The organism is Bradyrhizobium sp. WYCCWR 12699, from assembly GCF_032144035.1.
Classification (GTDB): Bacteria; Pseudomonadota; Alphaproteobacteria; order Rhizobiales; family Xanthobacteraceae; genus Bradyrhizobium.
In genome coordinates this window covers 841858-934631 of record NZ_JAVTJN010000039.1, presented here as the reverse complement: position 1 = coordinate 934631, position 92774 = coordinate 841858, and the positions used below count along the sequence as shown (strand labels likewise).

The 92774-nt window shown below is 65.4% G+C and carries 85 protein-coding genes and 1 pseudogene (1 of these 86 running past the window's edge); 41 read left to right on the top strand and 45 right to left on the bottom strand.

The window, feature by feature from the left end; translation table 11 throughout:
- Positions 1 to 572, top strand: a 572-nt coding sequence (locus RPS27_RS35110) for a transposase (RefSeq protein WP_313754991.1), incomplete at its 5' end; no start/stop codon positions are given.
- Between the two features lie 57 nt (positions 573 to 629).
- Here the strand turns inward: RPS27_RS35110 and RPS27_RS35105 are convergent.
- Both RPS27_RS35105 and RPS27_RS35100 read right to left on the bottom strand, forming a co-directional pair.
- Positions 630 to 1508, bottom strand: coding sequence for an alpha/beta hydrolase (locus RPS27_RS35105; protein WP_313754990.1), 879 nt, complete (start codon positions 1506 to 1508; stop codon positions 630 to 632).
- A 12-nt stretch (positions 1509 to 1520) separates the two neighbouring features.
- The gene (locus tag RPS27_RS35100; RefSeq protein WP_212067184.1) at positions 1521 to 3140 is read right to left on the bottom strand and encodes a GMC family oxidoreductase; all 1620 of its coding nucleotides are present in this window, start codon (positions 3138 to 3140) and stop codon (positions 1521 to 1523) included.
- A gap of 174 nt (positions 3141 to 3314) precedes the next feature.
- Between RPS27_RS35100 and RPS27_RS35095 the strand changes: the two genes are divergently transcribed.
- Entirely contained in the window at positions 3315 to 4487 is a 1173-nt protein-coding gene (locus tag RPS27_RS35095) for a M20 aminoacylase family protein (RefSeq protein ID WP_212067183.1), read from the top strand.
- Positions 4488 to 4711: 224 nt separating this feature from the next.
- On the opposite strand, the gene RPS27_RS35090 is transcribed toward RPS27_RS35095, so the two are convergent.
- The 3 genes from RPS27_RS35090 to RPS27_RS35080 all read right to left on the bottom strand — a co-directional run bounded on the left by RPS27_RS35090 (position 4712) and on the right by RPS27_RS35080 (position 9116).
- The gene (locus RPS27_RS35090) at positions 4712 to 6340 is read right to left on the bottom strand and encodes an inorganic phosphate transporter (RefSeq protein ID WP_194407103.1); all 1629 of its coding nucleotides are present in this window, start codon (positions 6338 to 6340) and stop codon (positions 4712 to 4714) included.
- Positions 6341 to 6438: 98 nt separating this feature from the next.
- Complete coding sequence (locus RPS27_RS35085; RefSeq protein WP_212067182.1) at positions 6439 to 7881, bottom strand: UdgX family uracil-DNA binding protein; 1443 nt, start codon at positions 7879 to 7881, stop codon at positions 6439 to 6441.
- Entirely contained in the window at positions 7881 to 9116 is a 1236-nt protein-coding gene (locus RPS27_RS35080; protein WP_212067181.1) for a putative DNA modification/repair radical SAM protein, read from the bottom strand. The genes RPS27_RS35085 and RPS27_RS35080 overlap by 1 nt, the downstream gene beginning before the upstream one ends.
- A gap of 161 nt (positions 9117 to 9277) precedes the next feature.
- On the opposite strand from RPS27_RS35080, the gene RPS27_RS35075 reads away from it, so the two are divergent.
- From RPS27_RS35075 to RPS27_RS35065, 3 genes are read left to right on the top strand one after another with little or no spacing between them, the layout of a single operon-like run.
- Entirely contained in the window at positions 9278 to 10072 is a 795-nt protein-coding gene (locus tag RPS27_RS35075; protein ID WP_194407106.1) for an ImuA family protein, read from the top strand.
- A complete protein-coding gene (locus tag RPS27_RS35070; RefSeq protein ID WP_211417690.1) occupies positions 9963 to 11552 on the top strand; it encodes a DNA polymerase Y family protein in 1590 nt (529 codons plus the stop codon). Before RPS27_RS35075 ends, RPS27_RS35070 begins: the two co-directional genes overlap by 110 nt.
- Positions 11549 to 15028, top strand: coding sequence for an error-prone DNA polymerase (locus tag RPS27_RS35065; RefSeq protein ID WP_212067180.1), 3480 nt, complete (start codon positions 11549 to 11551; stop codon positions 15026 to 15028). The genes RPS27_RS35070 and RPS27_RS35065 overlap by 4 nt, the downstream gene beginning before the upstream one ends.
- A 173-nt stretch (positions 15029 to 15201) precedes the next feature.
- Here the strand turns inward: RPS27_RS35065 and RPS27_RS35060 are convergent, their stop codons facing one another.
- Complete coding sequence (locus RPS27_RS35060; RefSeq protein ID WP_211417688.1) at positions 15202 to 15972, bottom strand: SDR family NAD(P)-dependent oxidoreductase; 771 nt, start codon at positions 15970 to 15972, stop codon at positions 15202 to 15204.
- A 199-nt stretch (positions 15973 to 16171) separates the two neighbouring features.
- A pseudogene (locus RPS27_RS35055) lies at positions 16172 to 16458 on the bottom strand (hypothetical protein).
- A 57-nt stretch (positions 16459 to 16515) separates the two neighbouring features.
- Between RPS27_RS35055 and RPS27_RS35050 the strand changes: the two are divergent.
- The 3 genes from RPS27_RS35050 to RPS27_RS35040 all read left to right on the top strand — a co-directional run bounded on the left by RPS27_RS35050 (position 16516) and on the right by RPS27_RS35040 (position 22464).
- On the top strand, positions 16516 to 17928 hold the full coding sequence (locus tag RPS27_RS35050) for a CoA transferase (RefSeq protein ID WP_212067179.1): 1413 nt from the start codon (positions 16516 to 16518) through the stop codon (positions 17926 to 17928).
- A 145-nt stretch (positions 17929 to 18073) separates the two neighbouring features.
- On the top strand, positions 18074 to 19318 hold the full coding sequence (locus tag RPS27_RS35045; RefSeq protein WP_211417686.1) for an efflux RND transporter periplasmic adaptor subunit: 1245 nt from the start codon (positions 18074 to 18076) through the stop codon (positions 19316 to 19318).
- A gap of 29 nt (positions 19319 to 19347) precedes the next feature.
- Complete coding sequence (locus RPS27_RS35040) at positions 19348 to 22464, top strand: efflux RND transporter permease subunit (RefSeq protein WP_212067178.1); 3117 nt, start codon at positions 19348 to 19350, stop codon at positions 22462 to 22464.
- 3 nt (positions 22465 to 22467) lie between these two features.
- On the opposite strand, the gene RPS27_RS35035 is transcribed toward RPS27_RS35040, so the two are convergent.
- From RPS27_RS35035 to RPS27_RS35005, 7 genes are all read right to left on the bottom strand, one after another.
- Positions 22468 to 23430, bottom strand: coding sequence for an amidohydrolase family protein (locus RPS27_RS35035; protein WP_212067177.1), 963 nt, complete (start codon positions 23428 to 23430; stop codon positions 22468 to 22470).
- A 50-nt stretch (positions 23431 to 23480) separates the two neighbouring features.
- The gene (locus tag RPS27_RS35030; protein WP_212067176.1) at positions 23481 to 24038 is read right to left on the bottom strand and encodes a hypothetical protein; all 558 of its coding nucleotides are present in this window, start codon (positions 24036 to 24038) and stop codon (positions 23481 to 23483) included.
- An 80-nt stretch (positions 24039 to 24118) separates the two neighbouring features.
- Positions 24119 to 24469 carry an addiction module antidote protein gene (locus tag RPS27_RS35025; RefSeq protein ID WP_194407115.1) on the bottom strand — a complete coding sequence of 117 codons (351 nt, stop codon included), beginning with the start codon at positions 24467 to 24469 and terminating at the stop codon, positions 24119 to 24121.
- The gene (locus RPS27_RS35020) at positions 24469 to 24759 is read right to left on the bottom strand and encodes a type II toxin-antitoxin system RelE/ParE family toxin (RefSeq protein ID WP_194407116.1); all 291 of its coding nucleotides are present in this window, start codon (positions 24757 to 24759) and stop codon (positions 24469 to 24471) included. The genes RPS27_RS35025 and RPS27_RS35020 overlap by 1 nt, the downstream gene beginning before the upstream one ends.
- Before the next feature lie 105 nt (positions 24760 to 24864).
- Complete coding sequence (locus RPS27_RS35015; RefSeq protein ID WP_211417681.1) at positions 24865 to 26262, bottom strand: TolC family outer membrane protein; 1398 nt, start codon at positions 26260 to 26262, stop codon at positions 24865 to 24867.
- Positions 26263 to 26482: 220 nt separating this feature from the next.
- Complete coding sequence (locus RPS27_RS35010) at positions 26483 to 27262, bottom strand: enoyl-CoA hydratase (protein WP_194407118.1); 780 nt, start codon at positions 27260 to 27262, stop codon at positions 26483 to 26485.
- A 147-nt stretch (positions 27263 to 27409) separates the two neighbouring features.
- Entirely contained in the window at positions 27410 to 28075 is a 666-nt protein-coding gene (locus tag RPS27_RS35005; RefSeq protein ID WP_212067175.1) for a hypothetical protein, read from the bottom strand.
- A gap of 291 nt (positions 28076 to 28366) precedes the next feature.
- On the opposite strand from RPS27_RS35005, the gene RPS27_RS35000 reads away from it, so the two are divergent.
- Positions 28367 to 28912: a sigma-70 family RNA polymerase sigma factor gene (locus RPS27_RS35000; RefSeq protein WP_194407120.1), complete on the top strand. Its 546-nt coding sequence runs from the start codon at positions 28367 to 28369 to the stop codon at positions 28910 to 28912.
- A gap of 2 nt (positions 28913 to 28914) precedes the next feature.
- The gene (locus RPS27_RS34995) at positions 28915 to 29553 is read left to right on the top strand and encodes an NrsF family protein (protein WP_212067174.1); all 639 of its coding nucleotides are present in this window, start codon (positions 28915 to 28917) and stop codon (positions 29551 to 29553) included.
- 10 nt (positions 29554 to 29563) lie between these two features.
- Here RPS27_RS34995 and RPS27_RS34990 read toward each other — a convergent pair whose 3' ends face one another.
- Both RPS27_RS34990 and RPS27_RS34985 read right to left on the bottom strand, forming a co-directional pair.
- Positions 29564 to 30664, bottom strand: coding sequence for a DUF2336 domain-containing protein (locus tag RPS27_RS34990; RefSeq protein WP_212067173.1), 1101 nt, complete (start codon positions 30662 to 30664; stop codon positions 29564 to 29566).
- Between the two features lie 63 nt (positions 30665 to 30727).
- Positions 30728 to 31885 (bottom strand): GGDEF domain-containing protein, encoded by a 1158-nt coding sequence (locus RPS27_RS34985; RefSeq protein WP_211417676.1) that lies wholly within the window; start codon positions 31883 to 31885, stop codon positions 30728 to 30730.
- Positions 31886 to 32341: 456 nt separating this feature from the next.
- On the opposite strand from RPS27_RS34985, the gene RPS27_RS34980 reads away from it, so the two are divergent.
- The 4 genes from RPS27_RS34980 (at position 32342) to RPS27_RS34965 (ending at position 36628) form a co-directional block, all read left to right on the top strand.
- Positions 32342 to 32911, top strand: a complete 570-nt coding sequence (locus tag RPS27_RS34980; RefSeq protein ID WP_212067172.1) for a sigma-70 family RNA polymerase sigma factor — start codon at positions 32342 to 32344, stop codon at positions 32909 to 32911.
- Positions 32908 to 33603, top strand: coding sequence for a hypothetical protein (locus RPS27_RS34975; protein ID WP_212067171.1), 696 nt, complete (start codon positions 32908 to 32910; stop codon positions 33601 to 33603). The genes RPS27_RS34980 and RPS27_RS34975 overlap by 4 nt, the downstream gene beginning before the upstream one ends.
- A 16-nt stretch (positions 33604 to 33619) precedes the next feature.
- Positions 33620 to 35335: a S8 family serine peptidase gene (locus RPS27_RS34970; RefSeq protein ID WP_285811999.1), complete on the top strand. Its 1716-nt coding sequence runs from the start codon at positions 33620 to 33622 to the stop codon at positions 35333 to 35335.
- Positions 35336 to 35860: 525 nt separating this feature from the next.
- Positions 35861 to 36628 carry a TIGR03809 family protein gene (locus RPS27_RS34965; protein WP_212067204.1) on the top strand — a complete coding sequence of 256 codons (768 nt, stop codon included), beginning with the start codon at positions 35861 to 35863 and terminating at the stop codon, positions 36626 to 36628.
- A 134-nt stretch (positions 36629 to 36762) separates the two neighbouring features.
- On the opposite strand, the gene RPS27_RS34960 is transcribed toward RPS27_RS34965, so the two are convergent.
- From RPS27_RS34960 to RPS27_RS34935, 6 genes are all read right to left on the bottom strand, one after another.
- Entirely contained in the window at positions 36763 to 38133 is a 1371-nt protein-coding gene (locus tag RPS27_RS34960; protein WP_212067169.1) for a TIGR03808 family TAT-translocated repetitive protein, read from the bottom strand.
- Positions 38134 to 38208: 75 nt separating this feature from the next.
- A complete protein-coding gene (locus tag RPS27_RS34955) occupies positions 38209 to 38874 on the bottom strand; it encodes a pyroglutamyl-peptidase I (RefSeq protein ID WP_212067168.1) in 666 nt (221 codons plus the stop codon).
- Positions 38871 to 39860 carry a methylmalonyl Co-A mutase-associated GTPase MeaB gene (meaB, locus tag RPS27_RS34950; RefSeq protein ID WP_212067167.1) on the bottom strand — a complete coding sequence of 330 codons (990 nt, stop codon included), beginning with the start codon at positions 39858 to 39860 and terminating at the stop codon, positions 38871 to 38873. The genes RPS27_RS34955 and meaB overlap by 4 nt, the downstream gene beginning before the upstream one ends.
- A gap of 51 nt (positions 39861 to 39911) precedes the next feature.
- The gene (locus RPS27_RS34945; RefSeq protein WP_211417669.1) at positions 39912 to 41423 is read right to left on the bottom strand and encodes a tripartite tricarboxylate transporter permease; all 1512 of its coding nucleotides are present in this window, start codon (positions 41421 to 41423) and stop codon (positions 39912 to 39914) included.
- A 6-nt stretch (positions 41424 to 41429) separates the two neighbouring features.
- On the bottom strand, positions 41430 to 41921 hold the full coding sequence (locus tag RPS27_RS34940; RefSeq protein WP_211417668.1) for a tripartite tricarboxylate transporter TctB family protein: 492 nt from the start codon (positions 41919 to 41921) through the stop codon (positions 41430 to 41432).
- Between the two features lie 173 nt (positions 41922 to 42094).
- Entirely contained in the window at positions 42095 to 43087 is a 993-nt protein-coding gene (locus tag RPS27_RS34935) for a tripartite tricarboxylate transporter substrate binding protein (RefSeq protein ID WP_194407133.1), read from the bottom strand.
- A 216-nt stretch (positions 43088 to 43303) separates the two neighbouring features.
- Here RPS27_RS34935 and RPS27_RS34930 point away from each other — a divergent pair, with 216 nt between their 5' ends.
- Positions 43304 to 43783, top strand: a complete 480-nt coding sequence (locus tag RPS27_RS34930) for an SRPBCC family protein (protein WP_212067166.1) — start codon at positions 43304 to 43306, stop codon at positions 43781 to 43783.
- 7 nt (positions 43784 to 43790) lie between these two features.
- On the opposite strand, the gene RPS27_RS34925 is transcribed toward RPS27_RS34930, so the two are convergent.
- The 9 genes from RPS27_RS34925 to RPS27_RS34885 form a co-directional block, all read right to left on the bottom strand.
- On the bottom strand, positions 43791 to 44558 hold the full coding sequence (locus tag RPS27_RS34925) for an RsiV family protein (RefSeq protein WP_409517587.1): 768 nt from the start codon (positions 44556 to 44558) through the stop codon (positions 43791 to 43793).
- Positions 44559 to 44616: 58 nt separating this feature from the next.
- Positions 44617 to 46773, bottom strand: a complete 2157-nt coding sequence (gene scpA, locus RPS27_RS34920; protein ID WP_212067203.1) for a methylmalonyl-CoA mutase — start codon at positions 46771 to 46773, stop codon at positions 44617 to 44619.
- 16 nt (positions 46774 to 46789) lie between these two features.
- Positions 46790 to 47254, bottom strand: coding sequence for a GFA family protein (locus RPS27_RS34915; protein ID WP_140478053.1), 465 nt, complete (start codon positions 47252 to 47254; stop codon positions 46790 to 46792).
- Entirely contained in the window at positions 47251 to 49122 is a 1872-nt protein-coding gene (locus RPS27_RS34910) for a methylmalonyl-CoA mutase family protein (RefSeq protein WP_313754989.1), read from the bottom strand. The genes RPS27_RS34915 and RPS27_RS34910 overlap by 4 nt, the downstream gene beginning before the upstream one ends.
- Before the next feature lie 82 nt (positions 49123 to 49204).
- A complete protein-coding gene (gene folK / locus RPS27_RS34905; RefSeq protein WP_313754988.1) occupies positions 49205 to 49696 on the bottom strand; it encodes a 2-amino-4-hydroxy-6-hydroxymethyldihydropteridine diphosphokinase in 492 nt (163 codons plus the stop codon).
- Between the two features lies 1 nt (position 49697).
- The gene (folB, locus tag RPS27_RS34900) at positions 49698 to 50066 is read right to left on the bottom strand and encodes a dihydroneopterin aldolase (RefSeq protein ID WP_027533885.1); all 369 of its coding nucleotides are present in this window, start codon (positions 50064 to 50066) and stop codon (positions 49698 to 49700) included.
- On the bottom strand, positions 50066 to 50935 hold the full coding sequence (gene folP / locus RPS27_RS34895) for a dihydropteroate synthase (RefSeq protein ID WP_212067162.1): 870 nt from the start codon (positions 50933 to 50935) through the stop codon (positions 50066 to 50068). The genes folB and folP overlap by 1 nt, the downstream gene beginning before the upstream one ends.
- A gap of 233 nt (positions 50936 to 51168) precedes the next feature.
- Positions 51169 to 51576 carry a DUF4332 domain-containing protein gene (locus tag RPS27_RS34890; RefSeq protein ID WP_194407141.1) on the bottom strand — a complete coding sequence of 136 codons (408 nt, stop codon included), beginning with the start codon at positions 51574 to 51576 and terminating at the stop codon, positions 51169 to 51171.
- Positions 51577 to 51617: 41 nt separating this feature from the next.
- Positions 51618 to 51983 (bottom strand): DUF2267 domain-containing protein, encoded by a 366-nt coding sequence (locus RPS27_RS34885; protein ID WP_211417661.1) that lies wholly within the window; start codon positions 51981 to 51983, stop codon positions 51618 to 51620.
- 349 nt (positions 51984 to 52332) lie between these two features.
- Here RPS27_RS34885 and RPS27_RS34880 point away from each other — a divergent pair, with 349 nt between their 5' ends.
- Both RPS27_RS34880 and RPS27_RS34875 read left to right on the top strand, forming a co-directional pair.
- The gene (locus tag RPS27_RS34880; RefSeq protein WP_212067161.1) at positions 52333 to 53955 is read left to right on the top strand and encodes a helicase HerA-like domain-containing protein; all 1623 of its coding nucleotides are present in this window, start codon (positions 52333 to 52335) and stop codon (positions 53953 to 53955) included.
- Between the two features lie 131 nt (positions 53956 to 54086).
- The gene (locus RPS27_RS34875) at positions 54087 to 55493 is read left to right on the top strand and encodes a M20/M25/M40 family metallo-hydrolase (protein ID WP_212067202.1); all 1407 of its coding nucleotides are present in this window, start codon (positions 54087 to 54089) and stop codon (positions 55491 to 55493) included.
- Between the two features lie 190 nt (positions 55494 to 55683).
- Here RPS27_RS34875 and RPS27_RS34870 read toward each other — a convergent pair whose 3' ends face one another.
- Both RPS27_RS34870 and RPS27_RS34865 read right to left on the bottom strand, forming a co-directional pair.
- Entirely contained in the window at positions 55684 to 56463 is a 780-nt protein-coding gene (locus RPS27_RS34870) for a class II aldolase/adducin family protein (RefSeq protein WP_145663372.1), read from the bottom strand.
- Between the two features lie 120 nt (positions 56464 to 56583).
- On the bottom strand, positions 56584 to 58233 hold the full coding sequence (locus RPS27_RS34865; RefSeq protein WP_212067160.1) for a glycosyltransferase family 39 protein: 1650 nt from the start codon (positions 58231 to 58233) through the stop codon (positions 56584 to 56586).
- Positions 58234 to 58543: 310 nt separating this feature from the next.
- On the opposite strand from RPS27_RS34865, the gene RPS27_RS34860 reads away from it, so the two are divergent.
- Positions 58544 to 59428, top strand: coding sequence for a DUF308 domain-containing protein (locus RPS27_RS34860; RefSeq protein ID WP_211417657.1), 885 nt, complete (start codon positions 58544 to 58546; stop codon positions 59426 to 59428).
- A gap of 133 nt (positions 59429 to 59561) precedes the next feature.
- Positions 59562 to 59981: a MucR family transcriptional regulator gene (locus RPS27_RS34855; protein ID WP_194407146.1), complete on the top strand. Its 420-nt coding sequence runs from the start codon at positions 59562 to 59564 to the stop codon at positions 59979 to 59981.
- Positions 59982 to 60121: 140 nt separating this feature from the next.
- On the opposite strand, the gene RPS27_RS34850 is transcribed toward RPS27_RS34855, so the two are convergent.
- Together RPS27_RS34850 and RPS27_RS34845 are read right to left on the bottom strand one after the other, a co-directional pair.
- A complete protein-coding gene (locus RPS27_RS34850) occupies positions 60122 to 60550 on the bottom strand; it encodes a SufE family protein (protein WP_194407147.1) in 429 nt (142 codons plus the stop codon).
- A 68-nt stretch (positions 60551 to 60618) separates the two neighbouring features.
- Positions 60619 to 61062: a DUF5330 domain-containing protein gene (locus RPS27_RS34845; protein WP_194407148.1), complete on the bottom strand. Its 444-nt coding sequence runs from the start codon at positions 61060 to 61062 to the stop codon at positions 60619 to 60621.
- 410 nt (positions 61063 to 61472) lie between these two features.
- On the opposite strand from RPS27_RS34845, the gene RPS27_RS34840 reads away from it, so the two are divergent.
- The 4 genes from RPS27_RS34840 to RPS27_RS34825 all read left to right on the top strand — a co-directional run bounded on the left by RPS27_RS34840 (position 61473) and on the right by RPS27_RS34825 (position 64817).
- On the top strand, positions 61473 to 63356 hold the full coding sequence (locus RPS27_RS34840; RefSeq protein ID WP_212067159.1) for a PAS domain-containing sensor histidine kinase: 1884 nt from the start codon (positions 61473 to 61475) through the stop codon (positions 63354 to 63356).
- Positions 63349 to 64053, top strand: a complete 705-nt coding sequence (locus tag RPS27_RS34835; RefSeq protein ID WP_212067158.1) for a peptidoglycan-binding domain-containing protein — start codon at positions 63349 to 63351, stop codon at positions 64051 to 64053. The genes RPS27_RS34840 and RPS27_RS34835 overlap by 8 nt, the downstream gene beginning before the upstream one ends.
- Positions 64054 to 64209: 156 nt before the next feature.
- Complete coding sequence (locus RPS27_RS34830; RefSeq protein WP_211417653.1) at positions 64210 to 64419, top strand: hypothetical protein; 210 nt, start codon at positions 64210 to 64212, stop codon at positions 64417 to 64419.
- Positions 64420 to 64472: 53 nt separating this feature from the next.
- The gene (locus RPS27_RS34825; RefSeq protein ID WP_211417652.1) at positions 64473 to 64817 is read left to right on the top strand and encodes a DUF1491 family protein; all 345 of its coding nucleotides are present in this window, start codon (positions 64473 to 64475) and stop codon (positions 64815 to 64817) included.
- A gap of 171 nt (positions 64818 to 64988) precedes the next feature.
- Here the strand turns inward: RPS27_RS34825 and RPS27_RS34820 are convergent, their stop codons facing one another.
- Positions 64989 to 65960, bottom strand: coding sequence for a DUF2336 domain-containing protein (locus tag RPS27_RS34820; RefSeq protein WP_212067157.1), 972 nt, complete (start codon positions 65958 to 65960; stop codon positions 64989 to 64991).
- Between the two features lie 254 nt (positions 65961 to 66214).
- On the opposite strand from RPS27_RS34820, the gene RPS27_RS34815 reads away from it, so the two are divergent.
- From RPS27_RS34815 to RPS27_RS34795, 5 genes are all read left to right on the top strand, one after another.
- Positions 66215 to 66403 carry a hypothetical protein gene (locus RPS27_RS34815; RefSeq protein WP_212067156.1) on the top strand — a complete coding sequence of 63 codons (189 nt, stop codon included), beginning with the start codon at positions 66215 to 66217 and terminating at the stop codon, positions 66401 to 66403.
- Between the two features lie 16 nt (positions 66404 to 66419).
- A complete protein-coding gene (locus RPS27_RS34810; protein ID WP_212067155.1) occupies positions 66420 to 67181 on the top strand; it encodes a hypothetical protein in 762 nt (253 codons plus the stop codon).
- Between the two features lie 231 nt (positions 67182 to 67412).
- A complete protein-coding gene (locus RPS27_RS34805; protein ID WP_212067154.1) occupies positions 67413 to 70832 on the top strand; it encodes a CHAT domain-containing protein in 3420 nt (1139 codons plus the stop codon).
- A 57-nt stretch (positions 70833 to 70889) separates the two neighbouring features.
- Positions 70890 to 71306: an Ig domain-containing protein gene (locus RPS27_RS34800; RefSeq protein ID WP_246776497.1), complete on the top strand. Its 417-nt coding sequence runs from the start codon at positions 70890 to 70892 to the stop codon at positions 71304 to 71306.
- 196 nt (positions 71307 to 71502) lie between these two features.
- Positions 71503 to 72267: a hypothetical protein gene (locus RPS27_RS34795; protein ID WP_211417648.1), complete on the top strand. Its 765-nt coding sequence runs from the start codon at positions 71503 to 71505 to the stop codon at positions 72265 to 72267.
- Here RPS27_RS34795 and RPS27_RS34790 read toward each other — a convergent pair.
- Positions 72233 to 73114 (bottom strand): LysR family transcriptional regulator, encoded by an 882-nt coding sequence (locus tag RPS27_RS34790; RefSeq protein WP_212067153.1) that lies wholly within the window; start codon positions 73112 to 73114, stop codon positions 72233 to 72235. The genes RPS27_RS34795 and RPS27_RS34790 overlap by 35 nt on opposite strands.
- A 93-nt stretch (positions 73115 to 73207) precedes the next feature.
- Here RPS27_RS34790 and RPS27_RS34785 point away from each other — a divergent pair, with 93 nt between their 5' ends.
- Complete coding sequence (locus RPS27_RS34785) at positions 73208 to 74035, top strand: MBL fold metallo-hydrolase (protein WP_211417646.1); 828 nt, start codon at positions 73208 to 73210, stop codon at positions 74033 to 74035.
- A gap of 13 nt (positions 74036 to 74048) precedes the next feature.
- Here RPS27_RS34785 and RPS27_RS34780 read toward each other — a convergent pair whose 3' ends face one another.
- From RPS27_RS34780 to RPS27_RS34770, 3 genes are all read right to left on the bottom strand, one after another.
- The gene (locus RPS27_RS34780) at positions 74049 to 74627 is read right to left on the bottom strand and encodes an amino acid synthesis family protein (RefSeq protein ID WP_212067152.1); all 579 of its coding nucleotides are present in this window, start codon (positions 74625 to 74627) and stop codon (positions 74049 to 74051) included.
- An 8-nt stretch (positions 74628 to 74635) separates the two neighbouring features.
- Positions 74636 to 75499, bottom strand: a complete 864-nt coding sequence (locus tag RPS27_RS34775) for a fumarylacetoacetate hydrolase family protein (RefSeq protein WP_313754987.1) — start codon at positions 75497 to 75499, stop codon at positions 74636 to 74638.
- A gap of 91 nt (positions 75500 to 75590) precedes the next feature.
- A complete protein-coding gene (locus RPS27_RS34770) occupies positions 75591 to 76292 on the bottom strand; it encodes an FCD domain-containing protein (protein ID WP_212067150.1) in 702 nt (233 codons plus the stop codon).
- Between the two features lie 66 nt (positions 76293 to 76358).
- Here RPS27_RS34770 and RPS27_RS34765 point away from each other — a divergent pair, with 66 nt between their 5' ends.
- The 7 genes from RPS27_RS34765 to RPS27_RS34735 all read left to right on the top strand — a co-directional run bounded on the left by RPS27_RS34765 (position 76359) and on the right by RPS27_RS34735 (position 85038).
- The gene (locus tag RPS27_RS34765) at positions 76359 to 77396 is read left to right on the top strand and encodes a zinc-dependent alcohol dehydrogenase family protein (protein WP_313754986.1); all 1038 of its coding nucleotides are present in this window, start codon (positions 76359 to 76361) and stop codon (positions 77394 to 77396) included.
- A 16-nt stretch (positions 77397 to 77412) separates the two neighbouring features.
- Complete coding sequence (locus RPS27_RS34760; RefSeq protein WP_212067148.1) at positions 77413 to 78318, top strand: VOC family protein; 906 nt, start codon at positions 77413 to 77415, stop codon at positions 78316 to 78318.
- A 69-nt stretch (positions 78319 to 78387) separates the two neighbouring features.
- Positions 78388 to 79374 carry a tripartite tricarboxylate transporter substrate binding protein gene (locus tag RPS27_RS34755; RefSeq protein WP_212067147.1) on the top strand — a complete coding sequence of 329 codons (987 nt, stop codon included), beginning with the start codon at positions 78388 to 78390 and terminating at the stop codon, positions 79372 to 79374.
- Positions 79375 to 79505: 131 nt separating this feature from the next.
- The gene (locus tag RPS27_RS34750) at positions 79506 to 79871 is read left to right on the top strand and encodes a hypothetical protein (RefSeq protein WP_212067146.1); all 366 of its coding nucleotides are present in this window, start codon (positions 79506 to 79508) and stop codon (positions 79869 to 79871) included.
- 100 nt (positions 79872 to 79971) lie between these two features.
- Positions 79972 to 80364, top strand: a complete 393-nt coding sequence (locus tag RPS27_RS34745; protein ID WP_212067145.1) for a FixH family protein — start codon at positions 79972 to 79974, stop codon at positions 80362 to 80364.
- Positions 80365 to 80428: 64 nt separating this feature from the next.
- Complete coding sequence (locus RPS27_RS34740; protein WP_212067144.1) at positions 80429 to 81853, top strand: efflux RND transporter periplasmic adaptor subunit; 1425 nt, start codon at positions 80429 to 80431, stop codon at positions 81851 to 81853.
- Positions 81850 to 85038, top strand: a complete 3189-nt coding sequence (locus RPS27_RS34735) for an efflux RND transporter permease subunit (RefSeq protein WP_313754985.1) — start codon at positions 81850 to 81852, stop codon at positions 85036 to 85038. The genes RPS27_RS34740 and RPS27_RS34735 overlap by 4 nt, the downstream gene beginning before the upstream one ends.
- An 18-nt stretch (positions 85039 to 85056) precedes the next feature.
- Here the strand turns inward: RPS27_RS34735 and RPS27_RS34730 are convergent, their stop codons facing one another.
- From RPS27_RS34730 to RPS27_RS34715, 4 genes are all read right to left on the bottom strand, one after another.
- Positions 85057 to 85464: a GFA family protein gene (locus RPS27_RS34730; RefSeq protein ID WP_212067142.1), complete on the bottom strand. Its 408-nt coding sequence runs from the start codon at positions 85462 to 85464 to the stop codon at positions 85057 to 85059.
- 123 nt (positions 85465 to 85587) lie between these two features.
- Complete coding sequence (gene arsC, locus RPS27_RS34725) at positions 85588 to 85989, bottom strand: arsenate reductase (glutaredoxin) (protein ID WP_211417636.1); 402 nt, start codon at positions 85987 to 85989, stop codon at positions 85588 to 85590.
- On the bottom strand, positions 85986 to 86687 hold the full coding sequence (locus RPS27_RS34720; RefSeq protein ID WP_285812030.1) for an MIP/aquaporin family protein: 702 nt from the start codon (positions 86685 to 86687) through the stop codon (positions 85986 to 85988). Before RPS27_RS34720 ends, arsC begins: the two co-directional genes overlap by 4 nt.
- The gene (locus RPS27_RS34715; RefSeq protein WP_211417634.1) at positions 86687 to 87046 is read right to left on the bottom strand and encodes an ArsR/SmtB family transcription factor; all 360 of its coding nucleotides are present in this window, start codon (positions 87044 to 87046) and stop codon (positions 86687 to 86689) included. Before RPS27_RS34715 ends, RPS27_RS34720 begins: the two co-directional genes overlap by 1 nt.
- Positions 87047 to 87171: 125 nt before the next feature.
- Here RPS27_RS34715 and RPS27_RS34710 point away from each other — a divergent pair, with 125 nt between their 5' ends.
- The 3 genes from RPS27_RS34710 to RPS27_RS34700 are packed head-to-tail and all read left to right on the top strand — an operon-like array spanning position 87172 to position 90149.
- Positions 87172 to 87489, top strand: coding sequence for an ArsR/SmtB family transcription factor (locus RPS27_RS34710; RefSeq protein WP_194407171.1), 318 nt, complete (start codon positions 87172 to 87174; stop codon positions 87487 to 87489).
- A gap of 49 nt (positions 87490 to 87538) precedes the next feature.
- The gene (locus RPS27_RS34705; protein ID WP_212067140.1) at positions 87539 to 88912 is read left to right on the top strand and encodes an NAD(P)-binding domain-containing protein; all 1374 of its coding nucleotides are present in this window, start codon (positions 87539 to 87541) and stop codon (positions 88910 to 88912) included.
- A 58-nt stretch (positions 88913 to 88970) separates the two neighbouring features.
- A complete protein-coding gene (locus RPS27_RS34700; protein WP_212067201.1) occupies positions 88971 to 90149 on the top strand; it encodes an MFS transporter in 1179 nt (392 codons plus the stop codon).
- Positions 90150 to 90166: 17 nt separating this feature from the next.
- Here the strand turns inward: RPS27_RS34700 and RPS27_RS34695 are convergent, their stop codons facing one another.
- Positions 90167 to 91138: an ABC transporter substrate-binding protein gene (locus RPS27_RS34695; RefSeq protein WP_212067139.1), complete on the bottom strand. Its 972-nt coding sequence runs from the start codon at positions 91136 to 91138 to the stop codon at positions 90167 to 90169.
- Between the two features lie 273 nt (positions 91139 to 91411).
- Between RPS27_RS34695 and RPS27_RS34690 the strand changes: the two genes are divergently transcribed.
- Positions 91412 to 91837: a hypothetical protein gene (locus tag RPS27_RS34690; RefSeq protein WP_212067138.1), complete on the top strand. Its 426-nt coding sequence runs from the start codon at positions 91412 to 91414 to the stop codon at positions 91835 to 91837.
- Positions 91838 to 92168: 331 nt separating this feature from the next.
- On the top strand, positions 92169 to 92774 hold the beginning of the coding sequence (locus RPS27_RS34685; RefSeq protein ID WP_212067137.1) for an AI-2E family transporter. 1332 nt of this gene lie beyond the right edge of the window; 606 of the gene's 1938 nt are visible here — the first part of the coding sequence; the start codon lies at positions 92169 to 92171; its stop codon lies beyond the right edge, outside the window.

Here is a 92774-nt window from a genome sequence, read left to right as displayed (position 1 = left end):
TGGCGGGGCTTGCAAAACGGCGGGATCAACTGGTTCTCATGCGTGCCCAGGAGAAGAACAGGCGCAGCGAGGCCGAGGACCGCGCCATGGCCGATCGCATCGGTCGGCTCATTGAAGTCCTCGACAATGAGATCGCCGAAATCGAGGCCGATATTAGCGCACTGATCAAGACTGAGCCGGAGGTCTCCGATGATGCGCAGTTGATGCGGTCACTTCCCGGCGTGGGCCCCGTAACCTGCATGCAGCTGATCGCGCAGATGCCGGAACTCGGAAAAGTGGGACCGAAGCAGGTGGCCGCGCTCGCCGGCCTGGCTCCCTTCAACGTCGACAGCGGCGCTTACCGCGGCAAGCGGAAGATCGTCGGGGGCCGAAAGCGCGTCCGCGATGCCCTCTACATGGCCGCTCTCAATGCGATCCGCCGGGCCGATCCATTCAAGGCCTTCTACGCTCGACTGCGACAGGCCGGCAAACCTGCCAAGCTCGCTCTCATTGCCGTTGCCAGGAAGCTGTTGACGGTCCTCAACGCCATCATGCGCGATCGAAAGCCGTACCTGTACACTAGGCCAACATAACAGTTGCCGGCTCAGCAGCGCATCACTGCGTGCTGCGTCGCGTCTGGGGCACGAGACCTATCTTGTGAATTCCCTTACCGCATCCACCACAGCCGCCGGCATTTCCTGCGCCACGCAATGCCCGGCACCCTCGAACACCATCGTGCTGACGCGAGGAATCAGCGAGACCGCGCGCGCTGCCATCTCCTTGTAGATCGGCCCCGACTTCGCTGCGGTCGTGACGCGCACCGGGCAGTCGATCTCGGTGAGAGAGCCGAACGGATTGCCGCGGGCATCGCCGACGTAAACCTGCTCCATCGCCTCGTAGATCGGGCGCAGGATCGCGGTCTCGATCTCGGGCGTGCAGCAGAGCCGCACTCGCCCATCGTCGAGCGACACGAAGCCGTGACGCACATAGGCGCGGAGCGAGGTCTCGGTCCAATCCGCAAACGCCGGCGCCGTGCGGTAGCGCTCGAAGACGGCATCCGCGCTGTCGAACTCGGCGCGCCGGCGCAGCGTGCCCTGCACGCGAGCGAGGGATTCGTCGTTCAGTCCTCCGGAACGGGCCGCGCGCGGGTCCATCACGGTCGGCTCCATCACGAACAGGCGGGTGAAACGTCCGGGCAGGAGCTTTGCCGCGAGCAGAAGATCGGTCGCGCCCGCGCTATGGCCGATGCCGTAGACATCGCGCAGCTCGAGCGCGTCGATCACCCGGCAAATGTCATCGGCATAATCCAGGAAATGATAGGCGCCGGGCTTGTGGCTGGCGCCGTGGCCGCGGCGGTCGAGCCCATAGACGGTGTAGGTCGAGGCGAGCTCGCGCGCGACCTCGTCCCAGACGGCGGCGACGAAGCCGGTGCCGTGCACGAGCAGGGCGGGCGGCCTGCCGCTCTCGCCCCATTGCAACATCGCGATCTGTGCGCCGGCCGGGCCGATTGAAAAGCGGTGGGGGTTCATGATGGCGGGACGCTACTTCGCATCCTCCAGGATCATCGTCGCGCCCTTCTCGGCGATCATCGCGGTCGGCGTGTTGGTGTTGCCCGAGGTGATGGTCGGCATGATCGAGGCGTCGACGATGCGCAAGCCTTCGAGGCCGTAGAAGCGCAGGCGCTCGTCGACCACGGCCATGGGATCGCTCACCGCGCCCATCTTCGCCGTGCCGACGGGATGGAAGATGGTGGTGCCGATGTCGCCGGCGGCTTTCGCCAGCGAGGCGTCGTCGTCGCCGACGGTCGGACCGGGCAGGTATTCGCTCGGGCGATATTTGGCGAGCGCCTTCTGCTGCATCAGGCGGCGGGTGGTGCGGATGGCGTCGGCGCCGACCTGGCGGTCGTCGTCGGTCGACAGATAATTCGGCGCGATGATCGGCTTCTCGTCCGGGCTCGCCGAGCGCAGCCGCACGGTGCCGCGCGAGGTCGGCTGCAGATTGCAGGCGCTGACGGTGATGGCGGGGAAGCGGTGCAGCGGATCGCCGAACTTGTCGAGCGACAGCGGCTGCACGTGGAACTGGATGTTGGCGCGCGCGCGCGTCGCATCCGAGCGGGTGAAGATGCCGAGCTGCGAGGGCGCCATGGTCAGCGGACCGCGGCGGCGGAAGGCGTAGTCGAGGCCCATCAAGCCGCGGCGGAACAGATTGTAATAGGTCTCGTTCAGCGTGCGCACGCCCTCGACCTTGTAGATCGCGCGCTGCTGCAGATGGTCCTGCAGATTGCGGCCGATGCCAGCCTTGTCCATCACGATGTCGATGCCGAGCGGCGACAGCCAGTCGGCAGGGCCAATGCCCGAACGATGCAGCACCTGCACCGAGCCGATGGAGCCGGCCGAGAGGATCACCTCGCGTTTCGCGCGTGCCTCGATGATCTCGCCGTTCTGGATGAACCGCACGCCGACGGCGTGGCCCTGCTCGATGATGAGGCGGTCGACCAGCACATGCTTCTCGAGCCGCAGGTTCGGACGATTCAGCGCCGGCTTGAGGAAGCCGCGCGCCGAGGACCAGCGCCGGCCGCGCTTCTGGTTGACGTGGAAATAGCTGGTACCTTCGTTGTCGCCGGTGTTGAAATCCGGGATGCGCTTGATGCCCATCTCCTCGGCGGCGTCGCCGACCGCGTCGAGCACGTCCCATGACAGCCGCGGCGCTTCGATGCGCCAGCCGCCGCCGGCGCCGTGATGCTCGCTCGCGCCGAGGAAGTGGTCTTCGAGCTTTCGAAACAGCGGCAGCACGTCGTCGTAGCCCCAGCCGGTCATGCCGAGCTGGCGCCAGTGATCGTAATCGGCAGCCTGTCCGCGCATCGAGATCATGGCGTTGATCGCCGAGCAGCCGCCGATCACCTTGCCTCTGGGATAGGCGAGCGAGCGGCCGTTCAGCCCCGGCTCGGCCTCGGTCTTGAACATCCAGTCCGAGCGCGGGTTGCCGATCGCGAAGAGATAGCCGACGGGGATGTGGAACCAGATCCAGTTGTCGTCGCCGCCGGCTTCGAGGATGAGAACGCGGTTCCTGGGCTCGGCCGAGAGCCGGTTGGCGACGATGCAGCCGGCCGTGCCGGCCCCAACGACAATGTAGTCAAACTCACCTTCGAGCCGTCTTGGCATTCTGCTTCCACCCGGATGGTCACTCAACGTTTCGTCCTAATAGGCAGACGCCGCGGGCCGGGACAAGCCCGGCCATGACGACAGGACAGAGCTACCCTCAATCCGCGGGAGTTAGGTGGACTGCCGCTTGCATGGTAGACAGTCCTGCATTTTCAACAAAGCTCGAGACCCTCCATGCCCATCGTGAACCGCGTCGCCGACCTCCAACCCGATATTCAGGCTTGGCGCCGGGACATCCATGAGCATCCCGAGCTGCTGTACGATGTTCATCGCACTGCAGCATTCGTGGCGGAGCGGTTGCGCGAGTTCGGCTGCGATGAAGTCGTGACCGGCCTCGGCCAGACCGGCGTCGTCGGCGTGATCAAGGGCAGCAAGCCGGCCGGCGAGGGGCTCAAGGTGATCGGCATGCGCGCCGACATGGATGCGCTGCCGGTCGACGAGCAGACCAACCTGCCTTACGCCTCCAAGACCCCGGGCAAGATGCACGCCTGCGGTCATGACGGGCACACCGCGATGCTGCTCGGGGCAGCCCGCTACCTCGCCGAGACCCGCAACTTCGCCGGCGATGCGATCGTGATCTTCCAGCCTGCCGAGGAGGGCGGCGCCGGCGGCGCGGCCATGGTCAAGGACGGCCTGATGGAACGCTTCGGCATCGAGCAGGTCTACGGCATGCACAACGGCCCGGGCATCCCGATCGGCTCGTTCGCGATCCGGCCCGGTCCGATCATGGCGGCGACCGACGAGGTCGATATCAACATCGAAGGCGTCGGCGGTCACGCCGCGCGTCCGCACAAATGCATCGATTCCGTGCTGGTCGGGGCGCAGGTGATCACCGCCTTGCAGTCGATCGTCGCACGCAGCGTCGATCCCCTGGAATCGGCCGTGATCTCGATCTGCGAATTCCACGCCGGCAACGCCCGCAACGTCATTCCGCAGACCGCGACGTTGAAGGGCACCATCCGCACGCTCTCGCCCGAGGTGCGCAAGCTCGTCGAGAAGCGCGTGCACGAGGTGGTCGCGGGCGTCGCCCAGATCACCGGCGCCAAGATCGACCTGCGCTATCAGCGCAATTATCCCGTGGTGAACAACCATGCCGCGGAGACCGAGGTGGCGCGGCGCATCGCCAGGCAGGTCGCGGGCGATGCGAATGTGCACGAGATGCCACCGCTGATGGGCGGCGAGGATTTCGCGTATATGCTGGAAGCGCGGCCCGGCGCCTTCATCTTTTGCGGCAACGGCGACAGCGCCGGCCTGCATCACCCCGCCTACAATTTCAACGACGAGGCGATCGTGTATGGCACGTCGTACTGGGTGAAGCTGGTCGAGGAATCGCTGGCGGCGTCGTAAGGCTTTTTCTTCACCTAGCCCCGCTTGCGGTCGGGCATCGCGAATGAGGTTTGGGCTGGGGCATTGACACCAACCACAGCGTCACGGCCGGGCTTGTCCCGGCCATCCACGCTTGTCCACGCGCTGAGAACGTGGATGCCCGGGACAAGCCCGGGCATGACGACGTCTGTGCATTCTTCAAAGGCAATTGCCTCTCCCCGTAAGAGCGGGGAGAGGCAAGAGTTCTAGAAGATCCTCGAGAAGATCACGTAGAGCGTGGCCGACAGCATGATCGCGCAGGGCAGCGTCAGCACCCAGGCCATCAGCAGGTTGCGGATGGTCGACCATTGCAGGCCCGAGCCGTTCGCCGCCATGGTGCCGGCGACGCCTGACGACAGCACGTGGGTGGTCGAGACCGGCAGGCCGAACACGTCGGCGGCACCGATCGTGGCGGCGGCCACGAGCTCGGCCGAGGCGCCCTGCGCGTAGGTGAGATGGGTCTTGCCGATCTTCTCACCGACGGTGACGACGATGCGCTTCCAGCCGATCATGGTGCCGAGGCCGAGCGCGATGGCAACTGCGATCTTCACCCAATTCGGGATGAACTTGGTGGCGGCATCGAGCGAGCCCTTGTAGGCATTCAGGGTCGCGATCTCGTCCTTGCCGAGATCGTTCTCCTTGTCCTTCATCAGGAAGCGGATCGCTTCCGAGGTCATGTACATGTCGTTGCGGGTGTTGCCGACGGCCTCCGCCGGCACTTTGCTCAGCGAGCCGTATTGGGCAACTTGATTGCCGACATCCTTCACCAGCACGGCGAGCGAGGGATAAGTGCCTTCGTTGAGCTGACGCAGCGCGATGTATTGCGTCACGGCGGGGCGGGGATCGCCGATGATGCTGTGGCCGGCGCCCTTCGCCGCGATCACCCTGGACGCGGCCTCCGAGGTCTTCTGGAACTGGGCGACCTGGGATTCCGGCAGCGCGCGGTTGAGGGCGTAAGCCGTCGGCACGGTGCCGATCAGGATCAGCATGATCAGGCCCATGCCCTTCTGGCCGTCATTGGAGCCGTGCGCGAAGCTGACGCCGGTGCAGGTTGCGATCAAGAGGCCGCGGATCCAGAGCGGCGGCGCCTTGTTACCCTCGGGCGCGGCGTAGAGCGCCGGGTTGCGCACGATGAACTTGAGCAGCAGCAGCAGCACGGCGGCGCAGATGAAGCCGAACAGCGGCGACAGCAGCAGTGCGTAGCCGATCTCGGTCGCCTTGGTCCAGTCCACGCCCGAAGTGCCGTCGCGGCCGCGCATGACGGCGTTGGCGACGCCGACGCCGATGATCGAGCCGATCAGCGTGTGCGAGGAGGAGGCGGGCAGGCCGAAGAACCAGGTGCCGAGATTCCACAGGATCGCGGCGATCAGCAGCGCGAACACCATCGCGAAGCCGGCGCTGGAGCCGACCTGGAGGATCAGTTCGACCGGCAGCAGCGAGACGATGCCGAAGGCGACCGCGCCGGAGGAGAGCAGCACGCCGAGAAAGTTGAAGAAGCCCGACCACATCACCGCGACTTCGGCCGGCAGTGAATGGGTGTAGATCACGGTCGCCACCGCATTGGCGGTGTCGTGGAAGCCGTTGACGAATTCGAAGCCGAGCGCGATCAGCAGCGCGACGAGCAGGAGGATGTAGGGCAGGTAGGTCGTCACCTTCGTGCCGGTGGCGTTGACGTCGGCATAGATGCTGTAGGCGACGAACAGCAGGCCTGCGGCAAGGATGCCGAAGAACAAAATCATCGTCAGCGGATTGAAGCCCTTGTCGAGATTCGGCCGCGAGGCCGGCTGAACGGGCGCGGGATCGGCTACCGCGCGGTCGAATGCAACATCGGTCATGTCTGGACGCCCCTTAACTTTAAAGTAAGGGCATTGTCCGCGATGGATTTGAAGGTTGGATGACAAGCGGCGGTTGAAGGCCGCTTTCCCACCACTATTCAGGCGGCGTGCGCGGCTTTCCTCTGCAGGCCCGCTGCAATCTTCAGATCTTCGACAAAGCGCCGATATTCCAGCACTTTGGCCTCTGGATCGGGCAGTCGCAGCAGATAAGACGGGTGCACCGTCACCAGAGCCTTGCGCCTGTCGGGAAGGTCTATGAGGCGGCCGCGGGTCTTGCCGATCGGGGTGATCTTGCCGAACACGCTCTGCGCCGCGGTGGCACCCATCGCTACGATCAGATCGGGTTGGATTACTGAGACTTCCCGCTCGAACCATTGCCGGCACGCCCGGATCTCCGGCGTATTCGGCTTCTGGTGCAGGCGGATCTTTCCACGCGGCACGAATTTGAAGTGCTTGACCGCGTTGGTGACGTAAACCTTCTTGCGGTCGACGCCGGCTTCCGCGAGCGCACGGTCGAGCATCTGCCCGGCTGGGCCGACGAAGGGGTGGCCCGCGAGGTCTTCCTTGTCGCCGGGCTGCTCGCCGACCAGCATGATGTTGGCCGATCTCGGGCCTTCGCCGAACACGGTCTGTGTCGCGTCCTTGTAGAGAGGACAGGCGCGGCAATGCGCGGCCTCCTCGCGGAGGGTTTCGAGATCGTCGGCGGCGGTCTTGCGTGGCATCGGAGCCTCCGGCCGCTTCTGGGGCTTGTGCGGATCGGTTGCGGCGTTGGCGATCATGGCGCCGGTCATGCGCTCGGCGTCCTCGATCAAGGGCTTAATGATCGAGGCCTCGGGCAGGTTCCTCCAGTATTTCTTCGGCATCTCGGCCTGCATCGCCTTCACCTTGAGCCGGGCCGGATTGAAGATGCTGGCGTAATAGCGCCGCCAGGTTTCCTCCAGCCGGTCCTCGCCCGGCGCTTCGCTCTTGCTGACGCCCGGTGTGAACGCGAGCGCATGGCCATCCCAATGCGCGCAGAGGTCCGGCGTCAGGATCGACCAGGGCATGTCGGCGAAGCGTTTGGCGAAGAACGGCGCTGCGAGCTCGACGATGTGATGCTCCGGCTCGAACCAGGCGACGTAATGCGCTGCGCGTTCCCTGCCGATCTCGCGGAAGCGCACGAAGGCATGCATCTTGTGCTCGTCGCGATGGACCGCTCTCGCCATGGCGGTGACTTGCGCGACGTCAGGGTCGGTCGCGACCTCGATGAGATCGTGATTGTCCTTCAGCCGAAACAGCAGCCGATAGAGGATGGCAAAGCGCTCGGGATCGCGGTGCAGGATCGCTGCTTTCGCGAGCTCGATGAACTTGCCTGATACGTTGAAGGTGCCGTCGTTCACCTCGAGGATTGGTGACGGCGCGGGCGGGGCGAACAGCTCGGCTTCGCCGCCTTGCACGGCAAAGGTGACATCGGCGGGCCTCACGTGGTGAAGCACGAGGCTGCGGGCGGCTGTGCGCCAGCCGTCGAAATCGGTTTCGGTGTCGAGGGTGATATACTGCATCAGAAGCTAAATCCCAATTGTGTTGCCTTCGGCTTGAACCGTTCGATCAGCCGCGCGTCGTCGAGACGGTGCGGCGAAGGGCGGTGATCGCTGAGGACGATGAACGGCAGCGCCTTGTGCTTGGGCACATGCAGCCGCGCGAGGTCGGCGAAGCGGATCGTGGTGGTGCGCCGTGTCGCGATGATGCGCTCGACCGCCTTGGTGCCGAAGCCGGGCACACGCAGCAGCTCCTCGCGGCTGGCGCGATTGACGTCGAGCGGAAAGCGGTCGCGGTGGCGCAGCGCCCAGGCGAGCTTTGGATCGATGTCGAGCGGCAGCATCGCGCTGTCGTCGACGATCTCCGCAACGTCGAAGCCGTAGAATCGCATCAGCCAGTCGGCCTGGTAGAGCCGGTGCTCGCGCAGCAGCGGCGGCTGCACCAGAGGCAAGGCGCGGCTCGCATCGGGGATCGGGCTGAAGGCGGAATAATAGACGCGCCGCAGCTTGTACGAGCCGTAGAGGTTGGAGCTGGTGTGGAGGATGGTGTGATCGGAGGCGCTGTCGGCGCCCACGATCATCTGCGTGCTCTGGCCCGCCGGCGCGAAGCGCTGCGGCCTCGCCTTCGTCTTTGCTTTGCGGTTGTCCTCGGCTTCGTCCAGCTTCAGCCGCAGCCGGCCCATGGTGCGGCGGATCGCGCGCACGTCCTTCTCGGGCGCGAATTGCTGCAGGCTGGTCTCCTCGGGCATCTCGATATTGATGGAGAGGCGGTCGGCATATTTGCCGGCCTCCGCGATCAGCGCGTCATCGGCCTCGGGAATGGTCTTGAGATGGATATAGCCGCGGAAGTGATGCTCCTCGCGCAGTTTTCGCGCGACGCTAACGACTTGCTCCATGGTGTAATCGGGGCTGCGGATGATGCCGGAGGAAAGGAACAGGCCCTCGATGTAATTGCGCCGGTAGAAGTCGAGCGTCAGCTTGACCACTTCCTCAATGGTGAAGCGGGCGCGCGGCACGTTCGAGGAGGCGCGGTTGACGCAATAGAGGCAATCGTAATTGCAGGCGTTGGTCAGCAGCACCTTGAGCAGGGAGATGCAGCGTCCATCCGGTGCGTAGGAATGGCAGATGCCCATGCCTGGCGCGGTCGAGCCCATGCCCTTGCGGTCGCTGGAATCCCGCTTTTCGGTACCGCTGGAGGCACAGGACGCGTCGTACTTGGCGGCGTCGGCCAGGATTTCCAGCTTGCGTTGTACGTCCATGTTTGAATCCCGTTGATTCCACTGATGAATCCGCAAGCGCGCCAATTCGATTGACTCTCCGCGCGCCGTTAGCTTTATATTAGAACATATCATGAACAAATGAGCTAGCCATTGGTTCTCTTTGGGAGCCACCGGCAATCACCTCTGAAGGAGCGGCGAGCATGAGCGGCGCACGTCTAAGCGCGCTTGCGACCTTGCGCGGCCAGATCGAACGCATCGAGACCGCGGAGATCGTGCATCAGCACGACCGCGTCGCGCTCGGCCATAACGAGGTCGATGCCGTGCTGAAGGGCGGGCTCGCGCGCGCGGCGATCCACGAGGTGTTTTGCGAGGGGCGGCAGGGTACGACCGCCACAGGATTCGTCATGGGTCTTGCGGGACGCGTGAGCGCGCAGCGGCCGCTGTTGTGGGTGCGGCAGGATTTTTCGGAGCTGGAAGCCGGCGCGCTGTCGATGAGCGGGCTCAAAGAGCTCGGCCTCGACCCGCGCCGCGTGGTGACGGTGCGCGCCGCCGATGTCGAGAGCGCGCTGCGAACCTCGGCCGATGCGCTTGCCTGCGACGCGCTGGGGGCCGTCGTGCTCGAGCTCTGGGGCGAGACCAGGCAGTTCGATCTCGTGGCGAGCCGCAAGCTGACGCTGGCCGCGCAAGGCTCCGGCGTCACCGGTCTCTTGCTGCGCATGGCGGCGCAGCCGCTGCCCTCGACCGCAGAGACGCGATGGATGCTGCGCGCGGCGCATTCGCCGCCGGGAGCTGTGTGGAGTGCCTGGGGCGCGCCGCGCTTCGATGCCGAGCTCTTGCGCAATCGTCATGGCCCCTGCGGCCGGTGGATCATGGAATGGAATTGTGATGAGTGCCAGTTCAGTGAGCCGAAGGCGTATTCTCAGCTTGTGGCTGCCGCGCCTGCCCATCGACCGGATCCAGCGGTTCTTGCAGGGGAGCGGCGGCGCGCAGGATGAACCCGGCATCGTCGTCATCAAGGACAACAATGCGCTGGTGATTCATGCGCTGGACGAGGCCGCCGAGCGCCTCGGCCTGTATATCGGCCAGCCGCTGGCGAATGCGCGAGCGATGTGTCCGGATTTGCGGGTGTTCGACGCCGATGTCGTGGCCGATGCCAAAACGCTCAGCGACATCGCCGATTGGTGCGATCGCTTCACGCCGCTGGTGGCGCTCGATCCGCCGCACGGGCTGTTCCTCGATATCACCGGCTGCGCGCATCTGTTCGGCGGCGAGGCTGCGCTGCTCAAGACGCTGGTTCGCGCGCTCGCCCGCCAGGGCTTTGCCGTCGGTGCGGCGATCGCCGGCACGTCGATCTGCGCGCGTACGCTGACGCGGCAGGCATCTGGCAGCATCGTTGCCGATGGCAACGAGGCGGCGGCGATCGAGCGGTTTCCGGTGTCCGCGCTCGGTGCGGACGAGGCCATTACCACCGGCTTGCGCCGCGCCGGCCTCAAGACCATCGGCGACGTCGCATCGCGCAGCGCCTCCGAGATCACGGCGCGGTTCGGCGCCCGGTTCTCCACGCTGCTCGCACATGCGCGGGGGCAGGGCGATGCGCCGATCAGCCCGCGCAAGCCGCTGCCCGATTACATCGTCGAGAAGCGCTTTGCCGAACCGATCGCGACCGACACCATGATCGCGATGACGCTGTCGCGGCTCGCCGACACCTTGATCGCATCGATGGAGAAACAGGGCAAGGGCGCGCGGCGGCTGGAGGCCGCCTTCTTCCGCACCGACGGCGTGGTGCGCGCCATCATGGTCGAGACCGGACGTCCCGTGACGCGAAGCGCGGTGATCGACCGCCTGTTCCGCGAGCGGCTCGATGCGCTTGCCGATCCGCTCGATCCTGGTTTCGGCTTCGACATGGTGCGCCTGTCGGCGAGCCGCACCGAGATCGTGGTGCAGGAGCAGCGCGATCTCGACGCTCATGTCCATGACAATGACGAGCTCGCCGCGCTGATCGACCGCATCGCCGCGCGCATCGGGGGGAAACGCGTCGTCGTGCACCTGCCGGAGGATACCCATATTCCTGAATGTGCGGTGATGGCCGCGCCGGCGCAGCATCATCTCGCAGCCGCCATGCAGGCCGAATGGCCCGCGCGTGTCGAGAGCGAGCCGCCGCTGCGTCCCCTGAGGTTGTTCGACAAGCCGGAGCCGATCAAGGTGCCGTTCGCGGCCGTGCCGGATGGTCCGCCGCATCAATTCACCTGGCGCCGCGCGCTCCATGCCGTGGTGCGGGTGGAGGGGCCGGAACGCATCGCGATGGAATGGTGGCGGCAGGACGGCAAGCAGCTGACGCGGGATTATTTCCGCATCGAGGATGCCGAGGGCCTGCGCTTCTGGATCTTTCGCGACGGTCTTTACGAGGGGGAAGTGTTCGATGGCGATGGCAAGCCCGCTTCTCCCGGCTGGTATGTGCACGGTCTCTTCGCATGACGTCCCCCGCCTATGCCGAGATCGGCATCACCACGAACTTCTCTTTCCTGCGCGGCGGCTCGGATCCGCGCGCCTATGTGCGTCAGGCGAGCGAGCTCGGCCTTCCCGCGATCGGGATCGCCGACCACAACACGCTAGCCGGCGTGGTGCGGGCGTGGAGTGAGCTCGACAACGATAAGGTGGTGCACAAGCCGAAACTGCTGATCGGCGCGCGCATCGTCTTCAGCGACGGCACGCCCGACATTCTGGTCTACCCGCGCGACCGCGCCGCCTATGGCCGGCTGTGCCAGCTCCTGACCCGGGGCAAGCGTGGCGACGACATCACGCGGATCGAGAAGGGCGAGTGCCGTCTCGCCTTTGCCGATCTCCTGGAGTTTTCGGAAGGACAGCTCCTGGTTCTGACGCTGCCGCATCGCTTCGAGCCGGTGCAGGCGCTGGATGTTCTCGCAAAGCTGAAAGCGAGCCGCGCCGAAGGCGTGTGGCTGGCGGCGAGCCTGGTCTATCGCGGTGACGACCGCCGCCGCCTCGCGCGGCTCGATGATCTCGCCTCGAAGGCAAAGGTGCCGCTGCTCGCGACCAACGAGGTGCTCTATCACGATCCCGCACGCCGTCCTCTGCAGGACGTGCTGACCTGTATCCGGGAAAAGACCACGATCGAAGCTGTGGGGCGGAAGCTCGAGGCCAATGCCGAACGGTTCTTGAAGACGCCGCGCGAGATGGCGCGGCTGTTCCGAGATTTCCCCGAGGCGATCGCGGAGACCATGCGCTTTGCGGACGCAATCGACTTCTCGCTCGACCAGCTCAAATACCAATATCCTGACGAGCCGGTGCCGCCCGGGAAGACCGCGCAGGGGCATCTGGAAGATTTGACCTGGGCAGGCGTCGACAAATATTTCGGCGGTATCGATAATATTGACGCAAAGCTGAGCGCCACGCTGAAGAAGGAGCTCGCGCTGATCGCCGAGCTGAAATACGCGCATTACTTCCTCACCGTGCATGACATCGTGCACTACGCGCGCAGCCAGAACATTCTGTGTCAGGGGCGGGGATCGGCGGCGAATTCGGCCGTGTGCTACGTGCTCGGCATTACCTCGGTCGATCCGACCAAGGTCGATCTGCTGTTCGAGCGCTTCATCTCCAAGGAGCGGCTGGAGCCGCCCGATATCGACGTCGATTTCGAGCATTCGCGCCGCGAGGAGGTGATGCAATATGTCTATCGCCGCTACGGCCGTCACCGCGCCGCGATCATCGCCACCGTCATCCATTATCGCCCGCGCAGTGCCATTCGCGACGTCGGCAAGGCACTGGGCCTGACCGAGGACGTCACCGCCGCGCTCGCCGACACCGTCTGGGGCAGCTGGGGCAAGGGCCTCAACGACATGCAGGTCCGGCAGGCCGGGCTCGATCCCAAAAACCCCATGATCAACCTCGCGGTCGAGCTTGCGACCGAGCTGATCGAATTCCCGCGCCACCTTTCCCAGCATGTCGGCGGCTATGTGCTGACGCAAGACCGGCTCGACACCTATGTGCCGATCGGCAACGCCGCGATGGACGATCGCACCTTCATCGAATGGGACAAGGACGACGTCGACGCTCTCAGCATGATGAAGGTCGACGTGCTCGCGCTGGGCATGCTGACCTGCATCCGCAAGTGCTTTGATCTGATCGACCAGCACAAGGGCGAGCGCTACGCGCTCGCGGATATCAAGGGAGAAGATGACGACGAAGTCTATCAAATGCTGCAGCGGGGAGAGTCGCTTGGGGTGTTCCAGGTCGAGAGTCGCGCCCAGATGAACATGCTGCCGCGCCTGAAGCCGCGGACGTTTTACGACCTCGTCATCGAAGTCGCGATCGTGCGGCCCGGGCCGATCCAGGGCGACATGGTGCACCCTTACTTAAGGCGTCGGAAAATGAAGCCGGAGGATATCGAGTATCCTTATCCGAAGGGTGGCAACAAGAACGAGCTCCGTGAGGTCCTGCACAAAACACTCGGTGTGCCCCTGTTCCAGGAGCAGGCCATGCGGATTGCGATCGTGGCCGCAGAGTTCACCTCGGAAGAGGCCAACGGATTGCGGCGTGCCATGGCAACGTTCCGCAACGTCGGGACCATCGGCAATTTCGAAGAGAAAATGATCGGCAATATGATCCGTCGAGGGTACGATCCTCAATTCGCGCGAAACTGCTTCGACCAGATCAAAGGCTTTGGTTCCTACGGCTTTCCCGAGAGTCATGCGGCGAGCTTCGCGCAGCTCGTCTACATCTCGTCATGGCTGAAATACCATCACCCTGACGCGTTCTGCTGCGGCCTGCTGAACTCGCAGCCCATGGGCTTTTACGCCCCGGCGCAGATCGTCGGCGATGCCCGCAAGAACGGCGTCGAGATTCGTGACATCGACGTATCCTATAGCTTTGCGCAAAACACGCTGGAGGAGGGGAACGGCAAATATTGCGCGGTGCGTCTCGGCTTCCGTCAGATCGACGGATTCCACTGGCTGGACGAGGATGAGGAGCGGCCGAAGCGCTCTCAGCTGTCATTCCGGGGCGCACCACGTGGCGCGAGCCCGGAATCCATCGGGCCGCATACGCCTGGAGGAATGGATTCTCAGATGCGCAATTGCGCATCAGAGCTCGACGCTGACGCGTCCCGGAATGACAGGAAGGAAGACTGGGCCGACCGCATCGTCGCCGCCCGCAAGCGCCGGCCCTTCACCTCGCTGGAAGACTTTGCCCGCGACACCGGTCTGCCCAAGCGCGCGCTGATCCTGCTGGCGGATGCCGACGCCTTCCGCTCGCTCGGGCTCGACCGCCGCGAAGCGCTGTGGCAGGTGCGGCGGCTGCCTGACGATGTACCGCTGCCGCTGTTCGAGGCGGCGACCGCCCGCGAGCAACCGGACGAGCATGCCAAGCCGCTGCCTGAGATGCCGCTCCCCGAGCAGGTTGTCGCGGATTACCAGACCATCCGGCTGTCGCTGAAGGGCCATCCGATGGAATTCGTGCGCGAGATGTTTTCGCGCGAGCGGATCGTCGCCTGCAGGGAGATCATCCACGAGAACGAGCGGCGCCGCGTCCGCTGTGCGGGTGTGGTGCTGGTCCGGCAGCGGCCGGGCAGCGCCAGCGGCGTCGTGTTCATGACGCTGGAGGACGAAACCGGCATCGCCAATGTCGTGGTGTGGCCCAAGATCATGGAGCAGTACCGGAAAGAAGTGATGGGCGCGCGCCTCATCGAGGTTCACGGCTATATCCAGAGCAGCCCCGAGAAGGTGACGCATCTGATCGCCCAGCGCATGATCGACCGCTCGCACGATCTGGTCGGTCTCGCCAACGATGCGCTGAGCCGCAAGCATTCGGCGCCGGCAGGCGCCACACTGGTCGAGCCGCTCAATGAAGACCCCCGCGCGCTTGCGGATATGCCCGCGCAAAAGATCCGCCACCCCCGAAACGTGCGCATCCTGCCGCCGTCGCGGGATTTCCATTGAGGGATGGCGCGGGATGCCTCTACACCGTCATTGCGACGACGGTGCGCCACACTCTCGGTCGTCATGCCCCGGGCTTGACCCGGGCATCCACGTCTTTCGGCGAGCACAGCAGCGCATGGATGGCCGGGACAAGCCCGGCCATGACGGAAGAGAGAGCCCGGCAAGCCGCATCCTCAAAAATTCACGCGGTTCGAGATCGCCCCGTCCACGACGAGATTCGATCCCGTGGTGAATCCCGACACCGGGCTCGCCAGAAACACCGCGGCGTTCGCGATGTCCTGCGGCGTTGCCATGCGGCCGGTCGGATTGCGCTTCATCGCGTCGTTGTAACGCTCGGGCATGTTCTTCTCGATCATCTCCCAGACGCCGCCCTTGAAATAGACCGTGCCGGGCGACACGACATTCACGCGGATCTTCTTCCTGGCGTATTGCCGCGCCAGTCCCTTGGCCATGTGGATCAGCGCCGCCTTGATCGGGCCGTAGGAACTGGCCGTGTCGGCCTGCGCCGCTGAGATCGAGGAAATGATGACGAAGGCGGCGTCGCCGCTGTTCGCCCCACTGGCCTCGAGAAGCGGCCGCGCGGCGTCGAACGCGTGCACGGCACCGAGCACGTCGAGCCGGAAATTCTGCTCCCACGATGCAGGATCGTGGCCCTGCGCCATTGCGCCGGCATTGGCGAACAAAAGGTCGACGCCGCCAAGCTCCTTGGCCGCGCCCTCGATCCAGGATTTCAGCGCCGCGCCGTCGGTGACGTCGACCGCGCCGCCGGTCGCCTTGATGCCGCTCGCCTTCAGTTCCGCGACGGTGGCCGCGACCTGATCGGCGTTGCGCGCGCACACCGCGACATTGGCGCCTTCACCGGCGAGCGTCGCCGCGATCGCCCGCCCGATGCCGCGCGTGCCGCCGAGGACGATGGCGTTCTTGCCTTTGAGACCGAGATCCATTGTTGGCTCCTTTTTTTGGTGCCGCGAGTGTAGCTGTTTCAGGAGATCCGCATAAGCCTCCACATCGTCATTGGAGCCAACGGGTCCGCGCGAAGCGCGGCCCGATGACAGGCGCCGCGAAGCAATCCAGAAATGCGTCCGCGGAAACAGTCTGGATTGCTTCGTCGCGAGAGCTCCTCGCAATGACGGGGAGAGACCCTCACTCCGGCGCCGCTCCCACCGGCGGGCCGCCGGGCGGGCGGGCAGGAAGGTCAGCGAAGCATAGGCGCCGGCCCAGGAGCCGATGGCCGCGAAGGCGACGTAGAACGCGTTTTCGGTGTAGCTGATCACGGCATAGGAGGAGAGCAGGTACCAGACCGCGCTCCAGTTCGCCGCCGGAATGCGCTTGCGCGCGATCACGGCCGAGGTGAACATGACATAGACGGCATCGGTGGCCGCCGTCGCGATGAATACGGCACCTGCGATGAGGGGATCGATGGCGGCCATTGCAAACCTTTCTGTGAACGTGACATGGTCGGGAAAACTAAAGGGAGAGAAGCGGCCATGCAAAGCCCCGCCGACATTCTCAAGGACATCTGGACCTCTGCAGGTGGTGACGCGGCCGCCCTCGATCGCGTGCGGCTGACCGGCGAGGAGCCTCAAATCCCGTCCTCGTTTCGTGTCGCGGTCGCCGGGCAGACGACGATCGCTGCCGCCGGCCTTGCTGCTGCTGAAATCTGGCGGCTGCGCAGCGGCGAGACGCAGCAAGTTTCCGTCGACATGCGCCACGCCGTCGCCGAATGCCGCTCCGAGCGCTATCTCCGTCTCGACGACAAACCGCCGCCGCCGGCGTGGGACGCCATCGCCGGCGTCTACAGGACCGGCGATGGCCGCTTCGTTCGCTGCCACACCAACTTCCCGCATCATCGTGACGCCGTCTGCAAGGTGCTTGCTTGCGAGCCGGAGCGCGACAAGGTGCAGGCGGCGCTCATGCATTGGAAGGGCGAGGATTTCGAGACTGCGGCTTACGCCGCGGGCGGCGTCGTTGCCCTGATGCGCAGCTACGACGAGTGGTCCGCGCTGCCGCAGGCGCGCGCGCTCGGGCAATTGCCGCTGATCTCGATCGAAAAGATCGGCGAAGCCGCGCCGAAGCCGTGGCCACGAGGATCATCGAGCAACGATCGTCCGCTTTCGGCCCTTCGCGTGCTCGATCTCTCCCGTGTCATCGCAGGTCCCGTCGCCGGCCGCACGCTCGCCGCGCACGGTGCTGATGTGCTGCTGGTGTCGGGTCCGGAACTGCCCGCCATCGACTGGCTCACCATCGACACCGGCCGCGGCAAGCTCACCACCTTCATCGAACTGAAGAGCGAGGTGGGCAGGGCGCAGTTGCGCGAATTGCTGGCGGATGCCGACATCTTCTCGCAAGGCTATCGTCCGCATGCGCTTGCCGCGATCGGATTCGCGCCGGAGGATGCAGCTAAGATCAATCCCGGCATCGTCTATGTCACGCTGTCGGCCTATGGCCATGCCGGTCCTTGGGCCGAGCGCCGCGGCTTCGATTCGCTCGTGCAGACCACGACCGGATTCAACCACGCCGAAGGGCGCGCGGCCGGCCTCGATGGTCCCAAGGAATTGCCGGCGCAGATGCTCGACCACGCCACCGGCTATCTGATGGCGTTCGGTGCGATGATGGCCAAGGCGCGTCAGGCCAGCGAGGGCGGCAGCTGGCACGTACGCGTGTCGCTGGCGCAGACCGGGCGCTGGCTCTGGAATCTCGGCCGGCTCGACGGCGGACTGAACACCCCGGATCTTACGGGCGAGGCCGTACATGCTGCGTTCATCGAGAGCATGCCATCTGGCTTCGGCATGTTGAAGGCGGTGCGCCATTCGGCGCTGCTGTCGACGACACCGGCACAATGGTCTCGTCCGGCGATGCCGCTCGGCTCTCATCCGGCACGGTGGCCGGAGCGAAGCTGACGTGAAGCTGACACGTCGCAAAAATTTAACGCAAACCGAAAGGTGCGCAGCGTTTTTTAGGTTGTTTGAAATCCTAATTCGGCACTATTAGCGCAACCGATAAGGCAGGTACCTGCCGAGATCGTCGCAGACACGACCGGGCTCCATGGTAGTTCAAAATACCAAGCTATTGCAGGTGTTTACAAAACAACGGGTGATCACATCCGTAGTTTTACTAGCTCTTGCCGGCGCCGGTGCCTACGGCTTCCTGTCTTTGGGCCCCAAGGAAAAGAAACACTCCGAGATTTCCAGCCAGTCGCGCAGGAATGCGCAGAACTTCACGCCGACGCCGTCCGAATGGGCGACGCTGACGATCGAGCCGGTCAAGGCCAGGGCCTTCCGCGCCGAATACGTCACCGAAGGCAAGGTCGCCGTCGACGAGGATCGTTCGACGCCGGTGTTCTCGCCCTATGCCGGCCGCGTCACCAAGCTGCTGGCCAAGCCGGGTGAGACGCTGAAGCAAGGTCAACCGCTGTTCACGATCGAGGCCGCCGACACGGTGCAGGCCCAGAACGATTTCATCGCGGCGATGACCTCGCAGAACAAGGCGAAGTCGGCGCTCGAACTTTCCGACATCCAGTACAAGCGCGCCAAGGACCTCTATGAGGGCCATGCCATTCCGCTGAAGGACTATCAGCAGGCGGAAGCGACGCAGGTTCAGGCGCGCAACGACATGCGGTCCTCGCAGACCGCGCTGGAGGCCGCGCGCAACAAGCTCCGCATCCTCGGCTTCACCGACGAGACCATCAAGGCGTTCCAGGACAAGGGCGCCATCAATCCGGAAGTCACGATCTATTCGCCGATCGCCGGCACCGTGGTGCAGCGCAAGATCGGCCCCGGCCAGTACGTCAATTCCGGCGCCAGCGATCCGGTCTTCGTGATCGGTGACCTCTCCACGGTCTGGCTCACCGCCTTCGTGCGCGAGAGCGACGCGGCCGCCGTGTGCATCGGTCAGGACATCACCGTCAACGTGATGGCGCTGCCGGGCCGGCCGCTGACCGCCAAGATCAATTACGTCGCCGCCGCGATCGATCCCAATACCCGCCGCCTGCTGGTCCGCGCCACCATCGACAACAAGGACGGCCTGCTCAAGCCGGAGATGTTCGCAAACGTCACGATCTATTCGGCCGGCGACCGCGCCGCACCGGCCGTGCCGAAACAGGCCCTGATCTATGAAGCCGACAAGGTCCGTATCTGGGTCGCGCGTGAGGACAAATCGGTCGAGCTGCGCCAGATCAAGATCGGCCTCATCAACGGCAACCTCGTCGAAGTCACCAGCAATCTGAAACCCGGCGAGCAGATCGTCACCAAGGGCAGCCTGTTCATCGACCGCGCGGCGTCCGGCAGCTGATCGACGACCCAAGAAAATTGAAGACCTGAATGGATCGTCTCGTCGCCCTTGCCGTCAACCGGCGCTTCCTGATGGTCGGCATGTTCGTCGCTGTCTTGATCGGCGGCGTGATCGCGTTCAACCAGCTCAACATCGAGGCCTATCCCGATCCGACCCCGCCGATGGTCGACATCGTGACGCAGAGCCCGGGACTGTCGGCGGAGGAGATCGAGCGCTACATCACGATCCCGATCGAGACCCAGGTCGCAGGCCTGAAGAACGTCACGACCATCCGCACCATCTCGCTCTACGGTCTCTCCGACGTCAAGATTCAGTTCTCCTTCGCCTACACCTATGACGAGGCGTTGCAGCAGGTGTTGAACCGCCTGGCGCAGCTCGCGCCGCTGCCGGGCAACGTGCAGCCGCAGATTTCGCCGCTGAGCCCGATCGGCGAGATCTTCCGCTACCGTCTCGTGGGGCCGCCGAACTACAGCGTGCTCGATCTCAAGACCATTCAGGACTGGATCCTGCAGCGCCGCTTCCGCGCCGTGCCAGGGGTCATCGACGTCACCGGCTGGGGTGGCAGAAGCAAGACTTATGAGATCCAGGTCGACTTCAACAAGCTGGTCGCCAACGGGCTGACGCTGCCGCAATTGCTCCAGGCGGTCGGCAATTCCAACGTCAATGTCGGCGGCAACACCGTCAATATCGGCCAGCAATCGGCCGTGGTGCGCGGCGTCGGCCTGATCCGGTCGATCGACGATCTCGCCAATACCATGGTGGCACAGAGCGGCGGCAATCCGGTGCTGGTCAAGGACGTCGCAACCGTCACCGTCGGCCAGAAGCCGCGCCTCGGCATTGCCGGCCTCGACGAGGCCGATGACATCGTGCAGGGCATCGTCCTGATGCGGCGCGGCGAGCAGAGCTCGCCGACCATCAAGCGGGTCCATCAGCTCGTCCAGACCATCAACAATTCCAGCATCCTGCCGCCCGGCGTGCGCATCGAGCGCATCTACGACCGCGGCGATCTGATCGAGCTCACCACCCATACGGTGCTGCACAACATGGTGGTCGGCATTCTCTTGATCGTGCTGCTGCAGTGGATCTTCCTCGGCGATCTGCGCAGCGCGCTGATCGTCGGCGCCACCATTCCGTTCGCGCTGTTCTTCGCCGTCATCATCCTGGTGCTGCGTGGGGAATCGGCCAACTTGCTGTCGGTCGGCGCGATCGATTTCGGCCTGATCGTCGATGCCACCGTCATCATGGTGGAGGCGATCTTCCGTCGTCTGACGCAGACGACGCCGATGTCGGAATCCGAGCATATGTCCAATGAGACGTTGTTCGGCATGAAGAGCCACGCCATCCTCAGCGCGGCGGCCGACGTCTCGCGCTCGATTTTCTTCGCGGCGGCGATCATCATAGCGGCCTTCCTGCCGCTGTTCACGCTGTCGGGCGTCGAGGGCAACATCTTCGGACCGATGGCCCGCACCTATGCCTATGCGCTGGCCGGCGGGCTGCTTGCGACCTTCACCGTCACGCCGGCGTTGTCCGCGATCATCCTGCCCGCGCATGTCGAGGAAACCGAGACCAGGGTCATGCTGATCCTGCACCGGCTGTACTCGCCGCTGCTGCGATGGGCGGTCGCCAATCGCAGCATCGTGCTTGGCGGTGCGGTCGGCCTCGTGCTGATGACGGTAGCGCTCGCCCGGCTGCTCGGCCTCGAATTCCTGCCGAAGCTGGAAGAGGGCAATCTCTGGATTCGCGCCACGCTGCCGCCGACCATCTCGCTCCAGGAGGGTAACTCCTACGTCAACGAGATGCGCAAGGTGATCCGCGCCCGGCCCGAGGTCGAGTCCGTCGTATCGCAGCACGGCCGTCCCGACGACGGCACCGATGCCGCCGGCTTCTTCAACGCCGAGTTCTTCGCGCCGCTGAAGCCGATCAGCCAATGGCCCGGCACCCGCGACAAGGAAGAGCTGACCGCGCAATTGCTCAAGCAGCTCGACGATCGCTTCCCCGGCGTCGAATTCAACTTCTCGCAATATCTCCAGGACAACGTTTCCGAAGCCGTCTCCGGCGTGAAGGGCGAGAACTCGATCAAGCTGTTCGGCAGCGACCTCCAGGCGCTGACCGACACCGCCAACAAGATCAAGCAGGTGCTGTCGACCGTGCAGGGCGTCACCGACCTTGCGGTGTTCACCTCGCTTGGCCAGCCGACCGTCCAGATCGACATCGACCGCGCCAAGGCCGCGCGCTATGGCCTTGCGCCGGGCGACATCAATGCCACGATCAAGGTTGCGATCGGCGGTGATACGGCCGGTGACCTCTACGAGCCCGGCAGCGATCGTCACTTCCCGATCATCGTCCGCCTCGCGCCGGAATATCGCAGGAGCGCGGAGGCCATCCAGAATTTGCGGATCGGCGCGCCCGGGCCGAACGGCACCGTCACCCAGATTCCCCTCAGCGAGGTCGCCAATATCAGCCTCGTCTCGGGCGCGGCCTACATCTATCGCGAGCAGCAGGAACGCTATCTGCCCATCAAGTTCTCGGTGCGCGAGCGCGACCTCGGCAGTGCGATCAGCGAGGCCCAGCAGAAGATCGCCGACCAGGTGCAGCTGCCGCCCGGCGCGCACATGGACTGGGTCGGCGAGTTCGGCAATCTCCAGGACGCGATCCGGCGGCTGTCGATCGTGGTGCCGATCTCGCTGGCGCTGATCGGCGTGCTGCTCTGGTTCAATTTCGGCTCGATGACCGACACGCTGCTCGCGATGAGCGTGATCCCGATGGCGATCTTCGGTGGCGTGCTCGGCCTCTTGATATCAGGCACGGCATTCAGCGTCTCCGCGGCGATCGGCTTCATCGCGCTGTTCGGCATCGCGGTGATGGACGGCATCATCATCCTGTCGCAGTTCAACCAGCTCATCGAAGAGGGCATGGACCGCATGACGGCGGTGGTGCGCACCGGAGAGCTGCAGCTCCGGCCGGTGCTGATGACATGCGTCGTCGCCGGCGTCGGCCTTCTGCCGGCGGCGCTGTCGGAGGGGATCGGCTCGCAGGTGCAGAAGCCTCTCGCGGTCGTCGTCGTCACCGGCATGATGCTGGCGCCGGTCGTGATCCTCGTGACCTTGCCGGTCCTGATCTCGTTCTTCTCGCGCCGCGCGCGCTGAGCGTCAGAAGCCGTAGAGCCGCGCCGGATTGTCGACCAGGATCTTCTTGCGCACGCCGGCATCCGGCGCCCAGACCGGAAGCTGGTTGAGCAGACGTCCGTCGTCGATCTGGTAGAGCGGCGCGATGTCGGTGGCTTTGCGTCCCTCGACCCGGCTCGAATCCGGATGCGGCCAGTCCGTGCCCCAGACGATGCGGTCCGCATTGGCCGCGATCAGGGCCTGCGCATAAGGCACCATGTCCTGATAGTCGGGTGCGAGCTTCGACGAGCGATAGGCGCCGGAGATCTTCACATAGGCCTTGCCGGACTTCACCAGCGCGACGAGATCGGAGAAGCCGGGCTGCTCCACGCCGCGCTCGGCTTCGAGGCCGCCGAAATGGTCGAACACGACGGGCACCGGCGCCGTCTCGACCAGGTCCTTGATCGCCGAGATCATGGTCAGCGTGGTGTAGAGCTGCACGTGCCAGCCGCGCGCCTTCATGCGCTCGACGGCCGCGGTGAAGCGCGGCCGGCCGACATTGGGGTCGTTGACGCCGCCGGTCGCCAGGTTGAGGCGGATGCCGCGGAAGCCGTCCTGATGCATCGTGTCAAGCCGCGCCTCGGTGGTCTTGTCGTCGATCACGGCGACGCCGCGCGCGGTTGCGCCGCGCGCCTTCATGCCGAACAGGGTGGACGAGTTGTCGGTGCCGTAGACGCTCGGGGTGACGATCACGACGCGCTCGATATGCAGCGCCTTGTGCAGTGCGGCCATTTCTTCGGGGCTGGCGGGCTCGGGCGTGTAGACGCGCCCAGCGAAGAACGGAAATTTTTCGACATCGCCATGGATGTGGGTGTGGCAATCGCAGGCATGAGCCGGGACGTCGAAATTCACCGGCGTTGCAGGCTGCGCCGCACGGGCGTGGGCTTTGCTGGTCATGGCTACTCCGGCGGCAAGGGAGGCGAAGAGGACGCCGCGTCGGCTGAGCATGGTTTCTCTCCCTGCATCGTTCTTGAAGACGACGCCGGGACAGTATCACATCAGCCCGGCAACCGCTGCACGTCACTGCATAGCTGCTCAACGAGGTCCGCAAGCGGGCGTGCGCCGTCAACACGCACGACCGGGCAGGACAGGCCGGCGAGCCACGCTTCATGCTTTGCGAGGCTGCGGCCCTCGCGATCTCCGATTTCGTAATGGGACGCCCATTCGATGAAGGCTTCGGTCTCCTCATGACGCCAGCCGCCGGGCGCGACGGCATCAGCACCGAAATGCGCGGCCTCGCGGGCGCGCAATCGCTTCAACCGTAGTTCGCGCGGCGTGACCACGAAGACGACGAGGTCGAAATACGCGACGAGTTCGTCGCCCCAGCCGGTGGCGGTTCCGCTCAAGACCCAGTCGTGCCGCGGCAGGAACATCTCGCGCATCAGACGCAGCCGATCAGCGGCCGGGCGCGTGGTCTGGTAGGGCGGCACGGTCGGCAGCCAGAAATAATCGTCGCTATCGTGATGCGGCAGCGCAAGCCGGCCGGCAAGCGCGCGACCGAGCGTCGTCACGCCGGCGCCCGAGGCTCCCATCAGATGGATGCGGCGGCTCTTCATGTTCACCTGACATTGTCTGAACCGATCGGGCGGCTGGTCACAGCAATCGCGACGTCCAGGGCGCCTTGCGGCGGGCTCCCTCAGGCGGCGCGGCGGCGCTTCGTCGCTCGTCCGCTGGTCGCGAGTTGAGCCGACAATGTCAGGCCCAACGCCGCGACAATGCGCATGACTGTGCCAAACTCGGGATTTCCCGTCTCTCCGAGGGCCTTATACAGGCTTTCGCGGTTCAAGCCGGCTTTCTTGGCGATGGTGCTCATGCCGCGCGCACGCGCAACGAGACCGAGGGCGTCGCGCACGAAATCGGCGTCACCGGTTTCCAGCGCGGCGGCAATATAGGCGGCTTGGCGCTCTTCAGTGTCGAGATAGTCGGCGGCATCGAAGCGCGTCGTCTTGGATGCCGCTTTGACCGCCGTTTTTGCTGCTTTCGGCATCACAATGTCTCCGCTAGTTGCTGAGCTAGCTTGATGTCCTGTCGCTGCGTGCGTTTGTCGCCGCCACATAGCAGGATCACGATCTGCGTTCCGCGCTGCACATAATAGATCCGGTAGCCCGGACCGTGGTCGATGCGCATTTCCCGGATGTTGTGGCCGACGCCCTTGCTGTCGCCGGGATTACCCATCTCCATGCGGCGAAGGCGGACGGTGATACGGGCAACCGCGCTCGCGTCCTTGAGGCGATTCAGCCACTCCGAAAAAAGCTCGGTCTGCCTCACCTCGATCATGGGACACAATTGTAGCCCATGGGCGACAGCATGTCAAAGAAACCGGGGTGACGCATCGAGACGGCAGGCGGTGCAGGATGCTGTGAAGCGATGCTGCGCGGGCGCCTACTGTCCCGACGGCGTGCGCAGGCCGTGCCAGGCGTCGCGGACCTGGTGGTAGTGCACCTCGGGCAGGTAGTCCGGCGTGTTCAGGCTCAGCGTCTTGACGTCGAGATGGCCGCTCGCGCTGAGCAGCGTGTAAGAGGCGATGACGCGATCGCGCTGCGCGCCGATCAGGCGGGCCTTGGCCTGGATCAGGTCGGCCTGCGAGTTGAGCACGTCCACCGTCGTGCGCTGTCCGCCGGCGGCCTCGCGCTGCACGCCTTGCAGCGCGACGGTCGCGGCCTTCACCTCGGACTCCGACGCGGAGACCGCGACCTTGGCGCCCTCATTGGCAACCCAGGCGCTGACCGCCGCCGTGCGCGCCTGGTTGCGCACCTGGTCGAGCACGAGCCGGCTCTGCGCCGTGATCTCCTTGGCCTGCCGGGTCTGCGCGGCGGCCTGGCCGCCGTCATAGATCGGCGCGGTGACGTTGGCGACGATCGAAGCCTGGTCTTCGGCGAAGGTGCCGAGCGTCGGGTCGTTGTTGCGGCTCTTGCTGGCGCTGCCCTGGATGGTGGCGCTCGGCAGCAGCGCGCCTTCGGCGATGCGGATGTTGGTAGAGGCAACGTCGACGTCGAAGCTGGCGGCCATCACTGCCGGATGCTGGCGGATCGCCATCGTCATGGCGTCTTCGCGGCTCTTCGGCAGATAGCGGTCGACGACTTCGGCGGGCCGAAGCTGTGAGGGCGAATTGCCGATCACTTGCGCATAGGTCGCCTGGCTGATGGCAAGCGCGACTTCTGCGGCGTTGAGATCGGCAAGGCCGCGATTGAGGCGCGCCTCGGCCTGCGCGCTGTCGGTCGGCGTGACATCGCCGGCGTTGAGGCGGCGCTGGGTGACCGCGAGCGTCTCGCGCAGGAAGGCGACGTTGGAACGCTGCGCCTCGACCAGCGACTGGTTGGCGAGCACGTTGGTGTAGGCGGTGACCGCGTCGAGCAGGACGCCCTGGCCGACATTGCGCAGCGCCTCGCGGCCCGACTGCACCTGGAGTTCGGCGGCCCGCACATTGTTGGCGGTACGGAACCCGTTGAACAGGGTCTGCGTCACGGTGACGCCGATGATCCATGGCTTCAAATTGCCGGTCTGGATCGTGTTGTCGGGCAGGAGATTGCGCACCGTTTGCAGGCCGGCGCTGAGGCTCGCCACGATCTGAGGCCGGTAACCGGCGAGGGCCTGCGGCACGTTCTCGTCCGTGGCGCGTTGTCGCGCGCGTTCGGCATTGAGCTGCGGGTTGGTCTGGTAGGCCTTGGCCAGCGCCTCCGGCAGGGCTTCGGCCCAGGCGCTGGAGGGCAGGGCGCAACAGAACGCCAGCGTGGTCCATGTCGCAAGCGCAGGACCCACGCCCGATCGATGCCGCGTCATCACGCGACCAGCTCTGGCGGTACGTCCAATCATGTAATCCCGCTTAACCCGGCTGTCCGCCCCCGCCGACGGTGGCCTCTTAACTGTTTAACCAGCCGAGGTCCCGCAGGCAAACTGCCGCGGGGGAAACCCCCATGAAATCCGTGCTTGTTGCAGCTTCGTCACAGGGGGCTTAAGGGAGCGCGGCAGAGCCTTACACCAGCCTGACCGCTCGCCGAAATTACCGGTTCTTGTTCACCGGCTTGCGCTTCTCGATGAACGCCGCCATGCCCTCGGAGCGGTCCTCGAGCGCGAAGGTCGCGTGGAACAGGTTGCGCTCGACGCTCATGCCTTCGGCGAGCGTGGTCTCGAAGGCGCGGTTCACCGCTTCCTTGGCCATCGCGACGGCAGGGCGCGACATCGCGGCGATCTTCTCAGCCGCCGCCATCACCTCGTCCATCAGCTTGTCGGCGGGGACAATGCGGCTGACGAGGCCTGAGCGCTCGGCTTCCGCCGCATCCATCATGCGACCGGTGAGGCACAAATCCATGGCCTTGGACTTGCCGATCGCGCGCGTCAGGCGCTGGGTACCGCCGATGCCGGGAATGGTGCCGAGCGTGATCTCGGGCTGGCCGAACTTTGCCGTGTCGGCGGCGATGATGATGTCGCACATCATGGCGAGCTCGCAGCCGCCGCCGAGGGCATAACCGGCAACTGCCGCAATCGTCGGCTTGCGGCAACGCGCGACGCGGTCGCCGCCGATCGCGGCAAAATCCTCGGAGAACATGTCGATGAAGCCCTTCGGCTGCATCTCCTTGATGTCGGCGCCGGCGGCAAAGGCTTTCTCGCTGCCGGTCACGACGATGCAGCCGATGGCGTCGTCGGCTTCGAGATCATCGACGGCAGCTGCGATCTCGCGAAAGACGCCGAAGGAGAGCGCGTTGAGCATCTTCGGCCGGTTCAGCTTGATGATGCCGACCGCGCCTTTGCTTTCGACGATGATGTGTTCGAACGTGCTCATGCTCCACCCACGCGTTTGATTGGGCGGGCAATGTGCCCGCTGGCGCGGATGCCTTCAAGGGGGCTCAAGGCCCCGGAACACGCGGCGAGCGCGCGTTCCGGAAGAGGTGTTTCAGACGAAGAATTCGGGCCGGGCCCGGGCTCGCAATCACGCCATGAACATGCGTGCGGCGGACGCCAGCGTCAGCAGCGTGCCGACGCCGATGAAGATCTTCCCGATCAGGGAGCTCTGGTCCCAGGCCGAGCTCTGCTGGCTGCTTGCCATCACCGGCGCCGGCCGTGGCTGGGCCTCGGTTGCGGCAATCACCGTCTTCTGCGCCGGCGGGCTGTCCTGTTGCACGGCACGGTCGATGTCGTTGAGCTGATCGGGTGCGACAACCTGGCTCTCGGCGTTCGGGGCGCCGGGATTATCGGCCGCGGCCTGGACATTGTCGTTGGCGCGGTCAGTCATCGCGGAGGCCGCAGCCGCGGTCGGCGTATCGGCGGCGGCGAGCTGGGCATTGGCATTGGCGACCGCCGGCGGCATCTGGCTCGAGGCCGGCGTGTCATTCTCGGCCTTGATGTCGGCCTTCGGCTCCTCGGTCTTTGCCGGGGCGTCGGTCTTGTCGTCGGATTTCTGTGCGGTCTTGCTGCTGCTGGTGCGGCGCGACTCGTGGCGCCGGTGCTTGCTCGGCTTGGCCGCGTCAGCCTGTTTGCCTGCGCTGTCCAATTTTCCGCCGGTGGCCTGGTCCGGCGCCGCCTGTGCAACGCCTCCGAACAGCACGAAAAGGCCGGCAAGAAGGATCAATGCCGCGCGCCCGCTGGCTTTCATCATGGTGATGATCTCCCCAATTCCGCCCGTCCCGGGAGCGAACAGAGACCCCGGGGCGTGACGACAGCGGGGCAGAAAATGGGAATCTTCGGGCTAGACCGGGCAAAAACGGGGCAAACCCGCCCGCTGCCGCCGGCCGCCGGGTGCGGGACGAGCCGATCGGTGTTATGAGCCGTCGCAGAGGTTGACGGCCGTATCGGTCGCGAGGTCCGGGCATTGATCACGAATTCGTGATCTCGTTCGGCCCGCGTAACAAATTGAACGAACGGCCGAATTGCATGGTGAGGGGCGCGCGTGCGCGGACGTGAGGACGAATGGACCGGCCTGATGCGGTCGGCCATGGCAGGCGATGATGCGGCATATCATCGCCTGTTGAAGGCGATCACGCCGGTGCTGCGCGCCGCGGCGAGGCGTGGCCTGGCGCGGGCCGGGCAACCCCCTGATCAGGCCGAGGATATCGTGCAGGAGATACTGTTGGCGGTGCACCTGAAGCGGCACACCTGGGACAGCGAGGCCCCCTTCGCCCCCTGGCTGTTCGCGATCGCCCGCAACAAGCTGATCGATGCGCTGAGGCGACGCGGCAGGCGCGTCTTCGTCAACATCGACGATTTCGCCGAGACGCTGCCGGGCGAGACTGCGCAGGAAACAGTCTCTGCGGGCGAGGTCGCAGCGCAACTGGGCACGCTGCCGCAGCGCCAGCGCGACGTGCTGCAGTCGATCGCGGTCGAGAGCGCCTCGATCAAGGACACGGCTTCGAAGTTTTCGATGAGCGAAGGCGCGGTGCGGGTCGCACTGCATCGCGGACTTGCGGCACTGACTGCCAAATTGCGGGACCACTAGTCATGGATACCGACCAACTGATCCGCTCGCTCGCAGCCGACAACGCCCACCGCGCCCCGCGCGTCGGCGCCGTGCTGACCATGGCGCTGCTGGTGGCCGCGCCCTTGTCGATCCTGATTTTCGCGACCTTCCTCGGCGTGCGCGCCGACGTGATGACGGCCATGCGCAATCCGTTCTTCGACATGAAGTTCGCGGTCACGCTGTCGCTCGCGATCCCGGCGATCATCGTCAGCCTGCATCTGTCGCGTCCCGAAGCCCTGATGCGCGGCTGGGGCTGGCTGCTGCTGCTCCCCGTTGGGCTGCTTGCGGTCGCGATCGGCAGCGAGGCGATGATGGCGCCGGCGATGCCGATGACGATGCGGCTGGTGGGCAAGAATTCCAGGGTGTGCCTGCTCGCGATCCCCGCGATGTCGCTGCCGTTGCTCGCGGGTGCGCTATTCGGCCTGCGACATGGTGCACCCTCGCAACCCGCGCTGGCCGGCGCGCTCGCCGGCCTGGTGTCGGCCGGCTTGGCCGCGACGCTCTACGCCTCGCACTGCACCGATGACTCGCCCCTGTTCGTCGCGACCTGGTACACGCTCGCCGCCGCGCTGGTGGCGGCGATCGGCGCGGCGGTCGGATCCAGGGTCCTGCGCTACTGACGAGCCAGTCTCACGCCGGAATCGTGCCCTGCTGCATGCGGTGGAAGCGCAGCACCTGCTGCGCGGTCGACGAGCGCAGCGCCTCGTAAGTATCGCGCAGCGTCAGCATGTCGGTCTGCGAGCCGCCCGAGAGCTTCTCGCGCATGGCGATGATGGCGCGCACGCTCGGCCAGGTCATGCCCGCGACCTTGGCGAGGATCATCACGCCCTCGGTGCGGCTTTCGATCATCATGGTCTCGGCGGTCTCGACCGGGATGCCCGCGAGCGCGGCGAGCCCCGCATTGGTTTCGTCGAACTTGCCCTGCTCGGCGAAATTGGTGACCTGGAATTCGTTGAGACGGCCGTCCTCGTGCAGCGATTTCACCAGCGCGCGCGCCATCTCGGTCTGCTTGGTCATGGCGGCGGCGCGGACCCTCTGGGCCACTTCCTGGACCACGCTCGACACCTCGTCCGCGAGCTCGGGATGCGCGGCCTCGAGCTTCCTGCGCACGCTCAAGGAGGCCTTGGCGACCAGCCTCAGGTAATGATGACGCGGCAGGTCGGGCCGCAGGCCGATGCAGGTGGCGAGGTCGTCGTCCCGTTCGGCGCGGGTGACGAGGTCGGTGAGGCTTCCCTCCGAGAGCCGGGCGCCCGGATTCTTGACGGTCGACTGCACCACGTCCGCGTCGCCGCGCGTCACCAGCACGTCGGTCAGCGCTTCCGACAGCACGCGCCGCAGCGAGATCGCCTTGAGATGCGCCTGGCCTCTCGTGCGCGCGATCTCGATCAAGGTCGTCTCGTCCAGCCGTTCCGATTTCGACAGCACGGGCCCGGAGACCTCGATGACCTCGTCGAGCGCGAGCGTGCGCATGATTTTCGGCGGCGCGGCCGCGATTGGTGCGAGGCGGTCGGCGAGCAGCGCCCTGGCCGACGTCTCGATCTGCTCGGCCAGGCACTGGAACACGTCGTCGAACACGCGGATGTGGGCGTCGGAATAATCCACCGCGTTGCCCACGAAGAGATCGGTGACGCGGCGCAACGTCTCGACTCGGCGCGCCACGGTGCCGTGCGAGAGCGCGGTCTGTAATTCTTCCAGCAGATTCTCGGATGATTTTGCGGATTTGGATCTCATTGCCCTGTCCTGGAGCGCTCGGTCCGGCGGCGGCTTCTGCCGCACCGGAGGAAAATGGATTGGTCAGCTCGTTGCAATGCGGTTGCGCCCTTGCGCCTTGGCGGAATAGAGCGCGCGGTCGGCGCGCGCGAGAAACGTGTCGGCGGTATCATTGTCGCGCAGCGTGACGACGCCCGCGGAAATGGTCACGTGCATGCCCGGAGAGAATGCGCTCCAGTCGAGATCGGCGACGATGCTGCGCAGGCGATCGAGCATGCGCTGTGCGGCGTCGCCCGGGGTGTCCGGCAAAAGCAGCAGGAATTCCTCGCCGCCGTAGCGGCCGAAGCTGTCGGCCGGGCGGATGTTGGCGAAAATGGTGATCGCGAAGGTGCGCAGCACCTCGTCGCCGATGGGATGGCCGTGGGCGTCGTTGATGCGCTTGAACCAGTCGAGATCGATCAGCGCGATCGCGCAAGGCGTCGAGGCCTGTCGCGACTTTTCGATCGCGACGTCGAGGAGGCGCATGATGCAGCGGCGGTTGTAGGAGCCGGTGAGCTCGTCGAGCTCGGCCAGTTCCTCGATGCGCTGATAGGCGGCCTTCAGCTCGATGCTGCGCCGGTACAGGATCTTGCGCAGGGTGGCGCCGAACAGGCCGAGAAAGGCGCACTGGCCGATCACCAGCACGAAGCAGAGCATCGAGGCGGTTCGCTCCAGGCGGGTCCCGACCGGCAGTCCGATCGGGAGGTCCGAGCCCAGGAAGACCAGGGCGAGCCCGCAGGTGGCAAGGCCCCAGGTGACCATCGCCTGGCGCGAGGTCATGCGCAGCGTGCCAAACGCGAAGATCAGGAACAGTACGGCGAGGAACGCGACCCCGACCGTCGGCACGGCGAGCAGGAACACCAGCTGCAGCGCCATATGCGCCGAGATCTGGAACACGGTGAGGTAATGATCCTCGAACCGGTCGCCGAAGCCGGCTTCCGACAGCACGGTGAACGTGCCGATGATCAGGAGGCCGCCGAGCCAGAACAGCGACGGAACGGCCATGTCGACCGCGCCGCCAAAGGCGTAGAGCAGCAGGACCGAGGCGCCCAGCGAATAGCTTGCCACCTGGCCGATATACATCTGGCGGCGCTGCCGGGTCCGGCGCGCCTGGACCTCGGAGGCCGCAGCCTCGGGCGCGAGGACGAGATCCGCGACCTCAGCGGCATTCCTCTCGGGAAAGGACGTCGCGGCCGTGCTCATGGTCCCGCCAATGGTGGATGTCAGTGTAAAAATCTACGTGGCAAGCCTTTAGGTTTGGTATCCTTTTGAAACCGAATCCGAACCGTGCAGCACGGAACAGGGTGATGGGTCGGCGGAGGAAATTTTACCGGGGATCAGGCATCCGCTGCGATGCGGTCGAGCCAAAGTCGCGCTTGGCGCGACATATGTCGGGCAGGACTGCTGTCGGGCAAAACTGCTATGGGAACCGGATGAGGCCGGGCCGCCTGTGCCGGACAGGCATTCCGCAGGGAAGTATCTCAGTATTATGTTACCGATCTGGATTGTAGCGGCCGACCGCCGCGGGCGGGACGAGAAAAACGCGCGTATGTGGGGTGGATCACACAGGCGCCCGTATGACTGCGGTATGTTGAACAATTTTGCACCCCCCGTCGAACCGTCCGCCGTATCGACCCGACCAACTTTGCGAGACGGCAATTGAGCGTGACACAGGCGGCTTCGGACGAGGTCCTGATCGCCAGGATCGCTCAAGGTGACCGGCTCGCCATGCAGGTGCTGTACGGGCGGCATCATGTCAGGGTGTATCGTTTCGGGCTGAGGCTCGTGCGAGACGAGCAGGCGGCGGAAGACCTCATCAGCGAGGTGTTTCTCGACGTCTGGCGTCAAGCCGGCAAGTTCGAGGGCCGATCCGCCGTTTCCACCTGGCTGCTGGCAATTACCCGGTTCAAGGCCCTGTCTGCGCTCCGGCGCAGGAAGGATTTCGAACTGGACGAAGACGCCGCGAACGCGATTGAGGACACGTCCGACAATCCGGAAACGGTGGTTCAGAAGAAGGATACCAGTGAAGCGATGCGAGGGTGTCTGACGGGCCTCTCGCCGGAACACAGGGAAATCGTCGATCTCGTCTACTACCACGAGAAGTCCGTGGAAGAGGTGGCCGAAATCGTCGGGATACCCGAGAACACTGTGAAGACGCGCTTGTTCTATGCGCGCAAGAAACTGGCCGAACTGCTGAAGGCAGCCGGCGTTGAGCGAGGCTGGCCATGATGGCTTTGAGCAAGAAGATGCTGGAGCATGAGCCCAGTGAAATTGAACTGCTGCTGCCCTGGCACGCTGCCGGCACGCTGAACGCGCGCGATGCGCGCCGTGTCGAGGAAGCGCTGGCGCGCGATCCCGAGCTCGCCAAGCAATATGCTGTGACCCGCGGCGAATACGAAGAGACCATTCATTTGAACGAGAGCTTGGGCGCTCCGTCGGCGCGCGCGATGCAGAAGCTGTTCGCCGCCATCGACGCCGAGCCGGCGCGGGCGAGCGGCTCGCTGCCGCTGTCGGCGCGCATCTCGACCTTCTTCGCGAGCCTGTCGCCGCGCACGCTGGCGTGGTCGGCAAGCCTTGGCGCCGTCGCGCTCGTGCTGCAGGCCGGCATCATCGGCGCCGTGCTGATGAAGAACCAACCCGCGACCTTCCAGACCGCCTCGCTCTCGACCAGCGCGCCGATCACGCGCGAGCTTGGCAGCGCCACCGCGCCGGCCCGCGCGCTGGTGCGCTTCACGCCCGAGGCGCGCGTCTCCGACATCACCGGGCTGCTCGACAGCTACCAGGCCTCGATCATCGGAGATGCCAAGGGCGGCATGTTCCGCCTCCAGTTCGACAAGGCCATGAACCGGGACGAGCTCGCTTCGCTGCTCGGCAGGATGCAGCGCGAGAAGTTCGTCAACCTTGCCGTCGCGGCGCCCTAGGCGCGCCGCTGAACCGATGACGGGCAAATCCGAGAGCAGGGTGCGCGCCGGGGCCTACGCTTCATCGGTCGGCGCTGCGCTTCTGATCGCCGCCTGTCTCGGCGTCGAGGTTGCACAGGCGCAGGCGATCATGCGCACGCCCACGATCAGCGTGCCCTCGCGAACGCCGACCATCTCCACGAACATCACCCCGCGGGTCAGTCCCAATATCGCCGCGCGCGCGGTCAGCGTCGGCCGCGGCCCGCGGACGATGGCCACCATTCCCCACACCACGACGTCGCGCATCCGGCCGACGACGACGGTGCTGCCCTATGCGCACTACTCGCCGAACCTGTACCCGGCCTGCACCGCGCCTTATCGCGATGCCGATGGCGAATGCCTGGCGCAGCCGAATGCAGGCGGCGGTGGCTCAGCCAAATCCGGCAAGAAGAGCGCCGGCAAGGGCCGGGGCGATGCCACGCCAAGCGCCGCCAATCTGCGCAGCTTCGCCAACGAATTCGTGGCGGAGATCGACGGCACGCTGTCGCCTGGCGACACCGACGCGCTTGCCCGCCGGCACGGCCTGACGCGCGTCTCCTCGGAGAATTTCCCGCTGATCGGGGCGACGTTCGGCCTGTTCCGCATCACGGACGGCCGACCGTACGAGACCGTGAAACGCGAATTCGCGGCCGACGGCAGTGTCCGCTCGGTCCAGCCGAACTTCCGGTACGTGCTCCAGGACCAGAAATCGACGACGCAGAGCGAGGGCGACCCGGCGCAATATGCCCTGGCCAAGCTCCGCCTGCCGCAGGCGCATACGCTGGCGCACGGCGCCAACGTCACGGTGGCCGTGATCGACTCCGGCATCGACGCCAAGCATCCCGAGCTCGCCGATTCCGTCTCCGACAATTTCGATGCGCTCGGCAGCGCCGAGGGGCCGCACGTCCACGGCACCGGCATCGCCGGCGCGATCGTGGCGCATGCCCGCCTGATGGGCAGCGCGCCCGAGGCGCGCATCATCGCGATCCGTGCCTTTGGCGGTGCCAATGGCGGCGCCGAAAGCTCGTCCTACATCATCCTGCGCTCGCTGAATTACGCCGCCGAGCACGGCGCGCAGATCGTCAATATGAGCTTTGCCGGTCCAAAGGACGCGGTGATCGAGCGCGCCATCGCGGCGACCGCCGCGCGCGGCCTCGTGCTGATTGCGGCCGCCGGCAATGCCGGCGCGAAATCGCCGCCGCTCTATCCGGCGGCCAATCCCAACGTGATCGCGGTCAGCGCGACCGACCAGCAGGACAGGCTGTTCACCGCGTCCAACCGTGGCAATTACATCGCCGTCGCAGCGCCCGGGGTCGACATCTTCCTGCCGGCGCCGGACGGCAAATACCAGATGACCTCGGGAACCTCGTTCTCGGCCGCCTATGTCTCCGGCGTCGCGGCGTTGCTGCTCGAGCGCAACTACGCCCTGAAGCCGGAAGCGTTGCGCATGACGCTTTCGAAGACTGCGCGCGACCTCGGCTCGCCCGGGCGTGACGAGCTGTTCGGCGACGGGCAGGCCGATGCCTTTGCCGCGGTCATGGCCGTCCCCGCCGACAACGCGACGCCGGTCGCGGCTGCGTCCGGTACAACAAAACGTGAAGATGCCGGCAAGCGTCGCGACGAGCCTAATAGCCGCGCGATCGAACAACCCTCGCTGTCGAGCGCGGATGATAAAGCCACGGTTTCTCAGGCGGATAGGCCGGCGACGCGCTAGCGGCTGCGGCAAAGCTGCGCGGCAGAGCGAAGCTCAAAAAAGCGAACCCCGCGTTGAACGTTCAGCCCGCTGCCACGACCAAATTATGTGGGAGCGGTCATCCCTCCCCATCAGTCATATCAGGCGCGAGCGCCCATCCACCCCAAGCGCCCATATGGCTCGACCCGTCCGGTTGTCCCCCCGGACGGGTCTTTTCTTTTTGGGCGTCCGATTTTTTGAAACTCTGCATGCGTTCAGCTTTCGGTTGAAAGGTCGCGTCGGCATTCCGGCCGCCGCTCGAGCGACACGCCGCAAGCCCGCTATGCTTGTGCGAAGCTTGACTCGAAAACGCAGTAAATATCCGCACGACTACGGAGTTTGGCGACGCGCGGGGTGTCGTTGCTGGACAAGTCAAAACTTTTCCACAAAATATTCATGTCGCTTCTAAATTGATTCGTGTGCGTTGCGTCCCCGCGTCCGTGTTCTCTCCTGACGGGCTGGTCTATGACACTTCGCCAAGAATCTAACGGCGCGTCTATTCGCGCCGTGGCCGGCGGCCGCGACGTCGCGGCGCGCTGGTGCGCTCTCGCCGAGCAGCGGCTGCAGCATCTCTCCGAAATGTTCGAGACCGGCCGCTGGCGCCGTTATCATTCCGAGATCGCATTCCTCGAAAACATCCAGGAAGCCAAGCGCGCCGTCCAGACCTGGCGCGCGCTCGCAACCGGCGGGGACGTCGCGGAGGCGGCCGCAAGCGTGACGCCGGCATTCGGTTGGTCGCCGGCGACCATGCCCCGCGTATTTCCGCGTGAGCAGCAGGCGCAGGCCGTGCAGCCCAAGACCCTGCAGCCCAAGACCCTGCAGCCCAAGACCCTGCAGCCAAAGGCCGTCCATATCGCCTCCGAGACCGCCGTGCCGGTCAGGCTTGATCCCAAGCCGAACGTTCTTGCCGAAATCACCGAAGCCCCGCTCGCGCCGCTCGCCGCGCCCGCAGCGTTGGCGTCATTTACCGCGCCGGCCGAGGTGCCACCGCTCAGGGCTCCCGCTGCGAGGGCCCCGCTCACCGCACCCGCCGTGAGGTCACCGCTCGACACGCCCGCCGCAATGGCTCAGTTCACCGCGCCGGACGTGAAGCCGCCGCTGGCGGTACCTGCCGCGAAGCCGCCCAGGGCCGCGCCTGCCGCGATGGCGGCGCTCTTGCCGCAATTCACCCCGCCGGCCGAGGAAATCGTCGCAGCCCCCGAGCGCGTCGTCGAATTCACCTTCAGCCTCGACGGCCTGGAAGCCAAGTACCCGCTGCTGCGGAACGCGTTCTAAGAGACGCTCAGCAAGGGATTGCATCCGTCATCCCCGCGCAACCGCGAAGCGGTTGTCGCTGGAGGGTGCGAGGCATGGACGCAACGCGTCCCATGGGGAGGCTCGAAGGATGAACGGCCGGCTGTCAGCCGCGCCTACCTTCGGACCGCATTTCCACCGAGCACCACCTGCGCAAATCGCTGCGCGCCCTCTGCCGACAGATCCGAGGTCACGGCACGCGCGTGATCGAGGCCGACGACGGCGCCGCGCGGAGTCTCCGAGATCATGTTGTTGTTGACGAGCGCAATGCCGGCGCCCGGCACGATGGAGACGCCGATTCCGGCCAGGGCCTTGCGGATCACGTTGCCTGTGATCGCGACGTCGCGCAGATATTTGCCCCAGCCGGCGACGATGCCGTAGGATGGCACGTTCTCGATCACGTTCCCGGTCACGGACGAATCCGCCTCGATATAGATGCCGACGCCGGCATCGTCATCCGGCGCGGTGCCGATCGGCCGCTTCGGAATCAGATTGCGGATGATGTTGCCCTGGACCACCGCGATGCGGCCGCCCTCGTTGAAATTGCAGACGGAGACGCCGACGGCCGCGCCATCCACAATGTTGTTGGCGATCACCGCGGCTTCGAACGCGAACTCGGAATAAAGCGCGACCTCGCGCACGTCGCTGACGCTGTTGCCTGATATTTGAATGTTCGAGGCGGAGTTGCCGCGCACGGCGGAGTAATCACAGTTCTTGATGCGATTGCCGCGCACGATCACGTTGCCGGCGCGGAAAGCATTGATGGCGTTGCCGTACTGGCCGGAGCCGCCGGGGCCCGCCTTGATGTTCTCGATGCGGTTATCGGTGACCAGCGTGCCGTCATCGCCGATCGCGGTGCGCAGGATCTCGATGCCGTTGTCATTGGTGCCGAGAATCGTGTTGCGGGAGACGTTGAGGCGATTGGCATCGAACGACACCACCGCCGTCACCGCGATGTCGGTGAAGATATTGCCGGCGATCTCCCCGGACACCTGCTCGAGCCAGATGCCGCTGCCGCCCGATCTCGTGACCTCGCAATCGGTGATGCGGACGTCGCGGCCGCCCAGAACATGGATCAGCCCGCGCCGCGTCGGCAGCGGGATGCCGGCGCCGTCGAAGGTGAGGCCGGTGAGGCCGATCGCATCGGAGCCGTCGCTCTGGATCGCCGAAGCTCCACCGGTGAAGATGAGTTTCGTTGCGCCGCGCACGCCGATCAATTGTGCGCCGTTCGGCAACCGCAGCAGCCCGCTGCGATAAACGCCGGGCGGCAGCGCCAGCGGCATCTGCGCTCGCGCCGCCTCGTCGATCGCACGCTGCAGCGCGCGGGTCTGATCTTCGCTGCTGCCGGGTCGCACACCGTATTGCGTGGCATCGCGGCCGAGCAGGGACGTCAGCGGCGCCGCGCGCGCGGCGTCGGCCGGCATGGCCAGCGCACCGGCGATGCCGGCAGTGGAAGCTCCGATGAGGTGGCGGCGATTGAGGTCCATGACGCGTCCTCCGCGCGGATTAGGTAGCGCAGGGCGGACGCGGGCGCGGGGATTGTTCGCGGTAGGGTTAAACGTTTACCGCGGCGGAGGTGCCAGCGTGTTCCGTCGCTTCCTTGCCAACCCCACCATCTCCATCAGCATGGCCTCGCCGGCATCAACGAGTTCCTCCAGCGTGATCCGGGCTGCGCCCTTCCGTCGCAACGCGCCGCTGCGCCCAAGCAGGGGGATGTGGATGAACGCCGCAAGCTGCGGACCACCGGCCTTGACGTTCTCGATCGCGCGCCAGCTCAAATAGTTGCAGAGATAGGCGCCGGCATCGCGCGAGGACCGCGCGTCGATGCCGGTGAGGCGCGCGGCGCGCAGCAGCCTTGCCGTGTGCGGGCCGAACGCCATGGCGTCCGCGGTGCCTGTGATGCCGCGCTTGCTCGAACGGGTGTTGGCGGCATCGGGCCAGAGCATGGTGACGGCGTTGCGCGCGCGGGTCTCGATGCGCAGGTAAGGCGTGCGCGCGGCGAGGCCGAACATCAACAGCGCATCCGGCCTCACTTTCGCGAGCACGTCAGGCAATTGCCGATCGACCGCGGCGTAGGCGACCGGGAAGATGTGGCTGAACAGCTCGACATCGTCGAGCGCTGGCCGACGCAATTGCGCGAGCCGCGCCACCAGCGGCTGGGTCGGGTTGTAGGGCGCGCCGGGAAACGGCCCGAAGCCGGTGAGGAGAACGCGGAGCCTGTCGCTCATTGCAGCAACTCCAAAATCTGCTCGGCGGCGAGGGCCGGGGTGAGGTGGCCTTCGGCGACTTCAGTCTCGATCTTCTTCACCTTGGCGCGCACCGATGCCTCGCTGCGCAGCCGCGCCAGCATGCGTTGCTCCAGCATCGACCACATCCATTTCACCTGCTGCTCGCGACGCCGCGCGGCGAACTCGCCGGAGGCATTCATCGCCTTGCGGTGGTCGAGGACCTTCTGCCAGAGCTTTGCGATGCCGTCGCCGGTCAGCGCCGAATAGGTCTCGACCGGAGGATGCCAATGTTCGGACCGGGGACTGAGAATGTGCAGCGCGCCGCGATAGTCGGCGGCCGTGACCTTGGCGCGCTTGAGATTGTCGCCGTCGGCCTTGTTGATCGCGATCATGTCGGCGAGCTCGACCAGGCCCTTCTTGATGCCCTGCAATTCGTCGCCGCCGCCCGGCAGCATCAGCGCAAGGAAGAAGTCCGTCATGTCACAGACCGCGGTCTCGGACTGGCCGATGCCGACGGTCTCGACCAGTACGACGCCAAAACCGGCCGCCTCGCACAGCAGCATCGCCTCGCGCGTCTTGGCCGCGACGCCGCCGAGCGTGCCCGAGGACGGCGAGGGCCGGATGAACGCGTCGCTGGAGGCGGACAGCCGCGCCATCCGCGTCTTGTCACCGAGGATCGAGCCGCCGCTGCGCGCCGAGGACGGATCGACCGCGAGCACTGCGACCTTGTGGCCCTGTTCGATGAGATACGTGCCGAGCGCATCGATGGTGGTGGATTTGCCGACGCCGGGCGATCCCGTGATGCCGACGCGGAATGCCTTGCCGGTGTCCGGCAGCAGCATCTGCACCAGTTCGCGCGCCAGCGCCTGATGGTCGCCGCGCCGGCTCTCCACCAGCGTGATGGCGCGGGCGAGGGCCGCGCGGCTGCCGGCGCGGAGCTCCTTGGCGAGGGATTTGATGTCGAGCGAGGCCTTCTTCTCAGTCATGCCCTGCTTTACAACGCCGATGCGGGGCAGGCGAGGGCCGCTCGCCTCAAATCACCTGCTTGTTGCTGCCGCGGCTTGCGCCGGTTTCACCTTGCGCCAGACCCAGACCATCACCGGCCAGAGCAGGGCGCCGATCGCCATCGACGCGAGGATGGCCGCGACGGGCCGCTCGAAGAACGGCAGGATACTGCCGTCGGACTTGATCAGCGACGTGACAAAGGCCTGCTCGACCATGGTGCCCATGACGATGCCAAGCACCATGGCGGCCACGGGATAGCCGTTCGCTTCCATGACATAGCCGATCACGCCGAAGGCGGCGACGGTGACGACGCCGAACATGTTGTTGCCGATCGCGAACGAGCCGACCGCGCAGCACAGCATGATGATCGGCATGATGGCCGCGCGCGGCGCCAGCAGGATGTAGGCGGCGACCCGGATCATGGCGATGCCGAGCGGGATCATCAGGATGTTCGCGATGATGAACATCAGATAGATCGCGTACATGCTCGACGCTTTCTCGGTGAACAGCGTCGGGCCGGGATTGAGCCCCTTCATGTAGAGGACGCCGATCGCGATCGCGGCGATGGTGTCGCCGGGGATGCCGAACAGCAGCGAGGGCACCCAGCCGGAGGCAATACTGGCATTGTTGCTGGCACCGGCCTCGACCAGGCCTTCGACATGGCCGGTGCCGAACTTTTCCGGCTCCTTGGAGAAGCGCTTCGACATTGCGTAGGACACCCAGGCAGCCATGTCGGCGCCGGCGCCCGGCAGCACGCCGATGATGATGCCGACGATGTTCCCGCGCGTCATCTGCCAGTGATACTGCTTGGTCAGCTTCCACTGTCCCGCCATGATGCTTCCGAATTTTCGGCGTGGCAGGGGCGGCGGTTCCGGCGTCAGCATCGCGCGCATCACCTGCGCCACCGCGAACACGCCGACCAGCGCCGGGATCGGCTCGATGCCGCCGAACAGATCGGTGAGGCCGAAAGTGAAGCGTGGGACGCCGCCGGGATTCTCGATGCCGACGCAGGAGACGAGCAGGCCGATGAACATGCCGGCGATCGCCTTCACCGGCGAGGAGCGCGCCACCAGCGTGGCGCACATCAGGCCGAGCAGCGCCAGCCAGAAATATTCGAAGGTCGAGAACGACAGCGCGATCTCGGCGAGCGGTGGCGCCAGGATCATCAGCGACAGCACGCCGGCGATGCCGCCGACGGCGGAGAACCACACGCCGGCGCCGAGCGCGAGCTCGGCCTGGCCCTTGCGCGTCATGGCGTAAGCTTCATCGGCATAGGCGGCGGAGGCGGGCGTGCCGGGAATACGCAAGAGCGCGCCGGGAATGTCGCCCGAGAAGATCGCCATCGAGGAGGCCGCGACGATGGTCGCGATCGCCGCGATCGGCGACAGGTAGAAGGTGACGGGAACGAGCAGGGCGGTCGCCATCGTCGCCGACAGGCCTGGCAGCGAGCCGATCACGAGGCCGTACACGGAGGCTGCGACCATCGCGATGATGACCTCCCAGGTGGAGATCAAGGCGAACGCTTCAATCAGGGTCTTGAGCATGGAGAATTACCAGGGCGTCGGCAGCAGGCCGGCAGGAAGCGGCACACGCAGCAACTTGCCGAAGATGAGGTGGATGGCGAATGGCGAGAGCGCGGCGAGCGGCAGCGCCAGCTTCCACTTGGCCCCGAGCGCGGTCGAGGTGACATAGACCATGATCGCCGCGGTGATGATGAAGCCGAGCCGGTCGGCGGCAAATACGTAGAACAGCAGCAGCGCCGGCGGCAGCAACGCGCGCAGGCCGTAGAGCTTGCTCTGCGGCGGCGGAGCTGCGGCCTGGCCGTCCTCCAGCGGGATCAGCTCTTCCTCTTCCTCGAAGGAGTGGCCGATCCCGAACACGATCGCGAGCCCGCACAGCGCGAGCCCGCTGCCGATCACCAGCGGAAACACGTTGGGGCCGACCGGCTGGCCCGGCACCGGCGGCAGGATATAGCCGCCATAGGCGGCCGCAGCGCCGAGTGCGACGAGAAACGATCCCGTGATGGAGTCGGGAAGACGCATGGAGAGAAGTCCTGTGAGAGAAGTCCACTCTCTCCCCGTATGCGGGGAGAGAGTGGGGTGAGGGGAGTCTCCGCGACAACGGTGAGAGTTGGACTCGTGGAAGCTCCCCCTCACCCGAATTCGAGCGAAGCTCGAGTTCGACCTCTCCCCGCAAGCGGGGCGAGGTGAAAAAATCAAGCCTTGCTGAGGCCCGCCGCCTTCATCGCCTCGCCCATCTGGGCGTCGCCCTTGTCCATGAAGCCCGCGAACTGGGTTGCATCGCCCCATACGGTGCCGAAGCCGCGGTTGCTCATGAAGTCCTTGAATTCGGCGGACTCGTAGACCTTCTTCAGCGCCGCGGTGAGCTTGGTTGCGATCTCCGGCGGCAGGCCCTTCGGTGCGCCGATGCCGCGCCAGGCGCCGGTAGCGTAGTCGATGCCCATCGCCTCCTTCAACGTCGGCACGTCCTTGAAGACCGGATTGCGCGCAGGCGCCATGATGGCGAGGCTCCTGGCCTTGCCGGCCTCGATGATGGCGCGCGCCTCCGGAACCGAGCACGTGGTGAGATCGAGGCCGCCGGCGGCGAGATCCTGCATCGCGGGCGCGGCGCCGTTCGACGGCACCCAGGCGACCTGGTTGGCGGGCAGGCCCATCGCCTGCATCCAGCCGACCAGCGCCAGATGCCAAATGCCGCCCTGGCCGGTGCCCGAAGCCTTGAACTTGCCGGGAGGGGCGGCCTTGATCGCCTCGGCGAGCTCCTTGACCGTCTTGTAGGGCGAGGAGGACGAGACCTGGATGCCCGGGGGATCCTCGTTCATGAGGGCCAGCGGCGTGTAGCTCTTCGGCGTCAGCTCGGTGAGGCCCTGCCAGTGCATCATCGAGATTTCGACGGTGAGCATGCCGATGGTGTAGCCATCGGGCTGCGCGGTCGCGATCGCGCTATGGCCGACCACGCCGGAGCCGCCGGTGCGGTTGACCACGTTGAAGGGCTGGCCGAGGTCCTTTTCCAGAAGCGCAGCGACGATGCGCGCGGTCGCATCGGTGCCACCGCCGGCGCCCCAGGGCACGATCACGGTGACCGGACGGGCCGGATAGGCTTGTGCGAGTGCCGGCTTGAACCCGAAAGCGGCGGATGCCGCGACGGCGGCGGTCGAAGCCGCAAAGGTGCGGCGCGAAATCTTGGACATTGAATGCCTCCCAGCGGCGCCCGTGACGTCGGGCGCTCTTGTCAATGACGACATTCTAGTCGGCTTTGCAGCGCCGCCGCAAGGTAGCGCTACCAATGAGATCGACATGTTGTGTGAAAACCGCATGCCCATCGGATGTGCAATCGGAAATCGGGTGGGTTTTGTCTGCGCGCTCCACCAACCTGAGCGCGTAACGAAAGCCGAAGGCAAGTAACGATGACCCAAGCCTATTACAGCGCCGTGCTGGACCGCCCGCTGGACCAAGTCTGGTCGTTGATCCGCGATTTCAACAATTATCCCGCCTATATCGACGGCGTCAGCGAGAGCGTGATCGAAGACGACAAGCGCGGCGATGAAGTCGGCGCCATCAGGCGCTTCTGCTATCTCGGAAACTGGATCCGCCAGCGCCTGGTCGATCATTCGGACCGCAAGCACACCCTGACCTATGCCGGCCTCGAAGCGCTGCCCTATCCGCAATATGACGGACGTCAGGCGCCGGCACCGACACGCTATCAAGGCACCATGCATCTGCGCCCGATCACCGAGGGCGACCGTACCCTCATCGAATGGTCGGTCGATCTCGAGACCGAGCCCGCGGACGCCGATCGCTGGCAGGCCCTGTTTGCGTCCTGGATTCCGGATTGGACGGATTCACTTGCCCGGACATTGGCGCGGGCTCATCCGCGATCCGGTTAGCGATCGCTCACGGCTCGTCCGCATCGCCCTTCGGCCGCGCGCCGCCGAAGATGCGGGTGCCTTCCGCCGCCAGGTAAGGCTTCAGCGTCTCCCACGGCACGAAGGCGACATACTCGCCTTCGGCATAGGGGCCGACGGCGTAGGACGGATAGTGGAAGGTGAGGCCGGAGCTCTTGCCGGCTTCAGTTGACGGCGCCAGCGTCACCGCACCGATCTTGAGCAGGCTCGGTTTCAGCTCCTTGAACCATTCCTCGGTTGCGGTCTCGCCGGCGTCGCGCTTCTTCTTCTCGGCCTTCAGCGAGGTGATGATGGCCTTCACCATCGCCTTCATGGTCGCGCCGTTGTCGGCGGTCTCGGTGAAGAACGGGCGGATCGAGATGCGCTTGTTGTCCGCCTTGTCCCACAGGATCGTGTTCACGTCCGAATTGGGATGCGCGCCGCGAGTGTTCATGTAGTCGTCGCGCAGGATGCTGACATAGCGATCGGCGACGACGGAGCGGATTGAGTATTTGCGCTCGAAATCCCAGCCGCCGTCTTTAAAGAACTGCGGATCGGTTTTGCGCGCGGCGGCAGCTTCGGCCGCATTCTTGTCGAGCCACTTTTTGCCTTCGGCGAGGCAGTCCGCCGCCAGTGCCGCATTCGCCTTGATCTTGTCGTCGAGGAAGAGGCGCGCCTCGATGCTCTTGGTCTTGATGACGGTGTCGGGCTTGGGGTCGGCGGCGTGGGTGGGACCGAACAGCGCGCTGCAAACCGCGGCAACAGCGAGCGCGCGCATGAAACCTGGCGCGAGAAACATCACGCAAACCTTTCTTGCCGGAAAATAGACGGCGAAGCTACTCCGCCGCCTCGCTATGGCCGAGCCGGGCGTTCAGCTTGCGGATCAGCTCTTCGGCGGCCTCCGCGATCACCGTGCCCGGCGGGAAGATGGCTTCCGCGCCTGCGGCATAGAGCGCATCGTAATCCTGCGGGGGCACCACGCCGCCGACGATGATCATGATGTCGTCGCGGCCCTGCTTCTTCAGCGCGGCCTTCAGCTCCGGCACGGCGGTCAGATGGGCGGCGGCGAGCGAGGAGACGCCGAGGATGTGCACGTCGTTCTCGACCGCCTGCCGGGCGGCCTCATCCGCGGTGGCAAACAGCGGCCCGATATCGACGTCGAAGCCGATATCGGCAAACGCGGACGCAATCACCTTCTGGCCGCGGTCGTGGCCGTCCTGGCCGATCTTGGCGACCAGGATGCGCGGGCGGCGGCCTTCGGCCTCCTCGAAGGCGTCGATCAGCGCCTGAACCTTCTCGACCTGGTTGCCCATGCTGGACGCCTCCCGCTTGTAGACGCCGGTGATGGATTTGATCTCGGCGCGGTGCCGGCCGAACACCTTCTCCATTGCGTCGGAAATTTCGCCGACGGTCGCCTTGGCCCGCGCAGCATCAATCGCGAGCGCCAGCAGATTGCCGTTGCCCTCGCCGGCCGAACGCGTGATCGCGGCGAGCGCGGCATCGACGTCCTTCTGGTTGCGCTCGGATTTCAGCCGCGTCAGCTTGTCGATCTGCAGGCGCCGGACGTTGGAATTGTCGACCTTCAGGATCTCGATCTTGTCCTCGTCGGTCGGCTTGTACTTGTTGACGCCGATCACCGCCTGCTTGCCGGCGTCGATGCGGGCCTGGGTCTTGGCGGAGGCTTCCTCGATGCGCAGCTTCGGCAGACCGGCCTCGATCGCCTTTGCCATGCCGCCGAGCTCCTCGACCTCCTGGATATGGCTCCAGGCCTTGGCCGCGAGGTCGCGGGTGAGACGCTCGACATAATAAGAGCCGCCCCAGGGATCGATGATCCGCGTCGTGCCGCTCTCCTGCTGCAGGAACAGCTGGGTGTTGCGGGCGATGCGCGCCGAGAAATCGGTCGGCAGCGCCAGCGCCTCGTCGAGCGCGTTGGTGTGCAGCGACTGGGTGTGGCCTTGCGTCGCCGCCATCGCCTCGACGGTGGTGCGCATCACGTTGTTGAAGACATCCTGCGCGGTCAGCGACCAGCCCGAGGTCTGGCTATGCGTGCGCAGCGACAGCGAGCGCGGATCCTTCGGGTTGAAGGGTTTCAGGAGCTTCGCCCAGAGCAGCCGCGCGGCGCGCAGTTTTGCCACTTCCATGAAGAAGTTCATGCCGATGGCCCAGAAGAACGACAGGCGCGGTGCGAAGCGGTCGACGTCGAGACCGGCGGCAAGTCCGGCGCGCAGATATTCGACGCCGTCGGCGAGCGTATAGGCAAGCTCGAGGTCCTGCGTCGCACCGGCCTCCTGCATGTGATAGCCGGAGATCGAGATCGAATTGTATTTCGGCATCTTTTGCGAGGTGTAGGCAAAAATGTCCGAGATGATCCGCATCGAGGGCGCGGGCGGATAGATGTAGGTGTTGCGTACCATGAACTCTTTCAGAATGTCGTTCTGAATGGTGCCCGACAGCTTCTCCGGCGGCACGCCCTGTTCTTCGGCCGCCGCGACATACAGCGCGAGGATCGGCAGCACCGCGCCGTTCATGGTCATGGACACGCTCATCTGGTCGAGCGGAATGCCCGCAAACAGCGTGCGCATGTCGTAGATGGAATCGATGGCGACACCAGCCATGCCGACGTCGCCGCCGACGCGCGGATGGTCGGAGTCATAGCCGCGATGGGTCGCGAGGTCGAAGGCGACCGAGAGGCCCTTCTGTCCGGCAGCGAGGTTGCGGCGGTAGAACGCGTTGGAATCTTCCGCCGTGGAGAAGCCGGCATATTGCCTGACCGTCCAGGGCTGGTTGACATACATGGTCGGATAGGGACCGCGCAGATAGGGCGCGATGCCCGGATAGGTCTCGAGGAAGTCGAGGCCCGCAAGATCGGCTTCGCCATAAGCGGGCTTCACCAGGATTCCCTCGGGCGTCAGCCACGGCTCGGCGCTCCCCGCGGGCGCGGCGGTGGTAGCCCTTTCGAAGGCGATGTCGGCAAAATTCGGAATGCGGCTCATGGCTTCAACCATATCATCAATCATGATCCGGATGCTGATGGCTGACGATGGTCGCCATCTTCTCCGGTCCGTAATTCTGTTGCGTGGTCTGGCTCGGCAGATTGGCGATGCCGACCACCCAGCCGAGGCGGGATTCGGTGCCGAACTGCCGGGTCGGGATCACCCGGTCGGGGCGGTCGAAGGCGCCGGTCATGATCTCGATGCGGTCGCCGTCGATCCGGCCGAAACTCAGCGGGGTGCCGCAGGCGGCGCAGAAGCCGCGTTCGGCAATGGTGGAGGAGCGGAAGAAGGACGGCTGCCCCTTGGTCCAGGTGAAATCGGTCTTGTTGATGTCGGCAAAGGAGGCGAACGGCGCGCCGGCCGCCTTCTGGCACATGCGGCAGTGGCAGATCGAGACCCGGTTCGGCGCCGTCGTGACGCCGAAGCGCACCGCCCCGCATTGGCAGCCGCCGGTGAGAACGGGTTTAGAGGTGTCGGTCATGGCTGCTCCATCCGTCGATAGGCGTCTTGCAGCGTGGCAAGCGCATCGCCTCCGGCGAAGACAAAGCCTGTGACGCCGGCGGCCCGCAGCGTCGCCTCGGCATCAGCAGGGCGACCCGCCAGATAGATATGTCGCGCGCCCGTGGTTTGCAGGGCCTTGGCCGCGGCTTCGGCGTGTTCCGCATAGACCTTGTCGCTGGAACACAGGCAGGCCAGCTCGGCGCCGGAAGCCTTGAAGGCGGCGGTAAGCTTCGCTGGATCGACAAAGCCTTCGCTGCCCGTGGCCTCGATGCCGCCGGCCTCGAAGAAGCTTTTGGCAAAGGTCGCGCGCGCCGTGAAATCGGCGGGCGTGCCGAGGTTGGCCAAAAATACTTTTGGCCGCGTCCCGCGCGCCTTCAGCATCGCATCGGATTTGTCGCGCAGTGCCTCAAACGGTTCCGCGAGCCGGATCGGCGGCAGCGGATCGAATTTATACTTCTGCTCGCCATAGGGGGCGAGCGCGACCGGCGTGGCCTTCAGGACGGTGGCTTCGCTTTCATGCAGGTTTGGAAACTCGCTGGCGCCGGTCAGCACGTCGCGACGTTTTGCGATGTTGGCGTCACGCGCTTTTCGCGCGGCCGCGACCTTGCTCTGGAACAGGCCTTGCTGAAGCGCGGCAAAAGCGCCGCCGGCCTTCTCGCTCTCCTGGAACAGGGCCCAGGCGGCTTCGCAAAGCTGCGCGGTCAGCGTCTCGATGCCGCCGGCGCCCGCTGCGGGATCGCTGACCTTGGCGAGATTGCTTTCTTCCAGCAGCAAAAGCTGCGTGTTGCGCGCCACGCGGCGCGCGAACGGATCGGGCAGCCCGAGCGCCAGCGTATGCGGCAGCACGGTGATCGCGTTGGCGCCGGCGAGCCCGGCGGCAAACGTCGCGATGGTCGCGCGCAGCATGTTCACGTAGGGATCGCGCTGCGTCAGCATGCGCCAGGCCGTATCGGCAGCGATGAACAGCGGCTTCGGCGTCAGCCCGCACGCTGTTTCGATACGCGCCCAGAGCAGCCGCAGCGCGCGGAATTTGGCCATGGTCAGGAACTGGTCCGCGTCGGCGGACAGCCGCGCGTAGACCATGCCTTGCGCGGCTTCCAGCGGAATACCGGCGCCTTCGATCGCGCGCAGATAAGCGACGCCGCAAGCGAGCACGAAGGCGAGCTCCTGCACCTCGGAGCCGCCGGCATCGTGGATCACGCGTCCGTCGGCGGAGGCGAACGGTCCCTTGAAGCCGAGCCCGGCGAGGCCCTTGATGGCACCGGTGATCGCGGGAGCGATCTCTTCCCACGTGTAGGGGCTGTGGCCCCACACCGCGCCGGCCGCGAGCGGATCGAGCCCGAAGCGAATGTTGCAGGCCGCGGGATCGAGGCCCTGGGTCTTCACATATTCCGCGACATGGATCGCCGCCATCCGCGACTGCGGACCGATCTGAAGCTCTAGGCCGATGCCGGCATCGAGATGAATGTCCTTCAGGACCTTTGCGACCGCGTCGGCCGAAGGTTCCAGCCCGAAACCGTAAGCGCCGTTTGCGCCGGCGAACACCAGCGCGAGCCCGGTCGCGCCGTTCTCCAGATCCTGCAAGGCCTGCGCATTGGCAAGCGCCGCATCGGGATGGTCGATCCGCTGGATGATTTGCCAGGGCGCGGCCGCAGCCCGTCCCGCCACGAGCGCGACATCCTTGGCGCGCGGATAGAGCGGATCGATCTTGAGTCCGTCATAGGTCTTGCCGACCAGTTTCTCGAACGGCGCGCCCTTCAGCACGCCATCGACCAGCTTGCGCCAGTCCTCGGCGGTCGCCTTGGGAAAATCCGCCGCCAGCGGCAGGTCGTCAGTCACGGAGGTCATGCGGCGAGGGGCTCCCAAACGTCTTGTTATTCGCGGGGCGAATTTGCCACGGCGGACCGTCCCTGCAAACGGTCGTTTTTGGTTAACCGGTATCCGGAAGCCGCTCAATGCCTTGCGTCCAGACGCTGGCAAGCCCGTCGCGCACACGAATGCCCGAGATCACGCGGTCCGGCGCGATCTCGGCCAGCGGCACCAGCACGAAGGCGCGCTCGAACAGGCGCGGATGCGGCAAGGTCAGGTCGGGCTTCTGCAAGGACACATCGTCATAGGCGATCATGTCGAGATCGAGCGTGCGCGGGCCCCAGCGCCGATCCTTGTCGCGCGTGCGGCCGAACTTCTGCTCGACCTTCTGCAGCACGAACAGCAGCGCGTGCGGATCGAGGCCGGTCTCGATCTCGATGCAGGCATTGGTGAAGGGGGCTTGGTCCTGGTCGCCCCAGGGCGGGGTCGCATAGTCCGAAGAGCGTGCGATCAATGCGCCTTGCGCCATGCCGCAGATGTGCGCGATCGCTTTGCGGAACGTCGCGCGGACATCGCCGACATTGCCGCCGAGTGCGATCAGTACGCTCGCCATGTCAGGGATGCCGCGAGCGCGTCAGCATGATGCCGACATCGTCGAAGATCGCGGCGATCGGCGCATGCGGCTTGTGCACGGTGATCTTCACGGCGCGGATCCGCGGGAAGTGCGACAGGATGGCATCGGCCACCGCGCCGGCGGCGCGCTCCAGAAGCTTGTAATTGGTGTTCTTGAACGCCGCCGTCGTGGTCGCCACCACGTCGGCATAGGACACGGTGTCGGCGAGCCGGTCGCTGCGCGAGGGCTCCGACAGGTCGGTATAGAGCTCGAGGTCGATGACGAAGCGCTGGCCGACTTCGGTTTCGTGATCCATCACGCCGTGGCGGGCATGGATCGACAGGCCGGTGACGAAGATCGTGTCGGTCATTACTTGCCCTCTGGCTTGCCCTCGATCGCGTGCGCGACCCGCAGGGCCTGCAGGGTCTCGGCGACGTCATGGGTCCGGATGATCTTGGCGCCGCGCTGCGCGGCGATTAGATGCGCGGCGATCGAGCCGGCGAGACGCCCCGATGGCTCGGACGGCGACACCGAGGCGATGAAGCGTTTTCGCGAGGCGCCGACCAGGATCGGCAGGCCGAACATCTCGAATTCGCGTAAGCGCGCCAGCGCGGTCATGCTCTGCTCGGCGGTCTTGCCGAAGCCGATGCCGGGATCGAGCACGATCTTGTCGCGGGCGATGCCGGCCTTGGCGGCGATATCCAGCGAGCGCAGGAAGAACGTCTTCATGTCCGTGACGATGTCGATGGCGGGATCGGCGTCGTCGCGGTTGTGCATGACGATGATGGGCACGCCTCTTGCGGCCACCAGCGGCGCCATGGCGGGGTCGCGCTGCAGGCCCCAGACGTCGTTGGCGATTGACGCGCCCTGGTCGAGCGCGAAGGCCACAACCTCCGCCTTCATGCTGTCGATCGAGACCGGCACGCCGAGGGCCGCGACGCCAGCCAGCACCGGCTTCAGCCGGGCGAGCTCGTCGTCCGCCGTGACCGGCTTCGCGCCCTTGTAGGGCCGGGTGGACTCGGCCCCGATATCGATGATGTCGACGCCGTCCGCGATCATCGCCCGCGCGCGCGCGAGCGCCTTGTCGGGCGTGATGAACTCGCCGCCGTCGGAGAAGGAGTCCGGGGTGACGTTGAGCACGCCCATCACCGCCGGGACAGGCCGTTCCAGCAGCGTCCGCAGCGCATCTGGCCCGGCCGAGCCGGCCGCGGAGACGGTTGGGGAGGGCGAGGCATTCATGCGGGTGGCTTTAGCGGTCGGGGAGGGGGAGTCAAGCGGGGTCGGGATGCCGAGGGCTACGAGCCTCGCTTTCCCGTCACCCTGAGGTGGCCATTCCTTCAGCGGCCCTCGAAGGGCGACGGCCCGGCTGTCGAGGTGTGGCCGCTCATTCTTCGAGGCGCTCCACGGGACGCGCTGCGTCCCGTGCTTCGCACCTCAGCATGACGGGGAGAGGGCGGACCAATACGCCACAGCTAATACGTGATCTTCGGCTGCAGCTTCTTCGCCTTGGCGATGATGTCGCCGACCGACTTCTCGGAGGGCAGGATACGGAGCAGCTTCTTCTTCTCGTTGGCGTCGCGCATGCTCTGGGCGAGCCTTGCCGGATTGCGATAGGCGAGTTCGCGCACGGTGGTGACGCCGGCGGCGCGGACGAGGCCGACCTTGGCCCGGCCCATGCCGGGGATGCGCATGTAGTCGGAGACGTTGGCCCATTCCAGCAGCAACTGCTCGCTGATGCCGGTCTTGGCGGACAGCGCCTTGCGGCCCTTCACCGTGCCGGCCGCCTCGAGCAGCGCGTCGGTGGTGCGGATACCTTCCGCCTTCAACTTGTTGGCGGCAAAGACCGACAGGCCCTCAATCTCGGAGATCGGATATGTCATGATACTCGATATGAAATGCCAAGGCTCAGGCGAAATAAGGCTCAGGCGAATTGGCTGAGGCCCGGCGTCCCCGCAACGATCTTGCCCATCTGATCCGCTCCGATTTTGTCTCGGCCGAAGCGGAAAAGTTCACGGGCGACTTTTTGAATCTCCGACATGCCGAGCCCCAGGCCCATCAGGCGCGTGCCGACCGCCATCAGGCCGCCGCCCATCAGCCGCGACAGTCCGCCGCCGCTCCTGGATGCCTCGATCGCGGCTTCCGCTCCGGGGATCTGATCGATCAGGGCCTGCACGCTATCGGGAGGACCCTCGCTGCGGAGGAAGCCCAGGATGATGCCGACGGTCTTTTCAGCGACAGCACCATCTATGCTGGCGTTTGTCGCCAGCCGCCCGATCAGCTCGTCCATAAGGCCCGCCCCTCAGCCGGTTGTATGCCGGAGTATTGCTTTCGAAAATGATCTTGAGCCGGTGTGATGTGAAATACAAGCGATGAACGCGGGCCTCGCCGCGATTCACCTTCGAACGCGCAAAAGGTGTTGCAGCGTTGCAAGAGCGGAGATGGAATCGGCGAAAAAATGCCGCGTTGCGAACGGCTCGTTCCTACTTTTGGCTGATAGCATTCGTCGGTTTCCGACAATGTCGCATGCGCGGAGCGCGTTGAATGGTTTTAATCGGCGCGCGACATGCGTTAAACTACGGAACTGGTGCATTCGAGTTTCAATACGCGAAACCCGGCAGAAGAGATCAGAGAGAAGTATGACCGCACAGGACAGCAAGCTCGGCGATACCGACGACAAGATCTTCGTCGGCAAGGGAGACGAGCAGGCATGGCTGGCGCTGGCGCTGGCCAATCGCCACGGCCTCGTTACCGGTGCAACCGGAACCGGCAAGACCGTGACGCTGCAGGTCATGGCCGAAGGATTTGCGCGCGCCGGCGTTCCGGTCTTCGCCGCCGACATCAAGGGCGACCTCTCCGGCATCTCCGAGGTCGGCGAAGCCAAGGACTTCATCCTCAAGCGCGCTTCCGAGATGGGGCTGACATTCCAGCCCGACCAGTTCTCGACGGTGTTCTGGGACGTGTTCGGCGAGCAGGGCCACCCGGTGCGCGCGACCGTCACGGAAATGGGGCCGCTTCTGCTCGCGCGCATGCTCGATCTGAACGACGTGCAGGAAGGCGTGCTCAACGTCGCCTTCCGCGTCGCCGACGACGCCGGGCTGACCCTGATCGACATGAAGGATCTCCGCGCACTGCTCGACGCCATCGTGCCCGATAGCGGAAAGAAGGGGGCGGATGCCGAAGAGAGCCCGCTGGCCGACGTCAAAAAGGCGGCTCAGGGGTTCGGCAACGTCACCAAGGCCACCGTCGGCACCATCCAGCGCCAGCTGCTGGTGCTGGAGAACCAGGGCGGCACCAAATTCTTCGGCGAGCCGGCGCTGACGCTGAAGGACTTCATGAAGACCGACCGCGACGGCCGCGGCATGGTCAACATCCTGGTCGCCGACAAGCTGCTGCAGAACCCCAGGCTTTACGCGACATTCCTGCTGTGGATGCTGTCGGAGCTGTTCGAGGAGTTGCCCGAGGCCGGCGATCTGCCCAAGCCGAAGCTGGTGTTCTTCTTCGACGAGGCGCATCTGCTGTTCAACGACGCGCCCAAGGCGCTGATGGACAAGATCGAGCAGGTGGTCCGCCTGATCCGCTCCAAGGGTGTCGGCATCTACTTCGTGACGCAGAACCCGATCGACGTGCCCGACCGTGTGCTCGGACAGCTGGGTAACCGGGTGCAGCACGCGCTGCGCGCCTTCACCCCGCGCGACCAGAAGGCGGTCGCGGCCGCGGCCCAGACCTTTCGGCCCAACCCCAAGCTCGATACCGCCAAGGTGATCATGGAGCTCGGCAAGGGCGAGGCGCTGGTGTCCTTCCTCGAAGGTAACGGCACGCCGACCATGGTCGAGCGGGTGATGATCCGTCCGCCGTCGGCCCGCATCGGACCGATCACGCCGGACGAGCGCAAGGCGATCATGGCTGCAAGCCCGGTGAAGGGTAAATACGACACCGCGGTCGATGAAGAGTCCGCCTACGAGATGATCCAGAAGCGCATCGCCGGCACGGCGGCGACGGCCGACGGATCGGCTGGCGGAAGCGGCGGCGGCATTCTTGGCCAGATCGGCTCGATCGTCGGCACGGTGTTCGGCACCAACGTCAAGCGCGGCCGCATGTCGACCGGCCAGGTCATCGCGCGGGATGTGACGCGATCGGTCACCAACCAGGTGATCGGCGGGATGGCGGCCAATATCGGCAAATCGCTCGGCGGCCAGCTCGGCGGCTCGATCGGCCGCACGCTGGTTCGCGGCGCGCTCGGCGGATTGCTGCGAAGGTAGGCAGCTCTCGCGTCGCCACCTTCGAGACGCCCGCCATGCGCAGGCTTGCTACGTCGTGTCGTGGCTGGCACCGGCGCGGCGGCGGCGCTAAAAGCGCAGATATCTCGACACCGGAAATCAGGAACATGACCATGGCCCATGCGCAGCTTCAATCCGTGCTCGATCACATCGACAAGGACTTCGACAACAGCCTGGAGCGTCTGTTCGCACTGCTCCGGATCAAGTCGATTTCCGCGGATCCGGCCTTTGCCGGGGATTGCAAGGCGGCGGCGGACCATCTCGCCAAGGACATCGCGAGCCTCGGCGTCGCCACCGAGGTGAGGCCGACCGCGGGCCATCCCGCGATCGTCGGCAAGACCCAGGGAGACGGCAAGTCCGGCGGGCGGCCGCATGTGATCTTCTACGGCCATTACGATGTGCAGCCTGTCGATCCGCTCGATCTCTGGCACCGTCCGCCGTTCGAGCCCGTCGTGACCGACCACGCCGACGGCCGCAAGATCATCGTCGCGCGCGGCGCCGAGGACGACAAGGGCCAGGTGATGACCTTCGTCGAAGCCTGTCGTGCCTGGAAGAAAGTGACCGGCTCGCTGCCGATCGACGTCACCTTCCTGATCGAAGGCGAGGAGGAGGTCGGCTCGAAGAATTTCGTGCCCTTCATCGAGGCCAACAAGGACGAGTTCAAGGCCGACTACGTGCTGGTCTGCGACACCGGCATGTGGGATCGCAACACGCCGGCGATCACGACCTCGCTGCGCGGCCTGCTCTATGAAGAGCTGAAGATCACTGCCGCCAATCGCGACCTGCATTCCGGCGTGTTCGGCGGCAGCGCGATGAACCCGATCCGGGTGCTCACGAAAATTCTCGGCGGCCTGTTCGACGACGACAACCGCATCACCATTCCCGGCTTCTATGACGGGGTGAAGGATCTGCCGCCGGACATCCTCGCGCAATGGAAGAAGCTCAACCTGACGCCGGAGATGTTCCTCAAGCCGATCGGCCTGTCGATCCCGGCGGGCGAAAAGGGCCGGCTGCTGATCGAGCAGGCATCGTCGCGCCCGACCTGCGATGTCAACGGCATCTGGGGTGGCTATATCGGCGAGGGCTCCAAGACGGTGATCCCCTCGCACGCCTCGGCCAAGGTCTCGTTCCGCCTGGTCGAAGGGCAGGACCCGCAAAAGATCCGCAAAGCCTTCCGCGACTACGTCACGGCGCGGCTGCCGGGCGACTGCAAGGTCGAGTTCGACGACCATTCCGCCGCGCCCGCCGTCGCGCTCGACTGGAACATGAAGCCGCTTGCGGCGGCCAGCAAGGCGCTCACGGAGGAATGGGGCAAGGAGACCGTGCTGATGGGCTCGGGTGCCTCGATCCCGATCGTCGCCGACTTCAAACGCACGCTCGGCCTCGACTCGCTGCTGGTCGGCTTCGGCCTCGATGACGACAACATCCACTCGCCGAACGAGAAATACGACCTGCGCAGCTTCCAAAAGGGCATCCGCTCCTGGGCAAGGATCCTCGCCGCGCTCGCGGAAGTGAAATAAGGGCACTCTGTCCCCGTCATCGCGAGCGCAGCGAAGCAATCCAGAAATCCCGCCGCGGATTGCTTCGTCACTTCGCTTCTCGCAATGACGAGTGGCCCAAAATAAAAACGCCGCCCGGAATTGGGCGGCGTTTCATTCCAAAAGGCGTAGAGGTTCGTTGAGAGCTACTCTACACCAAATCCCGAAAATCTCAAGACCGGTAGCCCGGAAGCTCGCGGTCGAGCTTGCGCAGCAAGGGCGGCCAGACGAGGTTCGTCGCGCGCAGCTCGGCGCGATCGCGGTTGGCGAGCAGCTCGGTGTTCTTCTCGATCGCGATTTCCTCGACCGGATAGACCGGCGTACCGAGCGCGCGCGTGCGCACCTGCATCGAGCAGGCGCGCTCGAGGTGGTACATGCGCTCGAAGGCGGAGGCGACCGAGCGGCCGACCGTCAGCGTGCCGTGATTGCGCAGCAGCATGTGGTTGTGGTCGCCGAGATCCTTCTGCAGCCGCGGCCGCTCGTCGTGGTCGAGCGCGATGCCTTCATAGTCGTGATAGGCGAGGTCGTGGGTGACGAGCTGGGCGGTCTGGTTCAGCGGCAAGAGACCCTCCGCGCTGCTCGACACCGCGGTGCCGTCGAGGGTGTGGAGATGCAGCACGCAGATCGCGTCCTCGCGCACCTCGTGGATCGCAGAATGAATGGTGAAGCCGGCCGGGTTGATGCTGTATTCGCTCTCGGAGAGCTGGTTGCCGTGCAGGTCGACCTTGACGAGGCTCGAGGCCGTGATCTCGTCGAACATCAGCCCATAGGGGTTGATGAGGAAGTGATGGTCGGGACCGGGCACGCGGGCGGAGATGTGGGTGTCGACCAGATCGTCCCAGCCGTACAGCGCGACCAGGCGATAGCAGGCGGCGAGATTGACCCGTTGCTGCCACTCGGCCTCCGTCATGTTGGACGGCACTTCCTTCAGGCGCGCTTCCGCTGGCGACATGGCTGGTCTCTCCGAACATCGTTGTTGCGGGGAGGAGCGTAGTACCGCTCCAGGTTGGCAGCAAGGCACGCAGAGCGCGGCAGTCCAGCGTAGCCCGCATGGAGCGGGCCACAAAGATCATTACGGCGCGGGGATCGACAGCAGGCTGGAAATGCTGCGGCCGCGGATGTCGTAGACGCGGGCGAACACCACGTCGTCGCGCTTGATCTCGACCATCACGGGCGCGGTGAGGCCCTTGCAGTAGAACTCGCCGAGCGTCATCGCGAAATCGGCCGCGTTGGAATCCCAGCCGATGGTGAAGTCGGGCCCGAGGGCGACCTGCGCCGGGCGCTGCGGACCGCACACCGCGACCTTCCATTTGCGGCCAGCCGGCGGCACTTCCTGGCGCTCGACGATCTGCTCGCGCAACTCGTCGGAGGCCTGCTTCAGCGCCAGACCCCAATAGTCCAGCATGAAGCGGTCGTCGGCGCCGCGTACGGTGCCGGCGATGTGGTTGAAATGCGTGTATTGGTAGGGATGCAGCCGGATCATCTCGGCGAGCGACAGCGCGAGGCCGAAGCAGAAGGTCGCGAGCACGACCGGCTGCCAGGTGCGGTGATTGGTGCGCAGGCGCTCCATTGCCCTTGCGAATGCGACGCCGCCCAGCACCGCCATCGGCGGAATCACGAACACGAAATGGCGGATGCCATTGTACAGCGCCGGCCGCTTCACCATCGCGATCGCGAGCGGCAGGGTCGCAGCCAGCGTCAGCATCAGCATGATGGTCTTGCGCCGCGCCGGCACGTGGCCTCGCGGCAGCATGGCGAAGGTGCTGACCACGGCGCCGGCCGTCAGCACCAGCATCACCTCGGGCAACTGGAGCGCGAACAGCGTCGGCAGATAGGACCACGGCATGTCGGGCACCGACACGATCGCGCCGTCGAACATCTCCTTCCACGGCTTCTCGAAGAAGTGCGAGAAATAGGTCAGCGCCTCGAAGGGATTGCCGGGCTCCAGGATCGACCACGGCCAGATCAGGCCCATCACGAGATAGCCGAAGGCGAGGCCGGGCAGCAGCACATAGACGACATGGGCGAAGCGCCTGATAGCCTCGCGCAGACCCTCGCCGCGCAGTTCCTCCAGGAACAGCGGCACGAAGCCGAGCATGGCATAGACCAGCGCAAGCCCGCCGAGAATGCGGCAGCCGAGCGAGAGGCCCGCGCCGAGCCCGACGATCAGGATCGTGCGCGGCGACGGCTGAGGATATTCCTCGGCGAGCCGGACGAGGCCGAGCATCAGGATGATCATGGCCACCGCGAAGGGCGCGTCCTTCGGGTTCATGAACATGTGGCCGTAGAAGATCGGGCAGAGCGCGAGCAGCAGGAGTGCGGCCAGGCCGGCGAGGGGGCCGCCGATGCGGCGGGCGAGGCGCCAGGTCACCGCAAGTCCGATCACGCCGACGATGGCGCCGACCAGGCGTCGCGTCTCGAACAATTCGAGCGGAATGACCTTGTGCAGGAGGGCCGCGACCATGTCGAAGCCGCCGCCATACATGTAGAGATTGGCGAAGGAGAGCGCCGCGGTGTCCTTGAAGCCGGAACCGAACATGCGCAGCAGCAGGTCGGCATATTCAGCGTGGGTGTAATCGTCCCAGCCGAGGCCGTAGTCGCGGAAGGTCAAGCCGGCAATGACGGCGACCGCAGCCAGCACCAGCATGGCAAGATCGTCGCAAGTTCGTTCGACCGAGCGCCGCTGCGGCGTGTCGATCGCCGAAGTCGTGATGGATGTCATGGCTATCGGTGCCCCGGAATCCCCTCTTGGCCCTGCTGGTGCGCGCGGGCCTCAACCCCGGACTCCCTATAGCGCAGTTCCATTACCAAGTAATTGGGCATTATGGCTAAATTCCTGATGCGACGCAGCAATTCCGGATCAGCGGCAGTCACCCAGCAGTAGCGAGCCCTAGCTGAAGGGAATGTGAATAAGTCCCTGATTTCCTTCCCATTAGGAACGCTGCATGTATTTGGTCGTTGGCGTGGAACACCGTATGACGGTATCGTGGCGTGACGGGTCGCGTGTGGACGTGCGGCCGGGGGTGAGTTCGATGACCTTGGCATTGTTGATCGCGGGGATTTTCGCCGTCGTGGCGGGCCTCCTTTCGATCCTGTTCGGCTTCTCAGTCAGGGAGTTCAGCCTCGGCAGCCCCCTCATAATCTCGGGCACCATCGCCGTCTGCTCCGGATTGTTACTGGCCGGCCTCTATGTCGTGGTCGCGGAACTGCGGGGCATCGCGCGCCGGCTGGCTGGTGCGCCATCCGAGGTGCGGGTCAGGCCCGTGCTGCCGGGCCTCGGTGCATCCGGGCCGGGCGCCGCTGCGCCCGAGCCGATGCCTGCATCGGCGGCAAGGAGCGAGGCAAGAAACGAGTCGGCGCCGCCACCGCCGCCACCGGCTGCAGGCCCGCCGCCGTGGCAGAGCGAAGCTGCCGCGCGGGAGCGTCCGCGCATCGAGACGCCGCCGGAGCCTGAGGCTGCAACGCCGCTCGCGGCTCCGGAAGCGCCACGCCGGCGCAATCTGTTGTTCGCCTCGACCTCGCGCAAGGAGCGGGAGCGTGCCGAGGCGAAGGCCACCGACGGCGCGCCGCCGCAACTGCCTGCCGAGCCCAGTGAGGCCCTGGAGACTCCATCTGCAAGCTTCGACGATGCCTGGCCGAAGCCGGACCGTATGCGTCCGCCGGAGCCGCCGCCTGCCTTGCGTCGCCCGCCGCCGCGTTCGCCATCGACCTTCGCGGAGGCCGCCCCGCCTGCGCCGGAGCCGGCGCCTCCACCACCTGTCGAGCAGCCGCCCGTCACCGTGCTCAAATCCGGCATCGTCGACGGCATGGCCTATTCGCTCTATTCCGACGGCTCGATCGAAGCGCAGATGCCGGAGGGCATGATGCGCTTTGCCTCGATCGACGAACTGCGCTCGCATCTCGACCAGCGCGGCTGAGCGAGATAGAGCTCCCTCCACCCGTCGTCAGCTCATCCTCGCCAGTTGTCGCATTTCGGCCGAACGTCTGGTTGACACGGATAGTTCGGCGTCGTCTATCCCGTGAGGCGCAAGGTGGAGAGAGGGCGGGCCGATGTCGGACGCTGGGGCGAAGAATTTCATCGAGCTGACGGCGAGCATCGTGTCGGCCTATGTCGGCAACAACCCGACGCCGGCCGCCGATATTCCGAACCTGATCAGCCAGGTGCATGGCGCGCTGGTGCGGGTGTCGTCCGGCCGCACCGAGACCGCACCGCTCGAACCGGCGAAGCCCGCGGTCTCGCTGAAGAAGTCGATCGCACCGGATTATCTGGTCTGTCTGGAAGACGGCAAGCGCTTCAAATCGCTGAAGCGCCATCTGCGCACGCAGTACAACATGACGCCGGAGCAATATCGCGAGAAATGGGGCCTGCCGGCCGACTATCCCATGGTCGCGCCGAACTACGCAGTGGCGCGCTCGCAGTTGGCCAAGCAGATGGGCCTCGGGCAGCAGCAGCGGAAGAAGGGGAAGTAGCGCGGGTAGCGTGACACGCCGCTGCTCGGGAGGTGTCGCAGGGCGGGCAAGGTGCGCTCTTGCGCGCCGTGGCCATGAGTTTTTTCCGATCACGCTCAGGACGTGGGCACGCTTCGCTTTCCGCCCCCTGCGAAAGCTACTTACGACGCTTCCGCGAGCGCTTCTTTCGCGTCGGTCTTGATGCGCTCGACCATCGAGCGAAGGCCGTTGGAGCGCTGCGGCGTCAGATGATCGCGAAAGCCGAACTCGTTGAACACCGCGATCGCGTCGGTATCGAGAATCTCCTGCGGCGTGCGGCCCGAATAGAGCGACAGCACGATCGCAACCAGCCCGCGCACGATATGGGCGTCGCTGTCGCCGCGATACTTCAGGATCGGCGCGCCATGGCTGCGGTCGACCAGCTTCTGCAGCCAGACCTGGCTGACGCAGCCGTTCACCTTGTTCGCGGCGGAATGTTCCGCCTCCGGCATCGGTTCCAGGGTGCGGCCAAGCTCGATGACATACCGGTAGCGGTCGTCCCACTCGTCCAGAAGCTCGAAATTGTCCCTGATTTCGTCGATTGTCGTCATGCTGGCCCGTGTTCCCGCTTCCCGCCAATATAGGGATGCGAAGCGGCGAAATCGATAGGGTTTGGGGCCTAATTCGCTGCTTGAGGGCCGCGCCATTCCAGCGCGAGATCGTCCTGACTCAGGGTGTCGTGCGGCGCTTCGCTCGAGACGGCATCGCCTTCGCCGGCCATGGCGATCGAGCCGGTATGGTCGGGCGCCTTCTTGTCGTTCTTGTCGTTTTTCTCGTTCTTGTCGTTGGTGATCTGATCTTTCTTGTCGTTGATGATCTGGTAGATCTTCTTCGCGCCGTCCTGGGCGCGCTGGCCGATGATGGTCGCGGCCTGCCCGCCGACCTCGCAGGCCGCCGGCTGGCGCTTGCAGAACTGGGTCATGTCGGAGACGGCCGCGGTCGCAGCCTGAACCGCGTCGGCAGCGCCGATCTGCGGCAGCTTGTCCGATTCGGGCGTCTTGTCCCGCGGCAGGAGCACCAGCACCAGCCCGAGCCAGAATGTGATGCGGAGCAGAAAGCGCATCTCTATCGACCTGTATGGTAGATCCCGTCCGCGGCGAACTCCGGGGATGTCGGACCTAGCAACTCTCGATAAATCGCAAGTGATTGCCTTGAGCTTAATTCGCGGAAAATTGGCGCAAAATTCTTCGCGATCGAAGGTGTCGTAAATTTTCGATTGACGCCGCGGCCGGTGATACTGCTGGCGGGCCTATCCACCAATTCGAAACCATGAGCGGGACGGTGAAACCCTGTGTTCACCATCCTCACTGAAGACGTCGCCAAATCGTCTAAAAAGCCCCGCGATGTCCCGGCGTCCGGCCGCGTGTCGCGCCGCCTTAGCACTCGTTTAAGGTCGCTCTGACACGGTGGGTTCAACGACAAGGAGGCGTTCCGGCGCGTCTTCTAAGACGATTGAGCCGAAGCGCGAGACCCGTGACAGTTTTGAGTATCATCCGCGATTGTCTCGATGCGCTGCTGCATCCCTCCGCGCGTTACGATGCGCTGATGCGCGCGCGCCATCGTGCCTTCATGGCGCCGCGGCTGCTGGGCAGCCTGGCCGCCTTTGCCGCATTCCCGATCTATCTCGTCCTGCGCGGCGCGCCGAGCGCGATCGAGGTCGCCGCCTTTGCATGGCTGGTCGCGCCGATCATGCTGTCCTGGTTCCTGTCGCGCACCGGCCGCTACGAAGGCGCGCATGTGCTGTCCTCGCTGGCGCTCGCCGGCCTGATCATGGCGGTCGCGGGCTCAACGGGCGGCATCGAATCGTTCGCCGCGGTCTGGCTGGTCGTGGTTCCGCTCGAAGCCGCGCTGTCGGCCTCGCGCCGCGTCACCGTCTTCGCTGCATTGCTCGCACTGTCCTGTGCGGGACTGCTGACCCTTCTCAGTCAGCTCGGCTGGCTGCCGTCAGCAGACACCAGCGCCGCAGAACGCGGCGTGCTGATGGCGTGCGGTGTCGTCTCGGCGACGGTCTATGCCGCGGGCCTCGCCTTCGGTGCGGAATCGCTCGCGCGCACCAGCGTTGCGCTGCTGTCCCGCGAAGAGGAGCGTTACCGCCTGCTCGCCCGCAACATGAGCGACGTCGTCTCGCGGCATCAGCGCAACGGTGCCGTGCAGTTCATCTCGCCGGCGGCGGAGGCCATGCTCGGCCTGCCGATGGCGCAACTGCTCGGCCATGGTCTGTTCGACCGCGTCCATGTCGCCGATCGCCCGGCCTATCTCACCGCGCTGTCCGATGCCGCGCGCGGCGAGGTGCGCAGCGTCGAGTTCCGGCTGCGGCGTGAGCCGGATGGGACCGAGCGCGGCCAGATCGATTTTCTCTGGGTCGAGATGCGCTGCCGCCCGCTCGACCAGGATCTGGGACGTGACGCCACGCGCGAGGCCGAAGTCGTCGCCGTGATGCGCGACGTCACCGGTCACAAGCTGTCCGAGCAGGCGCTCGAGCAGGCGCGCAGCGCCGCTGAAGCTGCCGATGCCGCCAAGACGCGCTTCCTTGCCACCATGAGCCATGAGCTGCGGACGCCGCTGAACGCCATCATCGGCTTCTCCGAGATGATCGCGCAGGAGCAGACCCTGATGCTGGGTGCGGCCCAGCGCCGGGAATATGCCCAGCTCATCAACGATTCCGGCCAGCATCTGTTGTCGGTCGTCAACGGCATCCTGGACATGTCGAAGATGGAGTCGGGCAATTTCGAGATCGCGTCCGAGCCGTTCGCGCCGCGCGCCTCGCTCTTGCATTGCTGCAATCTCCTGGCGCTGAAGGCGCGGGAGAACGGCATCGACCTCATCACCGACGCGCCGCAGGACCTGCCCGTCATGACCGGCGATCCCAGGGCCTTCAAGCAGATCGTGCTCAATCTGGTCGCCAACGCCATCAAGTTCACCGAGCGCGGCGGCCAGGTGTCCGTGTCCGCAGCGGTGACCGGCTCGCAGCTGACGCTGCGCATCAGCGACACCGGCGTCGGCATCTCGCCCGACGATCTCAAGCGCATCGGCGCGCCGTTCTTCCAGGCGGGCAAGACCTATCAGCGCCGTCACGAAGGCACCGGCCTCGGATTGTCGATCGTGAAGAGCCTCGTGGCGTTGCATCTCGGCGAATTGACGGTACAAAGCAGGTTGGGCGAGGGCACCGCCGTCACCGTCAGGCTGCCGCTCGTCTACACGCCGTCGCAAGCCAAGCCGGCCGAGAGCAAGATCGCGACGCTGACGCCGGTGCTGCGCCAGGAAATTCAAGGTCAGGAACTTCAAGGCCGAGAGATTCAAGACCAGGCTCACGCCCCCTCTCAGGACCAATCCGCTCTGGTGAAGAAAAGTGCCTAAGAAATCTGCCAAGAACGAAGTCGCTCCGCGCCGCCGTGGTGCCAAAGCAGCGGTTGTCGATATCGAGACCGAGCGCAACCTCGTGATGCGCGTGCTGCTGCACAGCCCCAAGGACACGTTGGCTGGTCTCATCGCCGTCGCCGCGATCGGCGCGATCGTTGCCAATGCGCTGTTCCTGCAGACCGGCCGGCATCCGGCGCCGATGTTCGGCACCGTGATCAATCTGCCCGCGCCGTCCTCCGTGGCGCTGTCGAATCCCTTGCCGCGGCCGCGCCCCGTCGGCGCCGACAGCTCGCCACTCGAGCCGCGCGCGACCGAGTTCCGCGCTGAGCCCAAACCCGCCGAGCGCGCCGCCGAGAAGCCGCCGGAGAAACCCGTCGAAGCGACCGCATCGACGCGCGCGAACGATCCCATGACCAATCTGGTCAAGCAGACGACCTCGACGCCGTCCTCCGCGATGCGTCCGCCGGCCCCGATTCCCGTAACCCACAACCCGGCCGCACGGCGTATCGCCGGCGTGCAGCGCGCGCTGTCCGAATATGGCTACGGCAATCTGAAGATCACGGGCACGATGAGCGGCGAGACCCAGTCCGCGATCCAGAAGTTCGAGCGCGAGCACAAGATGCAGGTCACCGGCCAGCTGTCCGACCGGCTGCTGCGCGAGCTCGGTGCCGCGATCGGTCATCCCGTCGAATAGCCACGCCGCTCGCTGTCATTGACGCCGATCAATTGTCGGGCATGCCGCACCGGCACATCATGGCGTCTTCGGCAGGCGCGATTTGCTTGGGATCAATGACGGCCGAGAGTTACGTGGACCATGATCGCCCATCTTCAACGAGGAAGAGAGGGTGTCATGTTCAAGGTCTCGGTCTTGGTCTGGATCATGCTGGGTACGGTGCTGGCGGGTGTCAGTCTGATCGTCGTGCTGATGGTGCCGAGTTTCGCCGCCGATGCGATCAGGAACATCCCCTATGCGGTCGCCGTGGGATTTGCGCTTGCGGTGCCGCTGTCATACCTCGTTGCGCTTCAGATCCGCGGCGGGAGGGGCGTCAGCAAGGCGTGATAATCGGACGCTGAGACTGGCGGCGCGCGTCACGCTGGCCTATCGTTCGACTCATGCGTTTGAAATCCAACATATGGGTCGCGGCTTACCTGCGCCGGTGCCAGACCGAGGGCGTGTTCGGAGCGGTCCGCCGTCGCGGCGCCGAGGAGGCGGGCGCGGTGTTCGTGAAGGTGTCGCTGCTCGACGGCCATGCGATGCTGTATGCGCCGGCCCCGCAGACCTCTTACGATGACGGCCGCCCCGTCGATCGCTTCTTCGTGCCGGTCGCGCCGCAGCCTCTGCCGGAGCATACCATCGAGGAACGTCTCACTAAGGAAGTCCGCTTCGACCCGGACGCCTGGATCGTCGAGACAGAGGACCGCGCCGGGCGGCATTTTCTGGAGCTGGCGAAGACGTAACGGCTGCTTCGATCGTATCCCGGCTCTGCACGGCGACGCGTCAGCGTCGCCGTGCAGAGCCGGGACCCAGTGGGCTGCACGGCGTAACGCGGTGAGATGGACCCTGGCTCTGTAGCGTATCGCTAGCGCGCTGCGTCCGGGGCACGAGCTGAAGAAGCCTCAGGGCCGGCTCTAGCGCTCCGACGACCCGTCGGTGCCGGTGCGGCGCGGCGGCATCGCGCCCGGCTGCACGCTTGGCCGCGTCTGGCTCGCGCCGGCACGGGCGCGCTGGCGTTCGCCGTCGTGCAGTGACGGCTGGTACTTCGCGCGGGTGACGGCGAGCGTCGAGCCGCGCCAGGCCGCCAGCATCACCAGCGCCGCGCGTTCGCTGATTCGGTCGTAGAGCCGCGACAACCGGTACACCTCGTTCACGGAGGTGCCGATCTCCGGCTTGAAGAACAAGAGGATGCGCTGGAAGTTCGGGCTCGGCATGTCGAGCGCGCGCGCGGCGACCGCGAGGGCCTCGCCGCCGGCATCGTCGACGATCTGGGCTGCGACGCGCGAGGGTAGGATCAGGCTGTCGCCGAGCTCCAGGGCGAAGTTCTCGACATCGCCCGCGATCGCAGCCATCTCCAGGATCTGAATCGCACGCTTGGCGCGCACGGTCGGAATGCGAGGGGCGGCCTTCAGCGGGGTCTGCGCCAGATTGTGCAGGATCAGCGCGCGCTCGGACGGGCCGGCGCCAAAGAACATGTCGTGGATCTCGGCGGCGTCCTTCGGCTGCATCGCCATGCTGGCGGCCATGCGCAGCTCGGCGTCGGAGGGCGTGCGGACCGGCGCGGGGGCGGGAACGGGAATCTCGCGGGCAAGCGGAATCCTGCGGCCTTCCTGGGCTGCGACCAGCCCGAGCTTCTGCAGCACCGCCACGGGCGTCTGCGGATAGACCGCGAGCTTGGCCTTGATGGCCGCGCGCGTCGCATCGTCGACCTGGTCGATCAGCCGTGTTGCAAGCTCGGTGAATTGCCGCTGCTCGTCCTCGCTGTGGACGCGCGTCTGGACATAGAGGTCGGTCAGCACGCGCAGCAGCGTCGGCCGAACATCGACGCCTTCGCGACGGGACAGCGACATCAGCCCGTCGAATCCGGGAAACAGCGACTTGGTCATGGAGGGATACGCGACCTGAAAAACATGCTCGCCGCCAGCCTAGCGCAGGCTCCTTTAAAGGCTCGTTAAGGAAAACGAGGCGTGAAGCCGAACGCTCGACTTGTAGCAATCCCGTGCCTTGACGGGACGTCGCGGCCGGCCCGTGCGGCTACGGTCGGAACGTCGCGTTTACACCCCGTTAACCATGAACTGATCTTAATGAATTGCATGTTGCAGGGGCGCGTTCGGTCGCGCGGCAATTGAAGAGAGCTGACATGGGGACCATCATTGAATTTCCGGCCGGTCGCCGGGTGGGCTCGTCGGGGGATGTCGCTCCGCGCGCGGACATGGGAACGATCCTGATCCTTCCCGTCATCCGTATCGAGCGCGAGGCAGATGAAACCAGCGGCGATCGCGGCCCTGAGCAGGGCACAGCGCCGGGACGCCGTCGTCGCCGCCGCTGACATCCGGCTGCGTGCAATGCCGGACACCATCCGCCAGATCCGGCCCGTCAGATCGGCCGTCCTGCTCGCGCTGCTCGCTGCCACGCTCGGTGCGTGCAGCGGAGGCGATTTCGGCCGTACGCGCGCCGACATGCGCAGCGACGACATGCATCGCTGGCTGGGTGCGGAGGTCACTTTCAGCGTCGGCCTGAAGCCTTCGCAATTCCAGCTCACCGACGAGGAGCGCCAGCTGCGCGACCTCGCTTATCCCATGATCGAGCCGCCATTGTCGCGCCCCGCCTGGAAGAGCGTGTTCGGCGACTACAAGGCGATGCCCTCGCCCTGGCGGCAGAAGGTCGTGTTCGACCGCACCATGTACGGCCGCACGCTGATCGACGAGCCGCACCGCTCGCACTCCTCGCGCTATGCGCAGCTGATCGAGGACGTGCGCAACGACATCACCCGCTTCGAGCCGTTCTTCGGCAGCGCCATCCGCGTCATCGATCTCGACAGGAAGCGCGATGCCAGCATGGCGCGCGTCTCAGCGCTCTCGCCGAAGGAGAAGGACGACGCGGTCGCGCGCATGCAGGAGAACTCGCTGATCGTGCAGTGGGTGCAGCAATGCCTGGAGCAGCGCGTCTCGTCCTACCGCTGGGCGCTGGAGCGCCTGGTGATCCAGGCGCCCGACGGCATGGCCGCCGACGCCGACCGCCTGATCGGCGAGCTCGCCGCCCAGACCGCCAACCCGCCGGTCCAGGCGCAACCGCCGTACGGCCGCGCGGTGGTCTCGAAGGGCTGAGGGCGCGGCCCTGTCGGCACTCGCGCCAGGCGATCCTGCCCCCGCGGCCAATCAGCGCGCTCAGCCCGAGGCCGCGCGTCAGTTCGAAATCCCGAGGACCTGTGCCGTCCCTGGGCCGCCCAACTCTGTTGAGACCTCAGGGAACCGGATTCATGGCTCTTGTCCTTCCGGACCGGCCGGATAGGATTGTCCCGTTTCTTCAAAGTCATTTTACCCCGAAGGTCTTTCGCGATGAGCTTAGACGCCCTGCGTCCGTTCAAGAGCCGTCCGGACGTTACCCCGCGCCATCACCTGCTCGCGCTTGCCATTTTCCTCGGGTCGACCGGCTCCGCGGCCGCGTTGACCAAGGAGGCAGCGATCGAGAATTGCCGGATGAGCGTCGGCAAACCGATCGTGCAGGCCTGCATGCGCGCTGGCGGCGGACCCGCCGGGGGCGCCAATCTCGAAGCCTGCCGCGCCAAGGCCTCGCCTCAGGTCAAGGCTTGCGTGATGGCGGCGCTGAATGCTGCCAATGGTCGTGCCAATATCGCGGTCGAGCTTCCCAAGGAAACGGCGCCCAAGCTCGAGGTAGGTGCCGCGCTCCCGAAGGATTTCGTTGCGCCGCCGCGCAGCATTGCCGACATCACGGCGGTCCTCGACGGCGACAAGCCCGACGAGAAGATGATCGCGGAATTGAAATCGGACGCCGACGCCGCGCCCAGCGGTAAGGAATCCCGCCAGGATCTCGCTCAGCTCTATTTCGATCGCGCCAACGCACGCGCTCAGCTCGGTCGGCTGGCCGAAGCGATCTCCGATTCCGACAAGGCCGTGGAGGTGGGGCGCGGCGCGGTCGGTCCGCAATTGCTAGGACGGATTCTTCAACTCCAGTCGCTGCAATATGCTCTCGCCGGCGATCCGAAGCGCTCGCTCGAGATCATGCAGAGGCTTCTGCGCGAATCGGCCAGCATGCCGGGCGCCAAGGGATTGCAGTTCAACACCAACCGCGCCGTCGCGTCCGTCCTCATCCAGATGGGCGATGTCGCCCAGGCCGAAGCCTATGTCCGCCGCAGCCAGATCGCGATCCAGGAGGCCCGCACCAGCGGTCATCCCAATTGGCGGTCGGCTTACGCGAAGTTCGGCCAGAGCTGGGAAGGCGAGTTGGAGCTCTCGCGCGCCCTGATCTTCGAGGCGCGCGGGCAGTTTGCCGACGCCGAGGCCGCATATCGCAAGGCCGAGCTGCGCAAGCGCGCAAGTACGAAGGCAGTCATGGAATCCGACAATCCGCCGGCGGAGACCATCCTGCTGCAGGCGATCGACGGCATGGTGCTGAATCAAGCCCGCATGAAGGCCAGGCAGGGCAGGCTCGCCGAGGCTGAGGTGGATGCGCGCCGCGCGCTGCTCTCGCGCCTGAAGGATACCGGCAAGTACAATTCCGTCACGCCGCGCTTCGTGATGGGGCTGGCGGGCATTCTGGTCGACCAGGGTCGTTACGAGGAGGCCGAGAAGCTCGGCCGTGTCGCCCTCGAGATCAACAAGAAGGTCGGCGTGCCGGAGGAGTCGCAGGCGACGGTGCAGTTGCTGTCGCAGCTTGCAGGCATCCTGACGCTGCGCCGCCAGACCGCCGAGGCGGGCGAGATGTTTGCCAGGATCGACAAGGCCGTCGCCGGCTGGGATTCGCAGCGCCGTCAGGTGTTCGAACTCAATCCGTCTCGTATCCTGTCGCTCTATGGTTCCGGACAGTTGGACGCAGGCATTGCCGCCGCCGAGCAGCTCGTGAAGAAGCAGATCGCCCGGGTCGGCGAGAACCATTTCGATGCCGCTTCGGCGCGCGGCACGTTGGCCGTCGGACTGATGCGCGCTCGGCGCGACTCCGATGCGATCAGGGAGTTCAAGGCGGCCATTCCGGTCATGATGGCGAGCGCCAATGAGAACGCCGATGACGAGAACACCACGGTGGTGGCCGCGCGCAGCCAGCGGCTGCAAACCATCGTCGAAAGTTACTTGATGCTGCTCGCCAGGGCCGAAGGGACCGGCAAGGACGTCGGGGAAGAGACGTTCGGCCTCGCCGACGCTGTCCGCGGCCGTTCGGTCCAGCAGGCGCTGGCGGCTTCGAGTGCGCGCGCGGCGGCAAAGGATCCCGCGCTCGCCGACCTCGTGCGCAAGGAGCAGGACTTGACCAAGCAGGTCAACGCCCAGCTCGGTACGCTCAACAACGTGCTTGCGCTCCCCGCCGCGGAACGGGACGACAAGGGCGTTGCGCAAATCCAGGCCTCGATCGCGGCACTGCGCGGACAGCGCGACAAGGCACGCCAGGAGATCAAGCAGAAATTCCCAATCTACGCCGATCTTGTCTCACCCCGGCCGCCGAGTGTCGCGGAAATCCGCGCCACGCTGGCCGACAACGAGGCCATGCTGTCGTTCTATTTCGGCCAGAACGGCAGCTTCGTCTGGGCCGTGCCGAAGTCGGGGCCTGTCGCATTCGCCGCCGTGCAGGCGAAGATCGGCGATATCGAAAGCAAGATCCGCAAGCTGCGCGAAGCGCTCGAACCGCAGGCCGCGATGATCTCGGACATCCCGCCGTTCGACCTCAAGCTCGGCTATGAACTCTACGAGCTGTTGCTCAGGCCCGTTGAGAGCGGATGGAAGCCGGCCAGGAACCTGATCGTCGTGACCAATGGCGCGCTCGGCCTGTTGCCACTGTCATTGTTGCCGACGGCGCCGGCGGAGGTCGCCGCCGACGAGGATCCGCTGTTCATCGGTTACCGCAACGTGGCGTGGCTGGCGCGAACCCATGCCGTGTCGACGGTCCCATCCGCGGCGGCGTTGCGCACGCTGCGGCAACTGCCGCCGGGCAAGCCGGGACGCGGCGACCTCGTCGCCTTCGGCGATCCCTACTTCAACAGGGAACAGCAGGCTGAGGCGGACGGCGCCGGGGAGAAAGTTCAGGTCGCCGACGCGGGTGGCAATGTCACGCGCGGCGGCCCGCTCAAGCGGCGCAACAGTCCGAAGCTCGATGGCGTCGACAGCGCCGAGCTTGGTTTGCTGCCGCGGCTACCCGACACCGCGGACGAGCTGAAATCGATCGCGCTGGCGCTGCAGGCCGATCCCTCGAAAGTCCTGTTCCTAGGCAAGGACGCCACCGAGAATGCGGTAAAGACCATGAATCTGTCCGGCTTCAGAATCCTGGCCTTTGCCACCCACGGCCTCGTCCCGGGCGAGCTGAACGGGCTCACGCAGCCAGCACTCGCCTTGTCCTCGCCGGCGGTGACGGGAGAGGGCGGCGACGGCCTCCTGACCATGGAGGAGATATTGGGTCTCAAGCTCGATGCTGACTGGGTGATCCTGTCGGCCTGCAACACCGGTGCGGGCGCTGGCGCAGGGGCCGAGGCGGCGTCCGGGCTTGGGCGCGCATTCTTCTACGCTGGAACGCGTGCGCTCCTAGTGACGAACTGGTCGGTGCATTCGCAGTCGGCGCGGCAATTGGTGACGGACTTGTTCAAACGGCAGGCCGACGATCCCAAGCTGTCGCGCAGCGAAGCGCTGCGTCAGGCGGCGATGGCTCTCGTCGATGGTCCGGGCTATCTCGACAGCGAAGGAAAAACCGAGTTTGCCTATGCGCATCCGCTGTTCTGGGCGCCGTACACGATCATCGGCGATGGCGGCGTGCGCTGACAAACAAATGAGGGAAGGGGTGAACGGACGATGACGCGGAATGTCTTGTTGGGCATTGTGGCGGCAGCTTTGTTGCTTTCGGCACCTGCGCACGCCACGCAATTGATCACCGAGGAAGAAGCCAAGCTGCCGCCGCCGAAGGGAGCGGTCGCGGCCGACCGGCGCGGCATTCTGCGCGGTCCCAAGGTCGAATTCATCTCGCCCGGCGGTGCCGTCAGCTCACCGATGCCGCTGGTGTTGAAGTTCGAGTCGTTCGGCGGGGCTAAGATCGACCCGGAATCGGTCAAGGTGATCTTCCTCCGCACGCCCAACGTGGACCTCACTCCGCGGGTCAAGCCATTCGTGAAAGCGGAAGGCATCAACATGCTCGACGCGGAGCTGCCACCGGGGGAATACACCGTGCGGGTCGACGTCAAGGACAGCGATGGTCGGCCCGGCACGACCATCTTTACCTTGAAGGTTGCACCCAAGTGACGTGTCCTTACTGCCGGGCTGACAGCGCCGAGGGTGCGCTGGTCTGCGCTGCCTGCGGGCGCGACATCGCCGTGCCCGCCACGTTGATCGCCGAGAGAGACGATCTCCTGCGCAAACGGGAGGAACTGCGCGATGAACTGAGGCGCGCCAGAGCCGAAATCGAAGCCGTCACAAGGCGAAGGAAGTCGCGCTAGCGATGGAATGTCCGTTCTGCGCCGAAACCATCAAGGATGAAGCGATCGCGTGCAAGCATTGCTCGCGGGACTTACGCGTCGTGCAGCCGATGCTGCGCGAGATCGACGACATTGTCGCCGATCTGGACAAGCTCAGGCGCGACCTCGACCGCATCAATGTCCGGCTGGAGCGCTACAACAATCCGCTGCGTTATTACGGCACGCACGCGGTGCTCTACGTTGCCATTCCATCCCTCCTGCTGGTGGTCGCGCATGTGCTCGTGACCATCACCTTCAACGTATCCGCGCTCCCGCTTCGGATCGCGTCGATCGCGATACCACTTCTGTTCGGCTTCGTGGCCTATCCGTTGCACCGCGTCTCTACCTTGCCCGCCTTCGTGCTGGCGTTCCTGACGGCAGGTGTCAGCATCCTGTCGATGCTGACGGTAACCGGAGTTCACGATCATGTCCCGATCTTGCCAGAAGCGTGGATCGAATGGCGCGAGGTGTTCGAATATGGCGCTAGCATCCTGCTTGCCTTCGTCTCCGGAAACATCTTGAGCGTGGTGATCTTCCAAGTGCTGCCGCGGGTTTTGACCCAGGGCGGCAAGCCGAATGCGTTTGCCTTTCGCGTGGCGCGCTTGCTCGGCCAGCACGTCGGCGAAGAGCAACTGCGCCGCCGCGCCCGCCTAATTCAGGATCTCATGCAGACCGTCGGGCCGCTGGCCGGCGTGGCCGCGACCGGTATCGGCTCTATCTATGCCGGCTTGAAGGGCTTGTTGGGTTAGCTCGGTCTTTAGCCCCAGCGCGCGGTCCGGCCGGCCGCTGCTTCTGCAGCTTCCCCACAAACTCCTTCAGCGCGTCCGCCAGCGGGACCGAGGCGCGGTAGGCGAGGCCGACCTCGCGCGTCACCTTGACCTCGATCTCGCGCACCGCGATGTCGGGATTGCCGCGCGCCAAGCCCTCGGGGACGATGGCAATGCCGACACCGGCCGCGACCAGCGCGATGGCCCAATCCTCGGATTGTGCGATCGCAGCGGTCTGGCGCCGCTGCGCATTGCGGCCGAAGAACGCGCTTTGTTCACAATGGCAGCGGTCGATCAGCGGGACGCCGGCGAGATCGGCGGTGCGAAGCTTGTCCTTCAGCGTCAGCGGATGCGACGGCGGCAGCGCGGCGACGTAGCGCTCGCTCCACAGCGCGACGAACTGCTCGTCCTTGCGCAGCATGCTCTTCGAGATGATGCGCGCATCCGCCTGCTCGTCGCTGCCGACGAGGCGGAGCGCGACGTCGCTGCGCGCCGTCAGCGGCTTCAAGAGCGCGATCGTGCGAGGCACGTCGAGCGTGCGCATCAGGCCGAGCGTGACATTGGTCTTCGTGCTCGGCTTCCTGAACAGGCTGCGCGCCGCGTCGGTCTCGTCGATGATGCGGCGCGCCAGAATGTGAAACTGCTCGGCCGAGGCGGTCGGCGCCACGCCCTTCTTGTGCCGGATGAACAGCGTGGTGCCGAGCTCGGCCTCGAGACTGGTGATCGCGGTCGAAATCGACGGCTGCGACACGAAGCAGGCCCGTGCGGCGGAAGTCAGATTGCGTTCGCGGTAGACGGCGGCGAAATAGCGAAGCTCGCGGATGTCCATAGGATAAGCCTAGAGATAGCATCAATAATCGATATTTTACCTATGACGAGAGCGATGACAAGAACGGCTGCTCAGGACAGGCGAGGGTCATCCATGAAAATCCACCACCTCAACACCGGCACGATGTGCCCGCTCGGCCGCCGCTTGGTGAACGGCTCTGGCGGCCTGTTCCAGCGCGCCCGCCTGGTCTGCCATTGCCTGCTGATGGAGACCGGGGACGGACTCGCTCTGGTCGATACCGGCATCGGTCTTGGCGACATCGCGACGCCCGAGCGGCTGGGGCGGCGGTGGGTCCGGCAGACCGCGCCAAAGCTCGATCCCGCGGAGACGGCGGTCGAACAGGTGAGGGCGCTCGGCTATTCACCCAACGACGTGCGTCACCTGCTGTTGACACATCTCGACCGCGATCACGCCGGCGGCGTACCCGATTTTCCCCACGCCGCGATTCACGTCCATCGCGCCGAATACGACATGGCGGTAGAGCGCAAGCCGGCGCCGCCGGAAGGGCGCTATGTCACGGGGCAGTGGAGCCACGGGCCGCGCTGGCAATTCTATGGCGAAGCCGGCGAGGACTGGTTCGGCTTCAAAGGCGTGCGTGCGCTCGGCGACACGGAAGCCGATATCCTGATGATCCCGCTTGCCGGGCACACGCTCGGCCATTGCGGCATCGCGGTGCGCTCGGGCGACAAATGGCTGCTGCATGCCGGCGACAGCTACTTCCATCATGCTCAGCTCGACCCATCGCCGCGCGTGCCCCTGATGCTCGGCTACTTCCAGCGCCGCGGCGACATGGACCGCGCGATGCGGATCGCCAACCAGGCCCGGCTGCGCGCGCTGAAGCGCGATCACGGCGATCGCGTGACGATCGTCAACAGCCACGATCCCGCCGATTACGAGCGCTGCCGCTGCGGCGCGCATTGAGCGCGGCAGCGCCTCAGCGCTGCCCGTCGTGCACGGAGATCTCGGATGCCTTCAGGCCCCCGATGCGCGCGTGGGGGCGGCCGCCGGTTGCCATCACGAGGCCGAAGGCGATCTCGTCACGTCTCGGTGCGTCCCACAGCGTCATCTCCGCGGCGCCGAAATGGCTGCGGACATAGCACGCGTGGATGTGGCCGAGCGGCACCATCAGCCGCGTGCCGGGACCGCCGATGGTCTTTGCCGCCGGCACGATCGCCTTCGGTTGTCCCAACACCTCGCGCATGCCCTGGCCGCCGGCTTCATGCCAGACCGCGCCATGCTCAAGCTCGCCGTCCTCGCCGACGATGATGCCCTTGCCATAGGCCTCGATGCGCTCTGCGCCGCCGAGCTGCGCGATCAGTGCGCCAGCGAGCTCGCGGCCCAGGCCGCGCAAGGAGGCCTGGAACGGGATCAGATCCGGCTCATAGCGGCCGGCGAAGGGATTGCGGATCACGGCAATCGCGGTGCCGACCAGCAGCGGCTCCTCCAGCCGGGGCCCGCGCTCGTGCCAGACGGTCTCGACGCCGAGCGCGGTCTTGCGAATGTCGTAGGACATGCGGCGTTTTACGCCTCGTCCACGACGGGATTGCGGAGCACGCCGATATTCTCGATCTCGACCTCGACCACGTCGCCCGGCTTGAGGAAGACCGGCGGCTTGCGGGTGAAGCCGACGCCGGCCGGCGTGCCTGTCGCGATGACGTCGCCGGGCACGAGGTCGAAGATGGTCGAGCAATATTCAATCAGCCGCGGGATCGAGAAGATCAGCATCGAGGTGTCGGAGGACTGCACGGTCGCCCCGTTGACGCGCGTCTCCAGCTTGAGTTTCGTCGGGTCGCCGATCTCGTCCAGCGTGACCAGCCACGGACCGAACGGGCCGGTGCCGACAAAATTCTTGCCGGAGGCGATCTGCTGCGCATGGCGCTGCCAGTCGCGCACGCTGACGTCGTTGTAGATCGAGTAGCCCGCAACGTGAGTCCAGGCGTCGCCCTGGCTGATGTGACGGCCGCCCTTGCCGATCACCACGGCGAGCTCACCCTCCCAGTCGAAATTGTCCGAGACTTTGGGCCGGATCACCGGCGCGTTGTGGCCGACCTGGGAGCGCCAGACCCGCAGGAAGATCGGCGGAAACTCCGTGATCTCGCGCTTCATGCCGAACGCCACGGCTTCGTTGTGGTGGTCGAGATAGTTGCGCACGGCGCAGACGATCTTCTCGGGGCGCGGGATCACCGGCAGGTATTTGACGTCGCTCAACGCCAGCGTCGGCTTGTGCTGGGCGACGATGGCGTCGCGCTTGGCGTAGTCATCGCTGCCGAGGAAGTCCGCGAGCGTGGGGTATTGGGGCAGGGCACGGCCGAGATCGACCACGCCGTTTTCGACAACGGCACCCCAGCTTTCCCGATTTCCTTCCAAGAACGACAGCAGCTTCATGGTTTCGCCCCAAGGGTTCTAATTTTCGATCTGGTATATTATTTTCGAAAATCGGTCGGGGCGCAAGCCCACCCTGTGAAAATGCCGCCGCCTATTCGCTGTCGAGCAGGTGGGCGGCGTATTTTGCGACATTATCCGCGGTGGTGCGGATATGGGTCTCGATCAGCTGCACGGCGAGATCGGCGTTGCGCGAGATCGCGGCCTGCATGATGGCCTGGTGTTCGCCAGCCTTGTCGCGCGGGCGCGGCCGGAAATTGGCCGACAGGTGCCGGTAGCGCTCCGCACGGTCGAACAGCTCGGCGCGAATGGCGAGCAACGTCGCCGAGCCGCAAGCAGACACCAGTGCTTGGTGGAATTGCCGATGCGCGATCTTCCATTCGGGGTCGCGCAGGGGATGTTCGGGATCGCGCTGCTCGATCCGCTTCAGGCGATGCAGCGTGGAGATGACAGCGATTTCCCAGTCGTCGTCGCCGCGCTCGATCGACCGGCGGATCAATTCCACCTCGATCAGCACCCGCGCGTCGGTCACTTCAATCAGGTCCTGGCGGCTGACCGGCGCGACGCGAAAGCCGCGCTGCTCCTGCGCGTCGACCAGGCCTTCGGCGGCGAGCGCGGTCAGCGCCTCACGCAGCGTCGTAAAACTCGCGCCGAACCGCTCGCGCAGCACGTCGAAGCGCAGCGGCTCGCCCGGCGCAAGCGCGCAGGCAATGATTTCCTCGCGCAGCCGATGCGTGATGTCGGCGGCGATGGTCTTGCCGAATTCCTTGCGCGGGCGAACGGCGCTGTCAGCCATGGGGTCTGCCATTGAATCGATGCCCCAAGATGCCGTGCCAACGACCATCTTGCAATAATTTTCGTAATGAGTATGATTTTCGAAAATACGGCTTGGGAGGCTGAGGACGTCATGAGAGCGGTGCTGGTGCGTCAGCCGGGTGGGCCGGATGCACTCGAAATGGTCGAGCTTCCGATGCCTGCGCCCGGTGCTGGCCAGGTGCAGATCCGGGCCGAAGCATTCGGGGTCGGTCAGCCCGACGTGCTGATCCGGCGCGGCGTCTACAAATGGATGCCGCCGCTGCCGGCCAATCCGGGCAATGACGTCGCGGGGCACATCGCCGCTCTCGGATCCGGCGTTGCGGGACTTGCGATCGGCCAGAAGGTGCTGCTGAGCGCGCGCGATCTTGCCCAGCGCGGCGGCTGTTATGCCGACTACGTCGTCGCGCCCGCGGATGCTGTTCACGCGCTGCCCGACAATGTCGATCTGCAAGCCGCGGTGTGCCTGTCGAACTACCAGGTGGCCTATGCCCTGCTGCACGAGTGCCGCCATCCGCGCGCGCCGGCCAGCGTGCTGGTGATTGGCGCCGCCGGCGGCGTCGGCACCGCGCTGGTGCAGCTGGCCAAGCTCGCCGGGATGACTGTGATCGGCACGGTCTCCACCGAGGAGAAGGCTGCCTTCGCGAAAGCGAACGGCGCCGATCACATTATCTTCTACCGCAGCGAGGACGTGGTGGCGCGCACCCGCGAGCTGACGGGGGGCGAGGGCGTCGGCCTCGTGCTCGATCATGTCTGCGGTCCCGAGTTTACCGGCTATCTTGGCGCACTCGGCAAATGGGGCACGCTGCTGTCCTACAACGCCTTCGCGGGACTTCCGGAAGAAAACCTGATGGCGGCGATGCGCAACCATCTCGACATTTGTCCGGCGATACGATGCTTCTCCTTCCACATCTACGACCACGATCGCGACGGCCGCCGCGCCCTGATGCGCAGCGTGATCGAGGCGCTCGGCCGCAACGCGATCAAGCCGGCGATCTCGGCCGTGCTGAGGCTCGACGAGGTCAGGAAAGCGCATACGCTGCTGGAGCAGGGCTCGGCGCTCGGCAAGATCATCATGATTCCATGAGGGGGTGGATTGCACGATGAGCACACAAGCACCCATTGCACGCTTCACCCGGCTGCGGCACGCGACCTTCACCTCGCCGGATCCGGAGCGGCTGCTCGACTATTATCGCGGCGTGATCGGCCTTGGCCTCGTTGCCCGCGATGGCGACCGCCTGTTCCTTGCCAGCGAGTCCGAGCAGCTCTCGCTCGTGATCGAGCCTGGTGATGCCGCGCTCGGCAGCATCGCCTTTGAAATCTCCCCGGAGGTCGAGATCGACGCACTGGGCGCCGCGCTGAAGCAGGCGGATCTGCGGCCCGAGCTGCGGAGCGATCCGTTGCCCGGTGTTTCCAGACTGCTGTCCTTTACCGATCCGGAAGGCACGCGCTTCGAGCTGATCCAGGGCTGGACGCCGACGCCCGCGCAGGAGCGGATCGGCGGGTTCGCGGTCGCCAAGCTCGGCCATGTCGCGCTGCGCACGCCTGACCCGAAAGCCGCCTCGGAGTTTTACGCGAACGTGATGGGCCTGCGCGTCTCCGACTGGATCGAGGACCGCTTCGTCTTCATGCGCAGCGGCTTCGAGCATCACACGCTCAATTTTGCCCGCGCGCCCGTCCGCAGTCTTCATCACTTCGCCTTCGAGCTGCGGGGCCCCGACCACATGCATCGCGCCTGCGATCATCTCGCGCGGCACAAGCTGCCCGTGCTCTGGGGGCCGGTGCGTCACGGCCCCGGCCACAACACCGCGATCTATCACCGCAATCCCGATGGCCACCTGGTCGAGCTGTTCCATGATCTCGACCGGATGGTGGACGAGGAGCTCGGCTATTTCGAGCCGCGTCCCTGGCACCGCGATCGCCCGCAGCGGCCGAAGGTCTGGGTCGGGCTGCCGCGCGACGTCTGGGGCATGCCGCCATCGCCTGAATGCACCGAGTTCGCGCGCTAGCGCGATCACGACTTGAAGACGCCGCACGCGCTGCGGCCAACGATAGAACAATCAAGGGGAGAAGCATCCATGCAAGGGATGAAGCGGCTTGCTGCGGCCATTTTTCTGCTCGGCGTTTTTCTTGCCAGTTGTCTGGCCGGTCCGGCATCGGCGGAGAATTATCCGTCGCGTCCGATCCGCCTGCTGCATGGCTTTGCCGCCGGCGGTGCGGCCGACACGCTCTCGCGCATCATCGCCGACGGACTGTCGAAGAAGCTGGGCCAGCCGGTTATCGTCGAGGCCAAGCCGGGCGCCGGCGGCAACATCGCGGCGGATGCGGTCGCCAAGGCGGCGCCTGACGGTTATACGCTCGGGCTCGTCACCGGCGCCCACGCGATTTCCGCGGCGACCTACAAGAGCCTCGCCTATCAGCCGGCCGACAGCTTCGAGATGATCTCGACGCTGGTCTACTACGCGCTCGTCATCGCCGTGCGCAACGACTATCCCGCGAAATCGCTGGGCGAGCTCATTGCGATCGCCAAGGCGAAGCCCGGCTCGCTCAGCTTCGGATCGGTGGGTTTCGGCTCGACCCATCACCTCGCGGGAGAATTGCTCAACGCCACGGCCGGAATCGAGATGGTGCACGTGCCGTATCGCGGCGATTCCCAATCCACCACCGCGCTGCTCGGCGGCGACGTTCCTGTCGTCGTCGGCACGCCCGTTTTGCTCGCTCCGCAAATCCAGAGCGGCGCGATCCGCGGCCTTGCCGTGACCTCGCCGGCGCGCACCGCGTTGCTGCCCGATGTCCCGACGGTGCAGGAGGCGGGCATCAAGGGTTACGACGTGCGCACCTGGGCCGGCCTGCTGGCCCCCAAGGGAACGCCGCTTGCCATCATCGCCGCGCTCAATGCCGCAACGCTGGACTCGCTGAGGGATCCCGAGCTCAAGCAGCGGCTGGAGACGGCCGTCGGCGGCGAGGTCCGCGGCAGTTCGCCGGAGGAGATGAAGAAGCTGATCGAGACCGAGATCGCCAAATGGACCGGCGTGGTGGAGCGGGCAAAGATCCCGAAGATCTGAGCCGGGCAGGGGACCGCGCGATGCCGGCCGGGCCCTCTGCTCACGAATGCTTGATCCGGATCAACAAGCGCCGCCGGCTCTGGGATATGTTAGGAAGAAGGCATCGCGGCCCGAAAGGTAAATTCATCTAGATGCGGTTCGTCCGTACCATCCTGGCATTTGCCATCGCCATTTCCCTGGCGATGCTGCCGGTTGGCGTGTCCGCATCAAGCCTTGCCACGTCGTCGGACGACATGCACGCGACCATGCAGATGGGCGGCGACGCCGAGATGGCGATGGACGATTGCTGCCCCGACATGAAGGGACCGGCCTCCACCACGGGCAGCTACAAATGCGGGATGGGCTTCTGCTGCGTCGGCGGGCTCGTTGCGCTCGATGACGTCAGGCCCGTCGTCTTCGGGCATTTCGCCGTCGCGGCGAGCACGCTTCCCATCCCTGAGGACCAGGTCGTCTCCGTCCGCGGCGGCCCTCCTCCCTTCCGACCTCCTCGAATCTGATCTCGCCAAGCCCAAAGACGCGTGCGGTATGCCTCGCGCGCGAGGACTGACGTGCGCGCTTCCGGCGCCACGGCGAAGATCAGATCATGAGGACAAGACAATGCTTGCCAAATTCAGCACAGCGGCGCTCGCCGCCACCCTTTCGCTTGCCGCTTCCGCCGCGATGGCGGGCGCCGGCGACTACGCCTTCGAGCCCGTCACGGCGCAAATGAAGAAGGGCGACGACGTCACGCTCTCGGTGCGCCTGACCAACAAGCAGACCGGCAAGCCGGTGGCGGACGCCGTTATCTTCAAGACCCGCGTCGACATGGCCCCGGACGGCATGGCTGAGATGGAATCGGCCGTGGCGCCGTTGCCGTCGCAGGAGCCGGGCGTCTACGCCTTCAGGACCGACCTGCCGATGGCGGGCCGTTACCAGGTCACGCTGTCGGCCAAGGTGCAGGGCGAGGCTGAGACCGTCACCGGCAAGGTGATCGTCACGGCGATCAAGTGAGCGTCCGGACGCGCCCCGCGGCGTCCGGACTTCTCTGTCCCTTTCACATGGACACGATCACATCATGACAACGCTGCGTCTCCTGACTGTTCTCGCGCTGGGCGGTGGCCTCGCGCTGGGCGCGACCTGGGCCTTGTTCGACGGGCATTGGTCCGTTCACGCCGAGGCAACGCCGGCTGCGGCCGAGGCGAACCGGGCTCCGCTCTATTACCGCGATCCCAGCGGCGCGCCGTTCTGGTCCGCCGCTCCGAAGAAGGATGACCGCAGCCGCGACTATCTGCCGGTCTACGAGGACGGCCAAGCCGCCGCTGCGGCACCGAAGCCGCCGCCGCAGGCGGCGTCATCGCGAAGGATCCTCTACTACCGCAATCCCATGGGCCTGCCCGACACCTCGCCGGTGCCGAAGAAGGACCCGATGGGGATGAACTACATCCCCGTCTACGAAGGCGACGAGGTCGACGACGGCACGGTAAAACTCTCGCCGGGCAAGATTCAGCGCACCGGCGTGAAATCCGAGCCCGTCGAACGGCGCGCGATCCGCGTCACGGTCAAGGCGCCCGGCACGATCCAACTCGACGAGCGCCGCATCTCGGTGATCGCGATGCGCGCCGAAAGCTTCGTGCAAGAGGTTGCCGACGTCACCACCGGCACGCGCGTGAGGGTAGGCCAGCCGCTGATGGAGATCTACAGTTCGGCGGTCGCCTCCGCCGCGGCGGAATATCTCGCGACGATTACCTCGAAGACGGTGGGCGGCGTCGAGATGTACGGCCGCGGCTCGCGGCAGCGGCTAATGAACCTCAACGTGCCCGAACAAATCATCGCTGAGATGGAGCGGACGCGCGTCGCGCCCGTCACCGTGCATTGGTCGGCGCCGCGCGACGGCATCGTGCTCGAACGCAGCGCGATCGAAGGCATGCGCGCCAATCCCGGCGACGTGTTGTTCCGGATCGCGGATATCTCGCTGGTCTGGGCGCTGGTCGACGTCGCCGAGCGCGATCTCGGCACGATCGCGGTGGGGCAGCCAGTGGCGGTGCGCGCGCGGAGCTTTCCCGGCCGCATCTTCAGCGGCAAGATCGCCGTGGTTTATCCGCAGGTGAACCGCGACACCAGGACGGTGCGCGTCCGCATCGAGCTCGCCAATCCCGATGCTGTGCTGCTGCCGGACATGTATGTCGATGCCGACATCGACACGGCCGATGGCGCGCCCGTGCTGGCGATCCAGGACAGCGCGGTGCTCGACACCGGCGCGCGTCAGGCCGTCCTGGTCGACAAGGGCGAGGGCCGCTTCGAGCCGCGCGAGGTGAAGCTTGGCCGGCGCGGCGGCGGCTATTTCGAGGTGCGCGACGGACTCGCTGACGGCGAGGTGGTGGTCACCTCCGCCAACTTCCTGATCGATGCGGAAAGCAATCTGAAGGCCGCGCTCAAAGGCTTTGCCGAAGCCGCGCCGCAGGCTTCCGAACCCGGCCACGCCGCGGGAGAGCACAAATGATCGCCCGCATCATCGCCTGGTCGGCGCGCAATCTGCTGCTGGTGCTGTTCGGTACCGGCTTTGCGGCCGCCGCCGGTCTCTATGCGCTGATCCATCTGCCGCTGGATGCGATCCCGGACCTCTCCGACACCCAGGTCATCGTCTACACCGAATATCCCGGCCAGGCGCCGCAGGTGATCGAGGATCAGGTAACCTATCCCCTGACCACGGCGATGCTGACCGTGCCGAAATCGAAGGTCGTGCGCGGCTTCTCCTTCTTCGGCGTGTCGTTCGTCTACGTGATCTTCGAGGACGGCACCGACATCTACTGGGCGCGTTCGCGCGTGCTGGAGTTTTTGAACGGCGCGGCGTCGCGGTTGCCCGCCGGCGTCAGCCCGACCATCGGGCCCGATGCCACCGGCGTCGGCTGGGTCTATCAGTACGCGGTGATGTCGAAAGAATTGAATCTCGCCGACCTCAGGACGATCCAGGACTGGAACCTGAAGTTCGCGCTGGCCAAGGCCGAAGGCGTCGCCGAAATCGCTGGCATCGGCGGCTTCGTCAAGCAGTACAACGTGGTGCTCGATCCGCAGCGGATGCGCGATCGCGGCATCAGCATGCAGAAGATTCGCGACGCGATCCGCGCCAGCAACGCCGATGTCGGCGGGCGCACCGTCGAGCTCGCCGAGTTCGAATACGTCATCCGCGGCAAGGGCTACATCAAGAGCATCAACGATCTCGGCAACATCGTGCTGAAGACGAGCAACGGCACGCCGGTGCTGCTCCGCGACGTTGCCCATGTCGAGCTCGGACCGGACGAGCGCAGGGGCATTACCGAGCTGAACGGCGAGGGCGAGGTCGCAAGCGGCATCGTGCTGCAGCGCTTCGGCGTCAACGCCCTCGACGTCATCGAGAACGTCAAGCGACGCTTCAAGGAGATCGCGAGCAGCCTGCCGGCATCGGTCGAGATCGTCCCGGTCTACGACCGCTCCAGCCTGATCTACGCGGCGATCGACACGCTCAAGCACACGCTGTTCGAGGAGAGCATCGTCGTCGCGCTGGTCTGCATCGTGTTCCTGCTGCACGTCCGCAGCGCGCTGGTCGCGATCCTGATGCTGCCGGTCGGCGTGCTGATGGCGTTCGGCGCCATGAAGCTGCTCGGCCTCGGCTCGAACATCATGAGCCTAGGGGGCATCGCGATCGCGATCGGCGCCATGGTCGATGCCGCGATTGTCATGATCGAGAACGCGCACAAGCATCTCGAACGCGCCAAGCCCGATCAGTCGCGCGTGCAGATCCTGATCGATGCCGCCTCGGAAGTCGGTCCTGCGCTGTTCTTCAGCCTGCTGATCATCACCGTGTCGTTCATGCCGATCTTCACGCTGGAATCGCAGGAGGGGCGGCTGTTCAGTCCGCTCGCCTTCACCAAGACGTTCTCGATGGCCGCTGCGGCCCTCTTGTCCGTCACGCTGGTGCCGGCGCTGATGGTGATCTTCGTCCGCGGCCGGATCGTGCCGGAGGGCAGGAATGTCATCAATCGCTTCCTGATCTGGATCTACCGGCCGGTCATCAAGGGCGTGCTTCGCGCCAAGACGCTGGTGATCCTCGCCGCCGTCGCAGTGCTCGCGGTCACCGCTTGGCCGGCAGGCCGGCTCGGCACCGAGTTCATGCCGACGCTGAACGAGGGCACGCTGCTCTACATGCCGACCACGCTGCCCGGCATCTCCGTCACCAAGGCGGCCGAGCTGATGCAGACTCAGGACCGCATCATCAAATCATTCCCCGAGGTCGCCTCGGTCTACGGCAAGGCTGGACGGGCGGCGACCGCGACCGACCCGGCGCCGACCGAGATGTTCGAGACGGTGGTCAATCTGAAGCCGAAGGAGGCTTGGCGCCCCGGCGTCACCGTCGACAGCCTGATCGCCGAGATGGACAAGGCGCTGCAATTCCCTGGTGTCTCCAACGCCTGGACCATGCCGATCAAGGCGCGCATCGACATGCTGTCCACCGGCATCCGCACGCCTGTCGGCGTCAAGGTCATGGGCACCGATCTCGTCGAGATCGACCGCCTGGCGCGGCAGGTCGAACGCGTGATCAAGACGGTTCCGGGCACGTCATCGGCCTATGCCGAGCGCGGCATCGGCGGCTATTATCTCGAGATCGTGCCGGACCGCGAGGCGCTCGCCCGCTACGGCATCCTGATCCAGGACGTTCAGGACACCATCGCTGCTGCGCTCGGCGGCCAGACGGTGACGACGACCGTGGAGGGCCGGCAGCGCTTCACGGTGAACATGCGCTATCCGCGCGACCTCCGCGACAATCCCAAGGCGATCGCCAGCGAAATCCTGGTGCCGATGCCGGCGGGCGGCGCCGTGCCGCTCGGCGAGGTCGCCAAGGTCGAGCCGGCGCGCGGACCGACCTCGATCCGCACCGAGAACGGCCAGCTCGCGACCTACATCTATGTCGACATCCGCGATCGCGACATCGGCAGCTACGTCGCGGATGCGCAACGCGCGGTGACGGAGAGCATCCAGTTTCCCGCCGGCACCTATGTGGTCTGGAGCGGACAGTACGAATATCTGCAGCGCGCCGCCGCGCGCCTCAAGATCGTGGTGCCCGTGACGCTCACGATCATCTTCCTGCTGCTGTACCTGAATTTCAAGGCGTTGACCGAGACCCTGATCGTGATGCTGTCGCTGCCGTTCGCGCTGGTCGGCGGCATCTGGATGATGTGGTGGTTCGGCTTCAACCTGTCGGTCGCGGTCGCCGTCGGCTTCATCGCGCTCGCGGGCGTCGCCGCCGAGACCGGCGTCGTCATGCTGATCTACCTCGATCACGCACTGGCCGAGATGAAGGCAAGGTGCGGCACCGAGGGTAGGGTCTTCACCCGTGCCGATCTTCACGACGCCATCATGGTCGGCGCGGTCGAGCGCGTCCGGCCCAAGATGATGACCGTGGTCGCTATCATGGCGGGCCTGCTGCCGATCATGTGGAGCACCGGAACGGGATCGGAGATCATGCAACGCATCGCGCTGCCGATGATCGGCGGAATGATCTCGTCGACCCTGCTGACGCTGATCGTGATCCCCGCGATCTTCGGCCTGGTGAAGGGGCGGGGACTGCCTGATGGCGAGCAGCCGGCGCTGGCCGATAGCCATGCCGTTGAAGCGGTCAGCGCCGTGCAGGCGTCGCAAGCGGCGGAGTAGGATCAGCGTCGCAGGGTACTACGGCTGCGGCGGAAAGCGCTCGAACGCCGGCAATTCATGCGCGTGCTCCATCCAGCGCAGGCGCTCGGCGACCTGGATTTGCATCGTGGGCGGCACGGCCTCGGGATCGTCGTAAGTCGCGCTCTGGATGTCGATCACGCCCGGCATCAGGCCGGCATTGACGTAAAACAGGCCGGTGCCGCAATCGCCGCAGAAGTGCCGCCGGCCGTGTTCCGACGAGCTGTAGATCCTGGGCTCGCCCCTGGTCAGTTTGACGGCGCCGTCCGCATACATCGTCCAGCCAACGACAGGTGCGCCGGCATGGAGGCGGCAATCGCGGCAATGGCACAGCGCATGCACGATAGCCTCGCCCTCGACCTCATAACGGACCGCGCCGCAGTGACAGCCGCCGGTGATGGTGCTCATGCGTCTCTCCCGATCGGATATTTCTTCGCCGATCGATAGCGCTCGCGATTTGCAGCATCAACGGCGCAATCGGTTTGCGCTTGCGTCCTACTGTCGCGTGACAGCTGCTGCCATCGACACCGTCTATCGCGTTTCCACCACTTCACCGTCCTCCTTGACGAAGCGGCCGACGGGATTGTCCAGCAGGTCGATGACGGCTTCCGATGGGCGGCACAACCGCGTGCCCTTCGGCGTCACCACGATCGGACGGTTGATGAGAATGGGATGTGCGAGCATCTGGTCGATCAACTCGTCGTCGGACCATTTGGGATCTTCGAGGCCGAGCTCCTTGTAGGGTGTTCCCTTCTCGCGCAGCAGCGCGCGCACGGAAACGCCCATCGTCTCGATCAGCTCCTTGAGTTTCTCGCGCGTGGGCGGCGTCTTCAGATATTCGATGACGATGGGCTCGACGCCGCTCTGCCGGATCATGGCCAGGGTGTTGCGCGAGGTGCCGCAGGCGGGGTTGTGGTAGATCGTGACGCTCATCGAGATGTCTCCGCGGTTGGAACCGGGCCGCGCGCGTGCGAGGGGCCGAGCAGCCAGTTCATTAGCAGCATGCCGGCAAACGCTCCACAAAGCTCGGCCAGGATGAAGCCGGGCAGGTCGGCGGGACGGATGCCGGCGAAAGTGTTCGTCAGTGAACGCGCGATCGCGACTGCCGGATTGGCGAACGAGGTCGAGGCCGTGAACCAATAGGCCGCCGTGATGTAAAGGCCGACCAGCCAGGGCACCGCATTGCGCTGAAACCGGGCGCCGGCGAGGATGGTCGCGACCAGTCCAAAGGCCGCTACGGCTTCGGCGAACCATTGCGGCCCGCCAGTTCGAACCTTTGTCGAGACGTCGAGCACGGGCAGGCCGAACATCAGATGCGCGGCTATCGTTCCGGCGATGCCGCCGAGGATTTGCGCGACGACATAGAGCGCCGCCTCATTGACCGGCAGCTCGCGCTTGCCGGTGAACACCAGCGTGACTGCCGGATTGAAATGCGCACCTGAGATCGGACCGAGCACGGTGATCAGGACGACCAGAATGGCGCCGGTCGGCAATGTGTTGCAAAGCAGAGCAAGCGCGACATCCCTGGTCAGCGTCTCCGCCATGATGCCGGATCCGACCACGGTGGCGACGAGAAGACCGGTGCCGAGCGCCTCGGCTGCAAGTCGCCGCGAAAGATCGAATGCTTCCATCAGCGCGCTCGCATCTTTCGTTTCGGCGTGCAGCAGGCTTGCAGCGTCTCGACGACGGGGTTGCAGACTTCGGGGCGTCCGCCGCAGCAATCGCGCAACAGGAAAACCGCGACATCGCGGAATTCGCCGAGATTGGCGCGGTAGACGATCGAGCGGCTGTGCCGCTCCGAGGAGACGAGGCGGGCGCGCGTCAAGATCGCCAGATGCGCGGAGAGCGTGTTCTGCGGCACCTCCAGCAGGCGGGCGAGGTCGCCGGCGGCCAAGCCGTCAGGCTCGTGCCTGACCAGCGTCCGGAAGGCTTCCAGGCGCGTCGGCTGCGCCAGCGCGGCGAGGGCGAGGACGGCTTCTTCATTTTCCATATATCCAGATTTATGGAATTATCAGGAGGTCGTCAATTGAATCCTGTGCCGAGGGATCCTCCGTAATTCGAATATTCTAGAAATACAGTTTGACAGAAAGCGTGGACAGGCGCAGCGTGGGCATCATGAAGATCGCCGACGCAGCAGCACGTTTGGAGGCCCTGGGCAATCAGACCCGGCTCCAGATCTACCGGGCCCTGGTCCGGGCCGGGCACGCGGGCATGCCCGTCGGCCGCCTGCAGGACAAGCTGAAGATCCCGGCGTCGACGCTGTCGCATCACATCAAGACCCTGGTTGCGGTCGGGCTCGTCAGCCAGGTCAGGGAATCGACCACGCTGATCTGCCACGCCAATTTTGACGCGATGCGAGGCCTGGTGGCCTTCCTGGCGGCGGAATGCTGCGCCGACGAAGTGGGATGCAAGGGGGCGCAAACGGCGGCGTGATCCTTTTGCGATTTTGTTCGATAATTCTAGAAATATGGGAGAAGTCGAAATGAGCACCAAAATCAGCGCCAAGACGGTCGCCATCATCGGAGCCGGGCCGGTGGGCCTCGCTGCCGCCGCACATGTGCTCGAACGCGGCATGTCTCCCATCGTGCTCGAGGCCGGGCCTGAAGCCGCGCACGCGGTCCGCCAGTGGCAGCATGTCCAGCTGTTCTCGCCGTGGGAGTACAATATCGACAAGGCGGCGGCGCGCCTGCTCGCGCCGACGGGGTGGAATTCGCCGGACCCTCAGTCCTATCCGACGGGCGGCGAGCTGATCGACCGATATCTGACGCCGCTCGCCACGCGCACGAAGCTGCGGGAGACGATCCGGACTTCGAGCCGCGTTACGGCGATCAGCCGCGCCGGCTTCGACAAGGCGAAGACGAAGGGGAGAGAGCAGGCTCCCTTCGAGATCCGTTATCAGAACGGCAGGGGTCCCGAGGAGCTGCGTGCCGATGCCGTCATCGACGCGTCAGGCAATTGGTTCTCCCCCAACCCCGCCGGCAGCAACGGTTTGCCCGCGATTGGTGAGCGCGAGCGGGCCGACTGCATCTCCTATGGCATGCCGGATGTGCGGGGCACAGGTCGCGCCAGATATGCCGGCAAGACCGTTGCCGTGCTCGGTGCCGGCCATTCGGCGGTCGGTACGCTGATCGATCTGGCGCAGCTCGCGGGCGAGGTACCGGGCACGCAAGCGATCTGGTTGTTGCGCGGCGCCGATCCCGCCAAGGCCTTCGGCGGCGGCGGCAATGACAAGCTGGCCGCGCGCGGCGAACTGGGCTCGGCCTTTGCCGCACTCGTCGCCGCCGGCAAGATCAAGGTGGAGAGCGAATTTGGAGTCATGCATCTCGGGGAGGCCGAAGGTCGCCTGAAGATTTCGGCTGGCAGCGGCTGCGGTGCGCGAAGTGTGGTGGCCGATCAACTCGTCGTCTCCACCGGCTTCCGTCCAGATCTATCGTTCCTGTCCGAATTGCGGCTGCGGCTCGATCCGGCCATCGAGGCGCCTGTGGCGCTCGCGCCGCTGATCGATCCCAATGAGCACAGCTGCGGCACGGTCCGTCCCCATGGTGCGCGCGAGCTCGCGCACGACGAGCCGGGCCTCTATCTTGCCGGCATGAAGTCCTACGGCCGTGCGCCCACCTTCCTGATGATGACCGGATACGAGCAGGTCCGCTCCATCGCGGCCGACATCTCAGGTGACAAGAAGGCCGCTGCTCGGGTCGAGCTCGTGCTGCCGGAGACAGGCGTCTGCACGCGCGGTGGGGTGGAGACGGCCGACGCGGGATGCTGCGGCGGCCCGGCGAAGCAGGATCTCTCGGCTTGCTGCGCGGCCGATGAATCGGCCAAGAAGGCAGGCCGCGCCGGGTGTGGCTGCTCATGACGCGATCAGACAGGAGGACAGCATTCGGAGCTTGAGCGGGGCGCCGCTGATTGCGGTGATGTGTATCGGCCAGCTCGGCAATCTGCTGCCGCATGTAACGCTGTCCGCGAACCTGGCGCAGCATCTGATGCCGGCGTGGGGGCTGTCTGCTGCCGAAGGCGGGCTGATGGCGAGCGGCTACGCGTTCGGATACATGCTGGCCGTTCCGGTCCTGACGACGCTGACCGATCGCATCGATGCGCGGATCGTGCTGCTGTGCGGCTCCATCGTCAGCGGACTCGCGACCCTGGCGTTCGGCATCTTCGCCGACGGGTTCTGGTCGGGCACCATCATCTGGTCGCTCGCAGGGTTGGGCTTTGCCGGCGCCTACATGCCGGGGCTGAAGGCGCTGACCGACCGATTGCCTGCCGGCGACACGTCGCGGGCGGTGACGCTGTACACGTCGAGCTTCTCGGTCGGCGTCGGCCTGTCGTTCCTGGTTGCGCAAGTCCTCGCCGATCGCTGGGGCTGGCGGACCGCGTTCTACGTTACCGGCGTCGGCCCGATCGCGATGGTGGCCGCGTGCCTGCTGATCGAGCAACGGCGGCCGGCGCCGAAGGCCGGACGGCTGCTGAATTTCGCACCCGTCTTCACCAATCGCGAGGCGCTCGGTTACATCCTCGGTTACGGCGCCCACTGCTTCGAGCTCTACGGCATCCGCACCTGGCTGGTCGGGTTCTGGACCTTCGTCGTTGCGCATCAAGGCGGGCCGTCCTGGATGACGCCCGTGCTGATGAGCTTCTGCTTCGCGGTGATCTCGATGCCCGCCAGCATCCTCGGCAACGAGGCCGCCCTGAAATTCGGACGCCACCGCGCGATCACGGTCGTGATGATCGCGTCGGCCTGCGTTGCGCTGGTGATCGGACTCAACGCCACGGCTCCGGCATGGGTGCTCGCGCTGCTGCTGATGCTCTACGGCCTGACGGTGCCGGCGGATTCAGGCGCGCTCACCGCGGGCATGTCGGCTGCGGCTGTCTCCGAGCATCGCGGTGCGACACTCGCCCTGCACTCGACGGTCGGCTTTGGCTTGTCGGCGCTCGGCGCCTGGGGCACCGGCGTGGCACTCGACATCGCCGGCGGACCGCAGAGCGCAAGCGGCTGGCTGCTGGTGTTCATCGTGCTCGCGGCCGGAATCGCGCTGGGTCCGCTGGCGCTATTGTGGGCCCGGAATGATCACTCGGGCAAGCCGCCGTCGTAACCGGCCAGGAGGCAGGGTTACTCGATCACCTTGTCGGCCATGATCAATACCTTTTCCGGAATTGAAAGGCCGAGCGCCTTTGCGGTTTGCAGATTGATGGCAAATACGAATTGGGTTGGCTGTTCGACGGGGAGCTCGGCAGGATTTCCACCCTTCAAGATGCGATCGACATAGTGCGCAGCCTTGACGAACAGCGGTAAGATGTCCGGCCCGTAGCTCATGAGCCCGCCCAGTTCCGTGTAGCTGTTGACCTGAAAAACCGAAGGCAAGCGGTGCTCCAACGCGATGGGCGGAAGCGAAGGTCTGATGGGATCGGCGAGCACGTACACGACGTCGCAGCCTCCGGCCTTCATGTCCTGATAGGCCTTCTTCAGGTCTTCCGGATTCGCTGCGATATAGCGTTCCGCCGAAATCCCGATCTTTGCTGCGGCGTCGCGGGCAACCTCATAGAGCGCGGGGTGGGTCGGATTGTTGGACGTCAGGACGCCGAGTTTTGCCACGTTCGGGAATACGAGCTGGACGATGTCGAGCGTTTTGGCGGTGAGGTCGCCGAACATGTTGGCGACACCGGTGATGTTGCCGCCGGGTCTGGCAAAACTCTTCACGAAGCCGGAGCCGATCGGATCCGTCGATGGCGACATGACGATGGGGATGGTCGATGTGGCCTTCTGGGCAGCGGCTATCGCCGGAGTGGCCTCGGCGATGACGACGTCCGGCTTCAATTGGAGAAGTTGCTGCATCAGATCCGGAAGCTCTGAGTAATGGCCATTCGCTTCGCGAACTTCGAAAACGAGATTTTTGCCTTCCTCGTAGCCCAGGGAGCGGAGTGTATCCTTGATGACGGGAGTCGTGGCCGCGGCTCTTCCAGACACCAGATAGGCGACGCGCCAGGTCCGGGATCGCTGTGCCACCGCATTCCGCGCTACCAAACCCAGGCAACCGATGAGCGCCACGCGACGAGAGATTGTGCGATGCATGACGTTGCTCATGAAACACGTTGCTCATGAAACTTGAAAAACCCGATGCTAGCATGCCGTTGAAATCCCGCCAGCGGCTTTTGAAACCGTAGACCTGCGCGGGATGGTCCCGCGCAGGCGTCACGACTTCTAATGGTGGCGCTCTGCCACCGTCGGCGCCACGGCTTCGCCAGAGATTCTGCGCCCCGATTGTCCACACCCACGACACGCAGTATCGAACTGCACGCTCGACGTACTAGCGATCGATAATTTGCCAACGCTCGCCGGGCTCGCTTTGGTTGCGGCATGAGCACGAAATCGCGCGAGGTCATCTGGAGCGGCCGGATTATGGGGGCGGAAATCTCCGCCAAGCACGCGCGCGAGGAGGCCAGGAAGGCGGTCCGCACGGCCGACCGCGCCGAGGCCGAGGTTTGGTCGGTCCGGATGGAAGGCTATGGTGGCCCCTCGCAGCCCTCGCCGACGATCGCGCAATGCCTCAACGGCGGCATGGGATGGCTCGAGGTCGAGTGCAACAGGTGCAAGACGCGTGCGAGCCTGCCCCTCGACGCCATCCGCCGGCCACGCGATACGCCGATCTGGAAGCTGGAAGCCTCGCTCAAATGCCGGTCGTGCCGAAAGGGACGTTCCGCGCCGCCAGTCCACATGATCAAGCTGACCGCAACGCAAAGCATCACGCCCTATAAATGGGTGCATCCGACCGAGGAGCGCTAGTGCTGACCAGTTCTCGCGGAGCGAACCATTCGCGGTGCTATGCTGCGGATCGTCAGTGCGGCTATGGAAAAAGCTCCTCCGGCAGCATGCATCATGACCGCAGCCAGGAACCTTTTCTGGGCAGACCTGTTGGCGTGCCACGGCGCGGCCGCAAATACGAGGCCCGCTCATGAAGACCGTATGGATGAGTGCCTGAGCGGCTGTCCTATGCAGTGTCGTCCTGCAACCCTGCAGCTGAAATCCTTGCACGCTCAGCGGACGACGGGGACAGGGACGGCAAATGAGGCCTGTAGCAAGACAGCCCTTCAAACCACGCACCACTGAGGAACTGATGGCGCTGCTTGGTGCAGTAGCGACCGCGATTCTCACCGTCATCATCATCGCGATGCTCTATTTCGGCCGGGATATCTTCGTGCCCGTGGCGCTGGCTATTCTCCTCAGCTTCGTGTTGGCGCCACTGGTCGAAATATTGCAACGCGTGCGGGTCCCGCGGGGATTGGCCGTCGTGAGCGTGGTTGGCGTTGCCTTTGCGCTTATCTTCGCAATAGGAAGCCTTCTCGCCGCGCAATTGACGCAGCTCGCCGGTGACCTTCCCCGCTACCAGTCGACGATCAGCGAAAAGATCCAATCATTTCGAGATACCAAAGCCGGCCGGGGCACGCTGGAGCGGGCCTCCGACATGCTGAAGGATCTCAGCAAGGAGCTCGATAAGCCGAAAGACGCCCCATCTGTGCCCAAGATCGGCACGATCGCTGCTGGATCGAATGCTTCCGCGCCGCCGGTGCCCGTTGAAGTACGCCAACCGGATCCCGGGGCGTTGGAAAGTCTGCGAACCTTGATTTCTCCACTCATTCATCCGCTGGCGACCACCGGCATCATCATTATTTTCGTCATATTCATTCTCATTCAGCGCGAGGACCTTCGTAATCGCTTTATT

Coding starts and splice junctions, on each gene's coding strand:
- RPS27_RS34870 (WP_145663372.1), bottom strand. CDS start 56,463: ATGTCGCCAGCGGAAGCGCGCCTGAAGGAAGTGCCGTCCAACATGACG.
- RPS27_RS34750 (WP_212067146.1), top strand. CDS start 79,506: ATGCGGTTCGTCCGTACCATCCTGGCATTTGCCATCGCCATTTCCCTG.
- RPS27_RS35060 (WP_211417688.1), bottom strand. CDS start 15,972: ATGGATCTCGGTCTCAAAGGCAAGAACGCCATCGTCCTCGGCGGCACG.
- RPS27_RS34785 (WP_211417646.1), top strand. CDS start 73,208: ATGAAAATCCACCACCTCAACACCGGCACGATGTGCCCGCTCGGCCGC.
- RPS27_RS35050 (WP_212067179.1), top strand. CDS start 16,516: ATGCAAAGCCCCGCCGACATTCTCAAGGACATCTGGACCTCTGCAGGT.
- RPS27_RS34735 (WP_313754985.1), top strand. CDS start 81,850: ATGATCGCCCGCATCATCGCCTGGTCGGCGCGCAATCTGCTGCTGGTG.
- RPS27_RS35065 (WP_212067180.1), top strand. CDS start 11,549: ATGACGTCCCCCGCCTATGCCGAGATCGGCATCACCACGAACTTCTCT.
- meaB (WP_212067167.1), bottom strand. CDS start 39,860: ATGACTGAGAAGAAGGCCTCGCTCGACATCAAATCCCTCGCCAAGGAG.
- RPS27_RS34945 (WP_211417669.1), bottom strand. CDS start 41,423: ATGCTCAAGACCCTGATTGAAGCGTTCGCCTTGATCTCCACCTGGGAG.
- RPS27_RS35100 (WP_212067184.1), bottom strand. CDS start 3,140: ATGCCAAGACGGCTCGAAGGTGAGTTTGACTACATTGTCGTTGGGGCC.
- folK (WP_313754988.1), bottom strand. CDS start 49,696: ATGGCGAGCGTACTGATCGCACTCGGCGGCAATGTCGGCGATGTCCGC.
- RPS27_RS35045 (WP_211417686.1), top strand. CDS start 18,074: ATGGTAGTTCAAAATACCAAGCTATTGCAGGTGTTTACAAAACAACGG.
- RPS27_RS34860 (WP_211417657.1), top strand. CDS start 58,544: ATGACCTTGGCATTGTTGATCGCGGGGATTTTCGCCGTCGTGGCGGGC.
- RPS27_RS35030 (WP_212067176.1), bottom strand. CDS start 24,038: ATGAAGAGCCGCCGCATCCATCTGATGGGAGCCTCGGGCGCCGGCGTG.
- RPS27_RS34705 (WP_212067140.1), top strand. CDS start 87,539: ATGAGCACCAAAATCAGCGCCAAGACGGTCGCCATCATCGGAGCCGGG.
- RPS27_RS34770 (WP_212067150.1), bottom strand. CDS start 76,292: ATGGCTGACAGCGCCGTTCGCCCGCGCAAGGAATTCGGCAAGACCATC.
- RPS27_RS34715 (WP_211417634.1), bottom strand. CDS start 87,046: ATGGAAAATGAAGAAGCCGTCCTCGCCCTCGCCGCGCTGGCGCAGCCG.
- RPS27_RS34795 (WP_211417648.1), top strand. CDS start 71,503: ATGGAATGTCCGTTCTGCGCCGAAACCATCAAGGATGAAGCGATCGCG.
- RPS27_RS34730 (WP_212067142.1), bottom strand. CDS start 85,464: ATGAGCACCATCACCGGCGGCTGTCACTGCGGCGCGGTCCGTTATGAG.
- RPS27_RS34825 (WP_211417652.1), top strand. CDS start 64,473: ATGCGTTTGAAATCCAACATATGGGTCGCGGCTTACCTGCGCCGGTGC.
- RPS27_RS34830 (WP_211417653.1), top strand. CDS start 64,210: ATGTTCAAGGTCTCGGTCTTGGTCTGGATCATGCTGGGTACGGTGCTG.
- RPS27_RS35025 (WP_194407115.1), bottom strand. CDS start 24,469: ATGCCGAAAGCAGCAAAAACGGCGGTCAAAGCGGCATCCAAGACGACG.
- RPS27_RS34805 (WP_212067154.1), top strand. CDS start 67,413: ATGAGCTTAGACGCCCTGCGTCCGTTCAAGAGCCGTCCGGACGTTACC.
- RPS27_RS34760 (WP_212067148.1), top strand. CDS start 77,413: ATGAGCACACAAGCACCCATTGCACGCTTCACCCGGCTGCGGCACGCG.
- RPS27_RS35095 (WP_212067183.1), top strand. CDS start 3,315: ATGCCCATCGTGAACCGCGTCGCCGACCTCCAACCCGATATTCAGGCT.
- RPS27_RS34935 (WP_194407133.1), bottom strand. CDS start 43,087: ATGTCCAAGATTTCGCGCCGCACCTTTGCGGCTTCGACCGCCGCCGTC.
- RPS27_RS35070 (WP_211417690.1), top strand. CDS start 9,963: ATGAGTGCCAGTTCAGTGAGCCGAAGGCGTATTCTCAGCTTGTGGCTG.
- RPS27_RS34930 (WP_212067166.1), top strand. CDS start 43,304: ATGACCCAAGCCTATTACAGCGCCGTGCTGGACCGCCCGCTGGACCAA.
- RPS27_RS34810 (WP_212067155.1), top strand. CDS start 66,420: ATGCCGGACACCATCCGCCAGATCCGGCCCGTCAGATCGGCCGTCCTG.
- arsC (WP_211417636.1), bottom strand. CDS start 85,989: ATGAGCGTCACGATCTACCACAACCCCGCCTGCGGCACCTCGCGCAAC.
- RPS27_RS34820 (WP_212067157.1), bottom strand. CDS start 65,960: ATGACCAAGTCGCTGTTTCCCGGATTCGACGGGCTGATGTCGCTGTCC.
- RPS27_RS34970 (WP_285811999.1), top strand. CDS start 33,620: ATGACGGGCAAATCCGAGAGCAGGGTGCGCGCCGGGGCCTACGCTTCA.
- folP (WP_212067162.1), bottom strand. CDS start 50,935: ATGAATGCCTCGCCCTCCCCAACCGTCTCCGCGGCCGGCTCGGCCGGG.
- RPS27_RS34990 (WP_212067173.1), bottom strand. CDS start 30,664: ATGAGATCCAAATCCGCAAAATCATCCGAGAATCTGCTGGAAGAATTA.
- RPS27_RS34925 (WP_409517587.1), bottom strand. CDS start 44,558: ATGCGCGCGCTCGCTGTTGCCGCGGTTTGCAGCGCGCTGTTCGGTCCC.
- RPS27_RS34740 (WP_212067144.1), top strand. CDS start 80,429: ATGACAACGCTGCGTCTCCTGACTGTTCTCGCGCTGGGCGGTGGCCTC.
- RPS27_RS35085 (WP_212067182.1), bottom strand. CDS start 7,881: ATGCAGTATATCACCCTCGACACCGAAACCGATTTCGACGGCTGGCGC.
- RPS27_RS35005 (WP_212067175.1), bottom strand. CDS start 28,075: ATGATGAAAGCCAGCGGGCGCGCGGCATTGATCCTTCTTGCCGGCCTT.
- RPS27_RS34690 (WP_212067138.1), top strand. CDS start 91,412: ATGAGCACGAAATCGCGCGAGGTCATCTGGAGCGGCCGGATTATGGGG.
- RPS27_RS34875 (WP_212067202.1), top strand. CDS start 54,087: ATGGCCCATGCGCAGCTTCAATCCGTGCTCGATCACATCGACAAGGAC.
- RPS27_RS34975 (WP_212067171.1), top strand. CDS start 32,908: ATGATGGCTTTGAGCAAGAAGATGCTGGAGCATGAGCCCAGTGAAATT.
- RPS27_RS34815 (WP_212067156.1), top strand. CDS start 66,215: ATGGGGACCATCATTGAATTTCCGGCCGGTCGCCGGGTGGGCTCGTCG.
- RPS27_RS35075 (WP_194407106.1), top strand. CDS start 9,278: ATGAGCGGCGCACGTCTAAGCGCGCTTGCGACCTTGCGCGGCCAGATC.
- RPS27_RS35010 (WP_194407118.1), bottom strand. CDS start 27,262: ATGAGCACGTTCGAACACATCATCGTCGAAAGCAAAGGCGCGGTCGGC.
- RPS27_RS34855 (WP_194407146.1), top strand. CDS start 59,562: ATGTCGGACGCTGGGGCGAAGAATTTCATCGAGCTGACGGCGAGCATC.
- RPS27_RS34880 (WP_212067161.1), top strand. CDS start 52,333: ATGACCGCACAGGACAGCAAGCTCGGCGATACCGACGACAAGATCTTC.
- RPS27_RS34955 (WP_212067168.1), bottom strand. CDS start 38,874: ATGAGCGACAGGCTCCGCGTTCTCCTCACCGGCTTCGGGCCGTTTCCC.
- RPS27_RS34695 (WP_212067139.1), bottom strand. CDS start 91,138: ATGAGCAACGTCATGCATCGCACAATCTCTCGTCGCGTGGCGCTCATC.
- RPS27_RS34940 (WP_211417668.1), bottom strand. CDS start 41,921: ATGCGTCTTCCCGACTCCATCACGGGATCGTTTCTCGTCGCACTCGGC.
- RPS27_RS35105 (WP_313754990.1), bottom strand. CDS start 1,508: ATGAACCCCCACCGCTTTTCAATCGGCCCGGCCGGCGCACAGATCGCG.
- RPS27_RS34765 (WP_313754986.1), top strand. CDS start 76,359: ATGAGTATGATTTTCGAAAATACGGCTTGGGAGGCTGAGGACGTCATG.
- RPS27_RS34910 (WP_313754989.1), bottom strand. CDS start 49,122: ATGACCTCCGTGACTGACGACCTGCCGCTGGCGGCGGATTTTCCCAAG.
- RPS27_RS34850 (WP_194407147.1), bottom strand. CDS start 60,550: ATGACGACAATCGACGAAATCAGGGACAATTTCGAGCTTCTGGACGAG.
- RPS27_RS34995 (WP_212067174.1), top strand. CDS start 28,915: ATGGATACCGACCAACTGATCCGCTCGCTCGCAGCCGACAACGCCCAC.
- RPS27_RS34985 (WP_211417676.1), bottom strand. CDS start 31,885: ATGAGCACGGCCGCGACGTCCTTTCCCGAGAGGAATGCCGCTGAGGTC.
- RPS27_RS34890 (WP_194407141.1), bottom strand. CDS start 51,576: ATGACATATCCGATCTCCGAGATTGAGGGCCTGTCGGTCTTTGCCGCC.
- RPS27_RS35090 (WP_194407103.1), bottom strand. CDS start 6,340: ATGACCGATGTTGCATTCGACCGCGCGGTAGCCGATCCCGCGCCCGTT.
- RPS27_RS35080 (WP_212067181.1), bottom strand. CDS start 9,116: ATGGACGTACAACGCAAGCTGGAAATCCTGGCCGACGCCGCCAAGTAC.
- RPS27_RS34745 (WP_212067145.1), top strand. CDS start 79,972: ATGCTTGCCAAATTCAGCACAGCGGCGCTCGCCGCCACCCTTTCGCTT.
- RPS27_RS34755 (WP_212067147.1), top strand. CDS start 78,388: ATGCAAGGGATGAAGCGGCTTGCTGCGGCCATTTTTCTGCTCGGCGTT.
- RPS27_RS34865 (WP_212067160.1), bottom strand. CDS start 58,233: ATGACATCCATCACGACTTCGGCGATCGACACGCCGCAGCGGCGCTCG.
- RPS27_RS35020 (WP_194407116.1), bottom strand. CDS start 24,759: ATGATCGAGGTGAGGCAGACCGAGCTTTTTTCGGAGTGGCTGAATCGC.
- RPS27_RS35035 (WP_212067177.1), bottom strand. CDS start 23,430: ATGCTCAGCCGACGCGGCGTCCTCTTCGCCTCCCTTGCCGCCGGAGTA.
- folB (WP_027533885.1), bottom strand. CDS start 50,066: ATGACCGACACGATCTTCGTCACCGGCCTGTCGATCCATGCCCGCCAC.
- RPS27_RS34915 (WP_140478053.1), bottom strand. CDS start 47,254: ATGACCGACACCTCTAAACCCGTTCTCACCGGCGGCTGCCAATGCGGG.
- RPS27_RS34710 (WP_194407171.1), top strand. CDS start 87,172: ATGAAGATCGCCGACGCAGCAGCACGTTTGGAGGCCCTGGGCAATCAG.
- RPS27_RS35040 (WP_212067178.1), top strand. CDS start 19,348: ATGGATCGTCTCGTCGCCCTTGCCGTCAACCGGCGCTTCCTGATGGTC.
- RPS27_RS34775 (WP_313754987.1), bottom strand. CDS start 75,499: ATGAAGCTGCTGTCGTTCTTGGAAGGAAATCGGGAAAGCTGGGGTGCC.
- scpA (WP_212067203.1), bottom strand. CDS start 46,773: ATGAGCCGCATTCCGAATTTTGCCGACATCGCCTTCGAAAGGGCTACC.
- RPS27_RS34885 (WP_211417661.1), bottom strand. CDS start 51,983: ATGGACGAGCTGATCGGGCGGCTGGCGACAAACGCCAGCATAGATGGT.
- RPS27_RS34720 (WP_285812030.1), bottom strand. CDS start 86,687: ATGGAAGCATTCGATCTTTCGCGGCGACTTGCAGCCGAGGCGCTCGGC.
- RPS27_RS34960 (WP_212067169.1), bottom strand. CDS start 38,133: ATGGACCTCAATCGCCGCCACCTCATCGGAGCTTCCACTGCCGGCATC.
- RPS27_RS34700 (WP_212067201.1), top strand. CDS start 88,971: ATGTGTATCGGCCAGCTCGGCAATCTGCTGCCGCATGTAACGCTGTCC.
- RPS27_RS34780 (WP_212067152.1), bottom strand. CDS start 74,627: ATGTCCTACGACATTCGCAAGACCGCGCTCGGCGTCGAGACCGTCTGG.
- RPS27_RS35015 (WP_211417681.1), bottom strand. CDS start 26,262: ATGACGCGGCATCGATCGGGCGTGGGTCCTGCGCTTGCGACATGGACC.
- RPS27_RS34845 (WP_194407148.1), bottom strand. CDS start 61,062: ATGCGCTTTCTGCTCCGCATCACATTCTGGCTCGGGCTGGTGCTGGTG.
- RPS27_RS34790 (WP_212067153.1), bottom strand. CDS start 73,114: ATGGACATCCGCGAGCTTCGCTATTTCGCCGCCGTCTACCGCGAACGC.